The sequence below is a fragment of the Variovorax sp. PAMC26660 genome (assembly GCF_014302995.1).
Lineage (GTDB): Bacteria > Pseudomonadota > Gammaproteobacteria > Burkholderiales > Burkholderiaceae_C > Variovorax.
Genome location: NZ_CP060295.1, coordinates 3,167,360 through 3,282,702, shown reverse-complemented (window position 1 = coordinate 3,282,702; position 115,343 = coordinate 3,167,360). Strand labels below are relative to the sequence as shown.

The following is a 115,343-nucleotide window of genomic DNA, read 5'->3' as shown; positions in this document are numbered from 1 at the left end:
CCCAGTGCGAATGACGCCGGGTGCTCCCCGCAGCGAAATAAAGGAGGAGCGAAGCGGGGGACATTCGCGGAGGGGAGCACCTGGTGTCATTCGCACTCGCCCTGAAAGAACAACAGCGCCCCAAACAGCAGCGCCACCAAAGACCACAAAGCATCAAATGCAAATCCTCGCCATGACATGGGTTGTCACACGCACTTGAAGAAACCGTTCTAAGCTGCAGTTGTTGTTTGGAATTTTCTTTTGGAGTTCAAGCTGGCCATGTCTCTCTCGCCATCCACCGACTCGCGTTCCCTGCGCGCAGCGCGCCATGCCCGTGCCGCCCTGAGCCGCGCTTCCCGCCGCGCCGTCGTCGCCGCCGCCGTGGCGCTGGGCGCCACCTTCCTGATGGGCACCCCCGCCTTCGCCGCGCCCGCCGTGGGCCAGCAGGCGCCCGACTTCGTGGCCGTCGACACCGCCGGCGCCAAGCACAAGCTGTCGGACTTCGCCGGCAAGTTCGTCGTGCTCGAATGGACCAACCCCGGCTGCCCCTTCGTGCGCAAGCACTACGACAGCGGCAACATGCCCGCCACGCAAAAAGCCGCCACCGACAAGGGCGTGGTGTGGCTCGCCATCAACTCCACCGAGCGCGCCGCCAGCGACTACCTGCAACCGGCCGCGCTCGATGCCTGGATGAAGTCGCAAAAAGCCGCGCCCACCGCCGTGCTGATGGACGAAGACGGCCTCATCGGCCAGGTCTACGGCGCGCGCACCACGCCGCACATCTTCATCATCGACCCCAAGGGCACGCTGGTGTACGCGGGCGGCATCGACAGCATCGCGTCGGCACGTCCCGCCGACATCAAGACCGCGACCAACTACGTGAACCAGGCGCTGGGCGAAGCCTTCGGCGGCAAGCCGATCTCGGCCGCCACCACGCGGCCGTACGGTTGCTCCATCAAGTACAAGACCTGACGACGCGCCCGCTACCCTTTGGCCAGCGCGTGACAGCTACCTGACTCCCGCAGTCAGGCAGCGGTCGGGAAGCCCGGCCTACCCTCGGCAAACACACACATGCCACAGGGGACAACAAGATGAATCCCGCGCCATCCGCCGCGCAAAAGGGCCCTGCCGCCCACGCTTCTTCCACCGCTTCCTCCTCGAAATTCGCCACCGTCCTGCGCGTGACCGGCGGCAACTTCATGGAGATGTTCGACTTCTTCCTGTTCGGCTTCTACGCCACGCAGATCTCGAAGGCGTTCTTTCCGGCCGGCAACGAGTTCGCCTCGCTGATGCTGACCTTCATGACCTTCGGCGCGGGCTTCCTGATGCGTCCGCTGGGTGCGATTTTTCTGGGCGCGTACGTCGACCGCGTCGGCCGCCGCAAGGGCCTGATCGTCACGCTCGCGCTGATGGCCACAGGCACGCTGCTCATTGCCTGCGTGCCGTCGTACGCCACCATCGGCCTCGTGGCGCCGCTGCTCGTGCTCATCGGCCGGCTGCTGCAGGGCTTCTCGGCCGGCGTCGAACTGGGCGGCGTGTCGGTGTACCTGTCGGAGATGGCCACGCCGGGCCACAAGGGCTTCTACGTGAGCTGGCAGTCGGCCAGCCAGCAGGTGGCCATCGTCGTCGCGGCCGCGCTCGGCTACTGGCTCAACGTGACCTTCACTTCGCAGGAAATCGGCGACTTCTACTGGCGCGTGCCCTTCTTCGTGGGTTGCCTGATCGTGCCGGTGCTGTTCATCATCCGCCGCTCGCTGCAGGAGACCGAAGAGTTCCTGGCGCGCAAGCACCGCCCCGACGCACGCGAGATCTTCCAGTCGATGATCAGCAACTGGGGCCTCGTGGTCGCCGGGATGATGCTGGTGTCGATGACCACCGTGTCGTTCTACCTGATCACGGTCTACACGCCCACCTTCGGCAAGTCGGTGCTGCAACTGAGCACCACCGACGCGCTGATCGTCACGCTGTGCGTGGCCATCTCCAACTTCATCTGGCTGCCGATCATGGGCGCGCTGTCGGACCGCGTGGGTCGCAAGCCGCTGCTGATTGTGTTCACGGTGCTGACGATCCTTACCGCGTACCCGTCGCTCAAGTGGCTGGTCGGCGCGCCGAGCTTCGTGCGCATGCTCGAAGTCGAGCTGTGGCTGTCCTTCCTCTACGCCAGCTACAACGGCGCGATGGTGGTGGCGCTGACCGAGGTGATGCCAGTCAACGTGCGCACCGCCGGCTTCTCGCTGGCCTACAGCCTGGCGACGGCGGTGTTCGGCGGCTTCACGCCGGCCATCGCGACCGGGCTGATCGAGATGACCGGCGACAAGGGCGCGCCAGGGCTGTGGATGACGGCCGCCGCGGTCTGCGGATTGATCGCGACGCTGGTGCTGTACCGGCGCAACGTGAACCCGGCCGATGCCGGACGCGTGCCGGCGGTCTGACGCTTCTTTTTTTCAGACAAGCCGCAGGCCTCCATCGCACTCGATCACGGTGCCGGTGGTGTAGCCGTTCTCGATCAGGAACTGGATCGCATGCGCCACGTCCTGCGGCTGCCCCACGCGGCCGACGGGCAGCGTCTCGACCTGCTGGCGGAACAGGTCGTCTTTCAGCGCGGCGGGCACGCGGTCCCACCACGGCGTGTCGACAAGGCCCGGTGACACCGCATTCACCCGGCTCGGCTTCAGTTCCCGCGCGAGGCTGCCCAACATCGCTTCGAGCGCGCCATTGATCGCGGCCAGCCCCGCCGTGCCCGGCAGTGCATTGCGCGCCGAGATCGCCGTGACAAAGGTGATGCTGCCGCCCTTGCGCAGCACCCGCGCACCGGCCTGCGCCGCTTCGAGCTGCGGCCAGAACTTGGCCTCGAAACCGCGCCGCAGCGATTGCAGGTCGAGCTGCGCGAACTCGCCCGCGCCCTCGCCGCCGCTGAGCGTGAGCACGAGGTGATCGATCGGCCCTGTCTTTGCGAAGAAGGCATCGAGCGCCGCGCGGTCGCTGGCATCGAAGGCCGCGCCGCTCACGTTCTGTCCCATGCCGCCGATGGCGTCCTGCAACTTGCCGTTGTCCCGCCCCGTCGCAATGACGCGCGCCCCCGTCGCCGCGAGCCGACGCACGGTCTCCAGGCCCACGCCAGACGAGCCACCGACCACCACCACTGTCTGTTGTTCCGAAGCCATGTCGATTCCTTTGGTTGACTGATGAGCCTTCAGGTTAGGGATCGCGGGCCTATCATTCAAATCGTTTGAAACCATGAACGACATCAACGAAAGTGATTTCAGGCGGCTCGACCTGAACCTGCTGCTGGTGTTCCACGCATTGCTGCACGAGCGCAATGTCACCCGCGCGGCCAAGCGCCTGTTCATCGGCCAGCCTGCACTGAGCGGCGCGCTCAAGCGCTTGCGCGTCGCCCTGGGCGACGAACTGTTCGTGCGCACCTCGCACGGCATGACGCCGACGCCGCGCGCGCTCGAACTCGCGCGCGTCATCGAGCCGCTGCTGCTCTCGCTGCAGCAGGCGCTGCATGCGAAGCCGGTGTTCGATCCCGCCAAGGCGGAGCGCGTGTTCCGCATCGGCCTGAGCGATGCACTCGAAGTCGCGCTGATGCCGCAGCTCATGCAGCGGCTGGCGGCCGAGGCGCCGGGCGTGCGACTGATCGCACGCGCCGCCGACCGCACCACGGCGCCCGGCCTGCTCGATGCGGCCGAGATCGAACTGGCCGTGGGCGTCTTCACCGATTGCGCCACCTGGCACCGGCAATGCGCGCTGTTCGACTGGCAGTTTGTCTGCGTCTACAACCCCGCGCTCATCAAGGCGCGCGGCAAGCGGCTCACGCTCAAGGAATACCTGCGCCATCCGCACCTGCTGACCTCCTTCAGCGCGGACCTGAGCGGCCTGGTCGACGAACTGCTGCACAAGCAGGGACTTGCGCGCCAGGTCGTGTTCTCGAGCCGAAACTTCGCGACCAACCCCTTCATCGTGCGGCAGATGCCCGCAATCACCACCGTGCCCACTTTCGCCGCGGCCACCTGGCGCGATGCACTCGGGCTGGCGGTGAGCCCGCTGCCCTTCGAAACGCCGAGCTATGCCGTATCGCTGCTGTGGACGGCGGCCCGCGACGGCGATCTGGGGCTCCAGTGGCTGGTTTCATTGATGGCCGAGGTCCTCGGCGGCAAACCCGTTCATTGACCGAGCGTGCACTGCGTGTGTACCGGGAACGCACCGGCCCCCTCGGTCCGGGTGGAAACACCGATGATGGCGAGCCCCTGCATGCCTATCCTGCGCAAGCGCCTTCGGCGCAACCACAGAGACCCACGGCATGAACGCAAACCACTTCAGCACGCTGCTCGAACACCCCGCGGACCGGCAAGCCTGCTGGGGACGCATCAACGAGTCGTACTTCGGCGCGCTGCGCGTGCAGTGCCTGGACACCGGCACCTTCGACGCGCGCATGGACGCCTATGAACTCGGGCCGCTCGGCATGTTCATGATCGAGGCGCCCTCGCACCGCGTGGCGCGGCCCGACACGCGCCACGAGATCGTGCTCGATGAGCACTACAAGCTGGTGCTGCAGCTCGAAGGCCATGGTCACATCTCGCAGCGAGACCGCGAGTTCCACCTGCACCCCGGCGACTGGAGCCTGTACGACCCGCGCGTGCCCTACGCCATCACCAACCCGGAGCGCTCGCGCCTGCTCGCCATCACGATCCCGCGCCAGCAGTTCAAGGGCATGAAGATTCCCGACCTGCACACCTGCGAGGCGCACACGCCCGCCATGCAGGGCCTCTATGCGGTGCTCGGCTCGTTCCTGACCTCACTGGCCGACCAGTTGCCTTCGTTGCCCAACGCGGTTGGCCGCTCGGTCAGCGACACCGTGCTGGGCCTGCTGGCATCGACGCTGGCCACGCATTCCGACGAGCAGTTCGGTGCGCACCCGGTGCCGGGCGTCCTGAAGGCGCGCGTGAAGCAGTTCGTGCACGCGCACCTGGCCGACCCCTCGCTGTCGCTGGACCTCATCGCGCAGCAACTGCGCTGCTCCAAGCGCTACCTGCACCGCGTGTTCGAGGACGAAGACCAGACGCTCGACCGCTTCATCTGGCAGATGCGGCTGGAGCGCTGCAGCGAAGCGCTGCGCAATGCGGCGGGCCGCCGCACCTCGGTGTCGGAGATTGCCTTTGCCTGGGGCTTCAACAGCAGCGCGCATTTCTGCCGCGTGTTCAAGGCGCAGTACGGCGTGTCGCCGCGCGAGTTCCAGCGGCGCGAGGCCGAACGGGCCGCGTCGCCTGCGCTCACACACTAGGCTGCGGATGGCGGCTTGAGCAGGTCGATCAGGAAATCGATCAGCACGCGCACCTTCGGATTCAGCAGCGGATCGACCAGGAAGACGGCATGCACGCTGGCGTCCGCACCGCCGTGCCTGGGCAACACGCGCACCAGCGATTTTTCTTCCAGCGCGTCGCGCACCAGCACTGCGGACAGGAACGCAATGCCGCGCCCCGCCTTGGCAAATTCGAGCACCGCGTCGCCGTTGTTGGCCCGCAGCACGCCCTTCGGCTTGACGGAAAACTCCTGGCCCTGATCGTCGGAAAAGCGCCATTGCTCGCCATCGCGGTTGACCGTGAGGACGATGCAGCTGTGCTGCTTCAAGTCTTCGATGGTCTTGGGTGAACCCCGGCGCCTGATGTACGCCGGGCTGGCCACCAGCACCCGGCGGTTCGCTGCGAGCTTGCGCGCACGCAAGGCTGAGTCTTCCAACCTGCCGATGCGAACGGCCACATCCACGCCCTCGGCCGCAAGGTCCACGAAGCTGTCCGTCATCACCAGGTCCAACGACAGCTTCGGGTGGCGGTCCATGAACGCCGGCAGCACCGGCACGATGTAGCGGCGTCCGAACGCCACCGGTGCGCTGATCCGCAACTCGCCCCGCACTTCGTCGCGCATGCGGCCCAGCGCCTGACCCGCGACTTCGAGCCGGTCGAATGCTTCGCGCGCTGCAGCGAGGTAGGTCATGCCCGCGTCGGTGAGCGACATCGTGCGGGTCGTGCGAAAGAAAAGCTGCACCCCAAGGGTCTGCTCGAGCAGCTTGATCTGTCGGCTGACGGCAGAAGGCGTGATCCGCAAATCGTGCGCGGCACGCGCAAAGCTCTGGTGCGCGGCCACCCGGACAAAAGCGCGTACCAGTTCCAGCGGCAGATCGGGTGTTGCGGCCATTCATTCCTCCAAGGAACGAGTGTATTTCTTTCATGCCGATCATTGAAGCGACGGCACCGTCAAGCTCTGTGCCATGACAAAGCAAGCATGCGAGGAGGCCATCACGGCCGTCACCCCTTCGACGGCACCGGCCCCACTGGGACACTATGCGCAGGGCATCCTGCACCAGGGCGTGCTGCATGTCGCAGGCCAACTGCCGGTCGATCCGCGCTCACCCGAGCGTGTCGGTGCGCACAGTGCTTTCGCCCACCAGATGCAGCAGTTGCTCGCCAACTGCGATGCGGTTCTCGAGGCTGCAGGCAGTGGCCGGGCCCGGGTGCTTTCACTGACGCTGTACCTCACCGACCTGAACCACTGGGAAGAGGCGGACCGCATGTGCGCCGCTTTCTTCGGCGCGCATCGCCCCGCACGCACGGTGCTCGGCGTTGCCAACATCCGCAAGGGCTACGCGGTGCAGGCATCCATGGTGGCCGCACTCACGGCGCAGTCCGTCCCACCCGCTGAAACGACGATGACCCAACGAACACTCTTCCATGTCGATGCATTCACTCGCACGCCGTTTCGCGGCAATCCTGCGGGCGTCGTCCTGAATGCCGATGGCATGTCCGATGAAGCAATGCAGGATCTGGCGCGCGAACTCAAGCATTCCGAAACAGCCTTCGTGTGGCGTGCCGACGCGGCCGACCACGACCTGCGAATCCGCTACTTCACGCCGACCACCGAGGTCCCGCTGTGCGGCCACGCCACCATTGCCGCGCACTTCGCGCGTGCCACGGCCTTGCAGCTCGACGAGGTGACGCTGCGGCAGAAGACCGGGGCCGGCATCCAGACAGTGGGCATCTCCCGAAGCGCCACAGGCGGGCATCGGATCGTCATGCACCAGGGCGCCCCGGTGTTTGAAGCGCCGCTCGAAGGTGCATTGCGCGAGCGCATCGTGACAGCGCTCGGGCTCGCGCAGAACGACGTTCCGGGCGAGCTGCCGGTGCAGGTCGTCTCGACCGGACACAGCAAGGTCATCGTTCCTCTGATGCCGCAGGTCGATCTCGACGGACTGCGCCCGGACATGCCCGCACTCTCCCGGCTGAGCAAGGAGATCGGTTGCAACGGCTACTTCGTATTTCAACAACCGGCCGAGGGAGAGGCGGTCACCGACGGACGGATGTTCGCGCCGGCCATCGGCATCATGGAAGACCCGGTGACGGGCAACGCCAACGGGCCGCTCGGTGCCTATCTGGTGCGCCACAAGCTCATGCCTCACGATGGTCGTGCCTTGCGCTTCCAGGGTCGCCAGGGGCGCGCGTTGCGCCGGGACGGCATCGTGCACGTCGAAGTCGGCGTGGTGGACGGCGAGCCAACGGCGGTCTCCATCGCCGGCGATGCCTGCATCCTGTTTTCTGCCGTGCTCCACGGTTGATGCATGACAAAACCGTAATCGCCGTGTCGGTCGGCGAGCGGTTGGCCTTTCTAGAGTGGGGGCGTGATGTGTTTCGTTGAGGAAACGGCCACATCACGCAGCCATCTCCAACACAGAAAGGACCTCTTCGTGAAACGCACCCTGCTCGCCCTGGGCACCCTCGCCTTCTTCTCCACCGCCTTCGCGCAGCAACCGCACAGCCACAGCGCGGAAGCCGAGGCCGACTTCGACAGCAAGCCGCAGGCCGCCGCCGAAGCCAAGAAGAACAACAAGCAACCCGGCGCCGTGCGCATCAAGGACGGCAGCACCGCGCGCGGTGAAGGCTCGGCCGTGTCGACGCCCAGCAAGACGGAGAAGGCCGGCGAAGCCCGCGCCGATGCGCGCGAAGCCAAGCCCCACACCGTGCCCACGCCCGGTGCCACACCGAAGTAAGCCGCGCCAGCAGGCGTTCTTCAGGCCGCCGCGAGATAGCTGCTGTGCAGTATCTCCGGCCGGCTTCGCAGTTCTTCCGACGAACCCGCGAAGGCCATGCGCCCGCGCTCCAGCACATAGGCGCGACTCGACACGGCCAGCGCCACCGTGGTGAACTGTTCGATCAGCAGCACGCCCACGCCTTCGCGCGCGACCTGCTGCACCACGTCCACCAGCCGCTTGACCACGGTGGGTGCGAGCCCCAGCGAGAGTTCGTCGATCGCCAGGTAGCGCGGCTTGCCGATCAGCGCCTGCGCGAGGCAGACCATCTGCTTTTGCCCACCTGATAGCGAACGCGCGGGCAGCGCGAGCTTCACGCGCAGTTCGGGGAACACCGCGAGCATCTGCTCGACGGCATCCGCCACGCGCGACGCGGGAAGCGCCGTGGCGGCAGCACGCAGGTTGTCGAGCACCGAAAGATCGCCGAGCACGCGGTGCCCTTCCGGCACCACCGCCACGCCGAGTGCGCGCACGCGCTCGGGCCGCTGGCCGTGCAACGCATGGCCTTCGACCTCGATGCGCCCGCCAATGATCGGCAGCACGCCACCGATGGCCATCACGGTGCTCGATTTGCCCGCGCCGTTGGCGCCGAGCAGCGCGGTCACTTCGCCGGGCGGCACCTGCAGGTCGATGCCATGCAGCACCGCCTTGCCGCCGCGTTGCAGGCACAGGTCGTTCACGCTCAGCATGGTGTGAAGGCTCCGTCGTTCATTCCGTTCCCAGATAGGCCTTGCGCACAGCCGGGTCGTCGAGCACCGCGCGCGTCGGGCCGAGCGCGAGGCGTCGGCCGAAGTCGAGCACCAGCGTCTGCGTGCAGGTGGCGGCGATGAGGTCGACGTCGTGGTCGATCAGCAGCACCTGCGCGCCGCAGAAGGCATGCACCGAACCGATCACGCGGCGCAGCGCGCCAGCCTCCTGCTCGGTCAGGCCCGCGCCGGGTTCGTCGAGCAGCAGCAACCGCGGCGCGCCGACCAGCGACTTCGCAATTTCGAGCATGCGGCGCTGGAACAGGTTCAGGCGATGGCCCAGCACGGTCGCCACGTCGAGCAGGCCGGTGTGCGACAGCGCACGCGCCACCTGCGCTACCGCTTCGCCGCGCGCATGCGGCACGTGGTCGAGCAGCGCGCGCACGTTGTCCCACACGCTGAGGTCTTCCACCACCTGCTCGGTCTGGAACGAACGGCGCAGGCCGAAGCGCACGCGCTCGATGGGCTTCAGGCCCAGCAGGTCGGTGCCGTCCACCGCAACAGTGCCGGTGCGCGGCAGCACGAGGCCACTCAACACATTGACCAGCGTGGTCTTGCCCGCGCCGTTCGGCCCGATGAGGCCGCACACCGGCGCATCGAGTTCGGCGCTGAGCCCGTCGATGGCCTTGACGCCGCCGAAGGCGACGGTGAGATCGCTCACGCGGATCATGGGGCGGCCTCCTTGCCGCCACGCACGAAACACTTGCGCACCGCATCGAACGCACCCACCAGTTGCCCGGCGATGCCGCTCGGCGCGGTGATGAGCGCATGCAGCAGCGCCACGCCGAAGAAGATCATCGCCAGGTAGCCGTTCACGCCGAAGTCGGTCAACAACGCTGGCACCGCGCGCAGCAACAACCCCGCGATCAGCGCGCCGGCCCAGTGGTACACGCCGCCCACCACGGTGAGCGCAAACAGCATCACTGAATCGCCGGCAGTGAAGGCACGCCCGTCGAGCTGGCCCACACCGCCCGCGAGCAGCGCGCCCGCCACGCCGGCGCAGAAGCCGGCCAGCCCGAAGGCCCAGGTCTGGTAGCGCAGGATGTTCACGCCGGCGGCCACCGCGGCCGCCTCGCCGCGCCGGATCAATGCCCACGAGCGGCCCGCGCGCGTGCGCCGGTGCAGCTCGATCAGCGCCAGCACCGCCGCGAGCCACACCGCCACGTAGCGGAAGTACGCCGCGTCGGACAGCGCCAGCGCGGGGCGCGGCATCATCAGCCGCTCGCTGCCGAACACGCGGCCCAGCCAGCCCGCGCCGCCATCGGGAAAGCCCATGACGTTGATGACGACCTGGAAGCCGCCCGCCATCATCATCGTGACCAGCGCGAGGTACAGCCCCTTGAGCCGCAGCGCAGGCAGGCCCGCGAGCATGCCCACCACGCACGACAGCAACCCACCCGCGAGCACCGACAGCTCGAAGGGCCAGCCCAGCCCGTGGCCCGCGCGCAATGCGATCCAGCCGCCCGCGCCGAGCAGCGCGTACTGGCACAGCGACACCAGACCCAGTTGCCCGTAGAGCAGCGCCACGCCGGCCGCTGCAATCGACAGTGCGAGCGAGGAAGTGAGCGTCTTGATCCAGTACGCATTGGCCAGCCACGGCACGATCAAGGCGATGAGCAGCACGCAGCCCACCATCACAGCCAATGAAATGCGGGCGCGTCGCGTCGCCTCGGCCAGCGAGGCCGGCAATTGCGCGATGTCGTCGGGAGCCGGCGGCGCGCCAGTGAAGATCGAAGCGCTCATGCCTGCCGCGTGCCCGTGCGAAAGAAAACGATCATCGCCAACGCGATCAGGAACGGCGTGGCCGTGCGAAAGGCCGCGAAGCCCGGCACCGTGATCGCCAGCGCCTCCAGCACACCGATGGCGATGCCGCCCGCCACCGTGGCAGGCAGCGAATGCAGGCGGCCGATGATCGCGGCGGCAAAGGCCGGAATCACCAGGAAGGTCAGCAGCGTGGCCTGCAGCCGCACGATGTTGGCGAGCAGCAGCCCGCACACGCCGGCGAAGGCACCGCTGAGCACCCACGCCACGGTGTCCACGCCGAGCACGCGGATGCCCAGCAGCGCGCTCAGGTCGCGGTCATTCGCCAGCGCGCGCATCTTCAGGCCCACGCGCGTCTTCGACAGCAGCAGGCCGACGCCGCCCATCATCAGCACCGCGAGCGCAAGCCCCACGGCGCGTGTGTGGGTGAGCCGCACCTCGACTTCGCCCAGCACGAAGTCGATGGCGCCCGAGTCGGTGGGCAGCACCAGCCGGCGCGGCTGCTCGCCCCAGTACCACTCGGTAAAACCCACCACCACCAGCGCGAAGCCCAGCGTGGCGATGCTGCGGATGGTCGGGTCGCGGTGCGACAGCCTCGGCGCCAGCAACCGGCCGTAGGCCAGCGACAGCAGCATCGACGTGACGATGGCCGCGCACCACGCCAGCCCCTGCGGCCAGTCCGCTTCGAGCATCGACCAGGCCACGTACGCACCGATGGCGCCGATGGCACCGAAGGCGAAGTTCAGCACGCCCGACGAACGATAGAGCACCACCAGCCCCACACCCGAGAGCGCGTACACGGCGCCCAGGCCCAGACCCGAGATGACGAAAGGCAGGTAGTCCTCCATGGCCCGGCGCGCTTACTTCAGGCCCATCTTCAGCTCGTCCGCGCGGATGTCGACCAGCTCCGGGTCTTCCGCCGTCAGGCAGCCACCGGGCGCGAAGCGCCAGCCGTTGCCTTCGGGGCTGGCGACCGGGCCGCTGTTATTGGCGTTGTGGCGGTTGCCGTTGCCCACGTAGAAGGGCTTGCACAGGATGTCGCTCTTGAAGTCGCTGACCTTGCGCAAGGCATCGGTCACGCCTGCGCGGTCGATCTTCTTCGGATCCATCTTCAGGAGCGCCTGCGTCACGATGCGCGCGGCCACGTAGCCGCCTTGCGAGAAGGTGTCGCGCGGATCGCTCTTGGCGCCGTACCTGTCCATCACCGCGAGCCAGTTCTTGTTGTCGGGGCCGGCCGATTCGAGCGGGTTGAATTCGAGGTTGACGTCGAAGTTGCCCTTCCAGTAGGGGCCGATGGCCTTGGGCACGTCGGTGTTGTAGGCCGGCGCGGCCGAGACGAAGTGGATCTTCTTGCCCAGGTTCTGCTGCTCGGCCGCGGCCAGCATCGGCACCAGGATGCCCTTGGGCACGTTCATGATGATGGTGTCGGGCTTCTTCGCGGCGGCCTGCAGCATGGTCGAGGTGGCATCGGCCGAGCCGGGGTCGATGGCAATGGTCTCGACTTCCACGCCGTTTTTCTTGCCCCATTCCTTCGGCCCTTCGCAGGCCCAGTTGCCCAGGCTGGGGATGTTCGGAATGATGCAGACCATCTTTTTGGCCTTGTACTTCTGTGCGGCGTACATGGCGGCGATGGTGGCCGACACGCGCGGCCCCGCATTCACCGGCACGTAGTTGCGCGCGTTGAAGCATTCACGCGGCACGCCGGTGCCGGCAATGACCATCACGCCTTCGTCGGCATACATCTTGGCGTTGGCGCCGCACTCCACGAAGCTGGTGCTGCCCGCGAGCGCGACCACCTTGCGGTCTTTCACGAGCTTGGACGCGACCTGCGCGGCGGTCTCGGGGTTCCACTGATCGTCGACCACGATGTAGTCAACAGGGCGGCCGTTGATGCCGCCGTTGGCATTGACGCACTTGAAGTACGCGGCGGCCGCCTGGCCCGAGGCGCTGAAATCGTCGGGGCCGGTCTTGCCCACCACGGCACCGATGGGAATGGGCTCGCCCGTCGCGGGTTTGCCGGTGTTGAGGCCGCAGTCGGGCCCGGACTGCGCCCATGCGCCGCTGAAGCCCGCCAGGCCCATGGCGCCAACGACGGCCGACAGCGCGATCTTCTTTGTTCTCAGCATGATGATGTCTCCTTTGTTTGATCGGAACCGGTGCGGCGAGGGCGTGCCTACACCGCCATGCACACGCTCTTGAGCTCGGTGAAGCTCTCGACCGCGGCGCGCCCCAGGTCGCGCCCGTAGCCCGACTGCTTCACGCCGCCCAGCGGCAGCGCGTTGTCGAGCACGTTGTGCGCGTTGACCCAGACCACGCCCGCCTGCAGGCGCGGCACGATGCGGTGCACGGCCGAGAGGTTGTTCGACCACACGCTGGCGGCCAGGCCGTAGGCGCTGTCGTTGGCCAGGCGGATCGCGTCCTCGATGTCGTCGAAGGGCACGACCGTCGCGACCGGGCCGAACACTTCCTCGCGCACGATGCGCATCGAAGGCTGCGTGTCGACGAACACGGTCGGCCGCACGAAGCAGCCGCCGTCGAAGGCGCGGCTGCCGCCGGTGACCAGCGTGGCGCCCTCGGCCACCGCGCCGTCGATGTGGGCCATCACGCGCGCCACATGGCGCTTGGACACGAGTGGCCCGAACTGCGCCTGCGGATCGAAGCCCGAGCCGATGTGCAGGCTCTCGGCCGCGTGTGCCAGTTGGCGCACCACCTCGTCGAAGATGCCCCGCTGCACGTACACGCGCGAGCCCGCCGTGCACACCTGCCCCTGGTGAAAGAAGATGCCGTTGGCCGCGCCCTGCGCCGCCGCCGCCGGGTCGGCGTCGTCCAGCACGATGAGCGGTGACTTGCCGCCCAGCTCCAGCGTGAAGCGCGCCATGTTGTCGACCGCCGCGTGGCCGATGCGCTGGCCCACGGCGGTCGAGCCGGTGAAGCTGATCTTGCGGATGTCCGGATGCGCGGCGAGCGCGGCACCGGCGGTGGCGCCGCGTCCGCACACCACGTTGAGCGCGCCGGGCGGAAAGCCCGCCTCGATGGCCAGTTCGGCCAGCCGCAGCGCGGTGAGCGGCGTTTCTTCCGAGGGTTTGAGCACCACCGTGCAACCGGCCGCAAGCGCGGGCGCCACCTTCCACAGCGCGATGGCGAGCGGGAAGTTCCACGGCACGATGGCCGCGACCACGCCGACGGGTTCGCGCCGCGTGTAAGTCACCCATTGCGGGCCGGGAATACCGATGGAGTTGTCGAGCGTCTGCCCTTCGAGCTTGGTGGCCCAGCCCGCCATGTAGCGCACGAACTCGGCGCCGCCCCCCACGTCGACCATGCGCGCGATGCCGCGCAGCTTGCCGCTTTGCAGGGTTTCGAGCGCGCTGAGTTCATCGGCGTGCGACTCGATGAGCGTCGACAGCGTGTAGAGCATGCGCTCGCGGTCGGCCGGGCGCAGCGTCTTCCATGCGGCACTCTCGAAGGTGCGGCGCGCGCTCGCAACGGCGGCGTTCACGTCGGCCGCGTCGCTGTCGGGGGCTTCGGCCACCGTCATCTCTGTGGCCGGATCGACCACCGGCAGGTAGGTGCCGTTGGCGGGCGCCACCTCGCGGCCGTCGATGTGGTTGCCGCGCCGGCGCTGCGCCAGCAGGCCCACCAGGCCGAGGTGCTCGAGCGACAGGTCTCGCAGATTCATGGGTTGGCTCCGGGGCGATGCGTTGAATGGGTCAATGAAAGGAAGAGGCGCAACTCAGGACATGGCCCGCGCCACGAGCAGCGTGTCGGTGAACTGCTCGAAGCGCCGCACCTTGCCGCCCTGCACCTGCCACACATGTGCCACGCGGGCGTGCATGGTCTTGCCGGTGGCGCGGTGGCGGCCGTGGTAGTCGCCGATGCCGACCACGGTGTCGCCGCCGTCGACCAGCCGTTCGAGCACGAAGCGGTAGCCCTCCCACTCGGCGCCCAGCGCCTTGAAGACTTTCTCGATCACCTGGGCCGGCCCGACGTGCGTGCCGGCGCAGGGAAAGCCGGCCATCTCGGTCCACTGCACGTCGTCGGCCACGTCGGCGAACATGGCTTCGAGGTCCTGGCGGTCGGAGGCGGCGTAGTGATCGGCAACGATCTGATGGGGCGTGCGCATGAAGGAAGGCTCCTGGTGTGACAGCAAGAAATGAAGAAGATCAGACCGGCCCGAACTCGGGCGGATAGAAGGTCTGCGAGGCCTTGCGCATGAAGGCGCCGGCCGGGTTGTTGGCGACTTCGCCGGTGCCGGTCACGCCGAGGAACTTGCCGGTCGAGCGGCCGCTCGCGAAGTCGAAGAAGAACACCGACGCGACGGGAATCAGGAACTCGCGGAAGGTGAAGATGTACTGGTCCTCATCGAACTTGTAGTAGCTCGCGAGGTCGACATCGCCATGCCCGCGCTGCACGCCCACCAGGCATTGCCAGGCGTAGCGCTCGGCGCTCAGGTAGGTGTGCTCGTAGGTGTGGTTGGGGCTGTAGGTCTGCCAGGTGCGCAGGCCGATCAGGTCGCGCGTGGGCTGTGGCACGGGGCCGGTGACGAGGCCGCCTTCAAGCGTGCCGACCCAGAAGTCCTGCGGCACACGCGGCTGGCCTGCGGCTTCGTCGGCGCCGACGATGCGGCAACGGATCGCGAGCACGCGGCGGGTGCGCGTGTTGAGCACGATGCTCAATGCCTCGGTCGGGCGGCTGGCCTGGGTGATGTCGAGGAAGAAAGTGTCGGGCGCGACCTCGATGGCCTCGTACCAGTCGCCGTTGCCTTGTCCGCCGCGTGCGCCCTGCTCGCTCCAGTCCAGCGCATGTTGAGAGCGCGGCTGCAGCGTGAGCTGGAAGTCGGGCAACGCGAGCTTCAGTGTCTGGCCGGCAAGTGCGTCGGTGGCGGACAGGCGATTGGTAGCGATGCCGAGGGCGAACTGGTCGTAGGTCTTCCAGTCAGCGGGCTTGGTGGCTTCGTTGCTCATGGCGTTTTCTTTCCTTGCCTCTCAGGCGTCATGCGCGAAGGCGATGGTGGGCAGGTCGACCGCGGACGCGCCGCCATCGACCATCAGCGAACTGCCGGTGACCATTGCGGCCAGCGGCGAGGCGAGGAACAGCACCGCGTTCGCCACGTCTTCAGGGCTGGCGGGGCGGCCCATCGGCACGTCGCGCGTGACGAGGTCGTAGGCGGCGTCGGCACCGGACAGCCGGTACTTGTCGACCAGCACCTGCATCTGTTCGTCCGCCATCTCGGTACGCACCCAGCCGGGGCACACGGCGTTCACGCGCACGCCCTGCTTGCCGTAGTCGCGCGCCAGCGAACGCACGAGGCCGATGAGCGCGTGCTTCATCGTCACGTAGCCGATCACGCCGGGGCCCGCGAAGTGGCCGGCGAGCGAAGAGAGCACGACGATGTTGCCGCGCCGCTCGATGAGTTCGGGCAGCAGCTCGCGTGCGCAGACGAATGCGGTGTCGAGGTTCAGGCGCGTCGAGAGCGCCCACGAGGCATCGTCGGTAGACAGCGCATCGCCCACGCCGTGGCCGCCCGCGTTGGCGACGAGCACGTCGATGCGGCCGAACTTTTCGCGTGCGGCGGCGAGTGCGTGCTGCACGTCGGCGGTGCTGGCGGCATCGCCTGCAACGGCCAGCCCGCCGAGCGTTGTTGCAACCGCTTCGAGCTGCGCGAGGCGGCGCCCCATCAACACCACGCAGCCGCCCGCTGCGGCGAACTGCGCGGCCACCGCCGCGCCGATGCCGGTGCCGCCACCGGTGATGAATGCGACCTTGCCGGCCATCGATCCTGTGGAACTCATTCGCTCTGTCTCCTTGTTGAGTGGGACTCTAGGTTTCAGCGCGCATCGGCGATTGACCGAACGCGCAGTGTTCGTTGCCCGACAGCGCGGCCTTGTCCGATCGCGGTCACGCCGTCTGCCCCAGCACGAAGGCCGCGCAGCGCTCGGCCAACATCACGGTCGGCGCATTGGTGTTGCCGCTGACCAGCGAGGGCATCACCGAGGCGTCGCACACGCGCAGCCTTGCCACGCCATGCACGCGCATCTGCGCATCGACCACGGCCATGTCGTCGCGGCCCATGCGGCAGGTGCCGCTCGGGTGGTAGACGGTCTTGGCGCGCTGGCGCACATAGGCCTCGATGGCGTCGTCGGCCATGTCCTCGGCCGCGGAAGGCGCGAGCTCTTCGGACACCACTTCGCGCAAGGCCGGCGCGCGCAGGATGCGGCGCGCCAGCTTCACGCCGCGCACCAGCGTGTCGACGTCTTCCTGCGCCTGCAGGTAGCCGCCGTCGAACAGGATCGGTGCCATCGGGTCGGGGCTGCGCAGCCGCACGCTGCCGCGCGATTTCGGCCGCAGGAAGCAGGGGTTGATCGACAGGCCGTGGCCGGCCAGCGGCTCGCGGTCGACATCGCCCACGAGCACCGGCAGCACATGGAACTGCAGGTCGGGCCGGCCTGCGCCGGTGGTGTCGACGAAGCCGCCGCTCTCGACCACGTTGGAGCTGAGCAGGCCGGTGTTGAAGAGCGTCCATTGCAGGCCGTGCTTGAGGGCGGCCAGCCCGCGGTCGTTGCCCAGCAGGCTGATGGGCTCGCGCGTGCGGCCGTAGACCGACACCTCCAGGTGGTCCTGGAAGTTCTCACCCACGCCGGGCAATGCGTGCGTCACCGGAATGCCGTGCGCCTGCAACTGCGCACCGGGGCCGATGCCCGAGAGCATCAGCAGCTTGGGCGAGGCCAGCGCGCCGGCCGAAAGAATCACTTCTTCGCGCGCAGTGGCGACGATCTCTTCGCCGCTGCCGTCGCGGCCGGTGCGATAGACAACGCCGGTCGCGGCGCCGTCCTGCGTCAGCACGCGCGTGACGTGCGCGCCGGTGACCACCGTGAGCTTCGGGTGGTCGCGCACCGCCGCGAGGTAGGTGGCGGCCGTGCTGGCACGGCGGCCCTCGAAGGTGGTGGTCTGGTAGAAGCCCACGCCGGCCTGTTCGGCACCGTTGAAGTCGTCGTTGTAGGACAGCCCGGTCTGCTGCGCGGCGCGCAGGAAGGCCAGGCTCAGCGGATGGCGAAAGCGGGTGTCGCTCACTTTCAGCGGGCCGGTGGTGCCGTGCAGCCCGCAGGCCAGCCGCGCATTCGACTCGGCCTTGCGAAACCACGGCAGCACGTCGCGCCAGCCCCAGCCCTCGCAGCCCTGCGCCTGCCAGCCGTCGTAGTCGGCCGGCGTGCCGCGGATATAGACCATGGCGTTGACCGAGCTGCCGCCACCGAGCGTGCGGCCCTGCGGCACGAACATCTTGCGTCCGCCGGCAGCGGCCTGCGGCTCGCTCTCGTAGGCCCAGGTGCGCTCGGTGCCGATCACGCGCACGAAGGTGGCGGGCATGTGGATGAAGCGGTCGTTGTCCGGCGGCCCTGCCTCCAGCAGCAGCACGCTGCGCCCCGCCAGCACCAGCCGGTGCGCCAGCACGCAGCCGGCCGAGCCGGCTCCCACCACCACGAAGTCGAAGACCTGTTGCGCCATGTTGCTTGTCCCGTTTTTGATCCGAAGTTCCAGGGTGAATCGACATTCAAACGGGGCCCCGTTGGCCCGCTTTGCACCCGGATGCGCGAAGGGCGGCGCAGGCCAGAGTCATCTCTGGTCAAGCCGCCCGACAAAGCAGGCGGGTGCAAAGCGGGCCAACCCGAAGGGAAGGACGAATGCCGGGCGCATCGCGGCGTTGCGGCTCGCTTGCGTAGCCGAGCTACGCGGCGCTCATCGCGCCTTGCGCTGCACCCGGCATTCGTCCTTCGCGGCCCCGTTTGAATGTCGATTCACCCTGGTGTTGCAGGCGGATGCTCGGGGCTGCGGCGCGCCGTGGCGCACCGGGGCGGGTTGGTGCAACTCAAATTGCGCTGTCGGTCAATATGCGGGCCCCTGCGACAATCGCGGGATGCCTTTCGCCCCATTGCAAAACGACACTTTCCTGCGGGCCTGCTGGCGCCAGGCCACCGACCACACGCCCGTCTGGCTGATGCGCCAGGCCGGCCGCTATCTGCCCGAATACGTCGCCACGCGCGCCAAGGCGGGCAGCTTCATGGGGCTGGCGACCAACACCGACTACGCCACCGAAGTCACGCTGCAGCCGCTGGCGCGCTACCCGCTCGACGCCGCCATCCTGTTCTCGGACATCCTCACCGTGCCCGACGCCATGGGCCTGGGCCTGTCGTTCGAGGCCGGCGAAGGCCCACGCTTTGCGCGCCCGGTGCGCGACGAAGCGGCCGTGGCCGCGCTCGAAGTCCCCGACATGGACAGGCTGCGCTATGTGTTCAGCGCGGTGGCCTCGATCCGCAAGGCGCTCGACGGCCGCGTGCCGCTGATCGGCTTTTCGGGTAGCCCGTGGACGCTGGCCTGCTACATGGTCGAAGGCGCTGGCTCCAGCGACTACCGGCTCGTCAAGAGCATGCTGTACAGCCGCCCCGACCTGATGCACCGCATCCTCGCGGTCAATGCCGATTCGGTAGCCACCTACCTCAACGCGCAGATCGACGCCGGCGCACAGGCCGTGATGGTGTTCGACAGCTGGGGCGGCGTGCTGGCCGACGGCGCCTTCCAGGAATTCAGCCTCGCCTACACGGCGCGCGTTCTGGCGGGCTTGAAGCGCACCGGCCCTGACGGCCAGCCCGTGCCGCGCATCGTGTTCACCAAGGGCGGCGGTCTGTGGCTGGACGCCATGCGCGAGCTTGATTGCGAAGTGCTGGGCGTCGACTGGACGGTGAACCTGGGCGTCGCGCGAAAGCAGATCGCCGAAGGCGCCGACGACAAGGCCAAGGCGCTGCAGGGCAACATCGACCCGAACGTGCTGTTCGCGCCGCCCGCGCAGATCGAAGCCGAGGTGGCCAAGGTGCTGCAGGCCTTCGGCAAGCCGCACGCCGACCGCAACGCCAAGGGACCGACCCACATCTTCAACCTGGGCCACGGCATCAGCCAGTTCACGCCGCCGGACCATGTGGCGGCGCTGGTCCAGGCGGTGCACGCCCAGTCGCGCGCCCTGCGCCGTTAAAAGTGTGACTCAAAGGGCGAACCGTGCGCAGACGCCGGAACGCCCTCAAAAGTCGGTTCGCAGCCGTTTGTCAAGCTCAAAAACGGTATTGCGGTCCAGACTTATGCACAAAATCCGTGTTGCACTGCGCAAGATTATCTGAGGCACCCCTCTCTTTGCTACCAAAGAGATAGCGACGCTAAGTGGTTGATTTATATAGGATTTGATTTTTGCTTTTTTTCCGGGCAATCCAGTCAGAGCCTTGATTTTCAAGGCTCGCCAGCGTGTCGAGCCCGGTTGTCAACAAAGTTATCCACAGAAACTCTGGATGGCAGGCAAAGCGCTGAAAAATCAACGACTTAAGCGGTTTTGTTCAAAGTCGCATTAACAAACCTTTCCAACAGGCCCGCCCATTTCCACAACCCACCCAGCCCCTGAACCGGGCGCCACGACGACGGACGGCAGCGCTGCGCCGGCGCCCGCGAGTGCGCCGGCGGCCTTGTCATGGCGGCTCGACATCGCGGTGCAGACGCCGGCGCATGCCGCGCTCGGCGACCTGCTGAGCTACGCCGGCGCGGAGCCGCTGGTGCCCGGCACGCTGGTGCGGGTGCCGCTGGGCCGGCGCGAGGTGCTGGGCGTGGTCTGGAACGAGCCCACTTCGCTGGCAGGGGCCGAGCCCGACATGGCGCTCAAGCCCGTGGGCGCGGCGCTCGATGCGCTGGCCCCGCTAGGCGAAGCCTGGCGCGACCTGGTGGCTTTTGCCGCGCGCTATTACCAGCGCTCGATCGGCGAAATCGCCCTGGCCGCCCTGCCGCCGCAACTGCGCGACCTGACGACCACGCAACTGGCGCGGCGCCTGAAGCGCAAGACAACGGCCGGCCCGGTCGCCGAGACGACCGAAGCCGCCAACCTGGTTGCCCTGAGCGCAGAGCAGACCAGCGTGCTGGCCCGTATCGAGGCCGAAAGCGGCACCTTCCTGCTGGTCGGCAGCACCGGCAGCGGCAAGACCGAGGTTTATCTGCGCTGCGTGGCCGAGCTGCTGGCGCGCGACCCCGAGGCACAGGCGCTGGTGATGGTGCCCGAGATCAACCTCACGCCGCAATTGGAAGCACGTTTCAAGGCGCGCTTCGGTGACGAAGCCGTGGTGTCACTGCACAGCGGCATGACGAATCCGCAGCGGCTCGCGAGCTGGCTGGCGGCGCACAGCGGCGCCGCGCGCATCGTGCTGGGCACGCGCATGGCGGTGTTCGCGTCGATCCCGGGGCTCAAGCTGATCGTGGTCGACGAGGAACACGACCCCAGCTACAAGCAGCAAGAAGGCGCCCGCTATTCGGCACGCGACCTGGCGGTGTGGCGTGGGCAGCGCGAGAGCGCAAAGGTGATCCTCGGGTCGGCCACGCCCTCGCTCGAAAGCTGGCACCAGAGCCGCTCCGCCGAAGGCGAAGACCCGGGTGGGCGCTATGTGCGGCTGGCCATGCCCTCGCGCATCGGCGCGGGCGAATTGCCGGCGGTGCGGCTGGTCGACATGAACCTGCAACCGCCGAAGACGGTGCTGTCGGGCGCGCTGCTCGACGCCATCGGCCAGCGCATCGCGCGCGGCGAGCAGAGCATGATCTTCCTGAACCGGCGCGGCTATGCGCCCGTGCTGGCCTGCGGCGACTGCGGCTGGAAGAGCGAATGCCCTCACTGCAGCGCCTACCGCGTGTTCCACAAGATCGACCGCACGCTGCGCTGCCATCACTGCGGCTTTACAGAGCGCGTGCCGCGCGCCTGCCCGGCCTGCGGCAACCCCGACATCGCGCCGGTGGGCCGTGGCACCGAGCGGCTCGAAGAGCACCTGGCCGAACTGTTCGCGGCCGTGACGCGCCCCGACGGCAGCGCGGTGCGCATCGCGCGCATCGATGCCGACAGCACCAAGAAGCAAGGTGCGCTCGAATCGCAGCTTGCCGCCGTGCATTCGGGCGAGATCGATGTGCTGGTCGGCACGCAGATGATCGCCAAGGGCCACGACTTCCGGCGCATCACGCTGGTGGCCGCAGTCAACCCCGACGGCGCGCTGTTCTCCAGCGACTTCCGCGCGCCCGAGCGGCTGTTCAGCCTGCTGATGCAATCGGCGGGGCGCGCGGGGCGCGACGCCGCCTACCTTGCGGCGCAGGGCGCCACGGCCGAGATGTGGATCCAGACGCACCATGCGCAGCACCCGCTGTTCATGGCGCTGCGCAGGCACGACTACGCCGTGTTCGCCCAGCAGCAGCTCGACGAACGCCGGGCCGCCGGCATGCCGCCTTTCGCGTTCCAGGCACTGCTGCGGGCCGACGCGCGCGAGCAGTCGGTCGCGCAGGCCTTCCTGAACATCGCGGCCGACAAGGCGGAGGCACTTCCAGGCGCCGACCTTGTCACGCGCTACCCGGCAGTGCCGCTGGCCATCCAGCGCGTGGCGAATGTGGAACGCGCGCAGATGCTGATCGAAAGCCCCTCGCGCGCCGCGCTGCAGCGCCTGCTGGCGGGCTGGCAGCCGCTGCTGCACGAACTGCGGCGCACGCCCGAGGGCAAGGGCGTGATCCGCTGGCTGGTCGACGTCGATCCGCACAGCATCTGAGCCGGTTGTCCTGCAAGACAGGACCGACGGCGCCACCAAGGTGATTTGCATGAACACACCATTTACCCCTGTACACACGAGCGGCCGCGCACGCATCGGCATGCTTTGGGTGACGGCGCTGCTGCTGGCGCCCGTCGCGGCACTGGCGCTGCAGGCTGCACCGGCCAACGGCGGCGCGCCCGCGCTGCGCAACAAGCTCCAGGCACTCGCACCGCAACTGGCGCGCAATGCCTTCAAGCGGCCGCTCACGCTCGAATCGACCGAGGCTCCGGACCGGCTGAGCGGCGATGTCTACGCGCTGGTCGACCATCCCTTCAACGCCGTGAGCGGCGCGCTGCGTGAGCCCGCCGCGTGGTGCCAGGTACTGATGCTTCACCTCAACACCAAGCACTGCGCCGTCAAGGCCGGTGGCGGCACGCTCGCGGTGGCCGTGGGGCGCAAGTTCGACCAGCCGCTGTCGGACGCGCAGAAGATCGACTTCGCCTACAGCCTGGGCAAGGCGGACCCGAACTACCTCAACGTGCGCCTGAGCGCCGCCAGCGGACCGATGTCCACGCGCGACTACAGCATCGTGCTCGAAGCCACGCCGGCCGATGGCGGCAAGACGGCCATCCACCTTGGCTATGCGTACGCCTACGGCACCGCGGCGCGGCTGGCGATGAAGGGCTACCTGGCCACGCTGGGCAGCGACAAGGTCGGCTTCACGCCCCAGGGGCAAGGCGAGTACGTCGGCGGCGTGCGTGGGGTGGTGGAGCGCAACACCATGCGCTACTACCTGGCGATCGACAGCTACCTGGATGCCCCCGCCTCGGGCCAGCTGGAGCAGCGGCTGGGCAGTTGGTTCGACGCGACGGAGCAATACGCGCAGCAGCTTCACGAAGTGGACCGCAACGACTACCTGGTGATGAAGCGCCACGAGTTCCAGCGCCTGGAACAGGACACGGCCCCGGGCTAGTTCTACGGCATTCCTGACGCCTCGATGGTCAGTGGTAGCCCGTGGGCTCCTTGCCCATGTCGACGTAGCGCAGTTCGTTGTGTCGTCGCCGCGCAATGCTGCTGGGCCAGGCGAACACCACGAGGCTCAGCGCCGCGAGCGCAATCGCGCTGGCGGTGCCGATCTTGCCGGCGTGCCAGAACCAGCCCGCGCCAGCGAGCCAGGCCACCCACACCAGGATGCGAACCAGTATTGCCATAGCGCGCCCCATTCACATCTTTGACTGGCGACCACTGTAGCAGCGCTTCTGCAAACTGAAGCATTCAACTGAAGTGGTAGCGGCCCCTATGCCTTACGGCCTGCCCTTTGTCCTACCCCCAAATTTGTGAAAAACCAGTTGACGGCAGGGCATGCCGCTGTTCAAGCTGTAAAGGCGCGAACTCATCCCGGATCGCGCGTTCCAAACATGCTCGCTCATCGCAAAGGTCGCCGTGAAACCGTCGTCTTTTTCTGCTTGGGTTCTGTCATTCACCTGCCTCGCATGGACCATGGGAGCGCCTGTTTCCGCGGCCGAGCTTTCACTGCAGGGCAGCCGGCTGGTGGTGTCGGGCACGCTCGACGGCAGCGCGATCAAGGACTTTACACAGCAGTTGGGCAGCGGCACGGTGCACACCGTCGTCTTTGAAGACTCGTTCGGCGGCACCGCCGAAGCGGCCGGCGCCTTTGCCGATGCGATCCGGCTGAGCGGCGTGCAGACCGAGGTGCGGGGCCAGTGCATGGCCGCCTGCGCCTATGCCTTCCTGGCCGGCAAGACCCATCGCTTCGGCTACGGCCTGCAGGTCAACGGCATCCTGCTGCCGGTGGCGGCACGGCCCACGGCGGCCGAACTGGCGGTGCGCTGGCGCGGCGACGAAGCCCACAAGACGCTGGCCGATTTCACGCCGCCCGCGGCCGCCGTCACGACGGTGGCCGCAGCGGCCCCGGTGGCAACCCCCAAGCCGGTGGAAGCCAGCGCGCCTCCCGTCAAGGACAATTGGCAGCCCGACCACGGCGTGCTGTTCACCGCCAGCCCCTCGCTGTTCGGACGCATCTACAACACCTACTACTGCGACGGCACGCAGGGCCGCGACTTCTCGAAGTGCGAGCGCCTGCCCGATGCCGACCCGTACAAGCTCGGCGTGCTGACGCCGTAGCCGCCCATCGGCTCAGCGCAGCGCGCCGACCGCCAGCGGAAAGCTGAAGAAGGCCACCACCGTCGTCCACAGGATGATGCGGGCGATACGGCCGTTGTCCGCGCCGAAGCGTTCGGCCAGCATCGACACATTGCTCGCGCTCGGCAGCGCCGCAACCAGCACGATCACCACCAGCGCGGCTGGCGCCAGCGGCAGGCCCAACGCCATGACGGCGAGCCCCAGGCCCCAGACCAGCAGCGGATGCACCAGCAGCTTGACGGCCACCACCGGCAGCACATCGCCCCACGGCGCCTTGGCGGCCGCCTTGCCGGTCGTGCCCATGGCTTCGGCCACGGCCGCGCTGGCGCCGTGTTCGCGCGCCAGCAGCGCCGAGCGGGCCAGCACCGCGCCGATGGTGAACAGCGCCACCGGCGATGCGGCATCGGCCAGCATCGCCACCGTGCGCTCCAGCGGCCCCGGCAACGGCCAGCGCGCGGCCGACAGCAGCACGCCCAGCAGAATCGACCACGGCATCGGATTGACCAGGATGCCGCGCAGCGCCTTGCGCGCGGCCTGCGTGGCGCCATGCACTCCTGCGCCGCCCGCCCCATCGAGCCGCGACAGCGCGATGCACAGCGACGACGTGACGACAAGGTCGAACGCGATCGTGATGATCATCGGCCCGGCCGCCTGCGCCCCGAGGATGGCCACCAGCAGCGGCACGCCCATGAAGCCGGTGTTCGGAAAGGCCGCCACCAGCGCGCCGAAGGCCGCGTCGTTCCAGCCGACGCGCGCGTTGCGGGTGAACATGACCACGCCCGCCACCACGGCCAGCGCGCTGACGCCCCATACCAGTGCCACGCTGCCATCGAGCAGTTGCCCGATCGGCGTGCCGGCGCCAAAGCGCAGCAGCATGCACGGCAGCGCGAAATACAGCACGAAGGTGTTGAGGCCGGGAATCGCGTCCAGCGGCAGGATGCGGGTGCGCGCGGCCCCATAGCCAGCGGCAATCAGCGCGAAAAATGGGAAAGTTACAAGAAATACAGGCAGCACACCGCAATTGTCGTTTCCCGCCGGAAACGGTGCCGGCTGACAACGCGCCAGGGGGTCGGCCCCGTATCATTGACCGCTTTGCGCCTGCCGTTCCCCACGGCGTTTTCCGGTTCCCCTCCCCCATGTCTCACGGTCTCAATCTCGCGCAGCAAGAAGCGGTCAATTACATGCACGGTCCCTGTCTGGTGCTTGCGGGTGCAGGCTCGGGCAAGACGCGCGTGATCACGCACAAGATCGGCCGGCTGATCCAGGCCGGCCTCGAACCCAAGCGCATCGCGGCCATCACCTTCACCAACAAGGCGGCCGCCGAAATGCGCGAGCGCGCCAAGGACCTCATCGGCAAGGACGCGCGCAAGGTGGTGGTCTGCACCTTCCACGCGCTGGGCGTGCGCATGATGCGCGAAGACGGCGCGGTGCTGGGCCTGAAGTCCGCCTTCAGCATCCTGGACAGCGACGACGTCACGAAGATATTGAAGGACGCCGGCGGCACCACCGACACGGCCACCGCGCGCATCTGGCAGTGGACCATCAGCAAGTGGAAGAACATGGGCCTGAACGCCGAGCAGGCCGCGGCCGCTGCGGTGGACGACAACGAGCGCATCACCGCCGAGGTCATGGCCCACTACCAGGAGCGGCTGCAGGCCTACCAGAGCGTCGACTTCGACGACCTGATCGGCATGCCGCTCAAGCTGCTGCACGACTTCCCCGAAGTGCGCGCCAAGTGGCAAGCCGCGCTCGGCCACATCCTGGTGGACGAATACCAGGACACCAACGCCACGCAGTACGAAGTGCTCAAGGCCCTGGCCGGCGAGAGCGGACGCATCACCGCGGTGGGCGACGACGACCAGTCGATCTACGGCTGGCGCGGTGCCACGCTGGACAACCTGCGCAAGCTGCCGGTCGACTACCCGACGCTCAAGGTCATCAAGCTGGAGCAGAACTACCGCTCCACCAGCGCCATCCTGCGGGCCGCCAACAACGTGATCGGCCCCAACCCCAAGCTGTTTCCCAAGACGCTGTTCTCCGAACTCGGCGAAGGCGAGCCGGTGCGCATCGTCGATGCCGACAGCGAACTGCACGAGGCCGAACGCACGGTCGCGCGCATCATCAGCCTGCGCGCGGGCGATGCCACTTCTCAGGGCAAGCAGTACAAGGAGTTCCGCGATTTCGCCATCCTGTACCGCGCCAACCACCAGGCCCGCATCTTCGAGCAGGCGCTGCGCAAGGCGCAGATCCCGTACAAGGTGTCGGGTGGCCAGAGCTTCTTCGACCGCGCCGAAATCAAGGACCTGTGCGGCTGGTTCCGCCTGTGGGTCAACAACGACGACGACCCGGCATTCCTGCGCGCCATCACCACGCCCAAGCGCGGCATCGGCCACACCACGCTGGCCAGCCTGGGCACCTTCGCGAGCCAGTACAAGCTGAGCCTGTTCGCAGCGCTGTTCAGCCCGTCGCTGCCCAGCGTGATGCCCAAGCGCACGCTCGAAGGCGTTCATGAGTTCAGCCGCTACATCAACGACCTCGAATACCGCGCGCGCCGCACCATGGGCGCGGAAGATTCGCGCGCGTTCATGCTCGAATGGCTCAAGGAAATCGACTACGAGCGCCACCTCTACGAAGGCGAAGACAGCGAAGCGGCCGCGGCCTCGCGCTGGAACAACGTGCTGGAGTTCGTCGACTGGATGTCGCAGCGCGCCGGCGGCTCGCTCGACGACGCCTCGGGCGCCAACGACAACGAGACCGAGCGCAAGAGCCTGCTCGAAGTGGCGCAGACCATCTCGCTGCTGTCGACCATCAGCGAACGCGAGCAAGACCAGGACGTGGTCACGCTCTCGACGCTGCACGCATCGAAGGGCCTGGAGTGGCCGCACGTGATGCTGATCGGCGTGACCGAAGGCCTGCTGCCCTTCAAGCTCGAAGACGACAACGGCCGCCAGAAGGTGATCAGCGACGAGACGCTGCAGCGCCTGCAGGAAGAGCGCCGCCTGATGTACGTGGGCATCACCCGCGCGCAGCGCAGCCTGGCCGTGAGCTGGACCAAGAAGCGCAAGCAGGGCCGCGACATGGTGCCCTGCGTGCCGAGCCGTTTCATCGCCGAGATGGGCCTGAACAAGGAAACGACGAAGGAAGACCCGCGCGAAAAGCTCAAGGCGCTGCGCGCCGAGTTCGCGCGCAAGGCACAGGACAGCGCGGCCGCCAAGGCGGCTGCCGCCGCGTCATGAAGGCGAGCCTCGCGGCGCTCCTCATCGGCACCGTCGGCGCGCTCTCGGGCTGCGCAACGGGCCCCGGCGGCAGCAGCGACCCCAACTGCCCGGCCGACGCGCGCCAGCTTCCGCTGCAATCGCTCTACGGCCGCTGGGAGGCCCGCTTCGACAATCTGCCCGCCGTGGCCAGCGTGCAGCTGGGCAAGCACCCCGACTACGACGGCGTGCGCGGCACCATCACGCGCAACGCCGGCAACCGGGCGAAGGCCTCGGTCGCGCAACTCGCGGGCGATGTCGACGACGAAGGCGCGCTCTCCATCGACGAATCGCTGGATGGCCATGCCATCAGCGGCGTGTGGTCGGGCAAGCTGCTGGCCGGCTCGTGCGGCCGCGAATTCAGGGGAACGTGGCGCGACGCCACGGACGAGAGCACACATCCATTTGTGCTCAACAAGACCAGCGGTGCGGAAGGAAAGCAATGACGACAAGCCCCCACTTCAACTTCGGCGCGCTGGCGACCGCCGTGGCCTGCCTCGGCGGTGCCGCGGCGCACGCGCAGGCCGTCGACAAGCCGGCGAGCCCGCTGGCCGATGCGCAGCTCACCTGGCAACAGTGCGCGGCGCTGGGCGCCAACAACGACGCGCGCCTGGCCTGCTTCGACCGCTGGGCGCAGCAGCAGACGCTGCCCTCGGCATCGGTGCCGGCCGCGCCTGCGGTGCTCGCGAGCACGCAGCCGCCGGTGGACAGCTCGATTCCCGCCACGCGCGTGGTGTCGGTCGCCACCACCGAAGGCTGCCGCGACCGCCAGTACTCGTCGCTGTCGCGCTTCTGGGAACTCGAGAACGCCACCGACTGCGGCACCTTCGGCTTTCGTGGCTACCGCCCGCTCAATGTGTCGGTCTCGGCGGCCACCAAGAAGCCGCAGACACCCACCTCGCCCTCGCCCGACCACACCGGCGACCCGATCGCCTACCAGGCCAACGAGATGCGCATCGGCCTGTCGGTGCGCACCAAGCTCGCGCAGGGCATGCTCACGCAGAACGACCCGACCCGCAAGGACTCGCTGTGGTTCGCCTACACGCAGCAGTCGACCTGGCAGTTGTTCAACGGCGCGATCTCGCGGCCGTTTCGCACCACCGACCACGAACCCGAGCTGATGTATGTCTACCCGACCGACTTCAAGCTGCCGGGCGGCTGGCGCTGGCGCTATACCGGCGTGGGGCTGGTGCACCAGTCGAACGGCCAGAGCCTGCCGCTGTCGCGAAGCTGGAACCGCGTCTACCTGATGGGCGGCGCCGAACTGGACGACCGCTTCACCATCACCGGGCGCATCTGGAAGCGCATCTCCGAGAGCGCGGCCAAGGACGACAACCCCGACATCTCCGACTACATCGGCCGTGCCGAGATCACCGGGCGCTGGAACCTGAACCGCGACAACCAGCTCGGCATCACGGTGCGCAACAACCTGCGCGACAGCGGCCGCGGCTCGGTACGGCTCGAATGGCTCAAGGCCATCGGCGATCCGACCAAGAGCAATCTGCGCTTTCACACGCAACTGTTCTCGGGCTATGGCGACACGCTGGTCGACTACAACCGCAAGCGCACGGTCCTGAGCATCGGGCTCAGTCTTGTGGACTTCTGATTTCTTCTTTCTTCACACGCAGGCAAACCCCATGAGTGCAGATCTGTCCCCCGTCGATGCCACGCAGCGCGAGATCATCGCGGCGCTGCATGTCGCGCCGGTCTTCGATGCGGCCGCCGAGCTGGAGCGCCGCGTGGCGTTCCTGGCCGACTACCTGCGCGGCACCGGCCTGAAGACGCTGGTGCTGGGCATCAGCGGCGGTGTCGATTCGCTCACCGCCGGTTGCCTGGCACAGCGCGCCGTCGAGCGGCTGCGCGCCACCGGCTACACCGCGAGCTTCATCGCGATGCGCCTGCCCTACGGCGTGCAGAAGGACGAAGCCGAAGCGCAAGCCTCGCTCACGGTCATCAAGCCCGACCGCACGGTCACCGTCGATATCCGCCCCGCGGCCGACGGCATGCTCGCGGCGCTGAAGGCCGGCGACCTGGAGTTCCGCGACGCGGCGCACGAAGACTTCGTGCTCGGCAACATCAAGGCGCGCGAGCGCATGGTTGCGCAGTTCGCGGTGGCGGGCGCGCACGACGGCATCGTCATCGGCACCGACCATGCGGCCGAAGCGCTGATGGGCTTCTTCACCAAGTTCGGCGACGGCGCGGCCGACATCACGCCGCTCACGGGCCTGAACAAGCGCCGCGTGCGCGCGGTGGCGCAACTGCTCGGCGCACCCGATGCGCTGGTCTACAAGGTGCCCACGGCCGACCTCGAATCGCTGGTGCCGGGCAAGCCCGATGAAGACGCCTTCGGTGTGAGCTACGAGCAGATCGACGACTTTCTCGAAGGCAAGCCCGTGTCCGCGGCGGCGCGCGCCATCATTCTTTCGACGCATCGCAAGAGCGCGCACAAGCGCGCGTTGCCGGTCGAGCCGCCCGTCGCCGGCGGCTGACGAGAACAGGCGCGGGGTTCATCAACGCCCCGCTGATCATTTCCGACGCGGCCCGTACAACTTGACTCGGATGGGTGCATGCTCGCCCCTGTCTGCGTCAACTGTCCGGAGTGAATGCATGAGCCGTCGAAAGATCCTGCTGGGTACCTTGGGTGTGGCTGCTGTCGGCGCCTTTGCGCTGCGGCCCGGCGACCACGGCGCGCCGTATGACGACTACTTCCGCGCGCTCAACGACGAGCTGAAGAAGAACGGTCCGATGCGCCCCTGCATGGTCATCGACCTCGACCGCATGGACCGCAATCTCGACCTCGTGATGCAGAGCCTGAAGCAAGGCGACAAGCACTACCGCATCGTCGAGAAGTCGCTGCCCTCGCATGCGCTGATCGACTATGTCGCGAGGCGCTCGGGCACGAAGCGGCTGATGTCGTTTCACCAGCCCTTCCTGAACATCGACGCGCAGATCTTTCCGGACTTCGACATCCTCATGGGCAAGCCGCTGCCGGTGCATTCGGCAGAGCTGTTCTACAAGAAGCACAAGGGGGCCTTCGATCCGTCGCGGCAACTGCAATGGCTGCTCGACACGTCCGAGCGGCTGCAGCAGTACCTGGCGCTTGCGAAAGGGCTGGGCACGAAGATGCGCATCAACATCGAGATCGACGTGGGCCTGCATCGCGGTGGCGTGGCCGACAACGCCACACTGGGGCGCATGCTCGACCTGATCGCGGCCAATCCGCAGCAGTTGGCGTTCGCGGGCTTCATGGGCTACGACGCGCATGTGGGCTTCGGCGTGCCGAAGGCGCTGGGGTCGCCGCAGGAACTGCTGGGCAAGGCCATGACGATCTACCAGGGCTTTGTCGACCACGTGCGCGGGCACTACCCGGCGCTGTGGAACGACGGCCTCACGCTCAACACTGGCGGCAGCCCGAGCTACAAGCTGCACGAGGCCGAGAAGCTGAGCACCGAGGTCAGCACCGGCACGGCCCTGCTCAAGCCCACGCACTACGACATCGACACGCTGGCCGCGCATGTGCCGGCCGCCTTCATCGCCACGCCGGTGATCAAGGCCACGGGGCCGGTGATGATTCCGGCGCTCGACGGCAAGTCGAAGATCTTCTCGTGGTGGGACGTGAACCAGCGCGAGACCTTCTACGTCTACGGCGGCTACTGGCTGGCCGAGTACGAGTCGCCGAAGGGTCTTCAATTCAACGGCATCCTGGGGCACAGTGCCAACCAGGAGAACGTGACCGGCTCGCCGGCCGTGGGCCTGAAGGTGGACGACCAGGTGTTCCTGCGCCCGGCCATCGTCGAAGGCGTGCTGCTGCAGTTCGGCGACCTTGTCACGTTGCGCGGCGGGAAGATCCAGGATTACTGGCCGGTGTATCAACAGACGGGCTGAGAAGCCCTTGCGGCGTACATACCCATGGGACAACAAGACATGCGACAGACATTCGATGCCATGCGCGCCGCGAGCCTGCGCGCGCAAACGCCGCCATGGAGCGAGCGCGCCGACCGCCTCAAGCGGCTGCGCGCGCTGGTGAAGGACAACCGCAAGGAAATCGCCGCGGCCATCAGCGCCGACTTCTTCAACCGGCCCTTTCAGGAAACCGAACTGGCCGAGGTGTTCCCCGCCATCGAGGGCATCAACCATGCGTTGAGCCACGGCAAGAAATGGATGCGGGTGCGGCGTCGCTCGACGGGTCTGTGGTTCAAGCCCGCGTCGTCGCGGATCATGCCGCAGCCGCTGGGCGTGGTCGGCATCGTGGTGCCATGGAACTACCCGCTGAACCTGGCCGTGGGGCCGATGACCGCGGCGCTGGCGGCGGGCAATCGCGTGATGCTGAAGCAATCGGAGTTCACGCCCCGCTTTGCCGAGCTGTTCGCGAAGCTGGTGCGTGCAAGCTTTGCGGAAGACGAGATCGCGGTCGTCAACGGCGATGCCGAGGCAGCGCGCGAATTCTCCGGCCTGCCCTTCGACCATCTGCTGTTCACCGGCTCGACGGCCGTGGGCCATCATGTGATGCGCGCCGCGAGCGAGAACCTCACGCCGGTCACGCTGGAGCTGGGCGGCAAGTCGCCCGCGATCATCGGGCCCGATGCCAATTTCGAGAAAGCCGTGGAACGCATCCTCGTGGGCAAGACGCTCAACGCGGGCCAGACCTGCATCGCGCCCGACTACGTGCTGGTGCCCGAAGGCCAGCAACAGCGCTTCATCGACAGCGCGCGGCGCGTGTTCTCGGCGATGTACCCGAACCTTGCCACCAACACCGACTACACGAGCATCGTGAGCCCGCGCCATTTCTCGCGGCTGCAGGAACTCGCGGCGCTGGCGCAGCAGGAAGGCGCATCCGCCGTGCCGTTGTCCGACATGGCGCCCGACGCCGCCACACGGCGCTTTCCGCCGGTGCTGCTGACCGGCGTGCAGGACAGCATGCGCGTGATGAAGGAAGAAATCTTCGGGCCGCTGCTGCCAGTGATGGGCTATGGCGCCATCGATGAAGCCATCGCCTATGTCAACGCGCATCCGCGGCCGCTGGCGCTGTACCTGTTCGAGAAGAACCGCGCGACCATCGACCGCGTGATGCACGACACCGTGGCCGGCGGCGTGTCGATCAACGACACGCTGCTGCACATCGCCCAGGACGACCTGCCCTTCGGCGGCGTCGGTGCGAGCGGCATGGGCGCGTACCACGGGGAATACGGCTTCGAGACCTTCTCGAAGATGAAGCCGATCTTTCACCAGTCGGCGTTCAACGGGCTTGGGCTGTTCAAGCCGCCTTACGGGAAGACCTTCGAGCGAATGATGAAGCTGCTGGTGCGCTGAAGCCGACGCTGTCGTCGGGTGGCTGGGTCCGGCTGCAGGGCCTCAGAAGTAGAAAAGCCCTTGATCCTGTTAGGAATCAAGGGCTTAGCGATTTGGTGGCCTGGGGCGGAATCGAACCACCGACACGCGGATTTTCAATCCGCTGCTCTACCAACTGAGCTACCGGGCCTCGGTTGCATTGTGTGCAGCCCTAAATTATACAGCGCTTCTGCGCCCTCTTGAAAGATCCACGCCAAGTTGTTTGAGTTTGCGATACAGATGGGTGCGCTCCAGGCCGGTTTTTTCGGCAACGCGGGTCATCGAACCGTTTTCCATCGCGAGGTGGAACTCGAAGTACGCCTTCTCGAAGCCGTCGCGCGCATCGCGCAGCGGGCGATCGAGGTCAAAGCTCTGGGTCGACTGCGGGCCCGCATCGGGCACAGGCACGGAAGCCAGGGACGCCATCAGCAGGCTGTCGCCCGTGGTCGTGATGGCCGCCGGCTGGTGGCCGCCCGCCGGCGCGGGCACCACGCCTGCGGCAGCGCGGCGTGCGCTTTCGCGGGCCAGGCCCTGCTCGACGGCCTTGAGCAGCTTCTGCAGCGTGATCGGCTTTTCGAGGAATGCGAAGGCGCCGATGCGCGTGGCGTCGACAGCCGTGTCGATGGTCGCGTGTCCGCTCATCATGATGACCGGCATGCTCAGCAGGCCGGCGGTGGACCACTCCTTGAGCAGCGTGACGCCGTCGGTGTCCGGCATCCAGATGTCGAGCAGCACGAGGTCGGGCCGCGCGCGCTGGCGCGCAGCGCGGGCTTCGGCGGCGTTTTCCGCGAGCTCCACGTTGTGCCCTTCGTCATTGAGAATTTCGAAGAGCAGGTCCCGAATGCCCAGCTCGTCATCGACCACGAGAATGTTTGCCATGAGTGCTGCTTGTTGTATGCGCTGGTGTCTGCAAAGGTAGGTAGGTCCGCTGGCCCGTCCATCGCCTGAACGACGGATTTGTTCGCGCTCAGGTGGCGGAAGACTTCGAATCTTCAGTGTGAGCGGTCGCTGCGCGCGACTCGCTTGCCAGCGCGAATGATAGCGAGACTTGCGCCCCTGCCACAGCCCCGTCGACAACACGGTTGGAAAGCTCGATGCGCGCACCGTGTTCGTCGGCGATCTTCTTGACGACGGCAAGGCCCAAACCGGTACCTTTTGTTTTCGTCGTGACATAGGGCTCGAAGGCGCGTTTGAGAATGTTCTCGGCGAAACCCGGGCCACTGTCTTGCACGGTCAGGCGCACGCGCTGGCCCGAATCGCCCAGCCGCGTGCGAACGACGACCTCGCCTGCCTTGCCGGTGCCACTGGCTGCAGCCTCTGCGGCGTCCTGCGCGTTTTGCAGCAGGTTGTGCAGGACCTGGCGGATCTGCTGCTCGTCGCCGCGGATCGGCGGGCAGCGCTCGTCGAGTTCGGAGCGCAGCGTGATCGGCAGGCTCTCGGCGTTGTAGAGCTGGAGCACATCGACCAGCAAGGCGTTGAGGTCGACCGGCTTGAGGTCGGCCGCAGGCAGGCGCGCGTAGTCGCGGAATTCGTTCACCAGCCGCTTCATTGCATCGACCTGGTCGACGATGGTCTTCACCGACTTCACGAGGATGGCCTGCTCGGGAGCCGCAACCTTGCCCGAGAGCTTCATTTCGAGCCGCTCGGCCGACAACTGGATCGGCGTCAGCGGGTTCTTGATTTCATGCGCCAGCCGGCGCGCCACTTCGCCCCAGGCCTGGGCGCGCTGAGCCGACACGATTTCGGAGATGTCGTCGAACACCAGCAGCCGCGCGGCACCGGGCAGCTCCGCGCCGCGCGCGACGATGTTGATGGCGCCATCCTGTTGCGGCAGGTCGGTGCCGCTGGCGTGCAGCTCGAAGGCATGCTGCCAGTGGTCGAGGCCGTGCTGCATGCGTTCGACCTGGAACTCGTCGAACTGCTGCTGCACCTTGGCGCCGAAGTCGGCCAGGCCCGGCACATCGACGAGCGCCCGCCCTTCGTAGGCGGCCAGCGGGGCGCGCAGCACGCGGGTGGCGCCCGGGTTGGTCGACAGCACGATGCCCCTGGCGTCGAGCACGATCACGCCCGAGGTGAGGTTGTCGAGGATCGTCTGCAGGTTGGCACGGGCGGCATCGAGCTGGCCCATGGTCTTCTCGACCGCGCCGCGCGCGTCCGCCAGTTGCTGGGTCATCACGGCAAAAGAGCGCGTGAGGCCACCCAGCTCATCCTTGCCCTGCAGCACGGCGGTGGGCCGCAGGTCACCAGCGGCGACCTGGCGCACGCCATCGGCCAGTACGAGCAGCGGCCGTGCAAGCTGGTTGCCAAACAGCACAGCCAGCAGCACCGCACCGAACACGGCGAGGAACAGGCTCAGCGTGAGCGTGCCGATGTACATGCGGCGCAGGCCGCCACGCGCCAACGCTCGCTCCTGGTATTCGCGATTCGCTTCCTGCACGTCCAGCGCGTTCTTGACCACGGCCGGCGGCAGCAGCCGCGTGACCTGCAGGTAGCGCGGCGCGGTGTCGAAGTCGAAGCCCGGTCGCTGCACCATGGCCAGCGCGCGCACGCTCGCGGCCGGTGGCGCGGCACCGGGGATGGCGGTTTCGTCCAGGCCTTCGATGTGTGCGACGGGCCGATCCGGCCGGACCTGGCGGAACTGCTGGGTGGTCGGCCGCTCCGGGTTGAGCTGGAAGCGCGAGGCGCCCGCGCCGGCGATCAGTTGCCCGGAGCCGGTCCAGAGCACCACGTCGCTGGCTTCGAGCTGGTCGCGGATGCGCTCCAGCACCAGGCCCGCGCTCGCATCGGGCACCTGGGCCAGTTGCGCGCTCGCGCTGCGCGTCTTCGTGGCCAGGTCGTCGGACAGTGAATCGAGCGTGGCGCGGCCGAGGTTCAGGCCCGCGTCGAGTGCACCTTCGACCTTGACGTCGAACCAGCTCTCGATGGAGCGTTCGACGAACTGGTAGGACACAACGTAGACCAGCGCCCCGGGCACCACGCCCACCAGCGCGAAGATGGCCGCCAGCTTGATCAGCAGGCGGCTGCCGAACTTGCCCTGGCGCAAGCGCCGCAGCAGCCGGAAGGCGACCCAGCCGATCACCAGCACCAGCAGCACCGCCACCACGACATTGATGCCGAAGAGGCGCACGTAGTAGCGCTCGTACAGCTCGCGGTTGTTGGTGGCCTGCGCCAGCAGGAACATCAGCACGAGGCCGATGGCCGTCACCATCGCGGCGCCCACACCCACGGCCCAGCGCATTGCGCGCGAGCGGCGAGCAACGGGCGTGGCCGCTGCGCCGCTGCGCGGTGGGGTGCTCACCGCTGCTTCTCCAGCGCCATCCGCGCAGTGCGCTCGGCCGAGATGTTCCAGTCGGCCTGGCCGACGACACCAATCTGGAAGGGACGCGGAAGCTGCGAGGTATCGAGCCGGAAGCGGAAGGTCACCTGGTGCAGCGGCTCGTCGCCGATCTCGGCCACGTCGCCCAGCCGCATGCGACCGATGCGCTTGATGGCGTCCAGTGCGTCGCCGAGGGTGTCGAAATTCTGGTTCAGCGAAATGCCCAGGCCCACCGCGCCGGTGATCGGCAACGGCGACACGTTGAGCCGCCAGCGCCGCGTGAGTGGCTGGTAGGCCAGCCGCATGTGGCGCTGCACTTGCGCCACCTTGCGGTCGGTCCAGTACCAGCGCTCCTGGAAGAGCTCGCCCTCGGCCACGAAGTAGATGGCAATGCCCTTGTCGAGGACCTCCTCGACCAGCGTGGGCAGCTCGAACTGCACGGCGGCACTCAAGTAGACGCCGTCATCGGACTGCTCCAGGCGCATCTGCGTGATCGAGGCGCCGGTGCGGCCTTGAGCGGCGGCTGGGGCCGGCAGCCACGCCATCAACATCAGCCAGACCCAGAGCACGGCCAGCAGGACCGGCCAGCGCCGCTCAGTGCGGGCGCTTTTCAAGCAGGGCGTAGAAGAAGCCGTCGTGGTCACCTGAGGGATTGTCCGGGACGCCACGGGCATTCGCCCCGCTTTGAGGCAGCAAATGGCCCGGTGACGGCCGCAATCGTGCGTTGGTGTTGTGTACAAGAAACGCATCAATTTGTTGCGAGCCCTCTTCACGAAAGACGGAACAGGTGCAGTAAAGAAGACGGCCGCCGGGCCGCACCAGCGGCCAGAGCGCGGCCAGGAGCGTGGCCTGCTGGGCAGCCAACTGGGCGGTGTCGCTCTCGCGGCGCAGCCAGCGGACGTCGGGATGGCGGCGGACGATGCCCGAAGCGGTGCATGGCGCGTCGAGCAGGATGGCGTCGAAAGGCGTGCCGTCCCACCAGTCGGCGGGGCGTGCGGCGTCGGCGACCACCACCTGGGCCTTCAGGCCGAGGCGGACCAGGGTTTCGTCGATCCGGCGGCTGCGGACGGCATCGACCTCCAGGGCGATCACATCGACGGCGTCTGCGCCGGCCATCTCGAGCAGGTGTGCGGTCTTGCCGCCAGGTGCGGCGCAGGCGTCGAGCACGCGCAGCGGTGCGGCGCCTGGCTTCGCGGGCAGCAAGCCGTCGAGCAGCAGGGGCGCAGCCATCTGGGCGGCCGCATCCTGCACCGAACAGGACCCGTCGGCAAAGCCGGGCAGCTGCTGCACCGGGCGTGCGCGTGCCAGTTGCAGGCCACTGGGGCCCACGCGGGTAGCGGCAAGACCCACGGCCTCCAGCTCCGACAGATAAGACACTGCGGTGGATTTCCGGGCATTGACGCGCAGCGTCATCGGCGCCTGCGCGTTGTCGGCACTCAGCACACGCTGCCATTCACGCGGATGGTCGCGCTTGAGGCGTTCAATCCACCAGCGCGGATGATTCCATTGCGCGACCGGCTCGCTGTCGGTGACAGCCACCAGTTCATCGCGTTCGCGCAGGAAACGGCGCAGGCAGGCGTTGATGAAGCTGGCCTGCGCCCGCGTGGCGGGGTTCCGCTTGGCGGCTTCGACGGCCTGGTCGACCAGCGTGAAGGGTTCGTAGGGCGCACGTTCGCCGTCCCAGGCCAGCGCCAGCGCAGTGCACAGCAAGGCATCAGGCAATGGCGGCGGCGTGCGCTTGGCGAGATGGCGGCGCAATGCTTCGGCGCGGCCGAGCCAGCGCAGCACCTGGAAGCCGAGCGCCTGCACGCCAGGACGCATTGCCGGCTCGACGGCTTCGAACGCCACGGAGCCCGAAGTGCCGGCACGGATCGACGCCAACGCCACCGCGGTCAATTGCAGTTGGCGCCACAGCGGCGGTTGCAGCAGCGGCGAGGCGTTGCTGGAGGGATCGGTAGGTAGTTCAGCCAAGTTGGGGCGATGGTAACGGGCGAGCCAAAGGCAGGACGCCGCGCAAGGTAAAGAAAGGAGGCCGCGTCAGAGCAAAGGCGCGGCCGGACGCAGGCGCACGGCCCATGCCACCAGCAGCGCCGGAAACTGGGCCAGTGCGCTGTTGTAGTGCCTCACCGCGATGTTGAACTGGTTGCGAGCGATCTCGGCGGCGGCCGAAGGCTCGGGCCACGCAATCGGCTCGATGGCACTGGGCACTGCGGCCACGGACCCGGGTTGCAACTGCGCCGGGCGCGAGAGCGTCCCATCGGCATCGAAGACCGTCACCGCATCCGGGTGCTGGCGTTGCCACGCACCGATCCACACCTGCAGCGCGGTTGCCAGTGCGGCCATGCCGCCGGCATCGAGCGGGTGCAGCCGGGTCGCGCCCAGCAGGGTTCCCAGCTGGGTGGTGGAGGCCTGCAGCGGCGCGATCGACGACAGCAGTTCGTTCGGCGGCGCCTCGGCCGGCAACTCGGCGGTAATGCTCGCCTGGACAAAGTCCAGTTGCTTGCTCAACGCCGCATCGAGCGTGGTGTAGGCCTGCAGTACGGTCGCGCGCAAACGCACCAACCGGTTGTAAGCGCCGACAAACCAGAACAGCAGCACCGCGATCACGATCCAGCTGGCCAGCGATTCGGGCAACAAGCTCATCGACAAAGCCTCATGGAAAACACAAAGAAAAACGCCCCCCAACCGTGAGCGGTCGGGGGGCGTGGGGTACCGGTCATGGCCGGTGATGCTAACCAGTTATTCGGTCGCGGCGCCTTCGCTGGCGTCGGCCGTGCTGGTCACATCGCTGTCGCCGGAGCCTGCCAGTTCGGCAGCTTCCGATTCGGCGATGGCGCGGCGCTCGGCCTCGTCCATGGCGTCCTTGACCTTGCGGGCCTGGTGGTACGCCATGCCGGTGCCTGCGGGAATCAGGCGGCCGACGATGACGTTTTCCTTCAGGCCGCGCAACTCGTCGCGCTTGCCCATGATCGCGGCTTCGGTCAGCACGCGCGTCGTTTCCTGGAACGAGGCAGCCGAGATGAACGAGTCGGTCGACAGCGATGCCTTCGTGATACCCAGCAGCAGGTTGGTGAACGTCGCGGGGATCTTGCCAGCGGCGCGCAGGGCGTCGTTGGTGTTGAGCATTTCGCTGCGTTCGACCTGTTCGCCGGAGATGTAGCCGGTCTCGCCGATGTTGTCGACCACGACGCGACGCAGCATCTGGCGAACGATCACCTCGATGTGCTTGTCGTTGATCTTCACACCCTGCAAGCGGTACACGTCCTGCACTTCGTCCACGATGTAGCGCGCCAGTTCTTCCGAGCCCAGCAGGCGCAGGATGTCCTGCGGATCCGCCGGACCGTCGACCACGGACTCGCCCTTGTTCACCACCTGGCCTTCGTGCACCAGGATGTTCTTTTCCTTCGGCACGAGGTCTTCGTAGACGCCGCCTTCGGGATCGGTGATCTGCAGGCGAATCTTGCCCTTGGTCTCTTTACCGAACGACACGGTGCCGGTCATTTCGGCCAGCATGCCCTTGTCCTTCGGCGAACGGGCTTCGAACAACTCGGCCACACGCGGCAGACCGCCGGTGATGTCGCGGGTCTTCTGGCCTTCAACCGGAATACGCGCCAGCACTTCGCCGGGGCCCACGTCCTGTCCGTCGCGGATCTGCACCAGCGAGCCGATGGGGAAGCCGATGGTCACCGAGTGATCGGTGCCCGGGATCTTCACTTCCTGGCCTTGTGCGTCGATCAGCTTGACCTGCGGGCGAACGACCTTGGCAGCGCCGCGGCGCTTCGGATCGATCACGACCAGGGTCGACAGACCGGTCACTTCGTCCACCTGCTTGGCGACCGTGAGGCCTTCCTCGACGTTCTCGAACTGCGTCTTGCCGGCGAATTCCGTGATGATGGGGCGCGTCAGCGGATCCCAGTTGGCGAGCACGTGGCCGGCCTTGATCTGCTGGTCGGCCTTGACCGCCAGGATCGCACCGTACGGCACCTTGTGACGTTCGCGCTCGCGGCCGTGTTCGTCATGGATGACGATCTCGCCCGAACGCGAAATCACGACCAGATCGCTCTTGCTGTTGGTCACGTAGCGCATCGTGGCGTTGAAGCCGATCGAACCGTTCGACTTGGCTTCGACACTCGAGGCCACTGCCGCACGCGATGCCGCACCACCGATGTGGAACGTACGCATCGTGAGCTGCGTGCCGGGTTCGCCGATGGACTGGGCAGCGATCACACCGACGGCTTCGCCGATGTTGATCAGGCCACCACGGCCCAGGTCGCGGCCGTAGCAGGTCGCGCAGATGCCGAAACGGGTTTCGCAAGTCAGCGCGGTACGCACCTTGACCTCGTCGACGCCTTGCGCCTCGAGCTCTTCGATGTTGTCTTCGTCGAACATCTCGCCGGCCTTGAGCAGCACCGAACGGTTTTCCGGGTGCAGCACGTCGTCCGCAGCCGAGCGGCCCAGGATTCGGTCGCGCAGCGACTCGATCACTTCACCGCCTTCGACGATGGCGCGCATCAGGTAGCCGTTGTGCGTGCCGCAGTCCTGCTCGGTCACGACCAAGTCTTGCGTCACGTCGACCAGACGACGGGTCAGGTAACCCGAGTTCGCCGTCTTCAGCGCCGTGTCGGCCAGACCCTTACGGGCACCGTGGGTGGAGATGAAGTACTCCAGCACGTTCAGGCCTTCGCGGAAGTTCGCGGTAATGGGCGTCTCGATGATCGAGCCGTCCGGCTTGGCCATCAGGCCCCGCATACCGGCCACCTGGCGAATCTGCGCTGCGGAACCGCGAGCGCCCGAGTCGGCCATCATGTAGATGGAGTTGAACGACTCTTGCTCGACGTCCTTGCCATGGCGATCGATGACGCGCTCCTTGGAGAGCTTGGCCATCATGACCTTCGACACTTCGTCGCCGGCCTTGCCCCAGATGTCCACCACCTTGTTGTAGCGTTCGCCGGAAGTCACCAGACCGGACACGTACTGCTGTTCGATCTCCTTCACTTCCTTGGCGGAGCGCTCGATGATGCCGTGCTTCTCTGCGGGCACCAGCATGTCGTCGATGGCGATCGAGATACCAGCCTTGGTTGCCAGACGGAAGCCGTTTTGCAGCAGCTTGTCGGCGAACACGACGGTCTCTTTCAGGCCGCACTTGCGGAACGAGACGTTGATGAGCTTGGAGATTTCCTTCTTCTTCAGCGCCTTGTTGATGTTCGAGAACGGCAGGCCCTTGGGCAGGATCTCGGACAGCAGTGCACGGCCCACGGTGGTGTCCACGAGCGAAGTCGACGGCGTGAACACGCCGGTTTCCTTGTCCTTCGTGTACTCCGTGATACGCACGGCGACGCGGGCGGTCAGCTCGGCTTCGTTGGCGTCGAGCGCGCGCTGCACTTCACCGATGTCGGAGAAGATCAGGCCCTCGCCCTTGCCGTTGATGCGGTCGCGGGTCGTGTAGTACAGACCCAGCACCACGTCTTGCGAAGGAACGATCGACGGTTCACCCGAAGCCGGGAACAGCACGTTGTTGGAGGCCAGCATCAGCGTGCGGGCTTCCATCTGCGCTTCCACCGACAACGGCACGTGAACGGCCATCTGGTCACCGTCGAAGTCGGCGTTGAAGGCCGCGCAAACGAGCGGGTGCAGCTGGATGGCCTTGCCTTCGATCAGGATGGGTTCGAAGGCCTGGATGCCCAGACGGTGCAGCGTAGGCGCACGGTTCAGCATCACCGGGTGTTCCTTGATCACCTCTTCCAGGATGTCCCAGACCACCGGCGTGCCCGATTCGACTTCCTTCTTGGCGGCCTTGATCGTCGTCGCGATGCCCATGGCTTCGAGGCGCGAGAAGATGAAAGGCTTGAACAGTTCGAGCGCCATCAGCTTGGGCAGGCCGCACTGGTGCAGCTTGAGCGTCGGGCCCACCACGATGACCGAACGGCCCGAGTAGTCGACGCGCTTGCCCAGCAAGTTCTGACGGAAACGACCGCTCTTGCCCTTGATCATGTCGGCGAGCGACTTGAGCGCGCGCTTGTTGGCACCCGTCATGGCCTTGCCGCGACGACCGTTGTCCAGCAGCGAGTCGACAGCTTCCTGCAGCATCCGCTTTTCGTTGCGCGCGATGATTTCCGGAGCCTTCAGCTCCAGCAGGCGGCGCAGACGCGAATTGCGGTTGATGACGCGGCGGTACAGGTCGTTCAGGTCGGAGGTCGCGAAGCGGCCGCCGTCCAGCGGCACCAGCGGACGCAGGTCCGGCGGCAGCACGGGCAGCACGTCGAGCACCATCCACTGGGGCTTGATGCCCGACTTGCGGAAGGCTTCCAGCACCTTCAGGCGCTTGGAGTTCTTCTTGACCTTGACTTCGGAGCCGGTCAGGTCGCCGCGCAGGCGTTCGATCTCGCTGTCGAGTTCGATGCCTTCGAGCAGGTCCTTGATGCCTTCGGCGCCCATCTTGGCCACGAATTCGTCGCCGAATTCCTTGCGCTTGGCGTCGTAGTCGTCCTCGGACATGATGCCGAACTTCTTCAGCGGGGTCATGCCGGGGTCGGTGATCACGTACGCTTCAAAGTACAGCACGCGTTCGATGTCGCGCAGCGTCATGTCGAGCACGAGGCCCAGACGCGACGGCAGCGACTTCAGGAACCAGATGTGGGCGCAGGGCGCGGCCAGGTCGATGTGACCCATGCGCTCGCGACGCACCTTGGTCTGCGTGACTTCAACGCCGCACTTCTCGCAGATCACGCCGCGGTGCTTCAGGCGCTTGTACTTGCCGCACAGGCATTCGTAGTCCTTAATGGGCCCGAAGATCTTGGCGCAGAACAGGCCGTCGCGTTCGGGCTTGAAGGTGCGGTAGTTGATCGTCTCGGGCTTCTTCACTTCGCCGAAAGACCACGAACGGATCTTCTCGGGCGAAGCCATGCCGATCTTGATGGCATCGAAATGCTCATCCGGCGTGAATTGCTTGAACAGGTCGAGTAATGACTTCATGTGACTCTTTCCTTGTCTGCTTATGAGCGTTCGAGTTCGATGTCCAGGCCCAGGGAACGGATTTCCTTGACCAGCACATTGAACGATTCCGGCATGCCGGCTTCGATGGAGTGTTCGCCCTTGACGATCGACTCGTAGACCTTGGTGCGGCCGACCACGTCATCGGACTTCACCGTCAGCATTTCCTGCAGCACGTAAGCGGCGCCGTAGGCTTCCAGTGCCCACACTTCCATTTCACCGAAGCGCTGGCCACCGAACTGGGCCTTGCCGCCCAGCGGTTGTTGCGTCACGAGCGAGTACGGGCCGGTGGAACGGGCGTGCATCTTGTCGTCGACCAAATGGTGCAGCTTCAAGAAGTGCATGTAACCCACGGTGACCGGACGATCGAACTGGTCGCCGGTGCGGCCGTCGAACAGGTAGGCCTGCGTGCGCGTATCGGTCAGGCCCTTGAGCTTGGCGATGTCGTCCGGGTAGGCGAGCTTCAGCATGCCGCGGATTTCTTCTTCCGAAGCACCGTCGAACACTGGCGTTGCGAACGTGGCGCCGTTCGTCAGGTTGGCGGCCATTTCGAGCAGTTCGGTATCGCTCAGCTGGCCGAGCTCTTCCTTGCGGCCCGAGCCGTTGTACAGCTGCTCCATGAACTTGCGCAGCTCGGCCACCTTGGCCTCTTGCTGCAGCATGTCACCGATGCGCTGGCCGATGCCCTTGCCGGCCCAGCCCAGATGCACTTCGAGAACCTGGCCCACGTTCATCCGCGAAGGCACGCCCAGCGGGTTCAGGCAGATGTCGCACGGCGTGCCGTCGGCCATGTGGGGCATGTCTTCGACCGGAACGATCTTGGACACCACACCCTTGTTGCCGTGACGGCCGGCCATCTTGTCGCCGGGTTGCAGGCGGCGCTTGACGGCCAGGTAGACCTTGACCATCTTGAGCACGCCCGCGGGCAGCTCGTCGCCCTGCGTGAGCTTCTTGCGCTTTTCTTCGAACGCGAGGTCGAAGCTGTGGCGCGTCTGCTCCAGCGAGTTCTTGATCGACTCGAGCTGCGTCGCCACTTCGTCTTCCGCCGGGCGGATGTCGAACCAGTGGAACTTCTCGACCGACGACAGGTAGGCCTTGTCGAGCTTGGTGCCCTTGGCCAGCTTGTTCGGGCCGCCGTTGGCGACCTTGCCCGTCAGCAGCTTCTCGATACGGTCGAACGCGTCGGCTTCGACGATGCGAAGCTGGTCGTTCAAGTCGAGGCGGAAGCGCTTGAGTTCGTCGTCGATGATCTGCTGGGCGCGCTTGTCGCGCGTGATGCCTTCGCGGGTGAACACCTGCACGTCGATCACGGTGCCTTGCGAGCCCTGATCCACACGCAGCGAGGTGTCCTTCACGTCGGAAGCTTTCTCGCCGAAGATGGCGCGAAGCAGCTTCTCTTCAGGCGTCAGCGTGGTCTCGCCCTTCGGCGTGACCTTGCCCACCAGCGTGTCGCCCGGCTGCACTTCGGCACCGACATAAATGATGCCGGATTCGTCGAGGCGGTTGAGCTGCTGCTCAGCCAGGTTCGGGATGTCGCGCGTGATTTCTTCGGCACCGAGCTTGGTGTCGCGAGCCATCACCACCAGTTCCTCGATGTGGATCGAGGTGTAGCGGTCTTCCGCGACGACGCGTTCCGAGATCAGGATCGAGTCTTCGAAGTTGTAGCCGTTCCAGGGCATGAACGCGATCAGCATGTTCTGGCCGAGGGCCAGTTCGCCGAGGTCGGTCGATGCGCCGTCGGCCACCACGTCGCCCTTGGCGATCTTGTCGCCGCGCTTGACGATCGGGCGCTGGTGGATGTTGGTGTTCTGGTTCGAACGCTGATACTTGATCAGGTTGTAGATGTCCACACCGACTTCACCTGCCGCCGCTTCGGCGTCGTTCACGCGCACCACGACACGGGTCGCATCGACGTAGTCGACGATACCGCCACGGGTGGCCGTGACCACGGTGCCCGAGTCGACCGCGGAAACGCGCTCGATACCGGTACCGACCATCGGCTTTTCGGGACGCAGCACAGGCACGGCCTGACGCTGCATGTTGGCGCCCATCAACGCGCGGTTCGCATCGTCGTGCTCAAGGAACGGCACGAGCGAGGCAGCCACCGACACGATCTGCGCGGGCGACACGTCCATGTACTGGATGCGCTCGGCACCGACCAGGATCGATTCGCCGGCTTCACGCGCCGAGACCAGGTCGCCGGTCAGCACGCCGTCCTTGTCCAGGGCCGCATTGGCCTGGGCGATGACGTACTTGCCTTCTTCGATGGCCGACAGGTAGTCGATGTCCATCGTGACCTTGCTGTCGACCACGCGACGGTACGGCGTCTCGATGAAGCCGTATTCGTTCAGGCGGGCGTACAGGGCCAGCGAGTTGATCAGGCCGATGTTCGGGCCTTCAGGCGTTTCGATCGGGCACACGCGGCCGTAATGGGTCACGTGCACGTCGCGCACTTCGAAGCCTGCACGTTCACGCGTCAAACCACCCGGGCCAAGGGCCGACACGCGGCGCTTGTGGGTGATTTCGGACAGCGGGTTCGTCTGGTCCATGAACTGCGACAGCTGCGAAGCGCCGAAGAATTCCTTCAGCGCGGCCGAGATCGGCTTGCTGTTGATCAGGTCGTGCGGCATCAGCGGCTCCTGCTCCGCTTGACCCAGACGTTCCTTCACGGCCTTCTCGATGCGGGCCAGGCCGGTGCGGTACTGGTTTTCGGCCAGTTCGCCGACGCAACGCACGCGGCGGTTGCCCAGGTGGTCGATGTCGTCGACTTCGCCGTTGCCGTTACGCAGGTCAACGAGGATCTTGACCACGGCCAGGATGTCTTCGTTGGTCAGCACCATCGGGCCGGTCGATTCGTCGCGGCCAACCTTGGCGTTGAACTTCATGCGGCCCACGCGCGACAGGTCGTACGTGTCCGGGTTGTAGAACAGACGCTGGAACAAGGCCTGCACTGCGTCTTCGGTCGGCGGTTCGCCGGGGCGCATCATGCGGTAGATGGCCACGCGCGCTGCGAACTCGTCGACGGTTTCGTCGATGCGCAGCGTTTGCGAGATGTACGCGCCCTGGTCCAGTTCGTTCGTGTAGATGACCTGGATGTCCTGCACGCCCGAGGTGCGCAGCTTCTTGAGCAGCGCTTCGGTCAGCTCGTCGTTGGCCTTGGCCAGGATTTCACCGGAGTCGGCATCGACGATGTTGCGGGCAATGACACGGCCCACCAGGAAGTCTTCGGGCACGCTGATGTGCGTGGTGCCGCCTTGTTCCAGCTCGCGCGTGTGGCGCGCGGTGACGCGCTTGTCCTTGGCGACCACGACCTTGCCCGACTTGTCGGTGATGTCAAAGCGCGCGACTTCGCCGCGCAGGCGCTCGGAGACGAACTCCATCTGCGCGCCGCTGTCCATCAGGCGGAAGTTGTCGTTCACGAAGAAGTTCGCGAGGATCGATTCCGGGTTCAGGCCGATGGCCTTCAGCAGGATCGTGACCGGCATCTTGCGGCGACGGTCCACGCGGAAGTACAGCATGTCCTTCGGGTCGAACTCGAAGTCGAGCCACGAGCCGCGGTAAGGAATCACGCGGGCCGAGAACAGCAACTTGCCCGAGCTGTGCGTCTTGCCCTTGTCGTGCTCGAAGAACACGCCGGGCGAGCGGTGCAGCTGGGACACGATCACGCGCTCGGTGCCGTTGATGATGAACGAACCCTTCTCGGTCATGAGCGGCACTTCGCCCATGTAGACCTCTTGTTCCTTCACTTCCTTGACCACCTTCGACTGCGACGTCGACGACTCGCGGTCATAGATGATGAGCTGGACCTTGGCGCGCACGGCCGAGGCGAAAGTCAGACCACGGGTCTGGCATTCACGCACATCGAAAGCCGGCTTCGCGAGGTTGTACTCGAGGAACTTCATCTCGACAAAACCGTTGTGCGAGACGATCGGGAAAGCGGCGTCGAACGCGGCTTGCAGGCCTTCGACGGTGCGCTGTTTGGGGGCAATGCCGGCTTGCAGGAACGCGGTGTAAGCGTCTTTTTGCATCTGCAGCAGGTAGGGGATTTCGACGACGCTGTCGCGATTACCGAAACTTTTTCGGATGCGCTTGCGTTCGGTGTAACTGTACGCGGACGTTTGGGCCATGAGAGCTCCGGAGCTTGAGATCTTCAGCGACTTGGTTCGGGTGCAAATGCACCACTCCTTGGCGGCTGGCCACTACCAGCCGTTGGCGGACGGTGATGCATTGCACATCACCCGAACCAAGGGGTCTTCTGCAGTCGGGGTCAGAAGACACTCAAAAAACATCTCGTTTGGGCTTTTCCGTCGACCTGAAGGTCTCCGGGAAAGCCGGCAACGAGCCGGCTTTTGGGTGCGCTCTGAAAGCGCCAAAGGCTGGAGGGCCTTTTCAGACGCCTCCAGCCCTCGAGGGGGACTGAATTACTTCAGTTCCACCTTGGCGCCGGCTTCTTCCAGCTTCTTCTTTGCGGCTTCAGCGTCAGCCTTGGACAGGGCTTCCTTGACAGCCTTGGGAGCGGCTTCCACCAGGTCCTTGGCTTCCTTGAGGCCCAGGCCGGTGATTTCGCGCACTGCCTTGATGACCGAAACCTTGTTCGCGCCGACTTCGGTCAGCATGACGTTGAATTCGGTTTGTTCTTCGGCCACTGCGGCGGCGGGGCCGGCAGCTGCGGGGCCTGCCATGGCGGCAGCGCTCACGCCAAACTTCTCTTCGATGGCTTTCACCAGTTCGTTGAGTTCCAGGACCGTCATGCTGTCGAGCGCGGTCAGAAATGCGTCTTTATCGAATGCCATTTTTGTTTCCTAACAATTGGGTTGAATATTTCAAACGCGGGCCGCTTACGCGGGCTGCGCTTCGGCTTCTGCCGGTGCATCGGTTGCGGGTGCTGCTGCGCCTTCGCCACGCTTCGCGGCCAGCGCCGCGAGAACGCGTGCCGTACGGGAAATCGGGGATTGCATCAAGCCCAGCAACTGCGCCAACAGCACTTCCTTGGAAGGGATGCTTGCGAGCTGCTTCACGCCGTTCACGTCCAGGACCTTGCCGCCAAACGCGCCACCGCGAATCACCAACTTGTCGTTGGTCTTCGCGAAGTCGGCCACCACCTTGGCGGCGGCCACTGCGTCTTCGGAAAAGCCGTAGATCAGCGGGCCGGTCATCTGGTCGCCAATGACTTCGAATGCGCTACCAGCCACAGCACGGCGTGCCAGCGTGTTCTTGAACACGCTGAGAGTCACACCCTTGCTGCGTGCTTCGGTACGCAGTTTGGTCATATCGGCAACCGTGATGCCACGGTATTCCGCCAGCACGAGCGTTTGAGCTTTTGCGGCGAGGCTGGTCACATCACTGATGACCGCTTCTTTCTCACTGCGATTCAGACTCAAGGTCTACTCCTTTTAATGCGATCTTCGGCCGGGGCCTCGGATCGCGCTTCATGCAGCGACCAACTGTTTCGGAACAAAAATCAAATTCCTTGCAGCGGGGTCGCCATCTGCGCTGATTGCCGGACAAAAGGTCCGGCGATTAAGTGCAGGCACCCTGCACACCAGCGGTCTTGGATGGCTCACGGCAACCGAAGCTGCCGCGACCCACCACATTCGCCCTGCGCCTTTCGGCGCGGGGCCAATCTCTTCTCTTAGCTTGCCGAGATGGTTTGCGTGTCCACGCGGACACCCAGACCCATCGTCGACGAAACTGCCACCTTGCGCAGGAACACGCCCTTGCTGGTGGCCGGCTTGGCCTTGACCAGCGCGTCGATCAGCGCAACGAGGTTGCCTTGCAGCTTGTCGGTGTCGAACGAACGACGGCCGATCGTGCCGTGGATGATGCCGGCCTTGTCGACGCGGAACTGAACCTGGCCAGCCTTGGCGTTCTTCACAGCCGTAGCGACGTCCGGGGTCACCGTGCCAACCTTGGGGTTGGGCATCAGGCCGCGCGGGCCGAGGATCTGGCCGAGCGTACCGACGACACGCATGGCGTCCGGTGCGGCGATCACGACGTCGAAAGGCATGTCGCCAGCCTTGACCATGGCAGCCAGATCGTCCATGCCGACGATGTCGGCGCCAGCGGCCTTGGCTTCTTCAGCCTTGGCGCCCTGGGCGAACACAGCCACGCGCTTGGTCTTGCCGGTGCCGTTGGGCAGCACGACGGCGCCACGCACGACCTGGTCCGACTTCTTCGCGTCGATGCCGAGTTGCACGGCCACGTCGATCGATTCGTCGAACTTGGCGGTGGCGGCTTCTTTCACGAGACCGATGGCGTCAACGAGGGCGTACAGCTTGTTGCTGTCGACCTTGCCTTCGAACGACTTTTGCTTCTTGGTGATCTTGGACATTTACACGCCCTCCACAGTCACGCCCATCGAACGGGCAGAGCCGGCGATGGTACGAACAGCTGCGTCCAGATCGGCAGCGGTCAAATCCTTCATCTTGGCCTTGGCGATCTCTTCGAGCTGAGCGCGGGTGATCTTGCCGACCTTGACGGATTGCGGCGTGGCCGAACCCTTGTCCAGCTTGATGGCCTTCTTGATCAAGGTGATCGCCGGGGGCGTCTTGATGATGAAGGTGAAGCTCTTGTCAGCGAACGCGGTGATGACCACCGGCAGCGGCAGACCCGGCTCGACGCCTTGGGTTTGCGCGTTGAACGCCTTGCAGAACTCCATGATGTTCAAACCACGCTGGCCCAGTGCGGGACCGATGGGTGGTGACGGGTTGGCCTTACCAGCTGGCACTTGCAGCTTGATGAAGCCGACGATTTTTTTCGCCATGCTTTGCTCCTTGCGGGTGATATCGCCTTGGCTCTCGCCGCAGCTCCCCGGGGTTGAACGACTCTTCGATCAAGGCCGCGCACCGAGTCGGATAGCGCGCAGCCGGAATGGGTTCAGGCCTGTCGGCCCGAGGCTCAGGTCTTCTCGACCTGGCTGAATTCGAGCTCGACCGGTGTGGAGCGGCCAAAGATCATGACCGACACGCTGACCTTGCTCTTCTCGTAGTTCACATCTTCGACCGTGCCGTTGAAGTCCGTGAACGGACCTTCCTTGACGCGCACAAACTCGCCGACGATGAACTCCACCTTGTGACGCGGCTTCTCGGTGCCCTGCTGCATCTGGCTGACGATGTCTTCGACCTCTTTCTGCGAGATCGGAGCCGGACGGTTCTTCGCGCCGCCCACGAAACCCGTCACCTTGTTGGTGTGCTTCACCAGGTGCCAACTCTCGTCGTCCATGATCATTTCGACCAGAACATAGCCAGGGAAGAAGCGACGCTCGGTGGTGCGCTTCTGGCCGTTCTTGATTTCGACCACTTCTTCAGTCGGGACCAGGATGCGGCCGAACTTATCCTGCATGCCGGCGCGATTGATGCGCTCCAGAATGTTGCGCTCGACAGCCTTCTCCATGCCCGAATAGGCATGCACCACGTACCAACGCAGATCAGGGTTGGCAGCGGGGGCCAGAATCGGAGTGTTCTCCTCTTCCGGCGTGGTTTCAACTACATCGTCGGTCATTGCTTATTTTCTCCAGCCCAGAATGAGGTCGAAAAACACCCATTCGAGCGTCTTGTCGGTGAGCCAGAGGAAGACGGACATGATCGCCACAAAGGCAAACACATAAGCCGTCATCTGCATTGCTTCCTTGCGGGTCGGCCACACGACCTTCTTGACCTCGCGCCACGAGTCGCGGCCAAAAGCCCACAACTGACGGCCATTCTCCGAGCTGCCAAAGGCACCCACCGCAGCAGCCAAGCCGACCAGCAGCGCAGCCCACTGGACCAGCGAGCCCTGGCGCGAGAGCAGGTAGAACGCCACGATGGCGCCCACGGCCAGCACGACAGCCACGGCCAGTTTGGCCTTGTCTGCGCCGGTGCTCACGGTTTCGATTTGAGAAGTGGCCATGGTTGGCTGATTTCCTGTGCCTTTCGGCCTTCAATTCAATGCGTCTCTTGAGACGCCGAAGCCCGTCGGGACACGACGGGCTTTTTCGGAGTGCCACCTAGGTGGCAGGGGCAGTAGGAATCGAACCTACAACCTTCGGTTTTGGAGACCGACGCTCTGCCAATTGAGCTATACCCCTCCGGTACTCTTTGCGCTTGGCTTAGATGTCGAGGATCTTGGCCACGACGCCCGAACCCACGGTACGGCCGCCTTCACGGATGGCGAAGCGCAGGCCTTCTTCCATCGCGATCGGGTTGATCAGCTTGACGGTGATGCTGACGTTGTCGCCAGGCATGACCATTTCCTTGTCTGCGGGCAACTCGATCGCGCCGGTCACGTCCGTCGTGCGGAAGTAGAACTGCGGACGGTAGTTGTTGAAGAACGGCGTGTGACGGCCACCTTCGTCCTTGGACAGCACATACACCTCGGCGGTGAAGTGCACGTGCGGCTTGATCGAGCCGGGCTTGCACAGCACTTGGCCGCGCTCGACTTCTTCGCGCTTGGTGCCGCGCAGCAGCACGCCGACGTTGTCGCCAGCTTGACCTTGGTCCAGCAGCTTGCGGAACATTTCCACGCCGGTGCAGGTGGTCTTGACGGTCGGGCGAATGCCGACGATCTCGATTTCTTCGCCGACCTTGATCACGCCACGCTCGACAGCGCCGGTCACCACGGTGCCGCGACCCGAGATCGAGAACACGTCTTCGACGGGCATCAGGAAGGTGCCGTCCACGGCGCGCTCAGGCGTCGGGATGTAGGTGTCGAGCGCTTCAGCCAGCTTCATGATGGCTTCTTCGCCCAGCTTGCCCTTGTCGCCTTCGAGAGCGAGCTTGGCCGAGCCGTGAATGATCGGGGTGTCGTCGCCAGGGAACTCGTACTTGTCGAGCAGCTCGCGCACTTCCATTTCGACCAGCTCGAGCAGCTCGGCGTCGTCGACCATGTCGCACTTGTTCAGGAAAACGATGATGTAACCCACACCCACCTGGCGAGCCAGCAGGATGTGTTCACGCGTCTGGGGCATCGGGCCGTCAGCGGCCGAGCACACCAGGATCGCGCCGTCCATCTGGGCGGCGCCGGTGATCATGTTCTTCACATAGTCAGCGTGGCCGGGGCAGTCGACGTGAGCGTAATGGCGGTTGGCCGTTTCGTACTCGACGTGGGCGGTGTTGATCGTGATACCGCGGGCCTTTTCTTCAGGCGCTGCGTCGATCTGGTCGTAAGCCTTGGCTTCGCCGCCGAACTTGGCCGACAGAACGGTTGCGATTGCAGCCGTCAGCGTGGTCTTGCCGTGGTCAACGTGACCGATCGTGCCCACGTTCACGTGCGGCTTGGTGCGGGTGAATTTACCTTTTGCCATTTTTCGACTCCGAAAAAAACGATTTCAACGTATGCAGATGGGTTGCAAAGCTGCCGTCGCAACCCCCAAAAACTGGTGCCCTTTGCGGGAATCGGACCCGCGACCTCCCCCTTACCAAGGGGGTGCTCTACCACTGAGCCAAAAGGGCTTTTGTCTAACCAAATCGCATTCCGGCGCCGAACCGGGTCTCTGGAGCGGGAGACGGGAATCGAACCCGCGTCATCAGCTTGGAAGGCTGGGGTTCTACCATTGAACTACTCCCGCATCGGGGGCACTTCAAGGCACCCAAAGCGCTAGATCCAATCGCTCTTAGAAACCAAATTCATCGCTGGTGGAGAGGGCTGGATTCGAACCAGCGTACTCGTAAGAGGGCAGATTTACAGTCTGCTGCCATTAACCACTCGGCCACCTCTCCGGCGAACCTCGAAATATAGCACGATTTTGTGACTACTCAGAAACCCCAACATCAAGAAGATGCGGAAGAACTGCCTCGAGGCTGAGCCCACGATTATTGCCCAAGTTCACCCCTGCGATTGCTGCGCCTCCCGCCACGCACGCGCTTCGCCGAAATGTCCGCAGCCGATGAACGGCACCGGCGGGCGCAACGCAGAAAGTGGCGACGGATGATTCGACATCAGCACCTTATGGCGCCCAACGTCGATCAACGCGCGCTTACTCTGTGCGTGTGAGCCCCATAGCATAAAAACAACAGACTTCTCGCCGGCCGAAACATGGCGAATGACGGCATCCGTGAACACTTCCCAGCCGCGCCCCGCGTGGCTGGCCGGCTGCGCCTCCTCGACCGTCAGGCAGGTGTTGAGCAACAGCACGCCATGGGTCGCCCACTTCACCAGGCTGCCGCCAGGATTGGGAAACGGCGGCGGGGCCGTCCCCAGGTCGCGCTGCAATTCCTTGAAGATGTTGCGCAGCGACGGCGGCAGTGCCACGCCGGGCGCCACCGAAAACGCCAGCCCTTCGGCCTGGCCGCGGCCGTGGTACGGGTCCTGACCCAGGATCACCACGCGCACGTCTTCGGGCGGCGTCAGTTCCAGCGCCCGCAGCGGCTGCGGCGGAAAGATCACCGCGCCCGCATCAAGGCGTTCGCGCAGGAAACCCTGCAACTTCTGCCCGACAGCACCAGCGAAGAACTCATCGACCAGCGATTGCCAGCCCGGCGCCACCGGCCAATCGGCAGGATCGCTGCTCGACAGCTGATCGGGCCGGCTCATTTGAACAACGCAGCGAGGGCCTCGCCGGGTTCCTTGGCACGCATGAACGCTTCGCCGACCAGGAAGGCATTGACGCCCGCTGCACGCAACGTGGCAACGTCTTCGCGCGTGGCGATGCCCGATTCGGTCACTGCCAGCCGATCGGCCGGCAACTTGGGCAGCAGGTCGATGGTGGCTTGGATCGACACCTCGAAGTTGCGCAGATTGCGGTTGTTGATACCGATCAGTGCCGTCTTGAGCTTCAGCGCGCGGTCGAGTTCGGCCGCGTCGTGCACCTCGACCAGCACAGCCATGCTCAGCCCCCGCGCAATGGCTTCGTAGTCCTTCATCTGCGCATCGTCCAGGCATGCGGCGATCAGCAGGACGGCATCGGCGCCCATCGCGCGCGACTCGTACACCTGGTACGCGTCGACGATGAAGTCCTTGCGCAGCACCGGCAAGTCGCACGACGCACGTGCCTGCTTGAGATAGTCCACGCTGCCCTGGAAGAACTGCTTGTCGGTCAGCACCGAAAGGCAGGCCGCGCTGATCTTGCCGTCGCCTTCCGCGTAGCTCTGCGCGATGTCCGCCGGAATGAAGTCTTCGCGCAGCACGCCCTTGCTCGGGCTGGCCTTCTTGACTTCGGCGATCACGGCGGCGTGGCCGGCAGCGATCTTCGCGCGCAGCGCGGCTTCGAAGTCACGCGTCAGCACGCGGCTTTCGGCATCGAAGCGAATGGCTTCGAGGGGAGCGCGCTTCTGCGCGGCCGCGATCTCCTGGCGCTTGACGGCAACGATCTTGTCGAGGATGTCTGACATGGCTTGTTCTGCTTTCGGTTTCTTTTGAATCAGACGGTCGCGGAGGCTTTGACCAGCTCCGCCAGCTTGGCTTTGGCAGCACCAGAGGCCACGACTGCACGCGAGCGGTCCACACCCGCCGCCACCGAATCGACCACGTTCGCCGCATACAGCGCAGCGCCGGCGTTGAGCAGCACGATGTCGAGCGCGGGGCCGGCCTGGTTGTCGAGCACGCCCAACAGCATCGCCTTCGACTGCTCGGGCGTTTCCACGCGCAACGCGCGGTTGCTCGACATTGCGAAGCCGAAGTCCTCGGGATGCAACTCGTACTCACGGATCTCGCCGTCCTTCAACTCGCCCACCAGGGTGGCGCCGCCGAGTGAAATCTCGTCCATGCCGTCGCGCCCATAGACAACCATTGCATGCTCGGTGCCGAGCCGTTGCAATGCGCGCACCTGGATACCTACGAGGTCGGCGTGGAACACGCCCATCAGGATGTTCGGTGCGCCCGCCGGGTTGGTCAGCGGCCCGAGGATGTTGAAGATGGTCTTGATGCCCAGCTCCTTGCGAACCGGTGCGACGTTTTTCATCGCGGGATGATGGTTCGGCGCAAACATGAAGCCGATGCCGCATTCCTCGATGGAGCGCGCGATCTGCTCGGGCTTCAGGTTGATGTTGACGCCCAGCGCCTCCAGTACGTCGGCACTGCCCGACTTGCTCGACACGCTGCGCCCGCCGTGCTTGCTCACCTTGGCGCCGCCAGCGGCCGCAACGAACATCGAGCAGGTCGAGATGTTGAAGGTGTGCGAGCCGTCCCCGCCTGTGCCCACGATGTCCACAAGGTGCGTGGTGTCCTTCACGGGCACCTTGGTCGACACCTCGCGCATCACCTGCGCGGCGGCGGTGATCTCGCCGATGGTTTCCTTCTTGACGCGCAGGCCGGTGATCAGCGCGGCCATCATCACGGGCGAGCACTCGCCACTCATGATGAGTCGCACGATGTGCAGCATCTCGTCGTGAAAAACCTCGCGGTGCTCGATGGTGCGCTGCAGCGCTTCCTGGGGGGTGATCATGGTGAGTCTCCTCGGTAGGTGTCAGTGGCCGATGCGAACAGCCGGCGCGTCGGTGAACGCGAGCTTGAGGCCGAAGCCGATGAACAGGACGCCGGCAACACGGTCGAGCCAGTGCATGCCCTTCTGCACGGCGCCGCGACGCGCCATCCAGCCCGCAGCCAGTGCCCATCCCACGTTGACCGGGATCGCGTTGAGATTGAACAGCACGCCCAACAGCACGAAGTACAGGGCCTTGTTGTCGGCGCCGGGGGCAATGAACTGCGGCACGAAGGCAAGGAAGAACAGCGCCACCTTGGGGTTGAGCACATTGGTCCAGAAGCCGCCCAGAAAGATCGCCTTGAGGCTGCGTTCCCCGCCCACAGCGGCGGCCGCCGCATCGAGATCGGCAGGCGGCTTGGCACGCGAAAGCACCATGCGCACGCCGAGGTAGAGCAGGTAGGCCGCGCCCACGTACTTGAGCACGGTGAATGCCGTCGCGGAAGTTGCCATCAGGGTGCCTACGCCGACTGCTGCCGCAAAGATGTGAACGAAACAGCCAGCGGTGATGCCAAGCCCGGCCACGATGCCGGCGCGCACGCCGGAGCGCAGCGAGTTCGTCACGACGTAGAGCACGTCAGGTCCTGGCGTCAGGTTCAGCAGCCAGCCGGCAGCGATGAAAGCGAGCAGATGCGGAAGATCGGGCATCGCGGCTCCCGTTGGTCAGGCGTTGAAGAAACCGCGGATCGCAGCAACGGCGCGGTCGACACCGGCTGCATCCACGTCGAGGTGCGTCACGAAGCGCAGGCGATACAGCCCCGTCGCAAGAATGCCCTGCTGGTTGAGGCTCGCGATCAACTCCGACGAACGCGCCTGCGCCGCACCCGTGAGGTCGGCAAACACGATGTTCGTATGCGGCGCTTCGACCGTCAGGCCCTCGATGCCTTCGAGCCCCTGCGCCAGACGCCGCGCCAGCGCGTGGTCGTCGGCCAGGCGATCGACATGGTGGTCGAGCGCATGCGACGCCGCAGCCGCCAACAGGCCTGCCTGCCGCATGCCGCCGCCCGCCATCTTGCGGATGCGATGCGCCCGCGCGATGAACTCGCGCGAACCAACCAGCGCGGAGCCGATCGGAGCGCCCAGGCCCTTGCTGAAGCAGACCGAGACGCTGTCGAAGCACTGCGCAATGCGGCGGGCTTCCGCGCGGATGTCGCTGCGCTTGTTGAGCGCGGCCTGCGCCGTTGCGGCATTGAAGAGACGAGCCCCGTCCAGGTGTCGCTGCAGGCCCTTGCTTTTCGCCAGGTCGGTCGCGGCCTGCACGTAGTCGAAGGGCAGCAGTTTGCCGCCCAGCGTGTTCTCCAGCGCCAGCAGCTTCGTGCGCGCAAAGTGCGCGTCGTCGGGCTTGATGGCCGCCTCGATCTGCGCGAGCGGCAACGTACCGTCGGGCGCATGGTCGAGCGGCTGCGGCTGCACGCTGCCGAACACCGCCGCACCGCCGCCTTCCCAGCGGTAGCAATGCGCCTGCTGGCCGACGATGTATTCGTCGCCACGGCCGCAGTGCGAGAGGATCGCGCACAGGTTGCTTTGCGTGCCGGTCGGCACGAACAGCGCGGCCTCGAAGCCCAGCAGCGCAGCGATCTTTTCCTGCAGCGCGTTCACGCTCGGGTCGGTGCCGAAGACGTCGTCGCCCAGCGGCGCCGCCATCATGGCCTCGCGCATCGCAGGCGTGGGTTGCGTGACGGTGTCGCTGCGCAGATCAACGAGAGGAGAGGTGTGATCGGTCATGGCGGGTCAGTCCAGGAAGTTCTTCAGCATGGCGTGGCCATGTTCGGTCAGGATCGATTCAGGATGAAACTGCACGCCTTCGATGCGCACGTCATGCGCAAATCCGGTGTGCCACACGCCCATGATCTCGCCGTCGTCGGTCCAGGCGGTGACAGCCAGCGCCTTCGGGCAGCTCTCGCGCTCGATCGAGAGCGAGTGATACCGGTTGACGACGAACCGTTCGGGCAGCCCCGCGAACACGCCTTCGCGCGTGGTCGTGATCTCGCTGGTCTTGCCATGCATCAGTTGCTGCGCGCGAACGATCTTGCCGCCGAAGGCCGCGCCGATGGCCTGGTGGCCCAGGCACACGCCAAGAATCGGCAGCTTGCCCGCGAAGGCCTCGATGGCCGCCACCGAGACGCCCGCTTCCGCCGGCGAACAAGGCCCCGGCGACACCACCAACCGCGTGACGCCCGAAGCGATCAGCTCGCCGATCTGCGCCACCGTGATCTCGTCGTTGCGATGCACCTGCACATCCGCACCCAACTCGCCGAAGTACTGGACGATGTTGTAGGTGAAGCTGTCGTAGTTGTCGATCATCAGCAGTTTCATGGCTTGCTCACAATCCGGTGCACGCCCTTCACCACGGGAAAGACGTTGAAGTTGATCAGCAGGCCCAGCTTGAGGCCCGAGAGCCGCAGCGCGGCCAGCACCTGCGCGCGATGCAGGTCGGTCAGCACATCGACCGCCTTGAGCTCGACGATGACCGACTGCTCGATCACGAAGCCCGCGCGGTACACCTCGCCCAGCGAGCGGCCCTTGTAAGTGGCCGACAACGCCAGGTCGCGCGTGAAGCCGATCTCGCGCTCGGCGAGTTCGATGGCCAGCGCGGCGGCGTAGGCGCCCTCGTCGAGCCCCGTGCCGAGCACGCGCTGCACTTCGACGGCGGCGCCGATGATTTCGTGCGAAAAGTCGTTCTGAATATCGGGTGTGGTGCTCATTCCAGGCCTTCCTCGACCAGTTCGGCGGCACGCAGAAGTGCGCGCGCCTTGGCCTCTGTTTCTTTCCATTCCAGCTCGGGCACCGAGTCGGCGACCACGCCGGCCGCGGCCTGCACGTGCAGCATCTGGTCCTTCACGATACCGGTGCGTATCGCAATGGCCACGTCCATATCGCCCGCGTAGCTGATGTAGCCGCAGGCGCCGCCGTACAGGCCGCGCTTGGTGGGCTCCAGCTGGTCGATGAGTTCCATCGCATGCACCTTGGGCGCGCCGGTCAGCGTGCCCGCCGGGAACGTGGCCTTGAGCACGTCGATGGCGGTCATGCCGTCTTTCAGCGTGCCTTCGACGTTGCTCACGATGTGCATCACATGGCTGTAGCGTTCGACTGCGAAGGCTTCGGTCACCTTCACGGTGCCGGTCTTGGCGATGCGGCCGATGTCGTTGCGCGCGAGGTCGATCAGCATGACGTGCTCGGCGCGCTCCTTCGGGTCGTTGATGAGTTCCACCTCGGCCGCCTTGTCGAGTTCGAGCGAAGCGCCGCGCGGACGCGTGCCGGCCAGCGGGCGGATGGTGATCTTCTGCTCGCCGTCGTCCGTGTTCTCCTGGCGCACCAGGATCTCGGGCGATGCACCCACCACATGGAAATCGCCCAGGTTGTAGTAGTACATGTAGGGCGACGGATTGAGCGAACGCAGCGCGCGGTACAGCGACAGCGGCGACTCGGTGTAGCGCTTGCTGATGCGCTGGCCCACCTGCACCTGCATGAAGTCGCCTGCGGCAATCATTTCCTTGGCGCGCTCGACGGCCGCAATGTAGTCGGCCTTGGCAAAGCTGCGCTCGGGCGGATGCGGCTGCGTGGGCTTCACGATGGGCGCGCTCACCGAATACTTGAGCTTTTCCTTCAGCTCGCGCAGACGGCGCTTGCCCACGGCGTAGGCCTCGGGCTGCTTCGGATCGGCATAGACGATCAGGTAGAGCTTGCCCGAGAGGTTGTCGATGACGGCCAGTTCCTCGCACTGCAACAGCAGGATGTCGGGGCAGCCGAGCGTGTCGGGCGGGCAGCTTTTTTCGAGCTTGCGCTCGATGTGGCGCACGGTGTCGTAGCCGAAGTAGCCGGCAAGGCCGCCGCAAAAGCGCGGTAGCCCCGGCCGCAAAGCAACCTTGAAGCGCTTTTGGTACGCCGCGACAAAGTCGAGCGGATTGCCGGCGGCGGTCTCCACCACCTGGCCATCGGTCACCACTTCTGTCTTCGCATCGGCACCGAAGCCGGTGGCGCGAAGCAGCGTGCGGGCGGGCAGCCCGATGAAGCTGTAGCGGCCGAAGCGCTCGCCGCCAACGACCGATTCGAGCAGGAAGCTGTGCTTGCCGCCGCCTTGCGAATGGGCCAGCTTGAGGTACAGGGAAAGAGGCGTTTCGAGGTCGGCAAAGGCCTCAGCCATCAGCGGAATACGGTTGTAGCCCTGGGCGCTGAGGCTCTTGAATTCAAGTTCGGTGATCACGGATTCGTTCTCCAATTGCCACCCGGCGCTCCTTTGGCCGGGGACAAGGTCATTCACGGGTGGCCCGGTGTCGCAGTGTGTGTCGACTCGGAACCGCGGGCGCACGGCGTGCGCCGTGCAATCAAACAGTCAGCGATGTATGGCGACGCCAGGGCCAGGCTCCCCGGCTGCCTTCACCTGTTTGAATGATGTGATGAACGAACATGGAAGGCCGAGTTTAGCCCACGAAAACGCGCGGGCGTACAAACAGAACCATCCTGTGCCGGCTTCAGGGTTCCTCCGGAGACGGGGTCGTAAAACAAAAAGATACATTCGCACGACCGTTCGCAAATCCCAGGAGGCTCACTTGCTCGCACTCTCGTTCCCGACCGTGTTCTCCCCGTTCTCCGTGTTTTCTCGCCTGGCCGTGCTGGCCTGCCTTGCCACCGCGCTCGGCGCCTCGGCAGCACAGCTCGAGGTGGCCGGCGTCAAGCTCGAAGACCGCATGGATTTGCGCGGTAGCCCCCTGCTGTTGAACGGCGCCGGCATTCGCTACAAGGCCATCTTCAAGGTCTACACGGCCGGCCTGTATGTGGGCAAGAAGGTTTCGACGCCCGAAGAGGCCCTGGCCACGCCGGGCCCCAAGCGCGTGGCCATCACGATGCTGCGCGACATCGACGCCAACGAACTGGGCAAGCTCTTCACCAAGGGCGTGGAAGAGAACTCGCTCAAGAGCGAAATGGTCAACCTGATCCCGGGCCTGCTGCGCATGGGCCAGATGTTCGCGGACCAGAAGCAGCTGAAAACCGGCGACACCTTCACCATCGACTGGCTGCCGGGCACCGGCACGGTGATCACCGTGCGCGGCGTGGCGCAGCCCGATCCGGTGAAGGAGCCGGCCTTCTTCAATGCACTGTTGCGCATCTGGCTGGGCCCGAACCCTGCCGACTGGAAACTGAAGGACGCGCTGCTCGGCAAGCAGTAGGCGCCCGCTCCTTTTCTTTAAGCAGCAGTCGCCGAGAGTTCAACCAGCGAATCCACGAAGCCGTCTGCATCCACGCCGCGCACCGGCTCGCCGTGGTTGTAGCCATAGCTGACCAGTACCACCGGGCAACCCGCCGCGCGCGCGGCACGTGCGTCATTGCTCGAATCGCCGACCATCAGCGTGCGCGCCGGCACGGTGCCCAGCGCCTCGCAGGTCTTCAGCAGCGGCAGCGGATCGGGCTTCTTGCGCTCGAAGGCATCGCCGCCGAACACCAGCTCGAAAAAGCCGTCGAGCCCTTTCGCGGCCAGCAGCGGCTTGGCGAAAGAGGTCGGCTTGTTGGTCAGGCAGGCCAGCCGCAGGCCGCGCGCACGCAGCGCCTTCAGCCCGTCGATCACGCCCGGGTACACCGCGGAGTGCTGGCCGTTGATGGCCAGGTAGTGATGCTGGTAGCGCTCCCAGGCACGGTCGAACAGGGCCTGGGCCTTCGCCTTCAGCGCGTCCGTTTCGGCGGCCGAGGGCGTGGTGCCGGTGGCCGTCATCACATGCACGAGCGCGGAAAGAATCAGGTGCTCCGAGCCCTTGCCCACCATCACTTCGATGGCGGCCGGCGCGACATGAGGCAGCGAGAGATCGTCGAGCATGAGATTGAGCGACGCGGCGAAGTCGCCGAGCGTGTCGACCATGGTGCCGTCGAGGTCGACGATCGCTGCGTCGAAGCGGGAGAAGTCTGTGTGAAGAGCGTCCAAGGCAGGCTGACCGGCTGATAAGAGAAGGGGCGAATTCTGCCTCGGGCCATCGCCGCTCGCGTCGCGAGCACCGGGTCTCGAATTTCTTTCGCCCCGCATTACGGGTTTTGGCGGCCTCGTTCGGCAACAGGATGAATTCACCTGAAACCGACAGAGGACCTCATCCGCCATGTGCCCTGAAATCCCTCCGCATGCCCGCATCGTGCCGCTGGACACACGCCCTGCGCACGGTGCTTCCTCGTTCGCGCTGCCCCAGCTGTTCTGGATCGCGCTCGCCCTCGCCATGCCGATCGCGGGCCTCGCGGGCTGGTACTTCTTCGGGCGCGACAACTTCAGCGCCTGGGCCATGGACGCGTCGGAGCACTGGCTGATGCTGGGCTCCGCGGCGCTGGTCGTCGTGCTGCACGTCGCGATGCTGGTGATGCTGCTGGCAGAACCGAAGAAGGACCGGAGTGCAAAGAAGCGCACCAACCCCTGACGCGGTTTTTCGCGCCGCCATTACGGGTTCTGGCAGCCCCGTTCGGCATACGGATGCATTCACCTGAAACCCCAAGAGGAGCCACCTCGCCATGCTTCAGCCAACTTTCCCCATCACCGCCCGTCCGGAGGCCGCATGAGCGCCAGCACCAGCGCCTCCGGTCTGACCGCCCCCTCTCTTCTGGCCCTCGGTGCCGCCTGGCTGACGGGCAAGGCATTCGGGCTGCGCCACCCCGCGCCAACGGGCGCATCAGGCCCCGGCGTCCATCGGCAGGCCCCCCACGCCGCCCGCGAGCGCATGGACCTGCGGCAGCCGTTGCGTGCGATGTCGCAGGCCCATGGGCCGATGCTGGCGCGCCTGGGCATCCACCTCGATCTTTTCCTGCCGGACGACCCGCTGACCGTCACCGCGATCCCGGGCGACCTGTCCCAGCTAGTCGCGCACATCCTCGACGTGGCGGTCGGCGCGCTGCGGCAAGACACCACGCTGCACGTGCTGGCCCGCGCCGAAGGCCAGCACGCGGTGATCAACTGGCGCGACGCCAGCGTGGGCGCGCCTCGCCTCTCGCACGCATTCGCCACGGCCGACAGCACGACGGCCGCCCGCGTGCTGGCCTGCCAGACGATCGCGGCCCGGCACGGCGCGCGCATCTACGCCGCGCCTTCGCCGCTGGGCGACGCCTGCCTCACCGTGCGGTTTCCGCTGCACGGCCAGCGCGAGGCGCGCGCATCGGCCGCGATCCTCTGATGTCGACGCAGGGCATGACCATGACGCTGCGATACATCCCTTCGCCCCCACCGTCCACCCGCGACGGCGATGCGGCCACGCCCCCCATGGCGCCCGCCCTGTCGCGCCTGCGGGACTGGTGCTGCATCGGCTGCGCGGCCATCGGCCTGGCCGTGTCGATCAATTTCGGCACCTGCGAGCCGCAGAAACCCGCCAAGCCCCCCGCCGGCAGCAACCTCTCCACGCTGGCGCCGATCATGCAGACCAGCCCCAACAAGGGAGGCGAAGGAACCCCGCGCCAAAGCCTGCGCTGCCCGGCCCCCAAAGCCGCGCGCATGGCCGTCAAGACCACCTCGTCGCCCAGGCCGGACGAATTCGCTGTTTAAATATGTCAACTCAGTGAGACAGACTCATGCTCGCGACCCTCGCTGCGTTCCCGAACGACTTGCATCCCCCCTTCATGCCGGACCGCCCTCCCCACCGCAATGTAGAAACCCTCTACGGTGACCACCATGGCTGGCTGGTGGGCTGGCTGCGCCGCAAGCTCGGCAACGCCGGCGATGCTGCCGACCTTGCGCAAGACACATTCCTGCGCGTGCTGGGCCGCCCGCGCGAAGCCACCGAGGCGCGCGAGCCCCGCGCCTGGCTCACCACCATTGCGCACGGCCTCGTGGTCGACCATGTCCGGCGCCGCACGCTGGAGCGCGCCTGCCTGGAAGCCATCGCCAGCCTGCCCGAGCCGCAGGCGCCCTCGCCCGAAACCCAACTGCTGCTGGTCGAGGCGCTGATGCGCATCGACACCATGCTCGACGGGCTCGCGCCCAAGGCGCGCAGCGCCTTCCTGCTGTCCCGGCTCGACGGCCTGAGCTACCCGGAGATCGCGCAGCGCCTGGACGTGAGCCTGAGTTCGGTCGAAAAATACATGGCAAACGCGATCCGCCACTGCCTCTCGCTGCGATGAAACCCGCATTCCCCTCCACACCCGGCAGCGAAAGCCGCGGCGACCTGCTCGACCAGGCCATCGCCTGGGCCGTGCGGCTCGGCTCCGGCGGCGCCGACGACCGGGCGCACGAAGCCTGCAACGCCTGGCGCGCCGCCCATCCCGCGCACGAGCAGGCCTGGCAGCAGGTGCAGACCGTCGAAGACGCCTTCCGTCAGGTGCCACCGGTGAGCGGCGCGCTGGCCCACGGCGCGCTGCAGGCCGCCACCCGCATGCGCACCCAGAGCCGGCGCCGTGCGCTGGGCGTGATGGGTCTGGCCGCCACCGGCGGCGTGCTGGGCCTTTTCGTCTGGCGCGAGGCGCCCTGGGTGCAGCGCGCCGAGTACGCCACCGCCATCGGCGAACGCAAGCGCGTGATGCTGGCCGACGGCACCGAGCTGAACCTCAACACCGGCTCCGAAGTGCAGGTGGTGTTCTCGCCACGGCGCCGCCTGATCGTGCTGCGCCGCGGCGAACTCTTCGTGCGCACCGGTGCCGACACCGGCGCGATGCTCGGCCACCGCACCTTCTGGGTCGAGGCGCCGCATGCGCGCTTCGAGGCGCTGGGCACGCGCTTCGGCGTGCGGCAGGCGGACAACGAAACGCGGCTGTCGATGACCGAAGGCCGCGTGGCCATCCATGCCGGCGATGCGCCCGCCGTGATCGCGCAGGCCGGCGACGGCTACATCATTCGCGCCAACACCACCGAGCCCCAACGCATCGTGGACCGCAGCTTCGAGACCGATGCCTGGACCGACGGCGCGCTGGTGGCCAAGCAGATGCGCCTCGATGCCTTCGTGGCCGAACTGGCGCGCTACCGCAGCACACCGCTGCGCTGCGATGCGGACGTGGCATCGCTTCGGGTGTCGGGCGTGTTCCAGCTCGGCGGCCCCGACCCGGTCGGCCGCGCGCTCGAAGCGCTGGTGCGCACCTTGCCGGTTCGGCTTGAAAGCAGCACGGGGGACACATTGACGGTTTCCAGACGTTGAGACGGATTTTTCAGGGCCGCCCTCACGGGTTCTGGCGGTCCCTTGCGGCAAAGCCCACCCTGCTTCACGCGATGCTCTTCGGCACCGCGGTGGGGTGGGCCGTGCCTGCCGAACGCGTCTGGGCTCAGGCGGGCGATGCCGCGCGCGCCACTTTCGAGGTGCCCGCGGGCCCGCTCGAAGACGCGCTCAACAGGTTCGCGCGCCAGGCCGGCATCACGCTGTCGTTCGACCCGGCGCTGGTGCGTGGCAAACAGGCGGATGCGCTCTCGGGCAGCCTCACCATCACCGAAGGGCTGGCCGCGCTGCTCTTGCCCCACCGGCTGGAAGCTGCGCGCGGAAGCAGCGGCGCCTATTCGGTGCAACCCGCCGCGCAGGCGCAGGCCGCCGGCAATGCCGCGTTGCCCACGCTCACCGTGACCGCCGAAGCCGAGCATGCAGACGGCCCGGTGCACGGCTATGTGGCGCAACGCAGCGCCACCGCGACCCGCACCGACACGCCGCTGATCGAGACGCCGCGCGCCGTCACCGTCGTCACGCGCGAGCAGATGGACGACCAGGCGGTGCACACCGTCGAGCAGTCGCTGCGCTACTCGGCCGGCGTGCTGACCGAGGTGAAGGGCTACGACCCGCGCCTCTCGTCACTGACGGTGCGCGGCTTCGCACCGGCCGAGTTTCTCGACGGCTTCAAGCTCTACACCTCGAACGCCTACTCCGGCTGGCTGATCGAGCCGCAGGGGCTGGAACGCGTCGAGCTGCTGAAAGGGCCGGGCGCGGTCTACGACCCGGCCGCACCGGGCGGCGTGATCAACATGGTGTCCAAGCGCCCCTCGGCCGAAGCGGTGCGCGAGGTTGGCCTGTCCATCGGCAACAACGACCGCTACCAGGGCAGCTTCGACCTGGGCGGCGCGCTGAACGCCGACGGCAGCTTGATGTTCCGGCTCAACGGCCTGTTTCGCAGCAGCAGCGGCCAGACCGACTTCTCGCGCGACGACCGCAACTTCATCGCACCGGCCCTGACCTGGAAGCCTTCGTCGCGCACCAAGGTCACGCTGCTGGCCGAGGTCACGCGCGACCGCATGACGCCAGAGAGCGCATGGCCGGTGGGTGCGCTCATCACGCCGAACCCCAACGGCGGCATTCCCCGGGACCGCTTCGTCGGGGAGCCGGGCGTGGACCACTACAACCGCAATGCGTCCTCGGTCACCTACCTGCTGGAGCACCAGCTCAACGACAACTGGACCTTGCGCCAGAACGCGCGCTACGCCGCGCTCGACATCGACTACCAGCAGGTCTACGGCGAGTCCTTCCAGAGCGACCAGCGCACGCTCAATCGCGGCGTGAGGCGCCTGGTCGACAAGAGCCGCACCTCCGCGCTCGACACCCAGATCGAAGGACGCTTTCGCACCGGGCCGGTCGCGCACACGCTGCTGCTGGGCATGGACTACCAGCGCTATGTGAGCGACAAGAAAAGCGGCGTGGGCCCCGCATCTTCCATCGATGCCTTCGCGCCGGTCTACGGCGCGCCGGTGACCGTGCCGGTGATCGCGCCCGTGCTCAGCGCGACCGCGCTCGGGTCGGCCGTCACGACCGACGGGCTGACGCAGCGCGGCCTCTATGTGCAGGACCAGATGCGCTCGGGCCCATGGTCGCTCGGGCTGGCCGTGCGGCGGGACCAGTCCCGCAACTCCTACAGCGGCAGCCTTGCGGCGGCGCCCGGTCCGGACACGAAGACCACCTACAACGCGGGCCTGCTGTACCTCGCGTCCAACGGACTGGCCCCCTACTTCAGCTACTCGACCTCGTTCACGCCCCTGCCCGGGGCCCTTGCGAACGGAACGCTCTTCAAGCCGGAACTCGGGCGCCAACTCGAAGTGGGGCTGAAGTACCGTCCCCCGGGCCTGGATGCGCTGTTCACCATCTCGGCCTTCGACCTGCGCAAGAACAACGTCACGACCTTCAACCCGTACCTGTTCAGCCCCACGGCACAGATCGGCGAGGTGCGCACGCGCGGCCCCGAGTTCGAGGCCAGGGCCGCGCTGACGAAGCGGCTCAAGCTGGTGGCCAGCTACACCTTTCTCGATGCCAAGGTCACCCGCAGCCTGAACCCCCTCGAAGTGGGCAAGCAGCCGGTCCAGACCGCGCGCAAGACCGCGTCGCTGTGGCTCGACTACCGCTTCGGCAATTCCGAGTGGCGCGGCTGGAGCCTCGGCGGCGGCGTGCGCTACGTCGACAAGGTGCCGGCCAGCACGGACAACAGCCTGTACAACCCGGCCTACACGCTGGTCGATGCGGCCCTGCGCTACGAGCACGGTCCCTACACCTTTGCGCTGAACGCGACCAACCTGTTCAACAAGACCTATGTGGCGGGTTACGGCCAGTACTACGGCCAGGGTCGCGCACTGCAGGCAAAGGCCACCTTCCGCTGGTAGCGCCTGCCGGGGATCAGGTCAGGCCTGCTGCGCCTCGGTCAGCGCCTGCGCGGCCACCACCGCCTCGGTGCGGTTGCGCACGTTCAGCGCGCGAAAGATCGCGGCCAGGTGAATCTTGACCGTGCCCTCGCTGATGCCCAGGCTGCGCCCGATCAGCTTGTTGGGCTTGCCCTGCGACAGCAGTTGCAGCACCTCGACCTGGCGCTCGGTCAGCACGCTGCGCAGATGCTCCAGCGTCTGGTTGCCGCCACGCGTGGAGGCCTCGCCGTTCGACGGCGACGCCACGCCGGCCACGATGCCGGGCGGCAGCGCCGTCAGCATCATCGGCGGCACGTACACGCCGCCGGCCAGCACCAGGCGCACGGCCGACAGCATGACCTCGGGCGAATAGGCCTTGGGAATGAATCCGAGCACGCCGCGTTCGAGCGCGCTGCGCATGATGGCCGGATCTTCGTAGCCCGACAGCACGATCACCGGCACGGCCGGATGGCGCTTGCGGATTTCGTCGATGTGGGCCTGGCCGTCGGCGCCGGGCATGTTGAGGTCGATCAGGGCCAGGTCGAGGTCGTCGGTAGCCCCGGCAAGCAATTCGTCGACGCTCAACGCCAGGACGAATTCGATACCGGGCGCCAGCTCCGACAACTTGGCCTTGACCGCCTCGATGACGAGCCGGTGGTCGTCGGCGATCAGGATTTTCATGGCTATTCCCCGTGTCCCAGCATGCGTCGAGCTGGCGGATGCTGAAGATACCGGCGATTGCCCCGCACAGCAAGGCCGCCGGCCCCACCCAACGGCATAGACCCCAAGCGGTATGGCGCCTGCCGCAACCCCTTTGAAAGAATGAACACCCACTCGAAGGAACCGGGGACATGGGCATGTGCCATCGATGCAGACGCCGGGACAGGCATCCTTCGCAATGCACGACTGCCAAGGTGTGAATAAACCTACTGCGCACCCCCATCTCGCACCTGCGGTCCTCACCGTACAGAGTACGGCTCCGGTCCTCGATGCAAGCTGGGGGCGCTCGCTACGGTTTCTTCACACCTTGTAAGCGAGCACAGTCATGGCCCGCCTGTTCGATTGCTTCTCGGCATTCATCGCATTCGGCCTCGCCCTCGACGCTGCGATCGCACATGATCGCCCCACCCTGTCGCACGATGCGGCGCAGCAACAGGCGCTGCGGCTGCTCGACGCGGCGCGCAGCGACGCCGGCGCATCGGGCACGCCCGCGCCGCAGATCGAATCGGCCGCGTTCGCGATGGTGGCGTGGATCGACGAGATCCTCGCGCGCCACCCCGGCGCAGCCGGCGGCGCACCACCGCTGCAGGCGCAGCTCTTCAATTCCAGCAACGCGCACAGCGAGTTCTTCCACCACCTCTCGGCACTGACGGCGCAGGACGACGAAGTGCGCGAGGTCTACTGGCACGCGCTGGCGCTGGGCTTCAAGGGCCAGTACTACTTCGAGGACGGCGACCAGGGCGAACTCGGCAAGCTGAAAGACCTGCACGGCCAGCAACTGCGGATTCGCCCGCTGGCCACCGGCAGCCTGGCGCAAGACCACATCACACCGCAGCCCTACGGCGTGCCCGACCCGCGCGGCCCCAACGACACGCGCCGGCGCGACCGGTCCCTGCTGCGCAGCGGCGCGGTGCTCGCCCTGCTGCTGCCGCTGCTCTACCTGCTGTGGCTCTGGTCGACCGGGCCGCCGACGGCGGGCACGACGCTCGCACAGCGCGTCGAACAGCATCTGCAGAGCTTTGCCTGCGCGGACCTCACGGCGTCGGTCGACAAGGAAGGCCGCACGCAGGTGACCGGCTTCGTCTCGCTGCCCGGCGACCTGCCGAGGGTCGAGCGCGAGGTGAGCGCCATGCCCGGCGTCAAGGCGCCGCGCTTCGACGTCGGCCTGCGCGTATGGCCGCACTGCGAAGTGTTCGCCATCCTCAAGCCCTACCAGACCCGCAACCACGAGAAGGCCTACGGGCTCGACGTGAGCGCGCCTTCGGCCCGCGACGGCAAGCTGCGCGAAGGCGACAGCGTGCGCGTGCAGGTGGTGGCACCGCACCACGACAGCTACATCTGGGTCGACTACTACACCGCCGACGGGTCGGTCATGCATCTCAACACCGGGCAGACACCCACGCGGCTGCACGCCGGCGAAACACTGGAGCTGGGCCGCGACATCCCGTCGAGCTGGCTCGTGAGCCCGCCTTTCGGCAACGTGCTGATCACCGTGCTGTCGGCGCCGATGCCGTTCAGCGAAACCTCCGACCGGCCGCCCTACGAGCTGGCCTCCGCCTACCTGCTGCGGCTGCGCGAGGCACTGGCGGCCAGCAAGAACAGCGACCGGCTGATCGCCGACTTCGTGTTCCTCGAGACGGTCTCGCGATGAACGCCCTGCTGTCGCCCAACGTTCGCTTCTGGCTCCTGCTGGCGCTGTGCGTGATCGGTTTCGCTCTGCTGTATGCCGTGGTGCACGATGCGGGCCGCGGTGCGCGCCGCCGCGCGCTGCGGCGGCGCATCGACGCGCTGGGCATGCCGGCCAGCGAGAGCGGCGAGATGGCACTCGACGCCCTCGAGGAAAGCATGGCGCAGGCGCAGCAGGCCCTGCGTCGCGCAGCGAGGCCACGCACTGCGGCGCCCGTTCCATGGCTCCTGTTCTTCGGCGACACCGCCGCCAACCTGCGGGGCCTGCTTGCGACGGCGCACGGCGAACGCGTGCCCACACCCGATCACGAACCCGCCGCCAGCAGCGCCTGGTGGCACTGGTGGCTGACCGGCGCGACCGTGGCCATCGAGATCCATCCGCACGCGGTCGGCGACGCGGCCGGCACGCCGCCTTTTCGGGGCCTGTGGCTGCAATCGCTGCTCCTGCTGGCGCAGCGGTGCGAACGCCTGCCGCTCAACGGCCTGGTGGCGTGCGTCGGCGCGAGCGACCTGCTGCACGCGGATGCGACGGAACTGCTGCCCCTGGCCGCCAGAATGCGCCGCGTGCTCGACGAGGCCAGCGACACCTTGCGCCTGCAGTTGCCCACCTACCTCGTGGTGACCGGCCTCGAACAGCTCGCGGGCTACGCCACGCTGCGCGGTGCCTTGCCGCCCGAGGTGCTGGCGCAGGTGCTGGGCCACCGCCTGACCGATCCGTCCCCCGTCATCGACACGCCGGCCGGCGAGCGATTCGACGCCGTGTTCAATCCCATCGCGCAGCAGTTGCACGGCCTGCGCATGGGCCTGCTGCGCGAGCAGGCGGGACCTGCGGGCCAGCTCGCGATTCATGAATTCGTGGAAGCGGTGCGTGCGCTGCAGCCTGCATTGCGGCAGTTCGCGCAAGTGCTGTTCGAGGGCCACGGCAAGGGCTCGCGCGCGCCGCGCTGGCGTGGCATTTACTTCACTGCGTCGGCATCGGAGGCCACCGGCGGCGCCTTCGTCGGCGACCTGTTCACGCACTTCCTGCCGGTCGACCAACCGCTGGTGCGGCCGGGGCGCCCGTCTTCCAACACCGCGACGGGGCCGCTGTGAAAGCCCAAGCCCGTGCCTACCTGGCGTCGATGCGAATCTGGCGCGCGCCGAAGGTCACGTTGAGCGTTTTCGCCTTGCCCGGCTCCACCGCGCGCACCTCGCGCCAGCGTGCACGGTCGAGGTCGCGGAACGCCGCCATCACGCCGATGGCCTTCGCGTCGGCCGGCAAGGTGAGATCGAGCTTGCGGCTTTCACCGGGCCGCAGCAGCACTTCTTCGCGCTGCACGAGTTCGGCGCCGAGCGTGGCCTGGTCTTTCTCGAACAGCGAGAAGAAATCGGCGCCCTCGAAAGGCCCCGACGACTTCAGCGCATACACGCGCACCGTGAGCGGCGAGGCACGCCCGCGCGCATCGGGGTTGGCGTCGGCGCCAGCCACCAGCGTGATCGACACCGGCGTGACCACCGGCTTGCTCGCGCAGCCCGCGATGAAAAGACCCGCTGCAGCAAGGCCGAAAGCTGCAATACGGCGCCGCGAAGCGCCAGCAAGAAAGCCTTCATAGGACGAATGGTGTGTACCGAGCGTGCGCATGCTATTCCCTTCGTTGCATTGACCGGTCCTGACGCATCTTTGATTATCACCAGCGAACTCCAACAGGCAACATGCTGACTCCCGAACTTGCACAAGCACTGCTCGCGCCCATCGGCGAGGCCTCGCCGTGCGGCGACGACCTGGAGTACGACGCGGACTTCACCGCGCTCGTGGCCGCCGCGCAGGGCAAGCCCGAGCAGCAGTTCGGCGACACCGTGATCCCCGCGGTCGAACCCGAGTGGCGCGAGGTGGCGGATCAGGCCGATGCAATCTTGCGCCGCAGCAAGGACGTGCGCGCCGCAGTGCTGCTGCTGCGCGCCGCCACGCGCATGCAGGGCGTGGCCGGATTTGTCGCCGGGCTCCAGTTGCTGAACAGCCTGCTCGACACCTTCTGGGAAGGCATACATCCAAAGCTGGATGCCGACGACGACAACGACCCGACCATGCGCCTGAACGCGCTCGCGCCGTTCTGCGACGAGAACCAGACGATGCTGCGCGAGCTGTACGACGCACAGGTGGGCGTGGCAGCCGGCGTGGGGCCGATACGCGTGCGCGACATTGCCGTCGCCCACAACGTGCTGGACGCCGTGGGCGGTGAAGCCACTTACTCGGCCTCGCAGGTCCAGGGTGGCCTCGAGGCCATCCAGGCGTCGCGGCCCGAACTGCTGCGGACCGCGGCAGACGTGCCCGTCCTCCTCGACAGGCTGCAGGCCTTGCTGGCCGATCGCACCGGCCGCTCCGATGCGATCGACCTGACCCCGCTTCGCGCCGTCGCCCGCGTGCTGAAGAAAGCCTGCGGCGCCGCCACCGGTGCAACGGAAGAAGCGCCCGCCGGCGCGGATGCCGAAGCCGACGGATCGCAGGCCGAAGGCGCGACCGCCCGCCCCGCCGCCGTGCGCGGCGAGATCCAGAACCGGCAGGACGCCGTGCAGATGCTCGACCGCGTGATCCGCTACCTCGAACAGTCCGAGCCCGGCAACCCCGCGCCGCTGCTGATCGAGCGCGCCAAGAAGCTCATCGGTGTGAGCTTTCTCGAAATCATGGCCAACCTCGCGCCCAACGCGATGGACACCATCGAAACCGTGACGGGCAAGCGCCCTTCCGAATAACCCGGCGAGCACCCGACCCGCACCCCATTCACACCCGCAAGGAGCATCTCCATGGCCAAGAGCAGTCAGAAATTCATCGCCCGCAACCGGGCGCCACGGGTCCAGATCGAATACGACGTGGAGCTGTACGGCGCCGAGAAGAAGGTGCAGCTTCCCTTCGTGATGGGCGTGCTGGCCGACCTCTCGGGCAAGCCGGCCGACCCGCTCGCGCCAGTGGTCGATCGCAAGTTCCTGGAGATCGACGTCGACAACTTCGATGCGCGCATGAAGGCCATGAAGCCGCGCGCGGCCTTCGCGGTGGAGAACTCGCTCACCGGCGAAGGCGACCTGAAGGTCGAACTCACCTTCGAGAACATGGAGGACTTTTCTCCCGCTGCCGTGGCCCGCAAGGTCGGCGCGCTCAACAAGCTGCTCGAAGCGCGCACGCAGTTGTCGAACCTTGTCACCTACATGGATGGCAAGGGCGGCGCCGAAGACCTGCTGGCCAAGGTGCTCGAAGACCCGGCCCTGCTGCAGACGCTGGCCGCCAGCAAGAAGCCCGACGACGGCGCCACGCCGGCCGCCTGACCCATCCAGACAACGAGGAGTAATTCACCATGGCCGACGCACTCGAACAGCAGAGCGCACTGAAAGACGTAGCCTACGCAGGCAGCGATTTCTCTTCGCTCCTGCAAAAGGAATTCAAGCCGCGCAGCGACGAAGCCAAGAGCGCCGTCGAAGCCGCCGTGCTCACGCTCGCGCAGCAGGCGCTGAGCAACAGCACCGTCATCGGCAAGGACGTGACCAAGTCGATCCAGGCCATGATCGCCGCGATCGACGCTAAGCTCACCGAACAGGTGAACAAGGTCATCCACCACCCCGACTACCAGAAGCTCGAGAGTGCGTGGCGCGGCCTGCACTACATGGTGACCAACACCGAGACCGACGAGCACCTGAAGATCCGGGTGATGGACATCTCGAAGGTGGAGCTGGCCAAGAACCTCAAGAAGTTCAAGGGCGCGGCCTGGGACCAGAGCCCGATGTTCAAGAAGATCTACGAGCAGGAGTACGGCCAGTTCGGCGGCGAGCCCTTCGGCGCGATCGTCGGCGACTACCACTTCGACCAGAGCCCGCCCGACGTCGAGCTGCTCGGCGAGATGGCCAAGATCGCGGCTTCGGCGCACGCGCCCTTCATCACCGGCGCCAGCCCGAACCTGATGCAGATGGAGTCGTGGCAGGAGCTGGCCAACCCGCGCGACCTGACCAAGATCTTCCTCACGCCCGAGTACGCCGGCTGGCGCAGCCTGCGCGAGTCGGACGACTCCAAGTACCTGGGCATGTGCATGCCGCGCTTCCTGGCGCGCACGCCCTACGGCGCCAACACCAACCCGGTGGAGGAGTTCGACTTCGAGGAAGACACGGCCGGCGCCGATCACAGCAAGTACGCCTGGGCCAACGCCGCCTATGCCATGGCGACCAACATCAACCGCTCGTACAAGCTCTACGGCTGGGGCTCGCGCATCCGCGGCATCGAGTCGGGCGGCGCGGTGGAGAACCTGCCGCTGCACACCTTCCCGAGCGACGACGGCGGTGTCGACCAGAAGTGCCCGACCGAGATCGCCATCAGCGACCGGCGCGAGGCCGAACTGTCGAAGGCCGGCCTGCTCTCGCTGATCCATCGCAAGAACTCCGACTTCGCGGCCTTCATCGGTGCGCAGTCGCTCAACAAGCCTGCGGAGTACGACGATCCCGATGCCACGGCCAACGCGAACCTGGCCGCACGCCTGCCGTACCTCTTTGCCTGCAATCGCTTTGCGCACTACCTCAAGTGCATCGTGCGCGACAAGGTCGGCAGCTTCAAGGAGCGCGAGGACATGCAGCGCTGGCTCAACAAATGGATCATGAACTACGTCGACGGCGACCCCGCCAACTCGTCGGAGGAAACCAAGTCGCGCAAGCCGCTGGCCGCCGCCGAAGTCGTGGTGGAAGAAGTCGAAGGCAACCCCGGCTACTACAGCTCCAAGTTCTTCCTGCGCCCGCACTACCAGCTCGAAGGCCTGACGGTCTCGCTGCGGCTGGTCTCCAAGCTGCCCTCGGCCAAGGGCGCCAAGTGAGCCGATAGGCAACCGTCTTTTTTTTCCGAGCCGGCGCTTCAAACCGGCGCCCCTTTTTTCGTTCTCCATGTAGCTCCCGCAACGCAGCTTCAACGAACGGAACGGGGGCAGTCACACCACAGTCGATCAACCACCCGCCCGCAACCCATGGGCATCATCAAGGAGCATTGAAATGGCAGCTTCAGACTTTTTCGTCAAGCCCAAAGGCGTCGAAGGCGAGTCCGGCAAGGAAAATCACGAGAAAGAAATCGAGATCACGAGCTGGTCGTGGGCCGTGAGCAACCACAGCAGCGCCCAGAGCGGCGGTGGCTCCGGCAGCGGCAAGGCCGAGCCGGCCGACCTGACCTTCACCGCCCACTACGGCAAGCAGTCGCCCAACCTGGCGCAGCGCTGTGCCTCGGGCACGCACCTGGACGAACTCAAGCTCACCGGTCGCAAGGCCGGCGGCAAGCAGGAGGACTACATCACCATCACGCTGGAGAACGTCTTCATCACCAGCGTGCAGGTCAGCGGCATCCAGAACGGCGAGGTGTCGGAGTCCGTCTCCTGCTCCTACAAGAAGATCAAGTTCGAATACAAGGTCCAGGACGCAACGGGCAAGCTCAGCGCGGGTCCGGAATTCAAGTGGGATACGGAAAAGGCCAAGGCGGAAAACTGAAGCCACCCATCGGGCAGCACGCCGGCCAGGCCGCTGCCCGGGTGCCCGCCAGCCCGACCCAAGGAGTGATTCCATGCCCAACTACTCATGCACCAGTTGGCTGTTCTATGGCGACGACCGCCTGAACGCCGCCGCCAACCACAATTCCGCCCACATCCTGCCGAACTACAACGGCAAGGGCCCGCATGTGCGCAAGATCCACGAGGTTCTCAAGGACTACTTCAGCGGGACCTTCGGGGGCGAGAAGATGCCCTACGGAGACGCCCTGACGGGCGACGTGTACAACCAGGACACGTCCGTCGCAGTGTGGTTCTACAAGTACCAGCAGGACAAGAACGGCGAGGACCTGAAGAACTACGCCGGCAAGATCGATTCGATCTGCGGCATCAAGACGGTCCGCTCGATGGACGCGTGGCATCGCGCCCAGAATCCCTTCAATCCGTGATTGCACGGTGCGCGGCGCCGCCCGGGAGCGTGCTTCTTTTCAAAGCGTGCTTCAGGCGGCCGCCGCCGCTGATGCCTCCCGCTGCCGGGCCTATGCCGGCGCATCTCCTTCATCCACGCTCGCCGGCATCAGCTGCGTCACGTCGTCGCCGTCGTCCTCGATCACCCACAGCGTGAGCGCCGTGTAGTTGTCGTGGCCGGGCTTGGCATTGGCCTTGATCTGCGCGTCGAGCAGTTCGGTCCACTGGCTGGGCGTGCGCGAGGCGTGCAGCGTGTCGATCAGGCACTCGTCGCCCAGCGGCTCCCACACGCCGTCGCTGCACAGCAGCAGCACGTCGCCGGGCAAAAGGCGCATGCGGTCCGACACGGTGATGTCGGGCGCCTCCTCGATCGAGCCCAGCGCCGACAGCAGCATGTTGCGCTGCGGATGCAGCCGCGCACCTTCTTCGTCGAGCATGCCGCCAGCCACCATCTGCTGCACCAGGCTGTGGTCGGTGGTACGCGCCACGATGGCGCCGCCGCGGAACAGGTAGGCCCGGCTGTCGCCGCTGTGCACCCATGCCAGCGCCTGGCTTTCGAGGTCGATGGCCGCGAACACGATGGTCGAGCGCATGCCCGCGAGCTTGCCGCCTTCGGCCTGGCCCGCCACCACGTCGAGGTTGGCCTGCTCGACCAGCCTGCGCAGAACCGACGCATCGAGGCCGGGCGCGGCCGAGAAGCCGCCCAGCACGCTGCTGCGCGCGATGGCCGCCGCCACGTCGCCGCCACCATGGCCACCCGCGCCATCGGCCACGAGACATGCCACGTAGCGCTCGTCGTGCCAGTGGCCGAACACGTCTTCGTTGTAGTTGCGCCCGCCCTGCCGGGAGAGCGTGACGATTTCGATTTCCAAGCGGGGTGCCTCGCTTCAGCTAGGGGTGTTGTTGTCGTTGTGCTTCAGGCGCGCCATCTGCTCTTCGTAGGCTTCGAGGAAGGCCTTGCCGAAGAGGTTGTGGAAGTCGTCCTCCGCCTCGCTCGCGATGCCGCCGTAGAGCGCCACGAACTGGTCCCACAGCTTGGCCTTGCGGTTGGCGCTGAAGAGCGCATCGAGCGCGGTCTTCGCGCTGATCTTCTTCTCCAGCTCGGCCGGCTCGAAGCGAGCGATGACATGGGCCAGCGCCGCGCGCATGCCTACCATCACGCCGAACTGATGCGCGCGCAGGTCGTTGAAGGCGTCGCGCATCGCGGCCTCGGGCGGCATGAAGCCGCGCACGCCGGGGCCCAGCAGGTGCGCGAGCGCCACCTCGACCGTGGGCGAGAACTTCAGCGGGTTGTTGGCCTGCGCCGCGATCATCGTGACCTCGGCGCGCACCTCGCGCTTGAACTCCTGGCGCGTGAGCAGCAGTTGCAGCGTGCCTTCGGTGGCACTGCGCAGCATCGAGCCGATGCGCTCCATCAGGCCCGGCGTGAGCATCTCGGGCGGCTGGTGCGTGCTGGCCAGGCCGCGCAGGAAGGCGGCGAGCAGTTCGTCGTCGGATGCGGCGCGTTCGGCGCGCGATGCGGTTGGCGGTGCAACCGGCGCGGGGGCGTGCTGCACTGGCATCGGTGCCGGTGCGGGCATCGGCGGCAGTGCCGGCACATCGGCCAGCTTGCCCGTGGGCTCCGGCCCGCTGATGCGAATGGGCTGCCCCGTCATGTCGTCGAAGTGCGGCAGTTCCTCCGCGAGCAACGACACAGGCGGTACATGCGGTACAGGTGGTGCGGGCGGCACCGGTGGTGCCACGGCCTTCGGCGGCGTGAAGCCGAAACGGTCGATCGGCAAGTGATCCGATCGCGGTGTCGGCGTGGCTGGCGCGGTGTGTTGAAACGCCGCCAACGGATCTTCCGACGAGGCCGTGTTCGGCTGCAGCAAGGGATCGGCCAGCGGCGACAGCGCCAGCGGATCGCCGCCGATGCCACCACCGCTGTCCATGCCGCCGAACAGCGCATCGATGCCCGCCGCCTTGCCGTGCGCGGGTGGCGCGCCAAGGTCGGAGAAGTCGTCGAGCGCGCCCAGGCCCGCAGCGGGCGCCGACGCGGGCGTGGGCCCCAGCAGATTGGCGAAGGGGTCGACCTGCGCGGCATGCGCGTTGCGCGAGCCGCTCTCCATCGGATCGGGGAACAGCATCGCATCGGCTGGCGGTGCAGGCGCCGCCGGCTTGGCCGCGGCCGGCGAGCCGAGGCCGGCGAGCAGGTCGGCAAAGGGATCGTCGCCCGACGGTGCGGCGACGGTCAGCGGTATCGCCTCGACGGCCGGCGCCGCGCCGGCACCGGCACCAGCGGCGACCGCGCGCACGACCAGCTCGAAGCTGCCGATGACCAGGTGCGCGCCGTCCGTCAGTGCAGCCTCGTTGCCGGCCCCCAGCGACTGCCCGTTGCACTGCATCGGGTTGCTGCCCCGGTCGATGATGAAGTAGTTGCCGTTGCGGCACAGCACCTGCGCATGCACGCGCGACACGGTGCGGTCGGGGTCGTCGAGCACCAGCGTGTTGGTGTCGGCGCGGCCGATGGTGCCGCCCTGCGGCCCGAACCCGGCCACCATGGGCTGCCCCGCGGGCGTGCCTTGCCGGGTGATAACAGCGATTTGGATCATGAACCGGCCCCCGGGCGACGCCCATACACCCTTCGCACATGCGAACGAAAAGGCTCACAGGGAGTATTCATTCCGGGGGGCACCTTGGCAATCTCGCCGTAAGAGGTATGCCTTTGCGCGCACCGCACATCGCGCCCTGCTCACGGCGCCAGCAGCAGCAGCAGCGCCTGGCTCGGCACCACGCGCACGCCGGGGCAGTTGGTGCTGTTCTGTATGGACACGCTGGTCAGCCGCGTGGCCGGCATGCCCTGCAGCAACACGGTGAAGGCGGCGGTGACGTGCCGGCTCGGCCCCATGACCGTGCCGGACGCCACGCCCAGCATCACGCCCGCGTTGTCGCCGTTGGTCATCGGGATGACGGTGCCGAGGTTGTGCGCCGGCGCGCCCATGACCAGGATGGTCGGGCAGTTGGGGATGGCCATCGGCCCCATCGCGATGTTGGGGTACGGCACCGGAATCGGCGAGGGCGCGGCCGGTGTGATGCAGACATCGGGAAAGCCCATGTCGGTGCCCATCAGTTGGCAGTTGGCGAACACGGCAGGCTCCTAGCCGAAATGGATCTGGCCGCCGCGCGTCTTGACCAGCTTCTCGCCGTTCACCAGCGTGTGCTCGCCCGACAGGCGCAGCAGTTGCTTTGCCTCGCACTCGAGGTGCGTGGCGGCCACGCGGTCGGTGCCGTCGGTGGTGCGCACGTAGTGCCTGCTGTAGTGGTTCACGCGGTCCATCACGGTCGACAGCACGGAGCCCACCAGCTTGACCACGCTGCCCACCACGCGCAGGTGGCGGCCGACGAGTTCGACCGACTCCACGGCCATCCGCCCTTCGCGCGCGCGCACTTCGAGCTGATCGCCATGCAGCGCGAGCCGCGGTGCCGCGAAGGTGAGCGCGCCGTCGTCGACCTGCACGCGCGTGTCGCCGGACAGGCGCAGCACGTGCGCCTGGCTGCCTTCGCGCTGCAGCACCGCAAGAATCCACAGCTCCTTCGGCGCCACTTCCATGCAGGCGACGCTGTCGCCCACGCGCGGCTCCAGCAGGCAGCTCGCGGCGCGACGGCCGTTGCGGTGCAGCGTGCTGCTCAGCACGGCGAAGCCCTCGGGGCTGCAGGCGCTGACAGTGCCTACGCACCAGCCGGCAGCAATGGCCTGTTGCTGCTGTTGCTGCCGAGGTGGCGGCGATGCGGCGGCCCGGGCCTTGCGGCGGCTGCGCGCGGGCAATGACGAAAGGGTGGCATCCGATGATGAGGTCATGAGGTCTGCTCCATGGGTTGCCAGCGTTCGGCGGCGGCCAGGTCGGGGTCTTCTTCGATGGCCCGGTCGCGATCGGTCATGCGCGCCTCTTGCGTGTTCGCGCCGTGCAGCACGGTGCGGAACATCGCGGCTTCGCGCAGGTCGGCACCCGACAGGTCGGCGTGACGGAAGTCGGCGTAGGCGAGTTCGGCCGAGGCCAGTTGCGCCCGCGGCAGTTGGGCGCCGGCGAAGTGCGTCTGGTACAGATCGGCACCGGTGAAGTTGGCGCCGGGCAGGCGCGCTCCGGTGAAGAGCGCCTGGCGCAGTTGCGCGCCGGCGAAGTCCGTCTTCTCGCCCTGGACTTCGCAGAACAGCGCGAACGCGGCCTGTGCCTTGGCGAAGCAGGTGCCGTCGAGCGTCGCGCCCTGGAAGTTGCACTGGCGCATGCCGGCTTCCGAGAAGTCGGCGCGCGCGAGTTGCGAATTCAGGAACTGGCAGCCCTCGACCTTCAGCCGTGCGAACGACTTGCCCTGCAGGTCGGTGCCGATGAAGGCCACGCGCAGCAGCGTGGCACCGGCCCAGGTCAGCAGCGTGAGGTCGCAGCCTGACACGGTGGTCTGGCGCCAGTGGGCACCGTCGGCGCACACATCGATCAGGCTCGTGGCGTCGAGCAGCGCCGAGTCGAGGTTCGCGCCGCGCAGCACGGCATGGTCCAGCCGCGAGCGGGTCACCGTCGCCATGCTCAGTTGCGCGTCGGCCAGTTGCGCATGCGGCGCCTGGCATTCGGTCAACAGCGCCGCATGCAGGTTGGCGCCGCGCAGGTCGGCATGGTCGAGCGTGCAATGGTCGAACACCGCGCGCCGCAGGTTGGCGCCCGCCAGCAGCACGCCGCGCAGGTCGCAATGCTCGAACACCGCTTCGCGCAAGTCGGCGCCGCGCAGGTCGGCTTCGGCCAGCCGCGTGCGCGAGAACACGGCACCGCCGAGCGCGGCGCGCGCATAGGCGCCCTTGCCGAGGTCCATGCCGATGACCGGTTCACCGATGGCGACGGCCATCGACAGCAGTTCGGGGCTCATCATGGCGCCGCCTGTTCTTCCGGCGTCAGGCGCGGCCAGGTGCGGGCGCGCTTGAGCATGGCGTCGTCGAAACGCACGTCGCCATCGAGCCGCACGCGCGACAGGTCGGCACCGAAGAGGTTGCTGCGCCGCAGGTCGGCGCCGCGCAGATCGGCGTGGTGCATCACGGCGTTCGACAGGTTCATGCCCGCCATCACGGCGTGGCGCAGCACAGCCTTGCGCAGCATGGCGCCCGCCGCGCTGGCCAGGCGCAGGTCGCAGCGCACAAAGCGTGCGCCGGTGAGGTTGGCGCCATCGAGCCGCGCCTGCACGAGCCGCGCGCCTTCGAGCTGGGTCTCGCCCAGGTTGCAGCGCATCAACTGTGCGCCGCTCAGGTCGGCACCGGCAAGGCTGCAGCCCTGCACGAACACTGCGCCCTCGGCCTGCACGCCGGCCAGTCGCGCGCCGTCGAGCTTGCAGCCGACGAAATTGCCGCGCTGCAGCCGCGCGGCGCGCAGGTCGCAGCCGCTCAGGTCGCACTCGATGAAGCTGCAGTCGTCGAGATCGGCCTCGGCCAGCACCAGGCCCTGCAGGTCGAGCTTGTAGAACACCTGGCGTGCCGCGTGCACGCCGCTCCAGTCGGCCGCGCCCCATCGGGTGTCGAGCAACTGGGCGCCGGCCAGTTGCGCGCGACGCAACTGGGTGCCGGCGAGCAGGCAGCCGCTCAGCACGACGCCGCGCAGATCGGCCTCGTCGAGCACCGCGCCGACCAATTGCGCGCCGCCGAGGTTGGCCTGGGCGAACTTCGCGCCCACGCCGACAACGCCGCGCAGGTCGGCATGCGCGAGCACGGCGCCCGAGAAGTCGGCGCCCGAAAGATTGGACTTCGACAGGTTGGCGCTCTCCAGCCAGGCGCCCGCGAAACTCACGCCGCGCAGATCGAGGCCCGAGAGGTCGGCGCCCGTGAGGTCCATGTTCTCGAAGTAGCGCATGCCGCTGGCTGCGGCCCGCCCGATCTCGCCGCGCAGCGCTTGCGCCTCGGCCGCCGGCATGGGGTCGGCCGGTGCCTGCGCATGCGCGGACTGCCGGTAGGCCAGCCGCTCGGCGGCCTCCTGCTGCACGAGCGCGGGGTAGACGGTGACGGTGTCCACCGCCTTGCCCTGCGCAGAGAAATCGGCGCGCATCGCGTCGAAGCGTCCTTCGGCGCTGAAGCGCGGCGGCCCGCGATGCTGCAGCGCGGCCAGCGGCAGCTTGTGCTCGGCCGCGAACGCCAACGCCTTTTCCGCCTGCGTCACGGCGTCTTCGAGCGCGGCCCACTGCTGGCGCTCGGCTTCCTTCATCTGGCGTTCCATGTAGGGCGCGAGCGCCGCACCGGTGGGCACTTTCTCGCGCACCGGCATCTTGATGCCGAGGGCGTCGGGGTCCCGCCCCTGGGCGCGGACCTCTTCGCGCGCCAGGGCCACGTCGGTCTCGGCGCGCAGGTATTGCGCCTCGCCTTGCAGGCCGTCCATGGCGAAGGCCGCGCGCGCGGCCTCGACGGCGGGATCGAAGGTGTCGAGCCCGTCGGGCAGCAGGTCGCCGTCGTGCAGCATGTGGACGCTGCCCGTGCGCGGATCGGCGCGGCGCGCGATCGCGTCCGCATAGTGCGCGTCGCTGCGGCGCTCGCCGAGCCGCTCGACCGCGCCCATCAGCGACACGACATCGGCGCCGTCGTCGGTGGCAACTTCGGCCAGCCCCTGGAACAGCAGGATGGCGCGCTCGGCATGCGGAAAGAACCACGCGGTCGTCAGCCGCAGCGGTACTTCGCGCAGCTTGGGCTCGCTGCCTTCGCCGCCGGTGCGATAGCCCGCGAACACGCGCGCGCAAAGGCCTGGCAGGCGGCCTTCGATGTGCGCCTGCTCCGCATGCATGTGATCGAAGGCAAAGGGCTCGTCGCCACGCAGCGGCTGCTCGAACCACTGGTCCGGCGGCGCAAGGTTGAAGTGGCGCCAGTCCAGGTCGGGCGGAAATCCTGGCGCGTGCGCCTGCATGTAGCCGGCGTCGTAGGTGCCCCGGTATTGCGCGCGCTGCGGATGCATGAGGTCGAGCGCGCCGAAGCCTGCCGGCGGCACCGCATGGTCGGGCCGCAGCAAGCGGCTGCCCGGCATCTCGACGTTCGGTAGCCACTGCGCGCCGCCCCGTACCGCACGGCCCTTGCCCGCGGTGTTGAGGGCGAAGTCCGCGCCGCCGTAGGCATGCGCCCAGTCGATCGGCATCTGCTCGAAGGGCTCGGGGGCGGTGGCCTGCGCGCCGTCCCAGCGGCGCTCGCCGAAGACCAGCAGGGTTTTCTCGCGCGCACCCAGCCGCGCGCGCACGGCGCAGGCGGCGGCCTGCTCGGGCGATGGGAACGCGCGGCCGTGCACCAGGAACTCGGCCGTGAGCTTGGCCACGCCTTCGTCGATCAGCGGCACCGCCATCTCTTGCGCCAGGAAGTCCCACATCGACTGCTCGCTCCACAGCGCGCCGCGCTCGCCCTGCGCAAAGGGCACATGCAGGCAGGCGGTCACGCACAGGCCGAAGCGTTTTCTGTACTCCATCGGCCGGGTCGACAGGCCGAGCGCCTGGGGCTTGGTCACTTGCATGCGCGAACGGCCTCAGGAGCCGCCATGGGGTGGCGTGTAGGGCGGTGGGAGCGGGGGCATGTCCGGCACGGCCGGAATGACGGGCGCGGGCGGCACGGTGGGGCCGGCGCCTGTCGAGGGTGCGGCTTCTTTCGACAGGGCATCGGCGGTGCGGCTGGCATTGGTGCCGCCGAGAAACTGATCGTCGAACGCCATCGCCAAGCCGCCGACGATGGGAATCATGGCCAGCCCGCCTTCGGTCCCTCGCCGGTCCGCGATGGCCGCCATCCGGGTCAGCCGGCTGGCGAGGTTCGTCAGGCCCTGGTCGCGCGCTTCCTGCGCGGCCGTCTCCAGGTCCGTCTTGGCCTTCTGGTACTGCTCGAAAGTGGCATTGATGTCGAAGAGCCCCCTGACCAGCGCAGCGCCGCCGATCGCGAAACCCGCGACCATGCCCACCACGCCACCGCTGGCGGCAGCGCCGCCACCACCACCGCCCGAGATGATCTTCATCGTCTGCAGGTCGAGGTCTATGCCGTTCTGGCTCAGGTTGACCGTTGCCACGTTGCTGAGCCGGATGGCCGCCGTGTTCTCGATCTGCACACCCGCGAAGTTCGCGATGTCCACCGCCAGCGCATTGCTCATGCTCAGCCCCATGAAGGTGGAGCGCGTGACGCCCAGGTTGGCCTCGCTGTTCGAGCCGATGTAGCCGCTGGAGTTGGAGCCCAGCACGGTGGTGTTGGAGCCGATGGAGGTGGCGTTGATGTCGCCCACCGCCATGATGTCGACCGAGGTGTTGCTCACCAGCTTGATCTGGTTGGCCATGATCGCGTGCTTGCCACCCGTGACGTCGTTGCGCACGCCGCCGCTCTGCATCTTGGTGTTGCCGGTGACAAGGTAGGCCATGTCGGCGCCCACCGAGGTGGTCTGGAAGCCGACCACGCCCACGTCCTGGTTCGCGCCCACCACGGTCCCCTGGAAGCCGCCGATGGCCACGTTCTGGTTGGCCGACACCACGAGCGCCTGGAAGCCGATCACCGAGGTCTTCTGGCCTGCATGGAAGATGTTTTCCTGGAAGCCCAGCACCTGCGTCTTCTGGCCGCCCGCGCCGATGCTGTTGCTCTGCGAGATGCCCACCACGTTGGTCTGTATCTCGGCCACCGTGTTCTTCTCGTTGCGCTTGACCAGCGCGGTGCGGTCGCGGTCCACCGTCTCGCTCTGGTCGCGCCCGACCGAAAGCGAGTCGTCCACCTCCACCGAGGTCGACATGTTGCGCTCGGCATGGATGTTGACCAGCTCCGAGCCCTTCTTGTCCTCGAACATGATCTCGTTGTAGTTCGAGGGGCCGCCGCCGGGCGTCGAGCGTGTCTTGAAGCCGCTCTGGGTCGGCGACTTGTAGGGGATCGGCTGGTCGTCGTTGTAGACCCGCCCGACGATGATCGGCCGGTCGGGGTCGCCGTTCATGAAGTCGACGATCACCTCCTGCTTGATGCGCGGCATGAAGTAGCCGCCCCACGCCTTGCCGGCCCAGGGCTGCGACACGCGAATCCAGCAGGTCGACTTTTCGCCGTGCTCTTCGCGATCGTCGTAGCGGTCCCAGTGGAAGTGCACCTTGACGCGCCCCATCTCGTCCACGTCCAGCTCCTTGCCCTTGGCGCCGACGACGATCGCGCTCTGCGGGCCGGGCATGGTCACGCGCGGCGTGAGGCGCGGCGGGCGGAAGGCCTGCTTGGCCGACAGCGCGGTGATCAGGAAGGTGCTGGTGCCGCGCGTGCTGTCGCTGAGCGCGGGCGTGGTGTCGATCATTGCGAGGAAGGCGTCGATGCAGCCGGAGTTGACCGCGTCGTCGAGCAGCGCGTCCTGCAGCACGCGGCGGATCGGCTGCACGGCGATCTCCGCGCCCAGGCCCTCGTAGCCGGGGTGCGTGGCGGCGAAGGTGCAGCCGGCAATGATGTAGTCGTCGTCGCCTGCGCCGTCGGGGTCACCGCTGAAGGTGAAGCTGTGGCCCACCGCGACGTCCGGCCAGTGGGTGACGGCCCAGTGCGGTTCGTGCCGCGTGTCGAGTTCGTCGGCGCGCACGGCCAGCACGGCCTCGGCGTCGTCCGAGTTGAAGTAGCCGCCCGGGTATTCGAAGACCTCGAAGTCGGCAAGCTCGTGGTTGTCGGACATGTCGGCACCGGTGCTCAGCAGCCGCTTGATCGCCTTGTAGTCCACGTCGCGCGAGGCGTACTTGCCCGACTGAAGCTGGCGCGCGGTGGTCCAGCGCTCGATCTGGTTGAAGCGCGCCTCGCTCGCGCCGGCCGTCACGAAGTCGAGCACGCCCTTCACGGGCAGGCCGGCGTGCGCCATGTCGGTCACGTCCGCCAGCATCATGGTGCCGGGCGCGGTGTGCGCGTCGAACCAGTAGTAGATGCCCTCGTCCTCGAGGATGCGCGAGAGAAAGCGGTAGTCGCTCTCCTGGTATTGCACGCAGTAGCGGCGAAGCGCGTGCGGGCCGGTCACGCCGTCGGTCTTGATTTTCTTGACGGCCTTGATCGGGCTGTCCTCGAACACGGCGTCGAGCACTTCGAGCACCGGCTTTTCTTGCAGGATGCGCGAGTTGGTGCGTTTGGTGAGCAGCCAGAACCAAGAGCGCAGGCTGATGCGGTATTCGAAGAAGCGGCCGATCTGCGCGCCGCGCGCGAAGCGCACGGCATGGCCCTGGGCGTGGCGTTCGTGCTTGCCTTCGTCGGCGTCGAAGAACTCGATGACCACATCGAACGCACGCCCGAGGATGGCCCGGGGGTCGATGGCGCGGTTGGTCGACAGGACCGTGAGTTCGTAGCTCGACGGCCGCGAGAACGCCTCGTGGCCCACGATGCGCCAGAACATCAGGTCCTTGTTGGCGGGCGAATCGCTTTCGATGCGGAACTCGTGGTCGGCCATCTTTTTTCTCTTGAAGGTGGGGGCATTTCAGCGGGCTTGTTGTGTCTGAGCTGTCTTCGTGTTTTGTTCGGGGCACTGCTGTTCAGGGCGAGTGCGAATGACACCAGGTGCTCCCCTCCGCGAATGTCCCCCGCTTCGCTCCTCCTTTATCTCGCTGCGGGGAGCACCCGGCGTCATTCGCACATGGGCACGCTGTGCGTTTCCGGCCGATCAACCAGTGCTCTGAGCGCTCACGTCGATACGGGGCTCTTTTTCGCGAAATAAAGGAGGAGCGAAGCGGGGGACATTCGCGAAAAAGAGCACCGTGTCGGCGTGAGCGTCGCCCTGAACAGCAGCGCCCAGAAAAGCGCACTCCAACCACAACGCGACGACTAAAAAAACAGGTTTTCATTTCAGTCAAACGCGTAAGTAAAGTCGGCGTCCTTCACGTCCAGCGCAACGCGGCGAATTTCTCCACCCGAAGCCAGACGTTGCAGGTACTCGACAGAAATCGTGGGCAGCACGGTGTTGGTGAGGATCGCGTCGATCACGCGGCCACCCGACTCCGGGTCCTGACAACGCGCCACCACCTGATCGACCACCGCTTCCGTGTAGTCGAAAGGCACGCCATGGTTGGCCTCCACCCGCTTCTTGATGCGGCCCAGTTGCAGCCGCACGATCTTCTTCATCATGTCGGGCGACAGCGGGTAATAGGGAATGGTGACGATACGGCCCAGCAGCGCGGGCGGGAACACCTTCATCAGCGGTGCCTTCAGTGCATCGGCCAGTGCGTTGGAGTCGGGCAGCAGCTCGGGGTCGCGGCACATGCTCATCACCAGCTCGCTGCCGGCGTTGGTGGTCAACAGGATGATCGTGTTCTTGAAATCGATCATGCGGCCCTCGCCGTCTTCCATCCAGCCCTTGTCGAAGACCTGGAAGAAGATCTCGTGCACGTCAGGGTGGGCCTTCTCCACTTCGTCGAGCAGCACCACGCTGTACGGGCGACGACGCACCGCTTCGGTCAGGATGCCGCCCTCGCCGTAGCCCACATAGCCGGGCGGCGCGCCCTTGAGCGTGGAGACGGTGTGCGCCTCCTGGAACTCGCTCATGTTGATGGTGATGATGTTCTGCTCGCCGCCGTACAGCGCCTCGGCCAGCGCGAGCGCGGTCTCGGTCTTGCCGACGCCGGAGGTGCCGCAGAGCATGAAGACGCCGATGGGCTTTTGCGGGTTGTCGAGGCGCGCACGCGATGTCTGGATGCGGCGCGCGATCATCTCGAGGCCGTGCTTCTGGCCGATCACGCGCATGTTCAGCGTGTCGGCAAGCTTGAGCACCGCCTCGACTTCGTTCTTGACCATGCGGCCGACGGGAATGCCGGTCCAGTCGGCGACGACCGAGGCCACGGCTTGCTCGTCGACGGAGGGCAGGATCAGCGGCGACTCACCCTGCACCGCATGAATCTTCGCTTGCAGCTCATGCAACTCGGCAAGCAGCACCGCCCGGTCTTCGCTCCCTCCCCCTGTCTCTCCCCCTCCCCTTCCGGGGGAGGGTTGGGGTGGGGGCTCGACGGCCTTTGCACCATCGTCAGCATTGGATGGGCCGCTGCCCCCACCCCTGCCCTCCCCCGGAAGGGGAGGGAGTAAGGCAGCATCCACCGGCTTGTTGCCCGCCCGCAGCTTCGCGCGCAGTTCGAGCAGCCGATCAACCAGCCCCTTCTCTTCTTTCCAGCGCAAATTCAACGCTTCTAGCTGCACATTCGATTCGGCCAGCAACGCGGACACCTGTGCCGCACGCTTGGTCACATCGATGCCGATGGCCTCTTCACGGCCGATGATCTCCTGCTCGACCGTGAGCCCTTCGATGCGACGCATGCAGTCTTCCACTTCTGGCGGCGTCGCATGCTGCGACACGGCCACGCGCGCGCACGCCGTGTCGAGCAGGCTCACCGCCTTGTCGGGCAACTGCCGCGCGGGTATGTAGCGGTGACTCAGCTTCACGGCCGCCTCGATGGCCTCGTCGAGCAACTGAACGCGGTGGTGCTTCTCCAGCACGCTGGCCACGCCGCGCAGCATCAGGATCGCCTTGACCTCGTCGGGCTCGGGCACCTGCACGACCTGGAAGCGCCGCGTGAGCGCCGGGTCTTTCTCGATGTACTTCTTGTACTCGGCCCAGGTGGTGGCACCGATGGTGCGCAGGTTGCCGCGCGCCAGTGCGGGCTTGAGCAGGTTGGCCGCATCGCCGGTGCCTGCCGCACCGCCCGCGCCCACCAGCGTGTGGATCTCGTCGATGAAAAGAATGATGGGCGTGGGCGAACTCTGCACCTCGTCGATCACCTGGCGCAGGCGCTGCTCGAACTCGCCCTTCATGCTCGCGCCGGCCTGCAGCAGGCCGATGTCGAGCGTGAGCAGCTTCACGTCTTTCAGTTGCGGCGGCACGTCGCCGCGCGCCAGGCGTTGTGCGAAGCCTTCGACCACTGCCGTCTTGCCCACGCCGGCCTCGCCGGTCAGCAGCGGGTTGTTCTGGCGACGGCGCATGAGGATGTCGACGATCTGGCGGATCTCTTCGTCGCGCCCGGTCACCGGGTCCATCTCGCCCTTCTTCGCCTTCTCGGTGAGGTCGACCGCGAACTTCTTCAGCGCATCGCCCTTGCCCATGGCGGCCGGCGCCATCGCGCCGGAGTCTTCGCCGGGTGCACCGCTGCCCATGCCGGTGCCGTCCTGCGCGCGCATCTGCGATTCGGGCGAGGCGTCGCACACCTTCGGAAAGTTGTCGGCCAGGTCTTCGACCTTGATCTTCTCGAACTGCTTTGACAGGTTGAAGAGCGGGTTGCGCAGGCTCTGCGTCTTCAGCATGCCGACCAGGATGTAGCCGGTGCGCACCTGCGCCTCGCCGAACTGCAGCGTGGCGTAGGTCCATGCGCGTTCGATGGCGTTCTCGATGTGCGGCGAGAAGTCACTGATGGAGGTAGCACCGCGCGGCAGGCGGTCGAGCGCAGCGGTCATGTCCTTGGCGATCACCGACACGTCCAGGCCGTAGTGCTGGATCACGCGGTGCAGGTCGGAGTCTTGTGCCTGCAGCAACTGGGCGAACCAGTGCTCCAGCTCCACGTACGGATTGCCCCGCATCTTGCAGAACACGGTCGCGCCTTCGATGGCCTTGTAGGCCAGCGAATTGAGTTTGCCGAAAAGGGCGGTGCGGCTGATTTCACTCATGAAGGACTCCGTATCTCGTCTAGACGAATGAAGCTGGGTGGATTGAAAGTTGAAAGACAAGGCCGCATCAATGCGCTCCCGTCGGTTGACGTCCGATGCGCACGTCCGCCGCGTCGCGGCTGCGCGTGCGCTCGCCGAGCCACGAGACCCAGCCCAGGCGCGGTGCATTGCCCTTCGCATGGCCCAGGCGCGTGGCGGGCACTTGTGCTTTTTCGAGCACAAGCTCGGCGTCCCATTCGAGTTCGTCGCCCAGCAGTTGCAGCATCCAGCGCTGCAGCACGGGCTGCGCATTGCCGATGGGAAGAAACATGCGGTATTGCTGCAGCGTGAGCGGCCCAAGGTGCAGGCGCACGCGGTGCTGCCGGTCCCACGCGCGCGTGCCGAGCATTGCGCCCATGCCCATCGAACGCGAACTCTCGCCCTGCCCCAGCCGCGTCAGTTCGCCGGGTGGCAGGCTCATCCAGTGGCCGACCCAGCGCTCCAGCGTCACGGGCACGCCGAAGTAGCTGCACAGCACCGACGCCACGCCCTCGGCGCTGTGCACGCGGCGTGCGAGCCAGCCCGAGAAATGCAGGCGCGCGTCGTCGTGGATCTCGTCGCGCTCGATGCGCCCCGGCGCGCCGATGCCGACCAGCGCGCCGATCTGCAGCCTGAACCGGTCTTCGTCCGGCCGGTCGAGCGCCACCGCCGGGCGCGCCTGCGCCCAGGCCCGGTAGAAGTGCAGCGAGAAGCGATGCAGGAAGGTGTCGAGAAAGGCCAGCCAGGTCGGATCGCCATGGTTCAGGCTGCGCTCGCGGATGAAGTCGCTCAGGTGCACCGGCAACGGGCCGTTGGGGCCGATGTAGCTGAAGAAATGCTGGCGCAAGCGCGGCGGCGAATAGGCGCTCGCCGCCTCGAAGCGGCTGAAGCTGGCCGGCGCGAACGACAGCGAAGGCTCCTGCCCCACGCGCAGCGGTTCGGCGCTGGGCAGCAGCGCGCGGCCCCAGCGCGGCGTGGTCTTTGCCACCGACTCCAGCCGGCGCAGCACCGCGAAGTAATCGAAGGACCACGGCTCGGCCGACCACGCGTGCACCGCGCCCTCGACCCGCGACGCAGCCGTGCCCTCCTGCGCCGCTGCCGGTGCCGGCGCGGCGGCTACAGGATCTGGCGCGTCCCGCACAGCGGTCTCCAGCGCATGGTCTCGCCCTTGCCCGCGATGCGCAGCACGGTCTCGACGAAGTGATTGACCTCGACGTGGCGCGCGAGATAGCGCGCCAGCACGGCACCGAACAGAAACGCGCTGTGGCCGTGGAAGGCGTCCTTGTCGACCTCGAGCGTCACTTCCAGCCCGCGCCCGAATGCGATCGGCCCCTTCATGGGCAAGCGGCGCGCCACCGGCTTGCTCTTGACCGACAGCAACCCGCGCACCTGGCCCTGGCGCATTTCGTCGGCATGCACCGCGTAGAGCATCAAGGTCTCGCGCAGCGCTGCGGCGCCCTGCTGCGGCGTGCTGTCGGACAACGAGAGGTAGTTGAGCGCCAGGTGGTCGAGCACGCGCCAGCCCAGCCCCTGGCTCACCACCGGCGACACCGGCCGCGACGGGCCGCGCACCATGCGCACGCGCTGCACGGGGAAGGAGTCGACGCAATCGAAGTCGTTGTCGCGGCCCATCGGCAGCAGCAGCGGCAGGTCGCGGTTGGTGCACAGCGCCGTCACAGCGAGCTGCCGCAGCGTGACCGCATACGGGGCCTGCTGCGGATCGACGATCTGCATGTAGACCTCGGAGCCGATGTGGCTGCTGCGATGGCCTTCAGTGCGCTGGCGCACCGAGAGCATGCGCGGCTCGCGCGTGGTCGTGAAGTAGGCCGGGTGGCCGTGCCGCGTGCCGTGGAAGGCCGAATAGAACGGCCGGAAGACCTGCTCGACGGCGGCCGTGTCCGTGCCCGGCGCGCCGTGGCCGATGGCCTCGGTGACGGTGTGCACCTCGAAGTCCTGCGGCCGCGTGCGATCGGGCAGCAGGTGGAACTGGCTCACGCCTTCGGTCAGCGGCACGCGGTCCAGGCGCCGGCTGAACAGGTTGACGGCCGGCACGCAATGCAGTTGCACGTTGTCGGCGCTCACCAGCTTTTCGAGCGCGGCGTCGCCGCGCGAGAAGAGCAGCACGATCTCGATGTCGGTCACAGACATGGACGCCAGCAGCGGCTGCAGGCCGGCGATGCGCGAGAACTGGAAGCGCTGCGGAAAGGCAAAGTACTCCTGCAGCAGTCGAAAGCCCGAGAAGCCGGTGGCGGTGACGGGCAGCAACGCCTCGTCGTCCTCGAAGCCCATGGCGTGAATGGCATCGGGCGGCAGGTGGCGCACCTCGCCCTGCAAGGCGCCCGAGGGCGACAGCGGCCGCACCATCACGCCGACCGGCTGGCCCAGCGTGCATTCGTGCAACTGCCAGGCCACGTCTTCGCCGCCGCTGAAATGCAGCACGAGGTCGTCGAGCGCGATCTGGCTGAAGGTCAGCCCCGCGGTCGCGTGCAGCGCGATGCGCAGGCCGCCGCGAATGCTGCGCGCCTGCGGGTGCGTGTTCAGCGGCAGGTCGGGCGCGTAGGTGAAGTACTGGGCGCGCTGGATCTCCAGCGGCCACACGCGCAGCGCGGCGGCGGTGCGGAATTCGCAATGCGTGTTCTGGCCCACGGCCTGCCGCGCGCGCAGGCCGCTGCCGCGCGGCAGCGCCGGGCCGGTGGCAAGGTCGGCGTCTTCCGGGTCGGGCGCGAAGGAGACCACCGCCATCGCCGGCGTGGGCGCCAGGAAGTGCGGATAGACGACGTCGAGCAGGTGCCCGGTGAAGCGCGGGTACTCGGCATCGAGCTTGAGGTTGACGCGCGCCGACAGGAAGGCGGTGGCCTCGATCAGCCGCTCGACATACGGGTCGGCGACTTCCTGGCCTTCGATGCCCAGGCGGTGCGCAATCTTCGGAAAGGCGCGCGCGAATTCCGACCCGCTTTCGCGGAAGTAGCGCAGCTCCTGCTCGTACAGATTCAGCAGCCGGGGGTCCATGGCATGGGGCTCATGGTTTTTGCGCCATGTCTTGAATTTCGATGCGGCCTTCTTCAAGGTCGACCCGGCTTCGCATCAGGAACTCCAGCGGCACGGGCTGCGCCCACAGCATGCCGCGTATCTGCAGGCCGATGCTGTTGTGGGAGTCCAGGGCGGAGCCTTCCATGATGAGTTCCACTTCGAGGGTGCGGGACAGGATGCGCGGCTCGAACTGCAGGATCGCGTTCTTCAAAGCCTGTTCCATGCTGACACGCTGCACCGACGAGGTGAACTGGCCAGACAGCATAGGCAATCCGTAGTTGATGACCGAGCGCGCCGCATTCGGAAATTGCCGGTCGTCCATCGCCAGGCCGTAGCCGGTGGCGTTGAAGAGCCAGCCCAGGTCGCGCAGCACGGCCGCGCGCAGTGCCTGGCGGGTCAGCGTGCGTTTTTCGTCGCTCTCGCGTTTCTCGTTGGGCGCGTTGTCGATCAGGCGGTCGAGCAGCGAAGGCTGCAGGCGTTCCTGGGCCGCGGTGATGTCAACCATGGCCGGCCTCTTGCGCATCTTCTTCGGTCGCGGGCGTGAACAGGATCTCGCGCACGTCCATGAGCGCGTACTCGCCCGCATCGCTGCCGAGCACGCGCTGCCCGTGGCCGGCCCAGACCTCGGGCCGCAGCTCGCGCCACTCGGTCTTGCGCGCGAGCCGCAGTTCGCCGTCGTCGATCTTCTCGGTGCCTTCGTAGCGGGTGGGAATCAGCGCGAGCGTTTCGCCGCCGTTCTCGAACTGTAGGTGCGCAGGCATCCACACGCAGTCGCGCAGGTCTTCGGGCGGTTCGATCTTGATGTGCGCCAGGCGCGCGTAAGGAATCCAGTAGTACTTGCCGTTGACGAAGGCTTCGAGCACCGGGCCCAGGCGCATGTCGGCATCGGCCAGCCACGCAAAGGGCGCGCCGTCGATGGTGCCGGCGATGGCGGGTGCGCCGTCGAAGGCACGCTGGCGCAGGTCTTCAGCCAGCGCGGCTTCACCGCGTCCCTGGCGCAGCAGCGATTCGATGAGCAGCGCCAGCCATTCGTCGGGCTGGCCGAAGATCATGGGCGTGCGCGTGCCGGCGAACACTTCGGCGCGCAGGCCTTCGCAGCGCACGGCGTCGCCGTACACCTGCTTCATGGGCACGGCGAGCGCATCGAGTTCGGCCGCGACGGTGAGCTGGTTGAGCGCACGCTCCCATTGCCCGAGCACGCACAGCAACTGCGCCATGAAGACGCGGTGCTTGCTGTCGGCGGGCCTGGCGCGCACGTCGTCGCTCAGTGCCTTCAGGGCGCCGACCGGGTCGGCGGACTTGAGGAGTTCGGCAGCAGTCATGGCTGGGCTTTCCGTTGGGCTCAGTTGTTGACGAGCTTGGCGGAGCGCACCGCACCACGGATGCCGCTGACCAGCTGCGGCGCGCTCTTGATCTCGACCGCGCGGTAGCTGAACACGATGATTTCGCACGGCCGCTTGGGCATACCGCCCGTGAGGATCGCGTGCTGGCTGACGCGGCCGCCGGTGAGCTCGATCTCGAAGAAGGGCTGGCGATCGGCGTTGTCGCCGCCGGCCTTGAAGACCAGGATGTTGACGATCAGATCGCTGTCCTGGCTGTACAGCAGGCTGGCGATCGAGGCGGTGGCGGCATCGCAGTCGCGCACCACGGCCAGCGGCAGCCCCCGCGCAACGCCCTTGCCGGAACCGGGCGCCGACGCAACCTCCGCCACATAGGAGTAGCCGCCGATCTCCAGCACCTCCATGTTGTCCGAGAAGAGGGTCTGGATCTCGCCCGCCACCTTCTTGCCTTTGCTTTCGAGCGACATGTAGAAGTCGCTGCCCGATGCCTGCGACAACAGGTCGAGCATGCGCAGCGCATCGTCGGTCTCCAGATACCCGCCGTTGTTGAATGACATGGCCATCTCCTGAAAAAACTACCGTGCGGGCGAGGCATCGCCCGCCCACCGGACCACCGCGGCAAAGGCCTGCCGCTCGCTGTCGGGCTGCAATGCCCCGCGCACCCGGACCTCGGGTGCCGTCGTGTTGTTGGCCACCGCGCCCGTGCCGAACAATCGCGGTGCGCTATAGGGCGCGGCCGGCGTGGCCAGCACGAGCAGCCGGCCACCTTCCGCGTTGAACCACGGCAGCTCGAAGCGCTTGGCGGCGGGCGCGTCGCGCGTGCCGCGCTTGAAGCGGTTGGTCTCGCCCGGGTCGTCCGGATAGACCTGGCGCACGCCGCCCTGCGGATCGACGCCGACCACGACGAGGTCCACCGAACGCCCGCTGCCGTTGCGCACGTTGAGCACTGCGCGCTCGCCGCCGCGCAGCGGTAGCAGCCGGGCCTCGGCCCGCTGCGCCGAATCGCTTCGCAGCAGGCGGTCGCCGCTCCACACCTCGAACACGGCCTCGAAGCCGTCGAACTGCGCATCGCGGGCCAGCGCGTCGAGCTGGTTGAGCCACTTCAGGCGCGCCAGCATTTCGAGGCGGCGGCGCACGGCGGCCGTGTCGGGCAGCGATGTCTTCGCGGCCGATGGCGCGATGCCGAGCGAAGGCGAGAGCACTTCGAGGCGGTTGCCTGTCGCGCCGCTCCAGCGCACGTCGGCGCCTCCTGCATCGGCCTCGCCCACGGCGACGATGGAGGCGGGGTATTCGAGGCTCAGGCCGGGCGGCAGGCCCTGGTCCGCGCGCACGCGCAGCGCCACCGAGGCCGGCTCGCCGAGCGGGGTGGTGCTCCACAGTGCGGCGCCGGAGAGTTCGCGCAAGGCGGGCGGCACGGGCATGCGGGCCCGGTCGAGGTCCACCTGCGCGAGCGTGCCCTGTGCGCTGCGCACCGTGCCGTCTTCCATGGTGGCCAGCACGCGCAGCGGCTGCCGGTCCGCAAGGCCGTCGAGCTGGCCGGCCTGCAGGGTGAGCGTGTCGCCGGCCCGCTGCGCGCGCCAGACCGGACGGGTCGAGACGGCGGGCGCACGGTTGGCGAACAGCGGCGCATCGAGATTGCCCTCGGCCACGGGCGAGGGCAGCTCGCGCGTGGGAAAGCGCTGCGCGAGTTCGTCGATGACCGGCGGGTAGAGCGCGAGCACGCCGTCGAACAGGTCGCGCCAGGTGGCGGGCCGGCGCGACAGGGCTTCGACCACGGCCCACGTGAGCAGGCCCTGCGCACGCGCATTGCGGCTCTTGCGCGGCAGCCGCAGTTCGGGCGTGATCTGGTGGCTCTCGGAGGCGAAGAGCGCGACATAGCGGGCGCGCGGCACGGTCTCGGCCGGCACGGGCGGCGTCACCGCGCGCGCGGCTGCGGCAGGGCCTGGCGCACTGCTTCCACTGCCTCCACTGCCATTAGCCAATTGCACGGCGCGCAGGCCGCGCCAGCGCACTTCGTCGTCGGCCGGGCCTTCGGCGGTGGCGGGCGCATCGACCGCGCCACGGGTCATGGAGTTGGCGGAACAGGTGTCGAACACCGAGGCGACGAAGACGTTGCGGGCGAGGAAGGCCTGGATCCATCCGTCGAAATCGACATCGCGCAGATCGCCGGTCAGCACGGTGTCGCTGCCGAGCGTGCCGCGCACATCCCGCGCGAGGAAGTTCTCCGACAGGCCATCGGGCTCCTGGTAGCGCTTGGCGGTGTCGCGCAGGCGGGTGCCGTGGCCCGAGAAGTACAGCAGCACGAAGTCGCCGCTTTTCGACTGCGCGAGCAGCCGCCCCAGTGCGTCATGGATGGCCTGTGCTTCGGGCAGTGCGGCGCCGCTCACGCCATCGGCGAGCAGGGTGATGTCGGGCGCGGCGAAGCCTTGCCTGAGCAGCGCATCGCGCATCAGCATCACGTCGTTGCGCGGGGCCTGCAGCCAGAGGGCTTGCGGCTGGTTGACGAGTTCGGAGACGCCGACGAGCAGGGCGCGTTGGGTGGCGAAGGCGCTGCCTGAAACGAACAGCAGCCACACCAGCAGCAGCCGTCTTGCTCCTTCCCCCTTTGGGGGAAGGCTGGGATGGGGGCAGGCAGAGCGCCCGATGGATACGCCGCGTGCCCCCACCCCTGCCCTCCCCCAGAGGGGGAGGGAGAAAGACAGAAGCGCGGCACAGGTCATGGCCGCTCCGACGCCGGCCCCACCGACTCGACCAGCGGCGATGCCGCCAGCATGGCCAATGCCTCGACCGGGTCCTGCACCCGCAGGCGCCATGTTCCGCTGACACCAGGCCCGCCCACCACTTCGGCCGAGACGGACTGCAGCAGCCGGTCGGCCTCGTCCATGCGAACGCCGTCCTTCCAGCGCACGAACAGGTCGGCGCGCGCCGCAACGGGCGCGGTCGGCACGGCGCGGTAGCGCACCTCCTCCTCTTCCGTACCGGGGCCGCTGAAGAGGCCGATGTTCTGCACCACCACGCACAGGGCCAGCACCGCGAAGGCCGGGCGCACCCAGCCGTCCGCGCCGAACCAGCGGCGGATGCTGCCCCACCAGCCGCCTTCGGGCCGGGGCTGCGGCGCAGCGCGCGTGGAAGGCGCGGGCGTCTCGACGGGCGATTGCGCCGGGGCCGAGCCCAGCCGCAACCCCGCATCGCGGTACAGCGCCTGGTAGTCGGCGCGCGGGTCCTGCGGGCCGAGCGGCGTACCCGACAGCACGGAGAACACGCCCCCCACGCTGCGCAAGGCAATTCGCCCCGGTTCGGGCGCGATGGCCAGCGTGGCCTGCGCGGCCCATTCGTCATGCACCGCACCGATCGCCGCCAGCCGCGTGGCCGAGACTTCGCCGAGCACGCGTGCGCACAACTGCGGACTGGCTTCGAGCGTGAGCACGTTCCAGGTCTGGATCACGCCGAACATCGGCTCGAAGGGCTCGTCGTCGGGCTCCAGCAGCACGTCGAAGGCACAGGCCCAGTCGGCCTCGCTCGCGGCCATCCAGCCCTGCCATACATCGCCACGGATGCAGCGGTCGAGCAGCACGCCGAGCAGCCGGCCTTCATGCACGACGCTGACGAGGCGGCCCGGCGCCCAGCGGGCCTTGAAGGCGCGCCGCGCGACAGCCTCGCGGCGCCGGGCCAACTCGGCGAGAGGAAAGAGCAGGTCCGACAGCGCAGCAGCGCCTACGGGTTCGGCCCCCGTTCCGGGACCCGAACCCGGCATCGCAACCGTGGCGGTGTCGGGCAGCGCATCGTCGGGCACGGCCGCACCGCTCTCGAACGCATTGCGGATCACGCTGAGCGGGGGCCAGAGTTCGGTGTTCATGGCGTCTGTTCCTGAATGGCTATGTCTTCAGGCATAAGACGCTTCAGCACCGAGGATTTTGAAAACCTGCAGGATCGCCGCCATGTTCTCGGCCTCGATGGCAATGCCCAGCGTCTGCTGGAGCCATCCGCCGAGCCGGGTCTTGGCGTAGTCCGCGGTCAGCCCCTCGCGCTTGTGCACCAGGCCGAGCCGGCCCGCGCGGTAGTGGTACGAGGCGATGGCATGGCGCGAGGCAATGCCCGACAGCCCGCCTTCTGCCTCCTTGCCGAAGCCTTCGCACAGCAGCAGGCGCTCGGGTTCGGGCAGCTCGGCAATGAAGGCGCGTGCGGCCAGTTGCACGGCCTGCGCGCTCAGGCCGTGTTCGGCCAGGCAGCTTTCGAGGTCTTCGCCGGGGCCGATCTCGTCTTCGAGCTGGGCCTCGGTGATCTGCTCGCCGATGGAGAGCTTGCGGCGAAACGAGCTGGCGCGCGTGCAGTCGATCAGGTAGCGCCGGAAGTACGCGCACAGCGCGAAGGCAGTCGAAGGTGCGCTGTGGCCCGCACGCTCTTCCGACTCATCGGGGTCGGCGTCGAGCCGCAGCACCTTGACGTAGATGAACTGCGCCACCAGCTCCTGCCGCCCTTCGCCCAGCACCTGCAGCTCGGGCGGATTGCAGGCCACGAGCGCATCGCCCACGATGCGGTACATGGTGCCCATGTCGTTCGGGGACAGCGTCTGCCGCCGCCGCCAGAGGCGGACGAGTTCGGAGCTTTCCGCGGACGAGATGGTTTCCTGCATGGAGGGACAAGAGCAGTCAGTCAGTCGGTCAGTCGTCCACGCACACGCCTTCGGTCGGCACCAGGCACTGCGGCAGGTTGGCGCCCACCGGCCCGCCGCGCGTGCGGATGGCCGACGACGCCGCAGCCTGCGCCACGGCCAGGCCGCGCGGCAGAAGAATCCAGAGCTGGCCGCGCTCCTTCATGCGGCGCGCATTGGTCGCGGCCTGCTGGCCGTTGCCGAAGAAGTAGTCGGCCCGCACCGCGCCGCGGATGGCACCGCCGGTGTCCTGCGCGATCGTCAGGCGCTGCATCGGCGCGCCGCTGCCGGGTGTGCGGGTCGAGACGAACACCGGATAGCCCAGCGGCGTGCTGCGCGGATCGACCGCGATCGAACGCCCCGCCGACAGCGGCACGCCGAAGGCCCCCACAGGCCCGCCGATCGGCGAGGTGGCTTCCTTGAAGAACACATAGCTCGGGTCCTTGATGCCCGAGCCCGCCACCGCGCCGGCCGTGCGCCGCCCCGGCACCATGACCGCGCCGCTGGCCGCAGGCCGCACCAGCGTGAAGCCGCGCGTGCGGATGGTGCCGGCCGCGACGGCACCGGTGTCGTCGTCGTCATCGCCGTCGTCGAGCTGCAGTTCGATGGACGAACCGCGCACCTTGACCGCGCTGCGCGGCTTGCCGTTGGCGGCCTGCGCGAGCGTCGGGCGGAAAGGCTGGCCGTTCTGCTCGGCGTAGGCCACGCGGATGATCTCGCCGCTGGCCAGCTTGATGCGGCCCGAGCCCTGGATCTGCATTTCGTACAGCGCGGTGGCGCTGCTCACGAAGGCCAGCACCTTGGCGTTGGGGGCGCCCTTGGTCTCGATTTCTTCGCGCGTGTAGTACGGCAGCAGTTGCTTGCCCTCGACCCGCAGGCGCACCTTGCGGTCGAGCGTGTCGCGCGAGATGCCCGAGAGGTCGAGCGCATAGAGGCCCGCCGCGCCCATGTCGCGCGTGTTCAACCCGGCCTGCACCAGCACGTTGCGCCCTTCGACGCGCGCCGCCACGGTGCCGCTGCCCGCGGGCAGCTTGCGGGCATCGGCGAACAGCATGTCGTCGGGCTGGCCGTACACCGGATAGATGAACGGCGCGGCGTACTGCCGGCTGCCCGCGATCTCGGGCTCGAAGTAGCCGGTGACCACGCCGTCGGGACGGCGGTCGTCGTCGCGGATCTGGTAGGCCGAGAAGCCGTTCTCGAAGAAGCCCCGGATCGCCGTGCTGTTCTTGCCGTCGACCTTCAGGGCCCGGTCGCACACCTCCTTCCACTCGGCGCCGCGCCCGGTGAGCACCTTGCAGCTGCCGAGGAAGGCGGGCCAGCTCTCGGAGAAATCGTCGCGCGACCAGCCCGGCACCGCGTCGAAGCCGACCGAGGTGTAGGTGGCGAGCTGGGTCGAGAAGGTGCGCGCCTGCCCCGCCACGCTGGCACCGGTGGGCGGGGGACGCGACGCCGGGGTGTCGGCAGCAGGGGCGTCCGCGCTCGTCGATGCCGGCGGCGGCACGGCACAGCCGGCCAGCGACGCCACTGCGGCGGCGGTGGCCCAGCGAAGCAATGCGGGTGTGAAGCGCGGCGACTGTGAGGTCTTCATGAAAGTCTCCTTGTCCGGAAAAGGGCAGCCCGTCGGGCCGACGCTCTACAGACGATTACTTCTCGACGATTTTGAAATTCGCGACGCCATAGACGTCGTTGCATGGCGCGCTGCCGGGCGCGCAAACCGGCTTGCCCAGCAGCGGCGACGGCCCGGTGCCGCGCGTGCTTTCGAGCGCGGCCAGTACCGGCAGCGGGAACACCGGGAACACGCCGTCGTTCTGCACGCCCGCGGCGCTGAAGTCGCGCTCGTGCTCGCTCACGAGCACCGCGAACTGGTCGGTGCCGGCCGGCCCGCCGGCGTCCATCGGCCACGAGGCGCGCGGCAGCGAGAGCGCGCCACCGGCGGTGATCTTGTTGTACTTGTCGAGCAGGTTGGGGAACAGCAGGAACATCTCGCCGCCGCTGGACAGCAGGAACACATAGACGAAGCCCTCGCGCTTGCTGCGCACCTCGAAGGCGAGCCGGTCCTTGCCGATGGCGACCTCGGCCTTCTTCGGCGTGGCCGTGACGTCGAAGCCTGCGGCGGCGCCGGCCACGAGCGATTGCAGCGAATCAGTGGGGGTGCGCGGTGCCGGTGGGGGCGGCGGTGCGGGCGCGGGAGGTGGCGGTGCCGGTGGAGCTTCGGCAACCTTGGTGTCGGGCGTTGGCGCCGGCGGGGTTGTTGTTGTCGTGGTCGTGCTCTGCTTGCCGCCGCCAACTACATCACCGGCTGTCGTGCGCCCCTGGAACCACCACCAGCCACCACCTGCCACGACTGCCGCGAGGGCGACCGATGCGAGTGCGGCGACTGTCTTGCCCTTGCCACCACTGTTGCTGGTGTTGCTGCCTGCGGGGGCGGGAGCCGGTGACGATGCCTTGCCGCTGTTCTTGGTGTTGCCACTGCTGCTGCCGATGACCGTCGCGGCGTTGGCATTGTTGTTGGCGCTGACGCTGCGCGCGCCCGATGGCGGTTGCGTGCGCGGTGTCGGCGCGATGCTGTGGCCCGCATCGAGGTCCAGCGCCGCGCGCAACTCGACCATCGACTGCGGCCGTTGCTCGGGCCGCACGCCCAGGCCCGCATCGATCGCCTGCAGCAGCCGCAGGCTGTAGCGCTGGCGCAGGATGTCGTTGCCTGCCAGCGGCACATAGCTGTCGGACAGCAACCGTGCCACCGACGGCGGCGGCGCGCGACCACACACGGCCACGTGCATCACCGCCGCGAGCGCATACACATCGGTCCACGCGCCTTGCGACATGTCGGGCATCTCGGCGTACTGCTCGATGGGCGCGTAGCCCGGCTTGAGGATGACGGTGATCGCCTGCGTCTTGTCGGTGATGACGCGGCGTGCGGCGCCGAAGTCGAGCACCACCGGACGGCCCGAGCCTTCGAGCAGGATGATGTTGTCCGGCGCGATGTCGCGGTGATAGCAGTGGGCGTGGTGCATCACCGCCAGCGCCTGCGTGACGCCGTCCATGATGCGGATCAGCCAGGACTCGTCGACGCCTGTGGGGATGGCGCCCAGTGCCTCCCGCAACGTGTCGCCACGGTAGAAGGGCATCACCATGTAGGTGGTGCCGCGCTCCTGCCAGAAGCGGTAGACCTTGAGCAGCGACGGGTGATCGAACTGGGCCAGCAGGCGGGCTTCGTTGATGAAGCTGCGCATGCCGAGGTCGAAGGTTTCGCGGTGTCGCTCGGACAGCGGGACCACGGTGCCGTCGTGCTGTCTGGTCGACAGCGATGTCGGCAGGTATTCCTTGATGGCGACCACGCGTTCGAGGTCGTGGTCCCAGGCTTCGTAGACGACGCCGAAGCCGCCCTGGCCTATGACTCTTGTGATTTCGAATTCTGCGAGGCGGCTGCCTACCAGGAGGAGGCCGGCTTCATGCGTGCCTGCGCCTGGGGTTGTTGGTGGTACTGCTGTTGGGGACAGGCTGGTGGGGGCGCCGCCTGTGATGATGGTTGCTGAGGTGTCGTTGCTCTGCTGCGCAGGCCGGGAGACGACGCGGGTGCGGTCGTCTTCTGGGGGTTGGTTTTTTGGGGAGTCGGTCATTGACTGGCTCCTTTTTGATCTGCGCTTTGGGTTTTCTTTCCGAGGCCGGGTCTCGCCCCGGCAGGCGACCTACTTTTCTTTGCTTCGCCAAAGAAACGTAGGCAAAAGAAAGGCGACCCCACTGTCTGCGACCCCTGCGCTTCGCTACGGGGCAACCTGCGGTGCTCGCGTTTCGCGGGGTCCGCAGAACTCGCTTCGCTCAAACAACTGCGGCCCTGATCCGCGAAACGCTCCGCTCCTCGGCGCAGCCAGAGGGGGTTGGAGACAACTCGGGCCGTCGCTTCGCTCGGCCCGGGCGCAACCCGCAACCCAAACGCACAACCCACAGCCAACGTAGAACTCGATGCGCCATCCCAAGGCACTGCGGCGCGCAGCGTCGCGGTGCCTTGGTGGCCGAGCGAAGCAAAGGCCCGTGTGGTTTCCAAAGCCCTTCTGGCTGCGCCTGCGGTGCTCGGCGCCGGTGGGATCAGGGCCGCAGCTGTCTGAGCGAAGCGAGTTCTGCGGACCCCCACCGGCGTCGTGCACCGCAGGTTGCCCGTAGCGAAGCGGAGGGACGCAGACAGCAGGGTCGCCTTTCTTTTGCCTACGTTTCTTTGGCGAAGCAAAGAAAAGTAGGTCGGCCGCCGGGCCGAGACCCGGCCTCGGAAAGCAAAACGAATAGCCCCCGTCATTCCCCGCCCCCGAGAAACAAAGCCTCGAATTGCCCATCAACCGGCAATCCAGCAACAGTCATCCGAACCCCGCCTTCAACAGCCGGATCCCCCAACCACAACGAAGCCCCCGCCCCCGGCAGTTCAAGCGATGCAACAACGCCGCTCGCACCAGCGGCAGCAGCAACAAACAACCGCCCCAGCACCGCATCAAACCTCAGCGCATCCAAATCCCCATCAAGCCCTTCCAACGCAGCCTGCGTCCCCAACGCCCACCAGTGCAACGCGGCACCCAGCGCTTCCCCTTCCAGCCGATCCGCAACACCGTCATCCAGCTCGACAGCCAGCGTGAACGGAAAGTACCGCCCCACCCCATCCACAGAAGGCATCAACACCCCGATCCATCGCCGCTCGCCCGCCACCTGCGCCCCCAGCGCAAAGCACCAGATCGGCGCTTCGAGGTAATGCGAAGTCCAGTCCGCATGCCGGTCCCGCAGCCGCGCCAACCCGCGTTGCAGCCATGCATCCCACACGGCGCGAAACGATTCAGGCAATCGCCGATGCGCAAAGTCCCCCATGCCCGGCAGCTTGCCGAACCACCCCGGCAATTCGGCCGAAGCAAAAACGCAAGAAGAAGCAGAGGCAACGCTCACAACCCCTCCGGGCAGGAAAACTCCCGCAGCTCACGCAGCCGGATCGGATGCTGCACGCTGTTCGTCGTCACTTCGAAACGCGTCTTGCGCGCGCCGATCTGGAAGGTGATGAAGAACTTCTCGGGCGCGTCGCCCGCTTCGAGCTGGCCATCGTCGAGCGCACGGAACAGCGCCCACGGCCCATCGACCGCCGAGCCCGAGCTGCCGGTGGTCGACGGCGGGCTGACCTGGATGCGCACCTGGTTGCTGCCCTTCGGACCCGGCCACTGCACGGCCATCGGCACCACGGGGCCGTGCGCGTACTTCACGAGCTGGCCATCGACGTCGAGGATGAACTGCGTGATGCCCGCGTCCATCTCCACCGGCTTGAAGTCCAGCCGCATCGACGGGCTGCGGCCGCCAGCGCGAAAGAAGATGTCCTTGATGCGCGCGGCGCGCTCGAACTGCGCCAGCGCCTGCGTGGTGATGGCCCCGCGTTCGGCCACGGGCTTGTAGCGCCACGGCCGCGTGCTGGTGTCGACCAGCGCGGCCAGGCGCTTCTGGAAGAAGTCGTCCATCAGGCCACCGGGGCCGAACATCTGGCCGAAGTCTTCGGGCAGCACGTCGCGCTTGCTGCCGGGCACGAAGGGATAACGGCCGGCAATGGCGCGCGCGCAGAACTCGGCCACGGGACGCAGGTCCTGGCTCAGATTGCCACGCTCGGCCACCTGGGCCTGCGCCGCGCCCGACTGACTCAGGTTCTCGACCATGGTGCGCACGGGCTCTGGCAGGCGGCCGGCGTCGGACTTGAGCTTGCCCGCCACGTCACCGGGTGGCGGCGAGGTGCGGCCCTTGACCGCCGTGTCGACGGCGTTGAGATACACGTACACCTCGTTGAAGAGCTTGAGCGCATCGTCGATGGGCGCAGGCTGGTTGGGGCCGCCGGCGGTGACGAGGCGGCGCAGCGGCTCGAAGCGGTCGTCCACGATGCTCTCGATGCGCTTGCCCGGCGCCACCTGCTTGCCAGGGTCGCCGCCGAACAGGTCTTCCAGGCCCTTGCGGGTGTTGCGCACGGACTCGGCGGCCTTGCTGACCACGTCCTTGCCGGCTTCGCCTTGCGGGATCAGCGTGGTCTGTTTCACCACCGCGCGCAAGAAGTTGGCCAGCGGCGAATCGACGCCCGAGAGGATGCGCGCGGTCTCGATGTTCTTCTCCAACCCGTTGGCGCGGATCAGGCGCACGTCGGCAAGCAGTGCTTCCCACTGCTTGACGTACTCCTCCAGATAAAGGCGACGCACGCGATCGGTGAGCGCGCCGAGCGCGGCCACGTCGCGCAGGCGGTCGGCGGTGTTGCGGTCCTGCCCGAGCACCCACGGGTCTTCGGCCGCCAGCAGGCCGGTGAGCACGGTCACTTCGTTCTGGAAGCGCTTGTGATAGCCGTCGTAGGTGAACATGCCCGGCACGCCTTCGGTCAACGGCTTGCCGCTGATGCGCTCGAACACCAGCGGTCCCGAAGGACCGGTGGCCGTGGCCACGCTGAAGCCCGGGATGTCCTTGCTGGCGCGCTGGCGCTTGAGGCGGCTGAACACGCGCTGCTCCAGCGGATAGCTCGCGAGCACGGCGCGCACGCTGCGCACCAGGTTTTCGTCCATCTTCAGCGGCGAGCGCGGCGGACCTTGGGCGATGAGCACGTCGAGCTGGTCTTCGAGTGCCTTGCGCTGGTCTTCGGGAATGCCGCGGTCCAGGCTGCGCGACCAGTCGAGCGTGATCCAGGCCTTGAGCGCCTCCGCATCGAAGTGCTCGGGCTGGTAGAGCATCAGGTAGCTCTTGAGCGCCTCGTAGGTGTACTCCAGGTTGTCTTTCTGCGCGGTGCGCAACTGGTCTTCGATGCGCTTGGCGATCTGCGGCAGGAAGGCGTCGTTGAGCGCGCGCTGGTGCGTGAGCATGGCGGCCGCATCGAGCTTGTCGCCCTGGTAGAGGCCCAGCGTCATCGACAGCGGCTCGTCGCCCTGGTGGTTGTCGGGCGTCTTCCAGATGTCGCGCAGGCCCTGCAGCACGGGCGCGACCTCGACCAGGTTCTGCACGCGCGCCGGCAGCGCAGCCAGGGTCTGCTGCGCGGGCGCGACGCGGGCCTCGACCGACTTCAGGTAGTTCATGTTCTGCAGCGTGCTGTAGCCCCAGGCTGCGAGCAGGCCGACGGTGACGAGCGTCATCGCGGTGACGCCGATCACGCGCAGCGTGTGGCGGCGGCGCTCCAGCTTCACGTCGGCGCCCGCGAGGCGCTGCTCGGGGAACACCACGTCGCGCAGCAACGATGTGAGGAAGTAGCTGCGACCGCTGCTCTTTTGCGGCGCGAGCATCGCGCGCTCGATGCCGAAGCTGCGCGACAGGCTGCCCATCACGCGGTCGATCGGGCTGCCTTCCTGCGTGCCGCTGGTGAAGTACACGCCGCGCACCCACGGCGGCTGCGCGAAGCGCGAGCCGGTGAACACCTGGTCGAGCAGGTCGGACAGCAGCGAGCCGATGGAGCCGAACTGCGCCGGAAAACCGAAGATCGCCGCGCGGCGCGTGCCATCGGTCTCGCGCTGCATGCGTGCGATCAGCCCGTCGTTGATGCGGTTGTGCAGCAACGCGAACTCGCGCTGGAACGCGGCCGACATGCCCTTTTCATCGACCTGCACGACTTCTTCGGGCGGCAGCGTGAAGCCGAAGACTTGCGCGCGCTGCTCCTTGCCGAGGTCGTCGAAGTAGTCGGTAAAGCCATACAGCAGGTCGCTCTTGGTGACGAGCACGTACACCGGCAGGCGTGTGGTGAGCTTGCCGTCGAGTTCGAGCAGGCGCGCGCGGATCGAGGCCGCGAGCTGCGTGCGCGCCTCGGGGCCCTGGCTCAGCAGGTCGGCCACGCTGACGGTGAGGAACACGCCGTTGAGCGGGCGGCGCGGGCGCGCCTTCTTCAACAGGCCCAGGAAGCCTTCCCACGCGCTCTTGTCTTCCGACTGGTGGCTGTCCTGCGTGGTGTAGCGGCCGGCGGTGTCGATGAGCACGGCCTCGTCGGTGAACCACCAGTCGCAGTTGCGCGTGCCGCCCACGCCGCGAATGGCGCCGGGGCCGAACTTCTCGGCCAGCGGAAAGCTCAAGCCCGAGTTGACCAGTGCGGTGGTCTTGCCCGCGCCCGGCGCGCCGATGAACACGTACCACGGCAGGTCGTACAGGTAGCTGCCACCCGAGATCGACATCCAGTCGCGCCAGCCGGGCTTCTTGCCGGCGGCATGCAGGCGCATCTGCTTGAGCGTGGCAACGGCTTCGCTGAAGCGGGTGTCGAGGATCTTCTGCTCGCCGTTGACGGGCGCATCGGTCTTGGCGGCCGGCGCCTTCATGAGCCCATCGGTCAGGTGCTGGCTCGCACGGCGCGCGCGCCAGCGGCGATACAACGCGCGCAGCACGACGATCAGCACGATCACGCCGATGACGATGGCGCGCACCATTTCGCTTTCGAGCGGCACCAGCGCGCCGATCTTCACCAGCGGGCCGATCCACCAGATCAGCAGCGCGACGACGATCAGCGCCAGCAGGGTCAGCAGCAGCGGGCTGAACAGGAAGCCGAAGATTTTCTTGATCATTTCGTTGCTCCGGGGACGGGAGCAGCCGAGGCAGCCGCAGCGGCGACACGGTCGGGCTCGGTCAGCAGCACGATGTCGACGCGGCGGTTGCGCGCGCGGTTGGCCGGCGTGTCGTTGGGCGCCACCGGTTCGGCGTCGGCCTTGCCGTCGGAGCGCATGCGCGCCGGGTCGACCAGTGTGGTCAGCGCGCCCTTTACCGCATCGGCGCGCGCGGCCGACAGATGCCAGTTCGACGGATAGCGCAGCGAGCGGATCGGCTGGTTGTCGGAATGGCCGGTGATGAGCACATCGCCCTTCACCTCGGCCAGCGCCTGGCCGATGCGGCGCAGCACCGGCAGCGAAGAGGCCATCGGCTCGGCGCTGCCGGAGCCGAAGAAGGAATCGCCGCGCAGGCGCACCACACTGCGGTCGGCTTCATCGGTCACCGTCACCAGGCCCTGCTTGATCTCGGGTTCGAGAAAACGCGCGAGCCGCGGCGACTTGGCCGGCGCAGCCGGCGGCGCGATCTGCAGGTTGGGCACGCGCAAGCCGGACACCGCCGAGTAGGTGGTGTCGGAGCGGTAGTTGAGCGTGAGCCGCAGGCCGAACCACGCGAGCGCGAGCAGCAGCGCAAAGCCCGCCGCGAAGACCCACAGCGGCAGCGATTCGCGCAGCCGCACCGTGCCCGCGCCCTGCCCGCGCCAGTGCGGCGAGAGTTCGGCTTCGAGCGGCGGCCGGTCTTTGGCGATCAGGTCGGCCAGGCGCTGGCGCACCGAGTCGAGCTGCGCACGGCCGTTGTCGACCACGCGGTAGCGGCCCTCGAAGCCGAGGGCGAGCACGCTGTAGATCAGCTCCAGCAACTGCCGGTGCGTGGGCACGTCCTGCGCGAGCTTGGCCAGCAGCTGGAACACCTTCTCGCCGCCCCAGGTCTCGTTGTGGAACTGCACCAGCAGGCTTTGCTTGTTCCAGCCGGCCTGCACGCCCCAGGGCGTGTTGGCCACGGCCTCGTCGAGCGCGGTGCACAGCACATAGCGCGCGGCCAACACCGATTCGTTGCTGACACCGGCGCGGCGCGCGCCGGCATCGAACTGGTTGACGGCATCGGCGGTGGACGCACGCAGCGCCGGCACGTTCGGCGGTTGCGCGAGGTTGCGCAGCTTGCCGATCAGCACCAGCAGCTTGCCCGCGGCAGACACGAGCGGATTGAGCAGGCCCAGCTCGCCGACCTCGGCGGCCGGCGTCGGATCGGGACCGCCGAAGAACTGTGCGGGCGCGGGCGCCGGTGGCGTGCCGCCCGGCGTGCGCGGCTTGGGCTTGATGACCGTGCGTTCCGATTCGAAGGCGGCAAAGGGGTCCGGAGGGGTGCTCATGATGGTGTTCCGTTTCCGTCAGCCCATGGGGCTAGGAACGAATGGCCCAGAACGCGAGGTCGAGGCCCGGGAAATCGCCGGCGATGTGCATTGCGATGCCACCGGACTGTTCGAGCTGCCGCCACAGGTCGCTGTTGCGCGTTTCGAGCTCGAAGTAGTTGGCGCCCGAGTGGAAGGGAATCTGGCGCGGCGCCACCGGCATCGGCGTCAGCGTGACGCCGGGCAGCGCGAGGTTCACGAGGTCGCGGATGCGCTCGACCGGGCCGATCTTCACCTGCGTGGGAAAGCGCGCGCGCAAGGCTTCGCTTGGCATGTGCGCATTGACCGCCAGCACGAAGGTCGCGTTGCGCTGCAACTCCACGTCGGCCACCACCGCCACGCGCACGCCGTGCTTGCGGTCGTGCAGTTCGATGCGGATGGCCGACTGCTCGAACACCATCGACAGGCTGCGGCGCAGATCGTCCATCACCGGGCGGAAGCTCAGCGCCAGGTCGTCGTGGATGTAGGGGCCGAAGCGCGCCACGCGGCGCGAGTCGCGAAAGCTCGCCAGATCGCCGGCCAGCCCGAGCGCATGCTCGAAGAAGTGCTGCGGATGCAGCAGCGCGGTCTTGGCGAGGTGCGCGAAGATGGCCTCGTTGCGATTGACCGCCTGCAGCAGCATGAAGTCGGCGATCTCGGCCACGCCGCCGGTGCCGCCCTGCGTCATGCGGCCGGCGAGCGCTTCGCCGCGCTGGCGCAACAGGCCCAGCAGTTCGTCGAGCCATGCGCGAATGACGGCGTGCCCCGCCACATCGAGCAGCGGCGGCAGCATCGCGCGTTCGAGCTGCACCTGGTTGTCGACGCGGCGCTCGACCACGCGCGCCACGCCCAGCGTGGTCCAGGCGTCGGTGGCTTCGCCGGCGCGCATCAGGCGCGTGTGGAGCTGCCCCAGTTGCAGCATCGCCGTGCGCTCGCCGGCGGTGTTGGAGTCGGGCACTTCGGATTCGAGCACGCGGTGGCGCACCAGCTCTTCATAGTCTTCGGCATCGGCCTCGCGCGCACCGGCGCGGCGCAAGGGCAGCGCCAGCACCACGGCTTCGTCGCGCATGGTGGATGGAATGTCGATGGGCTCGGGCAGCGGATCGACCGCCGGCATGTCGAACACCGTGCCGTCGCCGAACACGCCGACCGCGCGCACCAGCGCGAGCTTGCCCAGCGTGAGCGCGGCCGCGTCGATCTCCAGCTCGGCAAAGCCCCAGGCGTAGGGGGTGGTCGTGCGCAACAGCACATGCCGCGCATGGTCGGCATGGCGCTCGCTTTGCTGCAGGTGCTGAGGCTGCAACAGCATCCCCTCGCTCCAGACCACTTTTGTTCGCCAACTCATCCGCACTCCGTCAACGGCAAGGGTGCCTGAAAGAAATGCGAAGTTTCCGGCGCGCAGGGCGGATGGCAAATCCGCCTAATGGTCTAGGCGGGGTGGTTTGGAGGTACGGCGAAGGGAGTAGATGCAGCCGCTCAGCGCCCGGCAGCCAGCGCGCGCAAGGTCTCGACCTGCTCGTTGTAGGTCTTCTCGATGCGCTGCAGCCGTTGCTCGCGCGCCGCCTCGTTGACCCACGAGGCGGCCATGGCCCGCTGCTTGCCGAGCTGGTATTCGAGCTTCGCCTCGGGCAGCAGCGCGCTGTCGTCGGCCACGGCATAGCCGTAGGCGGCGCGCAAGGTCTCCAGCACTTTGCGTTCGGCGTCGGCGCGCGCGCCCTTGCCTTTGCCGTAGCCGGTCAGGAAGCCCTGCAGACGCGCCTGGAACTCGGGCGGGTAGTCGCGCCGCACCACCATCGGGGCGCCGGGCGGCGGATCGGATTGCCAGACCACCTGCAGTCGCCCGGCCTCGACCGGGAACTGCTGCCGGAAGCGTTCGAGGTCGGTGGTGTTGTTGGTCGCCACATCGGCGTCGCCGTTCGCCACGGCGAGCGCGGTGGCTTGATGGGTGCCGACGAACTCGCTGCGAAAGCGCGTCTCCATCTCGATGTTGTGCGGCAGGAACAGTTCGCTCTGCGGCACGATGAAGCCCGTGACCGAGCGGCTGTCGCCACGCGCGAGCCGCCAGCCTTCGGGCTGGGCGAGCATGCCTTCGAGGGTGTTGAGGGGGCCTGCCTTGCGCATCAGCAGCACGGCGCGGTGCTCGGGCATGCCGGGGCGCCGCGCGATCTGCGCCACCACTTTCATTCGCCGCTGCATGACGGCGTCGAGTGCCATCTTGGCGGAGAGAAAGGCCATGTCGATTTCGTCGCGGCCGATGGCGCGGTCTAACTCTTCGTATGAGGGCACCGAGTAGGCATCGACGGGCATGCCGAGAGCGCGGCTCATGTCGGCCATGAGTGGCGTCCACAGGGCGCGCGATTCAACGGTGCCACCGAGCGGCAGTACGCCGAAGCGGATCGACTTGATGGCTGGGGTTGCGCTCTTTTCTGGTGCTCCGGCGTTGGTTCCTTGCGCCACGGCAGATAGCGGCAGGGACAGTGCTGCCGCGATTGCGACGAAGCTGCCTAGAGTTGCCAGCAGTTGCTTGAGTCGGGGGAGCATGTCAGTTGCTTCGCTTTGGTTTACTGGCGTTCGGGGGTGTTCGTTCGAGGCGCATGCATTCGGGGCTTGTGCGAATGACACTGGGTGCTCCCCTCCGCGAATGTCCCCCGCTTCGCTCCTCCTTTATTTCGCTGCGGGGAACACCCAGTGCCATTCGCACCTGGGCACGCTGCCGGTGATCGGAGATCAACCACCGCTCTGTCCAACGCTCACGTCGATACGGTGCTCTTTTTCGCGAAATAAAGGAGGAGCGAAGCGGGGGACATTCGCGAAAAAGAGCACCGTGTCGGCGGGAGCGTCGCCCCGAACAGCAGCGCAAAGAACAACCACGCCCCAAACAGCAGCGCCCCGAACAACGCATTCCAAACACAACGCGACGAGTAGAAAAACAGCGTCTCATCTCAAGGCGTCACATCTTTCAACACACCCACCTGCTCGGCATAACTGCTGTCGATGCGCTGCAGACGGGCCTCTCGCGCGGCGTCGTTCACCCATTGCGCCGTCATGGCGTTCTGGCGGGCCAGTTGGTAGGCCAGCTTGGCTGCCGGCTGCAGCGAACTGTTGTCGGCCGCCACGAAGCCGGCCAGGTCGTGCAGCGACTTGAGCACCACGCGCTCGGCGTCACCACGCGGGCCCTTGGCTCGGCCGTAATTGGTCAGGAAGGTCTGCACGCGCGTGCGCAGCTCTGGCGGGTATTCGCGCCGCACCACGATCTGCGCGTGCGGAATCAGGTCGGACTCCCACAGCACCTGCAGGCGCTGTGCCTCGGCCGGAAAGCGCTGCTTGAAGCGCTCGAAGTCGGCCGAGTTGTTGGTTGCAACATCCGCTTCGTTGTTGGCCACGGCCAGCGCGGTGGTCTGATGGGTGCCGACGGTCTCGCTCAGGAAGCGCGTTTCCATCGCGATGTGGTTCGGCAGAAAGATCTGCAGCTGCGGCACGATGAAGCCCGACACCGACTGCTTCTCGCCGCGCGCGATGCGCCAGCGCTCGGGCTGCTCCAGCAGGCTCTTCAGTGTGTTGAAAGGCGGCGCCTTGCGCGACAGCAGCAGCGCGCGGTAACCGGCCAGGCCGTCGTGCCGCACCACCTGCGCCACCACCTTCATGCGGCGCTGGGTCACGGCGTCGAGCGCCATCTTTCCCGAGAGAAAAGCCATGTCGACCTCGTCACGCTGGATGGCCTGCTCCAGCGCCTCGTACGAGTTGACCGACAGCACGCTCACCGGCCGGCTGATGGCGCGGCTGAGTTCGGCCAGCAGCGGGTCCCAGTCGCTGCGCGACTCGAAGGCGCCGCCCAGCGGCAGGATGCCGAAGCGCACCGGCGGCTGCAGCGGGCTGCTGGCCTGCGCCGCAGCCACCAGCGGCAGGCCCATGAGCAAGCCCAGCACCGCCACACGAAGGGCGCCCGGAACAGCGGCGAGGCGACGCAGGAAAACCAGCATTTTTGAACCGGAAGACATAGGGACGCTGCGGACCAGCGGGTCTAACATGGGCTACGCGGACGCCATTAAATAGCAAATGCAGACATTCTTTGTGATGTTTTTCCTGTCTTCCATGTTCGGGACGGGGCTCATAAGCTCGGCCCTCATGCGCCCACTTCCTTCATGAGCTGGAACTTCCGCGTCCTCCGTGGGCTTGCGCGCATGACCTTCGCGCAGCAGTTGATCCTGCTGGCACTGGTGCCGGCGACACTGGCCACGCTGGCCGCCATTGCCGTGCTGACGCGGCAGCACCTGGGCAACCTCACCGAGCTGATGCGTGCCAACGCGCAGACGGTGGCGATGCAGGTGGCCACGGTGGCACAGGCCCCGCTGGCGCGCATGGACCGCCGCGCGTTGCAGCGCACCGCGCAGTCGGGCACCTACCAGCCGAATGTGCAGCAGGTGCAGATCTGGACGGAAGACGGCGAGATCGTCGCCAACTCCGAGACCGTCGACCGCGCACGCGGCGAAGGCCTGCAGGTGGTGGTGCCCATCGTCAGCGACGACGGACGCCACAACGGCAAGGTGATGGTCGAGATCAGCCTTGGTGCGGTACAGAGCGCCCGGCGTTCGGTCTGGCTCAACGTGGTGCTGGTGCTGGCCATCAGCCTCGTGGGCGTGGGCCTGGCGGGCTGGTGGGCGGCACGGCGCATCAGCGAGCCGATCCGTGCGCTCGGCAAGGCGGTCGACCGGCTCGGCGCGGGTGAAGACGCGAGCGTGGCGATCGAGGGCACATCCGAGGTGCGACACCTGCAGCACGGCTTCAACCAGGCAGCGCGTGCGCTGGCCGAAAGCCATGGCCTGCTGCAAAGCCGCATCAACGAGGCCACGGCCGAGCTGGCGCGCAAGAACGCGCAGCTCGAAGTGGCGAGCCAGGCCAAGACGCGCCTGCTCGCCGCCGCCAGCCACGACCTGCGCCAGCCGCTGCATGCGCTCACGCTGTTCTCCGACGGGCTGGCCAATGGCGAGACCGATCCGGTGAAGCTGCAGCGCATCGGCCACATCCGCGAGTGCGTGGATTCGCTCGACCGGCTGTTCTCGGAGCTGCTCAACCTGTCGCAGCTCGACGCCGGCGTGCTGCAGCCGCAATGGACCGACTTCCCGCTCGACCGGCTGTTCGACGAGATCAGCCGCAACTTCCGCCCGGTGGCCGAGCAGCAGGGCCTGCGGCTGGTGGCGCGCAAGACCGATGTGTGGGTGCGCTGCGACTACGTGATGCTCTCGCGCATCCTCAACAACCTGGTGTCGAACTCGCTGCGCCACACCATCGAGGGCGGTGTGCTGATCGGCGCGCGCCGGCGCGGCAAGGGCGTGCGCATCGACGTGGTCGACACCGGCGTGGGCATCGCGCTGCAGCACCAGGCACGGGTGTTCGAGGAGTTCTACCAGGTGGAGCCCACCGGTCGCCAGGCGGCACGCGGCGCGCGCGGCATGGGGCTGGGGCTGGCCACGGTGCAGCGGCTGGCCGAGCTGCTGAACACACGCGTCGAACTCAGCTCCAGGCTGCACAAGGGCACCTGCGTGCGGGTGCTGGTGCGCTCGGCGCCGGCCGCGCTGGCGGCCTCGGCCAGTTCGCCCACCATCACCGGGCTCGAAGAAGAAGCGAGCCTGGCGAACGTGCGCATCCTCGTGATCGACGACGAGCGCACCATCCTCGAAGGCCTGACCGTGGTGCTCTCCAACTGGGGCGCCGAAGTGCTGGCCGCGCAGACCCGCGCCGAAGCCCTCGCGCTGGCCGACACCTGGGACCAGCCGCCCGACGTGGTGGTGAGCGACCTGCTGCTGCAGGGCGGCGACAACGGCCTCGACGTGATCGCCGCGCTGGAGCGTCATCCGCGCGGCATCGGCCCCGGCACTGCGCGCCTGCTGGTGACCGGCGAGACCAAGCCCGACCGCCTGCGCGAAGTGGCGAGCGCGGGCATCACGGTGCTCTACAAGCCGGTGTCGCCGCGCGTGCTGCGCCAGGCCATCCAGGCGCAGCGCCTGGCTGCGCTGCAGCTAGGGTGAGGTAGGCGCGTAGGTAGTCCATCGGGCATAGGCCGAGCAGCCACCGGGGCGTGCATTCCGTCACGCGGGCAGGCCCTCGCGGGGGCTGACATAAGCCCTCCGCCTTATCGCGCAAAGGGGGGCCCGTCCTTACATTGGATCATTGCCCCTTGCTGCGAAAGCAGTCCATGTTTGTTGCCGTGAACCACCTTCTCCCGCGTGTCCCCACACGCGTGCGCCATGTCACCCGTGCCCTGCTGGCCGTGGGCATGGCGCTGGCCGGTGGTGCCGCGTCGGCCACCAGCCTCACGGTGCTGATGGGCGACGACATCGCGGCATCGTCCGAGTTCGTGCAACAGCTTCGCGCGGACCAGGAACCGGGCAGCCGCTTCGAGCTGGTGCACCTTGCGCCCGGCGGCGTCGATCCGCAACAGCAGCAACAGGCTGCAGACGTTGCCGGCGCCGAGCCAGAGCGGGCCGCGAATGCCGGCGTGCGCACGCGCAGCCTGCGCACCGCCACCGACGCGCCCTTGACCATGGCGGTCGGCCCGGCCGCCGCCCGCGCCGCCGTCGAACGACCGGGCCAGGAGCCGCTGGTGCTGGCGATGCTCAGCCGGCTCGACTACGAAGCCCTCAAGGCCAGCAGCCCCGCCCTCAAGCGCGGCGACCGGCGCGTGGGCGTGCTGCTGCGCGACCCGGCCATGGCCGACCAGCTTGCGCTCATCAACGCGGTGCTGCCGCAAAAGCGCCGCGTCGGCGTGGTCGCCACGCCCGAGTCGGAACCGCTGGTGCGCGAGCTGCAGCGTGCGGCGCAAGGCGCCAGCCCGGCGTGGGACGTGCACGTCGAGTACGCGCCCGATGCCCGCTCGCTCGCCGCCGCGCTGCGCGTGGTGGTGCCGCAAAGCGACGCGCTGATGGTGCTGCCCGACCTGATCGGCGACAACCAGGCGGCCACGCTCTCGGTGCTGCGCGCCGGTGCCAGCGCCGGCCTGCCGGTGTTCGGCGCCAGCGAGGGCCTGGTGCGCTCGGGCGGCCTGGCCGCCGCGGTGTCGACGCCATCACAGCTGGCCCAGCAGGCGCGCCTGCTCGGCCAGAAGGTCGCCAGCGCGAGCAGCGCCGGCACCAACAGCAACAACAACAGCGGGCCGCTGGTGGAAGCGGCAACGCCGGCCACCGTGCGCGTCAACGCCACCGTGGCACGCGGACTCGGCCTGCGCCTGCCGGAGGAACGGGAACTGACCGAACGGCTCGCGGCCCCGCGATGAGCACCGAACGCCTCTCCGAAGGCCCGGTGCCCGCCGGGACGGCGGCCCAGCACGCGCCGGCCGATGCGCCGGTGCGCACCCCGTCG

Annotated in this window: 95 protein-coding genes, 5 tRNA genes and 1 pseudogene (1 of these 101 cut by a window edge); 33 read left to right on the top strand and 68 right to left on the bottom strand. The window is 67.1% G+C overall.

Annotated elements, in window-relative coordinates:
* The first annotated feature begins 258 nt into the window (after positions 1 to 258).
* Both H7F35_RS15650 and H7F35_RS15645 read left to right on the top strand, forming a co-directional pair.
* A complete protein-coding gene (locus H7F35_RS15650; RefSeq protein ID WP_187113730.1) occupies positions 259 to 951 on the top strand; it encodes a thioredoxin family protein in 693 nt (230 codons plus the stop codon).
* A gap of 119 nt (positions 952 to 1,070) precedes the next feature.
* Positions 1,071 to 2,411, top strand: coding sequence for an MFS transporter (locus H7F35_RS15645; protein ID WP_187113729.1), 1,341 nt, complete (start codon positions 1,071 to 1,073; stop codon positions 2,409 to 2,411).
* 12 nt (positions 2,412 to 2,423) lie between these two features.
* Here H7F35_RS15645 and H7F35_RS15640 read toward each other — a convergent pair whose 3' ends face one another.
* On the bottom strand, positions 2,424 to 3,143 hold the full coding sequence (locus H7F35_RS15640) for an SDR family oxidoreductase (RefSeq protein ID WP_187113728.1): 720 nt from the start codon (positions 3,141 to 3,143) through the stop codon (positions 2,424 to 2,426).
* Positions 3,144 to 3,216: 73 nt separating this feature from the next.
* Between H7F35_RS15640 and H7F35_RS15635 the strand changes: the two genes are divergently transcribed.
* Together H7F35_RS15635 and H7F35_RS15630 are read left to right on the top strand one after the other, a co-directional pair.
* Positions 3,217 to 4,152, top strand: a complete 936-nt coding sequence (locus H7F35_RS15635; RefSeq protein ID WP_187113727.1) for a LysR family transcriptional regulator — start codon at positions 3,217 to 3,219, stop codon at positions 4,150 to 4,152.
* 130 nt (positions 4,153 to 4,282) lie between these two features.
* Positions 4,283 to 5,263, top strand: coding sequence for a helix-turn-helix domain-containing protein (locus tag H7F35_RS15630; protein WP_187113726.1), 981 nt, complete (start codon positions 4,283 to 4,285; stop codon positions 5,261 to 5,263).
* On the opposite strand, the gene H7F35_RS15625 is transcribed toward H7F35_RS15630, so the two are convergent.
* Positions 5,260 to 6,174, bottom strand: coding sequence for a LysR family transcriptional regulator (locus tag H7F35_RS15625; RefSeq protein ID WP_187113725.1), 915 nt, complete (start codon positions 6,172 to 6,174; stop codon positions 5,260 to 5,262). The genes H7F35_RS15630 and H7F35_RS15625 overlap by 4 nt on opposite strands.
* A gap of 73 nt (positions 6,175 to 6,247) precedes the next feature.
* On the opposite strand from H7F35_RS15625, the gene H7F35_RS15620 reads away from it, so the two are divergent.
* Both H7F35_RS15620 and H7F35_RS15615 read left to right on the top strand, forming a co-directional pair.
* Positions 6,248 to 7,588 (top strand): PhzF family isomerase, encoded by a 1,341-nt coding sequence (locus H7F35_RS15620; protein WP_187113724.1) that lies wholly within the window; start codon positions 6,248 to 6,250, stop codon positions 7,586 to 7,588.
* Positions 7,589 to 7,717: 129 nt separating this feature from the next.
* Complete coding sequence (locus H7F35_RS15615; protein ID WP_187113723.1) at positions 7,718 to 8,020, top strand: hypothetical protein; 303 nt, start codon at positions 7,718 to 7,720, stop codon at positions 8,018 to 8,020.
* A gap of 20 nt (positions 8,021 to 8,040) precedes the next feature.
* On the opposite strand, the gene H7F35_RS15610 is transcribed toward H7F35_RS15615, so the two are convergent.
* The 10 genes and pseudogenes from H7F35_RS15610 to H7F35_RS15565 all read right to left on the bottom strand — a co-directional run.
* Positions 8,041 to 8,748 (bottom strand): ABC transporter ATP-binding protein, encoded by a 708-nt coding sequence (locus H7F35_RS15610; RefSeq protein ID WP_187113722.1) that lies wholly within the window; start codon positions 8,746 to 8,748, stop codon positions 8,041 to 8,043.
* Between the two features lie 19 nt (positions 8,749 to 8,767).
* A complete protein-coding gene (locus H7F35_RS15605; RefSeq protein WP_187113721.1) occupies positions 8,768 to 9,475 on the bottom strand; it encodes an ABC transporter ATP-binding protein in 708 nt (235 codons plus the stop codon).
* On the bottom strand, positions 9,472 to 10,548 hold the full coding sequence (locus H7F35_RS15600) for a branched-chain amino acid ABC transporter permease (RefSeq protein WP_187113720.1): 1,077 nt from the start codon (positions 10,546 to 10,548) through the stop codon (positions 9,472 to 9,474). Before H7F35_RS15600 ends, H7F35_RS15605 begins: the two co-directional genes overlap by 4 nt.
* A complete protein-coding gene (locus tag H7F35_RS15595) occupies positions 10,545 to 11,414 on the bottom strand; it encodes a branched-chain amino acid ABC transporter permease (RefSeq protein WP_187113719.1) in 870 nt (289 codons plus the stop codon). Before H7F35_RS15595 ends, H7F35_RS15600 begins: the two co-directional genes overlap by 4 nt.
* Before the next feature lie 12 nt (positions 11,415 to 11,426).
* A complete protein-coding gene (locus tag H7F35_RS15590; RefSeq protein WP_187113718.1) occupies positions 11,427 to 12,692 on the bottom strand; it encodes an ABC transporter substrate-binding protein in 1,266 nt (421 codons plus the stop codon).
* Positions 12,693 to 12,739: 47 nt separating this feature from the next.
* Positions 12,740 to 14,242, bottom strand: a complete 1,503-nt coding sequence (locus H7F35_RS15585; RefSeq protein ID WP_187113717.1) for an aldehyde dehydrogenase family protein — start codon at positions 14,240 to 14,242, stop codon at positions 12,740 to 12,742.
* Between the two features lie 54 nt (positions 14,243 to 14,296).
* Positions 14,297 to 14,686, bottom strand: a complete 390-nt coding sequence (locus H7F35_RS15580) for a nuclear transport factor 2 family protein (protein ID WP_187113716.1) — start codon at positions 14,684 to 14,686, stop codon at positions 14,297 to 14,299.
* 40 nt (positions 14,687 to 14,726) lie between these two features.
* Complete coding sequence (locus H7F35_RS15575) at positions 14,727 to 15,527, bottom strand: MoaF C-terminal domain-containing protein (protein WP_187113715.1); 801 nt, start codon at positions 15,525 to 15,527, stop codon at positions 14,727 to 14,729.
* 21 nt (positions 15,528 to 15,548) lie between these two features.
* Complete coding sequence (locus H7F35_RS15570) at positions 15,549 to 16,355, bottom strand: SDR family NAD(P)-dependent oxidoreductase (protein ID WP_187113714.1); 807 nt, start codon at positions 16,353 to 16,355, stop codon at positions 15,549 to 15,551.
* Positions 16,356 to 16,476: 121 nt separating this feature from the next.
* Positions 16,477 to 18,066, bottom strand: a pseudogene (locus H7F35_RS15565) (GMC family oxidoreductase); the annotation flags it as partial.
* Between the two features lie 409 nt (positions 18,067 to 18,475).
* Here H7F35_RS15565 and hemE point away from each other — a divergent pair.
* The 3 genes from hemE to H7F35_RS15550 all read left to right on the top strand — a co-directional run bounded on the left by hemE (position 18,476) and on the right by H7F35_RS15550 (position 23,118).
* Positions 18,476 to 19,585 carry a uroporphyrinogen decarboxylase gene (hemE, locus tag H7F35_RS15560; RefSeq protein WP_187113712.1) on the top strand — a complete coding sequence of 370 codons (1,110 nt, stop codon included), beginning with the start codon at positions 18,476 to 18,478 and terminating at the stop codon, positions 19,583 to 19,585.
* A gap of 478 nt (positions 19,586 to 20,063) precedes the next feature.
* Entirely contained in the window at positions 20,064 to 22,163 is a 2,100-nt protein-coding gene (gene priA / locus H7F35_RS15555) for a primosomal protein N' (RefSeq protein WP_187113711.1), read from the top strand.
* Between the two features lie 49 nt (positions 22,164 to 22,212).
* On the top strand, positions 22,213 to 23,118 hold the full coding sequence (locus tag H7F35_RS15550; protein ID WP_410010781.1) for a hypothetical protein: 906 nt from the start codon (positions 22,213 to 22,215) through the stop codon (positions 23,116 to 23,118).
* 28 nt (positions 23,119 to 23,146) lie between these two features.
* On the opposite strand, the gene H7F35_RS15545 is transcribed toward H7F35_RS15550, so the two are convergent.
* Positions 23,147 to 23,356 carry a hypothetical protein gene (locus H7F35_RS15545; protein ID WP_187113710.1) on the bottom strand — a complete coding sequence of 70 codons (210 nt, stop codon included), beginning with the start codon at positions 23,354 to 23,356 and terminating at the stop codon, positions 23,147 to 23,149.
* Between the two features lie 289 nt (positions 23,357 to 23,645).
* On the opposite strand from H7F35_RS15545, the gene H7F35_RS15540 reads away from it, so the two are divergent.
* Positions 23,646 to 24,290: a hypothetical protein gene (locus H7F35_RS15540; protein WP_187113709.1), complete on the top strand. Its 645-nt coding sequence runs from the start codon at positions 23,646 to 23,648 to the stop codon at positions 24,288 to 24,290.
* 12 nt (positions 24,291 to 24,302) lie between these two features.
* Here the strand turns inward: H7F35_RS15540 and H7F35_RS15535 are convergent, their stop codons facing one another.
* Complete coding sequence (locus tag H7F35_RS15535) at positions 24,303 to 25,322, bottom strand: AEC family transporter (RefSeq protein WP_187113708.1); 1,020 nt, start codon at positions 25,320 to 25,322, stop codon at positions 24,303 to 24,305.
* Between the two features lie 122 nt (positions 25,323 to 25,444).
* On the opposite strand from H7F35_RS15535, the gene H7F35_RS15530 reads away from it, so the two are divergent.
* From H7F35_RS15530 to H7F35_RS15505, 6 genes are all read left to right on the top strand, one after another.
* Positions 25,445 to 27,544, top strand: coding sequence for an ATP-dependent helicase (locus H7F35_RS15530; RefSeq protein WP_187113707.1), 2,100 nt, complete (start codon positions 25,445 to 25,447; stop codon positions 27,542 to 27,544).
* Positions 27,541 to 28,008 (top strand): hypothetical protein, encoded by a 468-nt coding sequence (locus tag H7F35_RS15525; RefSeq protein ID WP_187113706.1) that lies wholly within the window; start codon positions 27,541 to 27,543, stop codon positions 28,006 to 28,008. Before H7F35_RS15530 ends, H7F35_RS15525 begins: the two co-directional genes overlap by 4 nt.
* A complete protein-coding gene (locus H7F35_RS15520) occupies positions 28,005 to 29,168 on the top strand; it encodes a phospholipase A (protein WP_187113705.1) in 1,164 nt (387 codons plus the stop codon). Before H7F35_RS15525 ends, H7F35_RS15520 begins: the two co-directional genes overlap by 4 nt.
* Before the next feature lie 31 nt (positions 29,169 to 29,199).
* On the top strand, positions 29,200 to 30,051 hold the full coding sequence (gene nadE / locus H7F35_RS15515) for an ammonia-dependent NAD(+) synthetase (RefSeq protein ID WP_187113704.1): 852 nt from the start codon (positions 29,200 to 29,202) through the stop codon (positions 30,049 to 30,051).
* A 118-nt stretch (positions 30,052 to 30,169) separates the two neighbouring features.
* A complete protein-coding gene (locus tag H7F35_RS15510) occupies positions 30,170 to 31,447 on the top strand; it encodes a DSD1 family PLP-dependent enzyme (protein ID WP_187113703.1) in 1,278 nt (425 codons plus the stop codon).
* 39 nt (positions 31,448 to 31,486) lie between these two features.
* Complete coding sequence (locus tag H7F35_RS15505) at positions 31,487 to 32,872, top strand: coniferyl aldehyde dehydrogenase (RefSeq protein WP_410010780.1); 1,386 nt, start codon at positions 31,487 to 31,489, stop codon at positions 32,870 to 32,872.
* 93 nt (positions 32,873 to 32,965) lie between these two features.
* Here H7F35_RS15505 and H7F35_RS15500 read toward each other — a convergent pair.
* The 27 genes from H7F35_RS15500 to trpE all read right to left on the bottom strand — a co-directional run bounded on the left by H7F35_RS15500 (position 32,966) and on the right by trpE (position 59,794).
* Positions 32,966 to 33,041 (bottom strand) — tRNA-Phe (locus H7F35_RS15500).
* Positions 33,042 to 33,067: 26 nt separating this feature from the next.
* Complete coding sequence (locus H7F35_RS15495) at positions 33,068 to 33,769, bottom strand: response regulator (RefSeq protein ID WP_187113701.1); 702 nt, start codon at positions 33,767 to 33,769, stop codon at positions 33,068 to 33,070.
* A gap of 88 nt (positions 33,770 to 33,857) precedes the next feature.
* Positions 33,858 to 36,188: a sensor histidine kinase gene (locus H7F35_RS15490; protein ID WP_187113700.1), complete on the bottom strand. Its 2,331-nt coding sequence runs from the start codon at positions 36,186 to 36,188 to the stop codon at positions 33,858 to 33,860.
* Positions 36,185 to 36,820 (bottom strand): DUF4390 domain-containing protein, encoded by a 636-nt coding sequence (locus H7F35_RS15485; RefSeq protein ID WP_261803643.1) that lies wholly within the window; start codon positions 36,818 to 36,820, stop codon positions 36,185 to 36,187. The genes H7F35_RS15490 and H7F35_RS15485 overlap by 4 nt, the downstream gene beginning before the upstream one ends.
* A complete protein-coding gene (rsmB, locus tag H7F35_RS15480) occupies positions 36,801 to 38,132 on the bottom strand; it encodes a 16S rRNA (cytosine(967)-C(5))-methyltransferase RsmB (protein ID WP_187114288.1) in 1,332 nt (443 codons plus the stop codon). The genes H7F35_RS15485 and rsmB overlap by 20 nt, the downstream gene beginning before the upstream one ends.
* A gap of 111 nt (positions 38,133 to 38,243) precedes the next feature.
* Entirely contained in the window at positions 38,244 to 38,849 is a 606-nt protein-coding gene (locus H7F35_RS15475) for a lema family protein (RefSeq protein WP_187113699.1), read from the bottom strand.
* A gap of 96 nt (positions 38,850 to 38,945) precedes the next feature.
* On the bottom strand, positions 38,946 to 43,178 hold the full coding sequence (gene rpoC, locus H7F35_RS15470) for a DNA-directed RNA polymerase subunit beta' (protein WP_187113698.1): 4,233 nt from the start codon (positions 43,176 to 43,178) through the stop codon (positions 38,946 to 38,948).
* Positions 43,179 to 43,198: 20 nt separating this feature from the next.
* Positions 43,199 to 47,323 carry a DNA-directed RNA polymerase subunit beta gene (rpoB, locus tag H7F35_RS15465; RefSeq protein WP_187113697.1) on the bottom strand — a complete coding sequence of 1,375 codons (4,125 nt, stop codon included), beginning with the start codon at positions 47,321 to 47,323 and terminating at the stop codon, positions 43,199 to 43,201.
* Positions 47,324 to 47,617: 294 nt separating this feature from the next.
* Positions 47,618 to 47,989 carry a 50S ribosomal protein L7/L12 gene (gene rplL, locus H7F35_RS15460; protein WP_187113696.1) on the bottom strand — a complete coding sequence of 124 codons (372 nt, stop codon included), beginning with the start codon at positions 47,987 to 47,989 and terminating at the stop codon, positions 47,618 to 47,620.
* Between the two features lie 45 nt (positions 47,990 to 48,034).
* Positions 48,035 to 48,577 carry a 50S ribosomal protein L10 gene (rplJ, locus tag H7F35_RS15455; RefSeq protein ID WP_124460244.1) on the bottom strand — a complete coding sequence of 181 codons (543 nt, stop codon included), beginning with the start codon at positions 48,575 to 48,577 and terminating at the stop codon, positions 48,035 to 48,037.
* A 251-nt stretch (positions 48,578 to 48,828) separates the two neighbouring features.
* On the bottom strand, positions 48,829 to 49,527 hold the full coding sequence (gene rplA / locus H7F35_RS15450; protein ID WP_187113695.1) for a 50S ribosomal protein L1: 699 nt from the start codon (positions 49,525 to 49,527) through the stop codon (positions 48,829 to 48,831).
* A complete protein-coding gene (gene rplK / locus H7F35_RS15445; RefSeq protein ID WP_187113694.1) occupies positions 49,528 to 49,959 on the bottom strand; it encodes a 50S ribosomal protein L11 in 432 nt (143 codons plus the stop codon). It abuts the gene before it with no gap.
* A gap of 134 nt (positions 49,960 to 50,093) precedes the next feature.
* Entirely contained in the window at positions 50,094 to 50,696 is a 603-nt protein-coding gene (nusG, locus tag H7F35_RS15440) for a transcription termination/antitermination protein NusG (protein WP_124460247.1), read from the bottom strand.
* A gap of 3 nt (positions 50,697 to 50,699) precedes the next feature.
* A complete protein-coding gene (gene secE, locus H7F35_RS15435) occupies positions 50,700 to 51,083 on the bottom strand; it encodes a preprotein translocase subunit SecE (RefSeq protein WP_187113693.1) in 384 nt (127 codons plus the stop codon).
* 102 nt (positions 51,084 to 51,185) lie between these two features.
* Positions 51,186 to 51,261 (bottom strand) — tRNA-Trp (locus H7F35_RS15430).
* Positions 51,262 to 51,282: 21 nt separating this feature from the next.
* On the bottom strand, positions 51,283 to 52,476 hold the full coding sequence (tuf, locus tag H7F35_RS15425; protein WP_187112602.1) for an elongation factor Tu: 1,194 nt from the start codon (positions 52,474 to 52,476) through the stop codon (positions 51,283 to 51,285).
* A 73-nt stretch (positions 52,477 to 52,549) separates the two neighbouring features.
* A tRNA-Thr gene (locus tag H7F35_RS15420) sits at positions 52,550 to 52,624 on the bottom strand.
* Positions 52,625 to 52,666: 42 nt separating this feature from the next.
* Positions 52,667 to 52,740: transfer RNA gene (locus H7F35_RS15415), tRNA-Gly, on the bottom strand.
* A gap of 65 nt (positions 52,741 to 52,805) precedes the next feature.
* Positions 52,806 to 52,891 (bottom strand) — tRNA-Tyr (locus H7F35_RS15410).
* Between the two features lie 106 nt (positions 52,892 to 52,997).
* Positions 52,998 to 53,705 (bottom strand): uracil-DNA glycosylase, encoded by a 708-nt coding sequence (locus H7F35_RS15405; protein ID WP_187113692.1) that lies wholly within the window; start codon positions 53,703 to 53,705, stop codon positions 52,998 to 53,000.
* Entirely contained in the window at positions 53,702 to 54,502 is an 801-nt protein-coding gene (trpC, locus tag H7F35_RS15400; protein WP_187113691.1) for an indole-3-glycerol phosphate synthase TrpC, read from the bottom strand. Before trpC ends, H7F35_RS15405 begins: the two co-directional genes overlap by 4 nt.
* Positions 54,503 to 54,531: 29 nt before the next feature.
* Positions 54,532 to 55,554 carry an anthranilate phosphoribosyltransferase gene (gene trpD, locus H7F35_RS15395; protein WP_187113690.1) on the bottom strand — a complete coding sequence of 341 codons (1,023 nt, stop codon included), beginning with the start codon at positions 55,552 to 55,554 and terminating at the stop codon, positions 54,532 to 54,534.
* Positions 55,555 to 55,575: 21 nt separating this feature from the next.
* Positions 55,576 to 56,238, bottom strand: coding sequence for a LysE family translocator (locus H7F35_RS15390; RefSeq protein ID WP_187113689.1), 663 nt, complete (start codon positions 56,236 to 56,238; stop codon positions 55,576 to 55,578).
* 15 nt (positions 56,239 to 56,253) lie between these two features.
* Entirely contained in the window at positions 56,254 to 57,315 is a 1,062-nt protein-coding gene (gene ltaE, locus H7F35_RS15385) for a low-specificity L-threonine aldolase (RefSeq protein WP_187113688.1), read from the bottom strand.
* Between the two features lie 6 nt (positions 57,316 to 57,321).
* Complete coding sequence (locus H7F35_RS15380; protein WP_187113687.1) at positions 57,322 to 57,906, bottom strand: anthranilate synthase component II; 585 nt, start codon at positions 57,904 to 57,906, stop codon at positions 57,322 to 57,324.
* On the bottom strand, positions 57,903 to 58,295 hold the full coding sequence (locus tag H7F35_RS15375; protein WP_187113686.1) for a GxxExxY protein: 393 nt from the start codon (positions 58,293 to 58,295) through the stop codon (positions 57,903 to 57,905). Before H7F35_RS15375 ends, H7F35_RS15380 begins: the two co-directional genes overlap by 4 nt.
* Positions 58,292 to 59,794, bottom strand: coding sequence for an anthranilate synthase component I (gene trpE, locus H7F35_RS15370; RefSeq protein ID WP_187113685.1), 1,503 nt, complete (start codon positions 59,792 to 59,794; stop codon positions 58,292 to 58,294). Before trpE ends, H7F35_RS15375 begins: the two co-directional genes overlap by 4 nt.
* A 346-nt stretch (positions 59,795 to 60,140) precedes the next feature.
* Here trpE and H7F35_RS15365 point away from each other — a divergent pair, with 346 nt between their 5' ends.
* A complete protein-coding gene (locus H7F35_RS15365) occupies positions 60,141 to 60,758 on the top strand; it encodes a chalcone isomerase family protein (protein WP_261803642.1) in 618 nt (205 codons plus the stop codon).
* Between the two features lie 17 nt (positions 60,759 to 60,775).
* On the opposite strand, the gene H7F35_RS15360 is transcribed toward H7F35_RS15365, so the two are convergent.
* Positions 60,776 to 61,441: an HAD family hydrolase gene (locus H7F35_RS15360; protein WP_410010790.1), complete on the bottom strand. Its 666-nt coding sequence runs from the start codon at positions 61,439 to 61,441 to the stop codon at positions 60,776 to 60,778.
* Positions 61,442 to 61,673: 232 nt separating this feature from the next.
* On the opposite strand from H7F35_RS15360, the gene H7F35_RS15355 reads away from it, so the two are divergent.
* The 6 genes from H7F35_RS15355 to H7F35_RS15330 all read left to right on the top strand — a co-directional run bounded on the left by H7F35_RS15355 (position 61,674) and on the right by H7F35_RS15330 (position 67,105).
* Positions 61,674 to 61,982 (top strand): hypothetical protein, encoded by a 309-nt coding sequence (locus tag H7F35_RS15355; RefSeq protein WP_187113683.1) that lies wholly within the window; start codon positions 61,674 to 61,676, stop codon positions 61,980 to 61,982.
* A gap of 135 nt (positions 61,983 to 62,117) precedes the next feature.
* Complete coding sequence (locus H7F35_RS15350; RefSeq protein ID WP_187113682.1) at positions 62,118 to 62,729, top strand: hypothetical protein; 612 nt, start codon at positions 62,118 to 62,120, stop codon at positions 62,727 to 62,729.
* Between the two features lie 20 nt (positions 62,730 to 62,749).
* Positions 62,750 to 63,094, top strand: a complete 345-nt coding sequence (locus tag H7F35_RS15345) for a hypothetical protein (RefSeq protein ID WP_187113681.1) — start codon at positions 62,750 to 62,752, stop codon at positions 63,092 to 63,094.
* 74 nt (positions 63,095 to 63,168) lie between these two features.
* A complete protein-coding gene (locus H7F35_RS15340) occupies positions 63,169 to 63,669 on the top strand; it encodes a sigma-70 family RNA polymerase sigma factor (protein ID WP_187114286.1) in 501 nt (166 codons plus the stop codon).
* Entirely contained in the window at positions 63,666 to 64,676 is a 1,011-nt protein-coding gene (locus tag H7F35_RS15335) for a FecR domain-containing protein (protein ID WP_187113680.1), read from the top strand. The genes H7F35_RS15340 and H7F35_RS15335 overlap by 4 nt, the downstream gene beginning before the upstream one ends.
* A 71-nt stretch (positions 64,677 to 64,747) precedes the next feature.
* Complete coding sequence (locus H7F35_RS15330) at positions 64,748 to 67,105, top strand: TonB-dependent siderophore receptor (RefSeq protein ID WP_187113679.1); 2,358 nt, start codon at positions 64,748 to 64,750, stop codon at positions 67,103 to 67,105.
* An 18-nt stretch (positions 67,106 to 67,123) separates the two neighbouring features.
* Here H7F35_RS15330 and H7F35_RS15325 read toward each other — a convergent pair whose 3' ends face one another.
* The gene (locus tag H7F35_RS15325) at positions 67,124 to 67,804 is read right to left on the bottom strand and encodes a LuxR C-terminal-related transcriptional regulator (RefSeq protein ID WP_187113678.1); all 681 of its coding nucleotides are present in this window, start codon (positions 67,802 to 67,804) and stop codon (positions 67,124 to 67,126) included.
* Between the two features lie 364 nt (positions 67,805 to 68,168).
* Between H7F35_RS15325 and H7F35_RS15320 the strand changes: the two genes are divergently transcribed.
* Positions 68,169 to 69,494, top strand: a complete 1,326-nt coding sequence (locus tag H7F35_RS15320) for a DotU family type IV/VI secretion system protein (protein ID WP_187113677.1) — start codon at positions 68,169 to 68,171, stop codon at positions 69,492 to 69,494.
* Positions 69,491 to 70,621 carry a type VI secretion system protein gene (locus H7F35_RS15315; RefSeq protein ID WP_187113676.1) on the top strand — a complete coding sequence of 377 codons (1,131 nt, stop codon included), beginning with the start codon at positions 69,491 to 69,493 and terminating at the stop codon, positions 70,619 to 70,621. The genes H7F35_RS15320 and H7F35_RS15315 overlap by 4 nt, the downstream gene beginning before the upstream one ends.
* A 16-nt stretch (positions 70,622 to 70,637) precedes the next feature.
* On the opposite strand, the gene tssJ is transcribed toward H7F35_RS15315, so the two are convergent.
* Positions 70,638 to 71,150 carry a type VI secretion system lipoprotein TssJ gene (gene tssJ, locus H7F35_RS15310; protein ID WP_187113675.1) on the bottom strand — a complete coding sequence of 171 codons (513 nt, stop codon included), beginning with the start codon at positions 71,148 to 71,150 and terminating at the stop codon, positions 70,638 to 70,640.
* A 71-nt stretch (positions 71,151 to 71,221) separates the two neighbouring features.
* On the opposite strand from tssJ, the gene tssA reads away from it, so the two are divergent.
* From tssA to H7F35_RS15285, 5 genes are all read left to right on the top strand, one after another.
* A complete protein-coding gene (gene tssA, locus H7F35_RS15305; protein WP_187113674.1) occupies positions 71,222 to 72,259 on the top strand; it encodes a type VI secretion system protein TssA in 1,038 nt (345 codons plus the stop codon).
* Positions 72,260 to 72,310: 51 nt separating this feature from the next.
* Complete coding sequence (gene tssB, locus H7F35_RS15300; protein ID WP_187113673.1) at positions 72,311 to 72,826, top strand: type VI secretion system contractile sheath small subunit; 516 nt, start codon at positions 72,311 to 72,313, stop codon at positions 72,824 to 72,826.
* A 29-nt stretch (positions 72,827 to 72,855) separates the two neighbouring features.
* Complete coding sequence (gene tssC, locus H7F35_RS15295) at positions 72,856 to 74,352, top strand: type VI secretion system contractile sheath large subunit (RefSeq protein WP_187113672.1); 1,497 nt, start codon at positions 72,856 to 72,858, stop codon at positions 74,350 to 74,352.
* 172 nt (positions 74,353 to 74,524) lie between these two features.
* Complete coding sequence (locus tag H7F35_RS15290; protein WP_187113671.1) at positions 74,525 to 75,010, top strand: Hcp family type VI secretion system effector; 486 nt, start codon at positions 74,525 to 74,527, stop codon at positions 75,008 to 75,010.
* 73 nt (positions 75,011 to 75,083) lie between these two features.
* Positions 75,084 to 75,455 carry a hypothetical protein gene (locus tag H7F35_RS15285; RefSeq protein ID WP_187113670.1) on the top strand — a complete coding sequence of 124 codons (372 nt, stop codon included), beginning with the start codon at positions 75,084 to 75,086 and terminating at the stop codon, positions 75,453 to 75,455.
* A 90-nt stretch (positions 75,456 to 75,545) separates the two neighbouring features.
* On the opposite strand, the gene H7F35_RS15280 is transcribed toward H7F35_RS15285, so the two are convergent.
* The 24 genes from H7F35_RS15280 to phnD form a co-directional block, all read right to left on the bottom strand.
* The gene (locus tag H7F35_RS15280; RefSeq protein ID WP_187113669.1) at positions 75,546 to 76,346 is read right to left on the bottom strand and encodes a PP2C family protein-serine/threonine phosphatase; all 801 of its coding nucleotides are present in this window, start codon (positions 76,344 to 76,346) and stop codon (positions 75,546 to 75,548) included.
* Positions 76,347 to 76,361: 15 nt separating this feature from the next.
* Positions 76,362 to 78,065 (bottom strand): type VI secretion system-associated FHA domain protein TagH, encoded by a 1,704-nt coding sequence (gene tagH / locus H7F35_RS15275; RefSeq protein WP_187113668.1) that lies wholly within the window; start codon positions 78,063 to 78,065, stop codon positions 76,362 to 76,364.
* A 140-nt stretch (positions 78,066 to 78,205) separates the two neighbouring features.
* Complete coding sequence (locus H7F35_RS15270; protein WP_187113667.1) at positions 78,206 to 78,601, bottom strand: DUF4150 domain-containing protein; 396 nt, start codon at positions 78,599 to 78,601, stop codon at positions 78,206 to 78,208.
* A gap of 9 nt (positions 78,602 to 78,610) precedes the next feature.
* On the bottom strand, positions 78,611 to 79,312 hold the full coding sequence (locus H7F35_RS15265) for a DUF3540 domain-containing protein (protein ID WP_187113666.1): 702 nt from the start codon (positions 79,310 to 79,312) through the stop codon (positions 78,611 to 78,613).
* The gene (locus H7F35_RS15260) at positions 79,309 to 80,370 is read right to left on the bottom strand and encodes a pentapeptide repeat-containing protein (RefSeq protein WP_261803640.1); all 1,062 of its coding nucleotides are present in this window, start codon (positions 80,368 to 80,370) and stop codon (positions 79,309 to 79,311) included. The genes H7F35_RS15265 and H7F35_RS15260 overlap by 4 nt, the downstream gene beginning before the upstream one ends.
* A complete protein-coding gene (locus tag H7F35_RS15255; protein WP_187113665.1) occupies positions 80,367 to 82,967 on the bottom strand; it encodes a DUF2169 domain-containing protein in 2,601 nt (866 codons plus the stop codon). The genes H7F35_RS15260 and H7F35_RS15255 overlap by 4 nt, the downstream gene beginning before the upstream one ends.
* Positions 82,968 to 82,979: 12 nt before the next feature.
* The gene (locus tag H7F35_RS35045) at positions 82,980 to 85,868 is read right to left on the bottom strand and encodes a type VI secretion system Vgr family protein (RefSeq protein WP_187113664.1); all 2,889 of its coding nucleotides are present in this window, start codon (positions 85,866 to 85,868) and stop codon (positions 82,980 to 82,982) included.
* Between the two features lie 392 nt (positions 85,869 to 86,260).
* Positions 86,261 to 89,059, bottom strand: coding sequence for a type VI secretion system ATPase TssH (gene tssH / locus H7F35_RS15245; protein ID WP_187113663.1), 2,799 nt, complete (start codon positions 89,057 to 89,059; stop codon positions 86,261 to 86,263).
* A 67-nt stretch (positions 89,060 to 89,126) separates the two neighbouring features.
* On the bottom strand, positions 89,127 to 90,218 hold the full coding sequence (gene tssG / locus H7F35_RS15240) for a type VI secretion system baseplate subunit TssG (RefSeq protein ID WP_261803639.1): 1,092 nt from the start codon (positions 90,216 to 90,218) through the stop codon (positions 89,127 to 89,129).
* A complete protein-coding gene (tssF, locus tag H7F35_RS15235) occupies positions 90,194 to 92,086 on the bottom strand; it encodes a type VI secretion system baseplate subunit TssF (protein ID WP_187113662.1) in 1,893 nt (630 codons plus the stop codon). The genes tssG and tssF overlap by 25 nt, the downstream gene beginning before the upstream one ends.
* Before the next feature lie 10 nt (positions 92,087 to 92,096).
* Positions 92,097 to 92,612, bottom strand: a complete 516-nt coding sequence (tssE, locus tag H7F35_RS15230) for a type VI secretion system baseplate subunit TssE (RefSeq protein WP_187113661.1) — start codon at positions 92,610 to 92,612, stop codon at positions 92,097 to 92,099.
* Complete coding sequence (locus H7F35_RS15225) at positions 92,605 to 93,429, bottom strand: type VI secretion system accessory protein TagJ (protein ID WP_187113660.1); 825 nt, start codon at positions 93,427 to 93,429, stop codon at positions 92,605 to 92,607. Before H7F35_RS15225 ends, tssE begins: the two co-directional genes overlap by 8 nt.
* Positions 93,430 to 93,449: 20 nt before the next feature.
* Positions 93,450 to 94,004: a type VI secretion system tube protein Hcp gene (locus tag H7F35_RS15220; RefSeq protein WP_187113659.1), complete on the bottom strand. Its 555-nt coding sequence runs from the start codon at positions 94,002 to 94,004 to the stop codon at positions 93,450 to 93,452.
* A gap of 18 nt (positions 94,005 to 94,022) precedes the next feature.
* Positions 94,023 to 96,023, bottom strand: coding sequence for a caspase family protein (locus tag H7F35_RS15215; RefSeq protein WP_261803638.1), 2,001 nt, complete (start codon positions 96,021 to 96,023; stop codon positions 94,023 to 94,025).
* Positions 96,024 to 96,163: 140 nt separating this feature from the next.
* Positions 96,164 to 97,303, bottom strand: a complete 1,140-nt coding sequence (locus H7F35_RS15210) for a hypothetical protein (RefSeq protein WP_187113657.1) — start codon at positions 97,301 to 97,303, stop codon at positions 96,164 to 96,166.
* A gap of 27 nt (positions 97,304 to 97,330) precedes the next feature.
* The gene (locus tag H7F35_RS15205) at positions 97,331 to 98,080 is read right to left on the bottom strand and encodes a hypothetical protein (protein WP_187113656.1); all 750 of its coding nucleotides are present in this window, start codon (positions 98,078 to 98,080) and stop codon (positions 97,331 to 97,333) included.
* A gap of 28 nt (positions 98,081 to 98,108) precedes the next feature.
* Positions 98,109 to 99,686 (bottom strand): murein transglycosylase A, encoded by a 1,578-nt coding sequence (locus H7F35_RS15200; RefSeq protein ID WP_187113655.1) that lies wholly within the window; start codon positions 99,684 to 99,686, stop codon positions 98,109 to 98,111.
* A gap of 55 nt (positions 99,687 to 99,741) precedes the next feature.
* Positions 99,742 to 101,718 carry a serine/threonine-protein kinase gene (locus tag H7F35_RS15195; RefSeq protein WP_187113654.1) on the bottom strand — a complete coding sequence of 659 codons (1,977 nt, stop codon included), beginning with the start codon at positions 101,716 to 101,718 and terminating at the stop codon, positions 99,742 to 99,744.
* Positions 101,719 to 102,385: 667 nt separating this feature from the next.
* Positions 102,386 to 103,021, bottom strand: a complete 636-nt coding sequence (tagF, locus tag H7F35_RS15190; protein WP_187113653.1) for a type VI secretion system-associated protein TagF — start codon at positions 103,019 to 103,021, stop codon at positions 102,386 to 102,388.
* Positions 103,018 to 106,620, bottom strand: a complete 3,603-nt coding sequence (gene tssM / locus H7F35_RS15185; protein WP_187113652.1) for a type VI secretion system membrane subunit TssM — start codon at positions 106,618 to 106,620, stop codon at positions 103,018 to 103,020. The genes tagF and tssM overlap by 4 nt, the downstream gene beginning before the upstream one ends.
* Positions 106,617 to 107,969, bottom strand: a complete 1,353-nt coding sequence (locus H7F35_RS15180; protein ID WP_187113651.1) for a DotU family type VI secretion system protein — start codon at positions 107,967 to 107,969, stop codon at positions 106,617 to 106,619. Before H7F35_RS15180 ends, tssM begins: the two co-directional genes overlap by 4 nt.
* Positions 107,970 to 108,000: 31 nt before the next feature.
* On the bottom strand, positions 108,001 to 109,332 hold the full coding sequence (gene tssK, locus H7F35_RS15175; RefSeq protein ID WP_187113650.1) for a type VI secretion system baseplate subunit TssK: 1,332 nt from the start codon (positions 109,330 to 109,332) through the stop codon (positions 108,001 to 108,003).
* Between the two features lie 131 nt (positions 109,333 to 109,463).
* Entirely contained in the window at positions 109,464 to 110,528 is a 1,065-nt protein-coding gene (locus tag H7F35_RS15170; protein ID WP_187113649.1) for a phosphate/phosphite/phosphonate ABC transporter substrate-binding protein, read from the bottom strand.
* A gap of 401 nt (positions 110,529 to 110,929) precedes the next feature.
* A complete protein-coding gene (gene phnD / locus H7F35_RS15165; RefSeq protein WP_187113648.1) occupies positions 110,930 to 111,967 on the bottom strand; it encodes a phosphate/phosphite/phosphonate ABC transporter substrate-binding protein in 1,038 nt (345 codons plus the stop codon).
* Positions 111,968 to 112,129: 162 nt separating this feature from the next.
* Here phnD and H7F35_RS15160 point away from each other — a divergent pair, with 162 nt between their 5' ends.
* The 3 genes from H7F35_RS15160 to H7F35_RS15150 form a co-directional block, all read left to right on the top strand.
* A complete protein-coding gene (locus tag H7F35_RS15160) occupies positions 112,130 to 114,013 on the top strand; it encodes a hybrid sensor histidine kinase/response regulator (RefSeq protein ID WP_187113647.1) in 1,884 nt (627 codons plus the stop codon).
* A gap of 179 nt (positions 114,014 to 114,192) precedes the next feature.
* Entirely contained in the window at positions 114,193 to 115,257 is a 1,065-nt protein-coding gene (locus H7F35_RS15155) for an ABC transporter substrate binding protein (RefSeq protein ID WP_261803637.1), read from the top strand.
* On the top strand, positions 115,254 to 115,343 hold the 5' end (the start) of the coding sequence (locus H7F35_RS15150) for an ATP-binding protein (protein ID WP_187113645.1). It continues 1,890 nt past the right edge of the window; the window shows 90 of its 1,980 coding nt (coding positions 1-90); it begins with the start codon at positions 115,254 to 115,256; the stop codon falls past the right edge of the window. Before H7F35_RS15155 ends, H7F35_RS15150 begins: the two co-directional genes overlap by 4 nt.

Bases quoted from the DNA above. Each gene is read 5' to 3' on its own strand.
- H7F35_RS15650 (WP_187113730.1), top strand. From the start codon at position 259: ATGTCTCTCTCGCCATCCACCGACTCGCGTTCCCTGCGCGCAGCGCGC.
- H7F35_RS15645 (WP_187113729.1), top strand. From the start codon at position 1,071: ATGAATCCCGCGCCATCCGCCGCGCAAAAGGGCCCTGCCGCCCACGCT.
- H7F35_RS15640 (WP_187113728.1), bottom strand. From the start codon at position 3,143: ATGGCTTCGGAACAACAGACAGTGGTGGTGGTCGGTGGCTCGTCTGGC.
- H7F35_RS15635 (WP_187113727.1), top strand. From the start codon at position 3,217: ATGAACGACATCAACGAAAGTGATTTCAGGCGGCTCGACCTGAACCTG.
- H7F35_RS15630 (WP_187113726.1), top strand. From the start codon at position 4,283: ATGAACGCAAACCACTTCAGCACGCTGCTCGAACACCCCGCGGACCGG.
- H7F35_RS15625 (WP_187113725.1), bottom strand. From the start codon at position 6,174: ATGGCCGCAACACCCGATCTGCCGCTGGAACTGGTACGCGCTTTTGTC.
- H7F35_RS15620 (WP_187113724.1), top strand. From the start codon at position 6,248: ATGACAAAGCAAGCATGCGAGGAGGCCATCACGGCCGTCACCCCTTCG.
- H7F35_RS15610 (WP_187113722.1), bottom strand. From the start codon at position 8,748: ATGCTGAGCGTGAACGACCTGTGCCTGCAACGCGGCGGCAAGGCGGTG.
- H7F35_RS15605 (WP_187113721.1), bottom strand. From the start codon at position 9,475: ATGATCCGCGTGAGCGATCTCACCGTCGCCTTCGGCGGCGTCAAGGCC.
- H7F35_RS15600 (WP_187113720.1), bottom strand. From the start codon at position 10,548: ATGAGCGCTTCGATCTTCACTGGCGCGCCGCCGGCTCCCGACGACATC.
- H7F35_RS15595 (WP_187113719.1), bottom strand. From the start codon at position 11,414: ATGGAGGACTACCTGCCTTTCGTCATCTCGGGTCTGGGCCTGGGCGCC.
- H7F35_RS15590 (WP_187113718.1), bottom strand. From the start codon at position 12,692: ATGCTGAGAACAAAGAAGATCGCGCTGTCGGCCGTCGTTGGCGCCATG.
- H7F35_RS15585 (WP_187113717.1), bottom strand. From the start codon at position 14,242: ATGAATCTGCGAGACCTGTCGCTCGAGCACCTCGGCCTGGTGGGCCTG.
- H7F35_RS15580 (WP_187113716.1), bottom strand. From the start codon at position 14,686: ATGCGCACGCCCCATCAGATCGTTGCCGATCACTACGCCGCCTCCGAC.
- H7F35_RS15575 (WP_187113715.1), bottom strand. From the start codon at position 15,527: ATGAGCAACGAAGCCACCAAGCCCGCTGACTGGAAGACCTACGACCAG.
- H7F35_RS15570 (WP_187113714.1), bottom strand. From the start codon at position 16,355: ATGAGTTCCACAGGATCGATGGCCGGCAAGGTCGCATTCATCACCGGT.
- hemE (WP_187113712.1), top strand. From the start codon at position 18,476: ATGCCTTTCGCCCCATTGCAAAACGACACTTTCCTGCGGGCCTGCTGG.
- H7F35_RS15550 (WP_410010781.1), top strand. From the start codon at position 22,213: ATGAACACACCATTTACCCCTGTACACACGAGCGGCCGCGCACGCATC.
- H7F35_RS15545 (WP_187113710.1), bottom strand. From the start codon at position 23,356: ATGGCAATACTGGTTCGCATCCTGGTGTGGGTGGCCTGGCTCGCTGGC.
- H7F35_RS15540 (WP_187113709.1), top strand. From the start codon at position 23,646: ATGGGAGCGCCTGTTTCCGCGGCCGAGCTTTCACTGCAGGGCAGCCGG.
- H7F35_RS15530 (WP_187113707.1), top strand. From the start codon at position 25,445: ATGTCTCACGGTCTCAATCTCGCGCAGCAAGAAGCGGTCAATTACATG.
- H7F35_RS15525 (WP_187113706.1), top strand. From the start codon at position 27,541: ATGAAGGCGAGCCTCGCGGCGCTCCTCATCGGCACCGTCGGCGCGCTC.
- H7F35_RS15520 (WP_187113705.1), top strand. From the start codon at position 28,005: ATGACGACAAGCCCCCACTTCAACTTCGGCGCGCTGGCGACCGCCGTG.
- nadE (WP_187113704.1), top strand. From the start codon at position 29,200: ATGAGTGCAGATCTGTCCCCCGTCGATGCCACGCAGCGCGAGATCATC.
- H7F35_RS15510 (WP_187113703.1), top strand. From the start codon at position 30,170: ATGAGCCGTCGAAAGATCCTGCTGGGTACCTTGGGTGTGGCTGCTGTC.
- H7F35_RS15505 (WP_410010780.1), top strand. From the start codon at position 31,487: ATGCGACAGACATTCGATGCCATGCGCGCCGCGAGCCTGCGCGCGCAA.
- H7F35_RS15495 (WP_187113701.1), bottom strand. From the start codon at position 33,769: ATGGCAAACATTCTCGTGGTCGATGACGAGCTGGGCATTCGGGACCTG.
- H7F35_RS15475 (WP_187113699.1), bottom strand. From the start codon at position 38,849: ATGAGCTTGTTGCCCGAATCGCTGGCCAGCTGGATCGTGATCGCGGTG.
- rpoC (WP_187113698.1), bottom strand. From the start codon at position 43,178: ATGAAGTCATTACTCGACCTGTTCAAGCAATTCACGCCGGATGAGCAT.
- rpoB (WP_187113697.1), bottom strand. From the start codon at position 47,323: ATGGCCCAAACGTCCGCGTACAGTTACACCGAACGCAAGCGCATCCGA.
- rplL (WP_187113696.1), bottom strand. From the start codon at position 47,989: ATGGCATTCGATAAAGACGCATTTCTGACCGCGCTCGACAGCATGACG.
- rplA (WP_187113695.1), bottom strand. From the start codon at position 49,527: ATGTCCAAGATCACCAAGAAGCAAAAGTCGTTCGAAGGCAAGGTCGAC.
- rplK (WP_187113694.1), bottom strand. From the start codon at position 49,959: ATGGCGAAAAAAATCGTCGGCTTCATCAAGCTGCAAGTGCCAGCTGGT.
- nusG (WP_124460247.1), bottom strand. From the start codon at position 50,696: ATGACCGACGATGTAGTTGAAACCACGCCGGAAGAGGAGAACACTCCG.
- secE (WP_187113693.1), bottom strand. From the start codon at position 51,083: ATGGCCACTTCTCAAATCGAAACCGTGAGCACCGGCGCAGACAAGGCC.
- tuf (WP_187112602.1), bottom strand. From the start codon at position 52,476: ATGGCAAAAGGTAAATTCACCCGCACCAAGCCGCACGTGAACGTGGGC.
- H7F35_RS15405 (WP_187113692.1), bottom strand. From the start codon at position 53,705: ATGAGCCGGCCCGATCAGCTGTCGAGCAGCGATCCTGCCGATTGGCCG.
- trpC (WP_187113691.1), bottom strand. From the start codon at position 54,502: ATGTCAGACATCCTCGACAAGATCGTTGCCGTCAAGCGCCAGGAGATC.
- trpD (WP_187113690.1), bottom strand. From the start codon at position 55,554: ATGATCACCCCCCAGGAAGCGCTGCAGCGCACCATCGAGCACCGCGAG.
- H7F35_RS15390 (WP_187113689.1), bottom strand. From the start codon at position 56,238: ATGCCCGATCTTCCGCATCTGCTCGCTTTCATCGCTGCCGGCTGGCTG.
- ltaE (WP_187113688.1), bottom strand. From the start codon at position 57,315: ATGACCGATCACACCTCTCCTCTCGTTGATCTGCGCAGCGACACCGTC.
- H7F35_RS15380 (WP_187113687.1), bottom strand. From the start codon at position 57,906: ATGAAACTGCTGATGATCGACAACTACGACAGCTTCACCTACAACATC.
- H7F35_RS15375 (WP_187113686.1), bottom strand. From the start codon at position 58,295: ATGAGCACCACACCCGATATTCAGAACGACTTTTCGCACGAAATCATC.
- H7F35_RS15360 (WP_410010790.1), bottom strand. From the start codon at position 61,441: ATGGTCGACACGCTCGGCGACTTCGCCGCGTCGCTCAATCTCATGCTC.
- H7F35_RS15355 (WP_187113683.1), top strand. From the start codon at position 61,674: ATGTGCCCTGAAATCCCTCCGCATGCCCGCATCGTGCCGCTGGACACA.
- H7F35_RS15350 (WP_187113682.1), top strand. From the start codon at position 62,118: ATGAGCGCCAGCACCAGCGCCTCCGGTCTGACCGCCCCCTCTCTTCTG.
- H7F35_RS15345 (WP_187113681.1), top strand. From the start codon at position 62,750: ATGACGCTGCGATACATCCCTTCGCCCCCACCGTCCACCCGCGACGGC.
- H7F35_RS15340 (WP_187114286.1), top strand. From the start codon at position 63,169: ATGCCGGACCGCCCTCCCCACCGCAATGTAGAAACCCTCTACGGTGAC.
- H7F35_RS15335 (WP_187113680.1), top strand. From the start codon at position 63,666: ATGAAACCCGCATTCCCCTCCACACCCGGCAGCGAAAGCCGCGGCGAC.
- H7F35_RS15330 (WP_187113679.1), top strand. From the start codon at position 64,748: ATGCTCTTCGGCACCGCGGTGGGGTGGGCCGTGCCTGCCGAACGCGTC.
- H7F35_RS15325 (WP_187113678.1), bottom strand. From the start codon at position 67,804: ATGAAAATCCTGATCGCCGACGACCACCGGCTCGTCATCGAGGCGGTC.
- H7F35_RS15320 (WP_187113677.1), top strand. From the start codon at position 68,169: ATGGCCCGCCTGTTCGATTGCTTCTCGGCATTCATCGCATTCGGCCTC.
- H7F35_RS15315 (WP_187113676.1), top strand. From the start codon at position 69,491: ATGAACGCCCTGCTGTCGCCCAACGTTCGCTTCTGGCTCCTGCTGGCG.
- tssJ (WP_187113675.1), bottom strand. From the start codon at position 71,150: ATGCGCACGCTCGGTACACACCATTCGTCCTATGAAGGCTTTCTTGCT.
- tssA (WP_187113674.1), top strand. From the start codon at position 71,222: ATGCTGACTCCCGAACTTGCACAAGCACTGCTCGCGCCCATCGGCGAG.
- tssB (WP_187113673.1), top strand. From the start codon at position 72,311: ATGGCCAAGAGCAGTCAGAAATTCATCGCCCGCAACCGGGCGCCACGG.
- tssC (WP_187113672.1), top strand. From the start codon at position 72,856: ATGGCCGACGCACTCGAACAGCAGAGCGCACTGAAAGACGTAGCCTAC.
- H7F35_RS15290 (WP_187113671.1), top strand. From the start codon at position 74,525: ATGGCAGCTTCAGACTTTTTCGTCAAGCCCAAAGGCGTCGAAGGCGAG.
- H7F35_RS15285 (WP_187113670.1), top strand. From the start codon at position 75,084: ATGCCCAACTACTCATGCACCAGTTGGCTGTTCTATGGCGACGACCGC.
- tagH (WP_187113668.1), bottom strand. From the start codon at position 78,065: ATGATCCAAATCGCTGTTATCACCCGGCAAGGCACGCCCGCGGGGCAG.
- H7F35_RS15265 (WP_187113666.1), bottom strand. From the start codon at position 79,312: ATGACCTCATCATCGGATGCCACCCTTTCGTCATTGCCCGCGCGCAGC.
- H7F35_RS15260 (WP_261803640.1), bottom strand. From the start codon at position 80,370: ATGATGAGCCCCGAACTGCTGTCGATGGCCGTCGCCATCGGTGAACCG.
- H7F35_RS15255 (WP_187113665.1), bottom strand. From the start codon at position 82,967: ATGCAAGTGACCAAGCCCCAGGCGCTCGGCCTGTCGACCCGGCCGATG.
- H7F35_RS35045 (WP_187113664.1), bottom strand. From the start codon at position 85,868: ATGGCCGACCACGAGTTCCGCATCGAAAGCGATTCGCCCGCCAACAAG.
- tssH (WP_187113663.1), bottom strand. From the start codon at position 89,059: ATGAGTGAAATCAGCCGCACCGCCCTTTTCGGCAAACTCAATTCGCTG.
- tssF (WP_187113662.1), bottom strand. From the start codon at position 92,086: ATGGACCCCCGGCTGCTGAATCTGTACGAGCAGGAGCTGCGCTACTTC.
- tssE (WP_187113661.1), bottom strand. From the start codon at position 92,612: ATGGTTGACATCACCGCGGCCCAGGAACGCCTGCAGCCTTCGCTGCTC.
- H7F35_RS15225 (WP_187113660.1), bottom strand. From the start codon at position 93,429: ATGACTGCTGCCGAACTCCTCAAGTCCGCCGACCCGGTCGGCGCCCTG.
- H7F35_RS15220 (WP_187113659.1), bottom strand. From the start codon at position 94,004: ATGTCATTCAACAACGGCGGGTATCTGGAGACCGACGATGCGCTGCGC.
- H7F35_RS15210 (WP_187113657.1), bottom strand. From the start codon at position 97,303: ATGAACACCGAACTCTGGCCCCCGCTCAGCGTGATCCGCAATGCGTTC.
- H7F35_RS15205 (WP_187113656.1), bottom strand. From the start codon at position 98,080: ATGCAGGAAACCATCTCGTCCGCGGAAAGCTCCGAACTCGTCCGCCTC.
- H7F35_RS15200 (WP_187113655.1), bottom strand. From the start codon at position 99,686: ATGAAGACCTCACAGTCGCCGCGCTTCACACCCGCATTGCTTCGCTGG.
- H7F35_RS15195 (WP_187113654.1), bottom strand. From the start codon at position 101,718: ATGACCGACTCCCCAAAAAACCAACCCCCAGAAGACGACCGCACCCGC.
- tssM (WP_187113652.1), bottom strand. From the start codon at position 106,620: ATGATCAAGAAAATCTTCGGCTTCCTGTTCAGCCCGCTGCTGCTGACC.
- H7F35_RS15180 (WP_187113651.1), bottom strand. From the start codon at position 107,969: ATGAGCACCCCTCCGGACCCCTTTGCCGCCTTCGAATCGGAACGCACG.
- tssK (WP_187113650.1), bottom strand. From the start codon at position 109,332: ATGAGTTGGCGAACAAAAGTGGTCTGGAGCGAGGGGATGCTGTTGCAG.
- H7F35_RS15170 (WP_187113649.1), bottom strand. From the start codon at position 110,528: ATGCTCCCCCGACTCAAGCAACTGCTGGCAACTCTAGGCAGCTTCGTC.
- phnD (WP_187113648.1), bottom strand. From the start codon at position 111,967: ATGCTGGTTTTCCTGCGTCGCCTCGCCGCTGTTCCGGGCGCCCTTCGT.
- H7F35_RS15160 (WP_187113647.1), top strand. From the start codon at position 112,130: ATGAGCTGGAACTTCCGCGTCCTCCGTGGGCTTGCGCGCATGACCTTC.